The organism is Streptomyces sp. NPDC087787, from assembly GCF_044743035.1.
Classification (GTDB): domain Bacteria; phylum Actinomycetota; class Actinomycetes; order Streptomycetales; family Streptomycetaceae; genus Streptomyces.
Window position 1 is genome coordinate 166,745 of the sequence record NZ_JBIUVQ010000013.1, and the last position, 92,387, is coordinate 259,131.

Annotated in this window: 75 protein-coding genes and 4 pseudogenes (1 of these 79 cut by a window edge); 39 read left to right on the top strand and 40 right to left on the bottom strand. The window is 71.1% G+C overall.

What is annotated here, in order from left to right; translation table 11 throughout:
* From ACIOWN_RS21740 to pstC, 6 genes are all read right to left on the bottom strand, one after another.
* Positions 1–401, bottom strand: partial view of a sortase domain-bontaining protein gene (locus ACIOWN_RS21740; RefSeq protein ID WP_362352830.1) — the start only. The gene continues 508 nt to the left of window position 1, outside the view; the window shows 401 of its 909 coding nt (coding positions 1–401); it begins with the start codon at positions 399–401; the stop codon falls past the left edge of the window.
* 82 nt (positions 402–483) lie between these two features.
* A complete protein-coding gene (locus ACIOWN_RS21745) occupies positions 484–2,475 on the bottom strand; it encodes an Ig-like domain repeat protein (protein WP_362352833.1) in 1,992 nt (663 codons plus the stop codon).
* A gap of 201 nt (positions 2,476–2,676) precedes the next feature.
* Positions 2,677–5,349, bottom strand: a complete 2,673-nt coding sequence (locus ACIOWN_RS21750; protein ID WP_362352836.1) for a hypothetical protein — start codon at positions 5,347–5,349, stop codon at positions 2,677–2,679.
* 29 nt (positions 5,350–5,378) lie between these two features.
* Positions 5,379–7,178, bottom strand: a complete 1,800-nt coding sequence (pstS, locus tag ACIOWN_RS21755) for a phosphate ABC transporter substrate-binding protein PstS (RefSeq protein WP_362352839.1) — start codon at positions 7,176–7,178, stop codon at positions 5,379–5,381.
* Complete coding sequence (gene pstA, locus ACIOWN_RS21760) at positions 7,178–8,476, bottom strand: phosphate ABC transporter permease PstA (RefSeq protein ID WP_362352842.1); 1,299 nt, start codon at positions 8,474–8,476, stop codon at positions 7,178–7,180. Before pstA ends, pstS begins: the two co-directional genes overlap by 1 nt.
* A gap of 1 nt (position 8,477) precedes the next feature.
* Positions 8,478–9,677: a phosphate ABC transporter permease subunit PstC gene (gene pstC / locus ACIOWN_RS21765; protein ID WP_362352845.1), complete on the bottom strand. Its 1,200-nt coding sequence runs from the start codon at positions 9,675–9,677 to the stop codon at positions 8,478–8,480.
* Positions 9,678–9,921: 244 nt separating this feature from the next.
* Between pstC and ACIOWN_RS21770 the strand changes: the two genes are divergently transcribed.
* Entirely contained in the window at positions 9,922–12,018 is a 2,097-nt protein-coding gene (locus ACIOWN_RS21770; RefSeq protein ID WP_401983139.1) for a penicillin acylase family protein, read from the top strand.
* Positions 12,011–12,667 (top strand): GNAT family N-acetyltransferase, encoded by a 657-nt coding sequence (locus ACIOWN_RS21775; RefSeq protein ID WP_401983140.1) that lies wholly within the window; start codon positions 12,011–12,013, stop codon positions 12,665–12,667. The genes ACIOWN_RS21770 and ACIOWN_RS21775 overlap by 8 nt, the downstream gene beginning before the upstream one ends.
* Before the next feature lie 38 nt (positions 12,668–12,705).
* On the opposite strand, the gene ACIOWN_RS21780 is transcribed toward ACIOWN_RS21775, so the two are convergent.
* Together ACIOWN_RS21780 and ACIOWN_RS21785 are read right to left on the bottom strand one after the other, a co-directional pair.
* Positions 12,706–13,920, bottom strand: coding sequence for an acyl-CoA dehydrogenase family protein (locus ACIOWN_RS21780; protein WP_401983141.1), 1,215 nt, complete (start codon positions 13,918–13,920; stop codon positions 12,706–12,708).
* Between the two features lie 6 nt (positions 13,921–13,926).
* Entirely contained in the window at positions 13,927–14,949 is a 1,023-nt protein-coding gene (locus ACIOWN_RS21785; RefSeq protein ID WP_401983142.1) for a phosphotransferase family protein, read from the bottom strand.
* Between the two features lie 321 nt (positions 14,950–15,270).
* Here ACIOWN_RS21785 and ACIOWN_RS21790 point away from each other — a divergent pair, with 321 nt between their 5' ends.
* The 3 genes from ACIOWN_RS21790 (at position 15,271) to ACIOWN_RS21800 (ending at position 19,583) form a co-directional block, all read left to right on the top strand.
* Positions 15,271–15,588 (top strand): hypothetical protein, encoded by a 318-nt coding sequence (locus tag ACIOWN_RS21790; protein ID WP_401983143.1) that lies wholly within the window; start codon positions 15,271–15,273, stop codon positions 15,586–15,588.
* A 638-nt stretch (positions 15,589–16,226) separates the two neighbouring features.
* Positions 16,227–17,363 carry an MFS transporter gene (locus tag ACIOWN_RS21795; protein ID WP_362356758.1) on the top strand — a complete coding sequence of 379 codons (1,137 nt, stop codon included), beginning with the start codon at positions 16,227–16,229 and terminating at the stop codon, positions 17,361–17,363.
* A gap of 171 nt (positions 17,364–17,534) precedes the next feature.
* Positions 17,535–19,583, top strand: a complete 2,049-nt coding sequence (locus ACIOWN_RS21800) for an AAA family ATPase (protein WP_362356760.1) — start codon at positions 17,535–17,537, stop codon at positions 19,581–19,583.
* A 10-nt stretch (positions 19,584–19,593) separates the two neighbouring features.
* Here ACIOWN_RS21800 and ACIOWN_RS21805 read toward each other — a convergent pair whose 3' ends face one another.
* From ACIOWN_RS21805 to ACIOWN_RS21815, 3 genes are all read right to left on the bottom strand, one after another.
* Complete coding sequence (locus tag ACIOWN_RS21805; RefSeq protein ID WP_401983144.1) at positions 19,594–21,192, bottom strand: hypothetical protein; 1,599 nt, start codon at positions 21,190–21,192, stop codon at positions 19,594–19,596.
* Between the two features lie 190 nt (positions 21,193–21,382).
* The gene (locus tag ACIOWN_RS21810) at positions 21,383–23,119 is read right to left on the bottom strand and encodes an HEXXH motif domain-containing protein (RefSeq protein WP_362356654.1); all 1,737 of its coding nucleotides are present in this window, start codon (positions 23,117–23,119) and stop codon (positions 21,383–21,385) included.
* 9 nt (positions 23,120–23,128) lie between these two features.
* Entirely contained in the window at positions 23,129–23,299 is a 171-nt protein-coding gene (locus tag ACIOWN_RS21815) for a hypothetical protein (protein ID WP_159024821.1), read from the bottom strand.
* 187 nt (positions 23,300–23,486) lie between these two features.
* On the opposite strand from ACIOWN_RS21815, the gene ACIOWN_RS21820 reads away from it, so the two are divergent.
* From ACIOWN_RS21820 to ACIOWN_RS21830, 3 genes are all read left to right on the top strand, one after another.
* Positions 23,487–23,789 carry a trypco2 family protein gene (locus tag ACIOWN_RS21820; RefSeq protein WP_362356656.1) on the top strand — a complete coding sequence of 101 codons (303 nt, stop codon included), beginning with the start codon at positions 23,487–23,489 and terminating at the stop codon, positions 23,787–23,789.
* 41 nt (positions 23,790–23,830) lie between these two features.
* Positions 23,831–24,901, top strand: coding sequence for an effector-associated domain 2-containing protein (locus tag ACIOWN_RS21825; protein WP_362356658.1), 1,071 nt, complete (start codon positions 23,831–23,833; stop codon positions 24,899–24,901).
* Positions 24,902–25,229: 328 nt separating this feature from the next.
* Positions 25,230–27,047 (top strand): HEXXH motif domain-containing protein, encoded by a 1,818-nt coding sequence (locus ACIOWN_RS21830; protein WP_362356660.1) that lies wholly within the window; start codon positions 25,230–25,232, stop codon positions 27,045–27,047.
* 84 nt (positions 27,048–27,131) lie between these two features.
* On the opposite strand, the gene fxsT is transcribed toward ACIOWN_RS21830, so the two are convergent.
* Together fxsT and ACIOWN_RS21840 are read right to left on the bottom strand one after the other, a co-directional pair.
* Positions 27,132–30,968, bottom strand: coding sequence for an FxSxx-COOH system tetratricopeptide repeat protein (fxsT, locus tag ACIOWN_RS21835; RefSeq protein WP_401983145.1), 3,837 nt, complete (start codon positions 30,966–30,968; stop codon positions 27,132–27,134).
* 410 nt (positions 30,969–31,378) lie between these two features.
* Positions 31,379–32,851 carry an effector-associated domain 2-containing protein gene (locus ACIOWN_RS21840; protein ID WP_362356664.1) on the bottom strand — a complete coding sequence of 491 codons (1,473 nt, stop codon included), beginning with the start codon at positions 32,849–32,851 and terminating at the stop codon, positions 31,379–31,381.
* 328 nt (positions 32,852–33,179) lie between these two features.
* Between ACIOWN_RS21840 and ACIOWN_RS21845 the strand changes: the two genes are divergently transcribed.
* On the top strand, positions 33,180–33,971 hold the full coding sequence (locus ACIOWN_RS21845; protein ID WP_362356666.1) for an SAM-dependent methyltransferase: 792 nt from the start codon (positions 33,180–33,182) through the stop codon (positions 33,969–33,971).
* 293 nt (positions 33,972–34,264) lie between these two features.
* On the opposite strand, the gene ACIOWN_RS21850 is transcribed toward ACIOWN_RS21845, so the two are convergent.
* Positions 34,265–34,855: a malonic semialdehyde reductase gene (locus tag ACIOWN_RS21850; RefSeq protein WP_362356668.1), complete on the bottom strand. Its 591-nt coding sequence runs from the start codon at positions 34,853–34,855 to the stop codon at positions 34,265–34,267.
* 234 nt (positions 34,856–35,089) lie between these two features.
* On the opposite strand from ACIOWN_RS21850, the gene ACIOWN_RS21855 reads away from it, so the two are divergent.
* Both ACIOWN_RS21855 and ACIOWN_RS21860 read left to right on the top strand, forming a co-directional pair.
* Entirely contained in the window at positions 35,090–36,292 is a 1,203-nt protein-coding gene (locus tag ACIOWN_RS21855; protein WP_401983146.1) for a cellulose-binding domain-containing protein, read from the top strand.
* A 300-nt stretch (positions 36,293–36,592) separates the two neighbouring features.
* Positions 36,593–37,288: an alpha/beta fold hydrolase gene (locus ACIOWN_RS21860; RefSeq protein ID WP_401983163.1), complete on the top strand. Its 696-nt coding sequence runs from the start codon at positions 36,593–36,595 to the stop codon at positions 37,286–37,288.
* A 137-nt stretch (positions 37,289–37,425) separates the two neighbouring features.
* Here the strand turns inward: ACIOWN_RS21860 and ACIOWN_RS21865 are convergent, their stop codons facing one another.
* Together ACIOWN_RS21865 and ACIOWN_RS21870 are read right to left on the bottom strand one after the other, a co-directional pair.
* The gene (locus ACIOWN_RS21865; RefSeq protein ID WP_362356672.1) at positions 37,426–38,220 is read right to left on the bottom strand and encodes an alpha/beta hydrolase; all 795 of its coding nucleotides are present in this window, start codon (positions 38,218–38,220) and stop codon (positions 37,426–37,428) included.
* Between the two features lie 348 nt (positions 38,221–38,568).
* A complete protein-coding gene (locus ACIOWN_RS21870; protein WP_362356674.1) occupies positions 38,569–39,291 on the bottom strand; it encodes an SDR family NAD(P)-dependent oxidoreductase in 723 nt (240 codons plus the stop codon).
* Here ACIOWN_RS21870 and ACIOWN_RS21875 point away from each other — a divergent pair.
* The gene (locus ACIOWN_RS21875) at positions 39,276–40,697 is read left to right on the top strand and encodes a DEAD/DEAH box helicase (RefSeq protein WP_401983147.1); all 1,422 of its coding nucleotides are present in this window, start codon (positions 39,276–39,278) and stop codon (positions 40,695–40,697) included. The genes ACIOWN_RS21870 and ACIOWN_RS21875 overlap by 16 nt on opposite strands.
* Positions 40,698–40,725: 28 nt before the next feature.
* On the opposite strand, the gene ACIOWN_RS21880 is transcribed toward ACIOWN_RS21875, so the two are convergent.
* Positions 40,726–41,967: an Ig-like domain-containing protein gene (locus tag ACIOWN_RS21880; protein WP_362356676.1), complete on the bottom strand. Its 1,242-nt coding sequence runs from the start codon at positions 41,965–41,967 to the stop codon at positions 40,726–40,728.
* A 362-nt stretch (positions 41,968–42,329) separates the two neighbouring features.
* On the opposite strand from ACIOWN_RS21880, the gene ACIOWN_RS21885 reads away from it, so the two are divergent.
* Positions 42,330–42,527 carry a hypothetical protein gene (locus ACIOWN_RS21885; RefSeq protein WP_362356677.1) on the top strand — a complete coding sequence of 66 codons (198 nt, stop codon included), beginning with the start codon at positions 42,330–42,332 and terminating at the stop codon, positions 42,525–42,527.
* Here ACIOWN_RS21885 and ACIOWN_RS21890 read toward each other — a convergent pair.
* Positions 42,517–42,831 (bottom strand): hypothetical protein, encoded by a 315-nt coding sequence (locus tag ACIOWN_RS21890; RefSeq protein WP_362356678.1) that lies wholly within the window; start codon positions 42,829–42,831, stop codon positions 42,517–42,519. The genes ACIOWN_RS21885 and ACIOWN_RS21890 overlap by 11 nt on opposite strands.
* 374 nt (positions 42,832–43,205) lie before the next feature.
* On the opposite strand from ACIOWN_RS21890, the gene ACIOWN_RS21895 reads away from it, so the two are divergent.
* Positions 43,206–44,036 (top strand): IS5 family transposase, encoded by an 831-nt coding sequence (locus ACIOWN_RS21895; protein ID WP_401983148.1) that lies wholly within the window; start codon positions 43,206–43,208, stop codon positions 44,034–44,036.
* On the opposite strand, the gene ACIOWN_RS21900 is transcribed toward ACIOWN_RS21895, so the two are convergent.
* Positions 43,954–44,520, bottom strand: coding sequence for a hypothetical protein (locus ACIOWN_RS21900; protein ID WP_401783809.1), 567 nt, complete (start codon positions 44,518–44,520; stop codon positions 43,954–43,956). The two genes, ACIOWN_RS21895 and ACIOWN_RS21900, sit on opposite strands and share 83 nt — an antisense overlap.
* A gap of 344 nt (positions 44,521–44,864) precedes the next feature.
* Between ACIOWN_RS21900 and ACIOWN_RS21905 the strand changes: the two genes are divergently transcribed.
* Positions 44,865–45,155, top strand: a complete 291-nt coding sequence (locus ACIOWN_RS21905) for a hypothetical protein (protein ID WP_362356679.1) — start codon at positions 44,865–44,867, stop codon at positions 45,153–45,155.
* A 147-nt stretch (positions 45,156–45,302) separates the two neighbouring features.
* Here ACIOWN_RS21905 and ACIOWN_RS21910 read toward each other — a convergent pair.
* The 5 genes and pseudogenes from ACIOWN_RS21910 to ACIOWN_RS21930 all read right to left on the bottom strand — a co-directional run bounded on the left by ACIOWN_RS21910 (position 45,303) and on the right by ACIOWN_RS21930 (position 50,005).
* Positions 45,303–46,511, bottom strand: a pseudogene (locus ACIOWN_RS21910) (transposase).
* Positions 46,483–46,560: pseudogene (locus tag ACIOWN_RS21915) on the bottom strand (hypothetical protein); the annotation flags it as partial. The pseudogenes ACIOWN_RS21910 and ACIOWN_RS21915, both read right to left, overlap by 29 nt.
* A 168-nt stretch (positions 46,561–46,728) precedes the next feature.
* Entirely contained in the window at positions 46,729–47,313 is a 585-nt protein-coding gene (locus ACIOWN_RS21920; protein WP_401983149.1) for a DinB family protein, read from the bottom strand.
* A 947-nt stretch (positions 47,314–48,260) separates the two neighbouring features.
* Positions 48,261–49,028 (bottom strand): annotated as a pseudogene (locus tag ACIOWN_RS21925) (transposase family protein).
* A 611-nt stretch (positions 49,029–49,639) separates the two neighbouring features.
* Positions 49,640–50,005 (bottom strand): hypothetical protein, encoded by a 366-nt coding sequence (locus ACIOWN_RS21930; RefSeq protein ID WP_401983150.1) that lies wholly within the window; start codon positions 50,003–50,005, stop codon positions 49,640–49,642.
* Between the two features lie 401 nt (positions 50,006–50,406).
* Between ACIOWN_RS21930 and ACIOWN_RS21935 the strand changes: the two genes are divergently transcribed.
* Both ACIOWN_RS21935 and ACIOWN_RS21940 read left to right on the top strand, forming a co-directional pair.
* Positions 50,407–50,751: a MerR family transcriptional regulator gene (locus ACIOWN_RS21935; protein WP_362356683.1), complete on the top strand. Its 345-nt coding sequence runs from the start codon at positions 50,407–50,409 to the stop codon at positions 50,749–50,751.
* A 478-nt stretch (positions 50,752–51,229) separates the two neighbouring features.
* Positions 51,230–52,222 (top strand): diacylglycerol/lipid kinase family protein, encoded by a 993-nt coding sequence (locus ACIOWN_RS21940; RefSeq protein WP_401983151.1) that lies wholly within the window; start codon positions 51,230–51,232, stop codon positions 52,220–52,222.
* Between the two features lie 401 nt (positions 52,223–52,623).
* Here ACIOWN_RS21940 and ACIOWN_RS21945 read toward each other — a convergent pair.
* The 6 genes and pseudogenes from ACIOWN_RS21945 to xylB all read right to left on the bottom strand — a co-directional run.
* Positions 52,624–52,743 (bottom strand): annotated as a pseudogene (locus ACIOWN_RS21945) (hypothetical protein); the annotation flags it as partial.
* A gap of 132 nt (positions 52,744–52,875) precedes the next feature.
* Positions 52,876–54,399, bottom strand: coding sequence for an aldehyde dehydrogenase family protein (locus ACIOWN_RS21950; protein WP_362356687.1), 1,524 nt, complete (start codon positions 54,397–54,399; stop codon positions 52,876–52,878).
* A 125-nt stretch (positions 54,400–54,524) separates the two neighbouring features.
* Positions 54,525–55,838 (bottom strand): GAF domain-containing protein, encoded by a 1,314-nt coding sequence (locus ACIOWN_RS21955; protein WP_362356689.1) that lies wholly within the window; start codon positions 55,836–55,838, stop codon positions 54,525–54,527.
* Positions 55,839–55,886: 48 nt separating this feature from the next.
* On the bottom strand, positions 55,887–56,489 hold the full coding sequence (locus ACIOWN_RS21960) for an N-acetylmuramoyl-L-alanine amidase (RefSeq protein WP_401983152.1): 603 nt from the start codon (positions 56,487–56,489) through the stop codon (positions 55,887–55,889).
* Between the two features lie 571 nt (positions 56,490–57,060).
* Complete coding sequence (locus ACIOWN_RS21965; RefSeq protein WP_401983153.1) at positions 57,061–58,269, bottom strand: ROK family protein; 1,209 nt, start codon at positions 58,267–58,269, stop codon at positions 57,061–57,063.
* A gap of 106 nt (positions 58,270–58,375) precedes the next feature.
* A complete protein-coding gene (gene xylB / locus ACIOWN_RS21970) occupies positions 58,376–59,821 on the bottom strand; it encodes a xylulokinase (protein WP_362356695.1) in 1,446 nt (481 codons plus the stop codon).
* Between the two features lie 178 nt (positions 59,822–59,999).
* On the opposite strand from xylB, the gene xylA reads away from it, so the two are divergent.
* The 4 genes from xylA to ACIOWN_RS21990 all read left to right on the top strand — a co-directional run bounded on the left by xylA (position 60,000) and on the right by ACIOWN_RS21990 (position 63,852).
* On the top strand, positions 60,000–61,166 hold the full coding sequence (xylA, locus tag ACIOWN_RS21975; protein WP_362356697.1) for a xylose isomerase: 1,167 nt from the start codon (positions 60,000–60,002) through the stop codon (positions 61,164–61,166).
* Positions 61,167–61,358: 192 nt separating this feature from the next.
* Positions 61,359–61,934, top strand: coding sequence for an IS607 family transposase (locus ACIOWN_RS21980; RefSeq protein WP_401983154.1), 576 nt, complete (start codon positions 61,359–61,361; stop codon positions 61,932–61,934).
* Positions 61,927–63,453, top strand: coding sequence for an IS200/IS605 family accessory protein TnpB-related protein (locus ACIOWN_RS21985; RefSeq protein WP_401983155.1), 1,527 nt, complete (start codon positions 61,927–61,929; stop codon positions 63,451–63,453). The genes ACIOWN_RS21980 and ACIOWN_RS21985 overlap by 8 nt, the downstream gene beginning before the upstream one ends.
* Positions 63,454–63,669: 216 nt before the next feature.
* Positions 63,670–63,852 carry a hypothetical protein gene (locus tag ACIOWN_RS21990; protein WP_141363527.1) on the top strand — a complete coding sequence of 61 codons (183 nt, stop codon included), beginning with the start codon at positions 63,670–63,672 and terminating at the stop codon, positions 63,850–63,852.
* 162 nt (positions 63,853–64,014) lie between these two features.
* On the opposite strand, the gene ACIOWN_RS21995 is transcribed toward ACIOWN_RS21990, so the two are convergent.
* From ACIOWN_RS21995 to ACIOWN_RS22005, 3 genes are all read right to left on the bottom strand, one after another.
* A complete protein-coding gene (locus ACIOWN_RS21995; RefSeq protein WP_362356702.1) occupies positions 64,015–64,893 on the bottom strand; it encodes a hypothetical protein in 879 nt (292 codons plus the stop codon).
* Between the two features lie 134 nt (positions 64,894–65,027).
* On the bottom strand, positions 65,028–65,627 hold the full coding sequence (locus ACIOWN_RS22000) for a class I SAM-dependent methyltransferase (protein WP_362356704.1): 600 nt from the start codon (positions 65,625–65,627) through the stop codon (positions 65,028–65,030).
* A gap of 171 nt (positions 65,628–65,798) precedes the next feature.
* Positions 65,799–66,227 (bottom strand): PPOX class F420-dependent oxidoreductase, encoded by a 429-nt coding sequence (locus ACIOWN_RS22005; protein WP_398146813.1) that lies wholly within the window; start codon positions 66,225–66,227, stop codon positions 65,799–65,801.
* A 94-nt stretch (positions 66,228–66,321) separates the two neighbouring features.
* Between ACIOWN_RS22005 and ACIOWN_RS22010 the strand changes: the two genes are divergently transcribed.
* The 4 genes from ACIOWN_RS22010 to ACIOWN_RS22025 all read left to right on the top strand — a co-directional run bounded on the left by ACIOWN_RS22010 (position 66,322) and on the right by ACIOWN_RS22025 (position 70,361).
* Positions 66,322–66,738, top strand: a complete 417-nt coding sequence (locus ACIOWN_RS22010) for a roadblock/LC7 domain-containing protein (protein WP_362356708.1) — start codon at positions 66,322–66,324, stop codon at positions 66,736–66,738.
* 126 nt (positions 66,739–66,864) lie between these two features.
* Positions 66,865–67,914 (top strand): DUF6397 family protein, encoded by a 1,050-nt coding sequence (locus tag ACIOWN_RS22015; protein WP_362356710.1) that lies wholly within the window; start codon positions 66,865–66,867, stop codon positions 67,912–67,914.
* A gap of 184 nt (positions 67,915–68,098) precedes the next feature.
* Positions 68,099–68,569, top strand: coding sequence for a MarR family transcriptional regulator (locus tag ACIOWN_RS22020; protein WP_362356712.1), 471 nt, complete (start codon positions 68,099–68,101; stop codon positions 68,567–68,569).
* 184 nt (positions 68,570–68,753) lie between these two features.
* A complete protein-coding gene (locus tag ACIOWN_RS22025) occupies positions 68,754–70,361 on the top strand; it encodes an MFS transporter (RefSeq protein WP_362356714.1) in 1,608 nt (535 codons plus the stop codon).
* A gap of 122 nt (positions 70,362–70,483) precedes the next feature.
* Here the strand turns inward: ACIOWN_RS22025 and ACIOWN_RS22030 are convergent, their stop codons facing one another.
* Both ACIOWN_RS22030 and ACIOWN_RS22035 read right to left on the bottom strand, forming a co-directional pair.
* Positions 70,484–72,127 carry an MFS transporter gene (locus ACIOWN_RS22030; RefSeq protein WP_401983156.1) on the bottom strand — a complete coding sequence of 548 codons (1,644 nt, stop codon included), beginning with the start codon at positions 72,125–72,127 and terminating at the stop codon, positions 70,484–70,486.
* Between the two features lie 208 nt (positions 72,128–72,335).
* Positions 72,336–73,112: an IclR family transcriptional regulator gene (locus tag ACIOWN_RS22035; protein ID WP_401983164.1), complete on the bottom strand. Its 777-nt coding sequence runs from the start codon at positions 73,110–73,112 to the stop codon at positions 72,336–72,338.
* Between the two features lie 69 nt (positions 73,113–73,181).
* Between ACIOWN_RS22035 and ACIOWN_RS22040 the strand changes: the two genes are divergently transcribed.
* The 8 genes from ACIOWN_RS22040 to ACIOWN_RS22075 all read left to right on the top strand — a co-directional run bounded on the left by ACIOWN_RS22040 (position 73,182) and on the right by ACIOWN_RS22075 (position 80,338).
* Entirely contained in the window at positions 73,182–74,342 is a 1,161-nt protein-coding gene (locus tag ACIOWN_RS22040) for a cupin domain-containing protein (protein ID WP_362356720.1), read from the top strand.
* Positions 74,343–74,344: 2 nt separating this feature from the next.
* Positions 74,345–75,175 (top strand): fumarylacetoacetate hydrolase family protein, encoded by an 831-nt coding sequence (locus ACIOWN_RS22045; RefSeq protein ID WP_401983157.1) that lies wholly within the window; start codon positions 74,345–74,347, stop codon positions 75,173–75,175.
* Positions 75,172–75,807, top strand: a complete 636-nt coding sequence (locus ACIOWN_RS22050) for a maleylpyruvate isomerase N-terminal domain-containing protein (RefSeq protein WP_401983158.1) — start codon at positions 75,172–75,174, stop codon at positions 75,805–75,807. Before ACIOWN_RS22045 ends, ACIOWN_RS22050 begins: the two co-directional genes overlap by 4 nt.
* 13 nt (positions 75,808–75,820) lie before the next feature.
* A complete protein-coding gene (locus tag ACIOWN_RS22055; RefSeq protein ID WP_362356726.1) occupies positions 75,821–77,089 on the top strand; it encodes an FAD-dependent oxidoreductase in 1,269 nt (422 codons plus the stop codon).
* The gene (locus tag ACIOWN_RS22060) at positions 77,086–78,279 is read left to right on the top strand and encodes a thiolase family protein (protein WP_362356728.1); all 1,194 of its coding nucleotides are present in this window, start codon (positions 77,086–77,088) and stop codon (positions 78,277–78,279) included. Before ACIOWN_RS22055 ends, ACIOWN_RS22060 begins: the two co-directional genes overlap by 4 nt.
* Positions 78,276–78,968, top strand: coding sequence for a 3-oxoacid CoA-transferase subunit A (locus ACIOWN_RS22065; protein WP_362356730.1), 693 nt, complete (start codon positions 78,276–78,278; stop codon positions 78,966–78,968). Before ACIOWN_RS22060 ends, ACIOWN_RS22065 begins: the two co-directional genes overlap by 4 nt.
* Positions 78,968–79,636, top strand: coding sequence for a 3-oxoacid CoA-transferase subunit B (locus ACIOWN_RS22070; protein ID WP_362356732.1), 669 nt, complete (start codon positions 78,968–78,970; stop codon positions 79,634–79,636). The genes ACIOWN_RS22065 and ACIOWN_RS22070 overlap by 1 nt, the downstream gene beginning before the upstream one ends.
* Before the next feature lie 93 nt (positions 79,637–79,729).
* Positions 79,730–80,338, top strand: coding sequence for a TetR/AcrR family transcriptional regulator (locus ACIOWN_RS22075; RefSeq protein ID WP_362356734.1), 609 nt, complete (start codon positions 79,730–79,732; stop codon positions 80,336–80,338).
* A gap of 6 nt (positions 80,339–80,344) precedes the next feature.
* On the opposite strand, the gene ACIOWN_RS22080 is transcribed toward ACIOWN_RS22075, so the two are convergent.
* From ACIOWN_RS22080 to ACIOWN_RS22095, 4 genes are read right to left on the bottom strand one after another with little or no spacing between them, the layout of a single operon-like run.
* Positions 80,345–81,268, bottom strand: coding sequence for a LysR family transcriptional regulator (locus ACIOWN_RS22080; protein WP_362356736.1), 924 nt, complete (start codon positions 81,266–81,268; stop codon positions 80,345–80,347).
* Between the two features lie 10 nt (positions 81,269–81,278).
* The gene (locus tag ACIOWN_RS22085; protein ID WP_362356738.1) at positions 81,279–82,421 is read right to left on the bottom strand and encodes an FAD-dependent oxidoreductase; all 1,143 of its coding nucleotides are present in this window, start codon (positions 82,419–82,421) and stop codon (positions 81,279–81,281) included.
* The gene (locus ACIOWN_RS22090; RefSeq protein ID WP_362356740.1) at positions 82,418–82,606 is read right to left on the bottom strand and encodes a ferredoxin; all 189 of its coding nucleotides are present in this window, start codon (positions 82,604–82,606) and stop codon (positions 82,418–82,420) included. Before ACIOWN_RS22090 ends, ACIOWN_RS22085 begins: the two co-directional genes overlap by 4 nt.
* Positions 82,603–83,775, bottom strand: a complete 1,173-nt coding sequence (locus tag ACIOWN_RS22095) for a cytochrome P450 (RefSeq protein WP_362356742.1) — start codon at positions 83,773–83,775, stop codon at positions 82,603–82,605. Before ACIOWN_RS22095 ends, ACIOWN_RS22090 begins: the two co-directional genes overlap by 4 nt.
* 246 nt (positions 83,776–84,021) lie before the next feature.
* On the opposite strand from ACIOWN_RS22095, the gene ACIOWN_RS22100 reads away from it, so the two are divergent.
* Genes ACIOWN_RS22100 through ACIOWN_RS22125 form a run of 6 tightly spaced genes read left to right on the top strand, consistent with a single transcriptional unit; the run spans position 84,022 to position 90,839 of the window.
* Complete coding sequence (locus ACIOWN_RS22100; RefSeq protein ID WP_362356744.1) at positions 84,022–84,996, top strand: phosphotriesterase; 975 nt, start codon at positions 84,022–84,024, stop codon at positions 84,994–84,996.
* A gap of 49 nt (positions 84,997–85,045) precedes the next feature.
* Entirely contained in the window at positions 85,046–86,002 is a 957-nt protein-coding gene (locus ACIOWN_RS22105; protein ID WP_362356746.1) for a phosphotriesterase, read from the top strand.
* A gap of 13 nt (positions 86,003–86,015) precedes the next feature.
* Positions 86,016–87,128 (top strand): NAD(P)/FAD-dependent oxidoreductase, encoded by a 1,113-nt coding sequence (locus tag ACIOWN_RS22110; RefSeq protein ID WP_362356748.1) that lies wholly within the window; start codon positions 86,016–86,018, stop codon positions 87,126–87,128.
* A gap of 8 nt (positions 87,129–87,136) precedes the next feature.
* Positions 87,137–88,060 carry an alpha/beta hydrolase gene (locus ACIOWN_RS22115; RefSeq protein WP_401983159.1) on the top strand — a complete coding sequence of 308 codons (924 nt, stop codon included), beginning with the start codon at positions 87,137–87,139 and terminating at the stop codon, positions 88,058–88,060.
* A gap of 34 nt (positions 88,061–88,094) precedes the next feature.
* Positions 88,095–89,036, top strand: coding sequence for an MBL fold metallo-hydrolase (locus tag ACIOWN_RS22120; protein ID WP_362356752.1), 942 nt, complete (start codon positions 88,095–88,097; stop codon positions 89,034–89,036).
* Positions 89,037–89,054: 18 nt separating this feature from the next.
* Positions 89,055–90,839, top strand: a complete 1,785-nt coding sequence (locus tag ACIOWN_RS22125) for a CocE/NonD family hydrolase (RefSeq protein WP_401983160.1) — start codon at positions 89,055–89,057, stop codon at positions 90,837–90,839.
* 324 nt (positions 90,840–91,163) lie between these two features.
* Here the strand turns inward: ACIOWN_RS22125 and ACIOWN_RS22130 are convergent.
* Positions 91,164–92,387 (bottom strand): enolase C-terminal domain-like protein (locus tag ACIOWN_RS22130; protein ID WP_401983161.1); only part of this gene is annotated, 1,224 nt, incomplete at its 5' end.

A 92,387-nucleotide genomic window follows, 5' to 3' on the forward strand; every position in this document is an offset into this window, starting at 1 on the left:
CTGGTGCCGGCCTGCCCGGGCATCGGGGTGTCGCGACGGTGGCCGGGGCCGTCGGTCATGACGGCGGAGTCGGTCCCCTCGAGGACCACCTGGCGCAGACCCAGGGAGGGGACGTCGATCAGGGCGACCGGCGTGCCGGGCGCCAGCAGCCTGCCCTGCTGGTCGGTCTGGGAGACCGGGCCCGTGCCCAGCGCGAGCGCGTTGCGCAGTTCGTCGTACGCCGTGTGCTGGGCGGCCCGTTCCTGGACGCCGCTGAGGAACAGCAGCTGGGCGGTGATGCCGAGCAGCAGGGCGGCGAGGCTGAGCAGCGCGCCCCGGGCGATGTGGCGGACGGCCGGGACGCTCCGGACGCGGGTCCGGAGCAGGGCCGGTGCGGGCGTGGTCTGTACGGCGACCGTCACGGCGGCCCGCCTCCTTCATGGTTCGTGGGGTTTGCGTACCGCCGGGGAGGCCGCCGCTGCGGCGGCCTCCCCGGCAGCGGGGTCAGGCGGACTTGATGGTGAAGTTCGCGCTGTTCTTCGCGTTCACCGTCGAGGAGCCCGCGTAGTAGGCGCGCAGCGTGTGCTTGCCGCGGCTCAGCTTGGGCAGGGTGATGGTGACCTTGCCGGACTTCAGCGTGCCGGTGGCGATCACCTTGGAGCCCTCGTAGACGCGCACGGTGCCGGCCGGCGTGGTGCCGGTCGCGGTGACCTTCGCGGTGACCTTGGCGCGGGCGGTGTTCTTGACCGAGGCGGGCCGGGTGACGGCGACCGACGGCGCCGCCTTGGTGACCTTGAGCGAGACCGTCGCCGAGGACGTGTTGAGCTTGCTGTCGCCGGCGTAGGAGACGGTCAGCTTGTGGGTCGCGACCTTCAGGTGGTTCGACAGGCCGACGGAGACCTTGCCCAAGGAGTTGAGGGTGCCGGTACCGAGGGTGGTGGAGCCCTCCTTCACCGTGACCTTGCCGCTGGGGACGACGCCCTTCGGGCCGGTGACGGTGATCGCGACCTTCGGCGCCTTGCCGTACGCGGTCGCCGGGGCGCTCGCCTGCGTGGTGCTCGCCGACTTGACGTTGACGTCGCCGGTCCAGGCGGCCGGGGTGCCGGTGCCGTTGAGGTTGGCGGCGGCGACCGTGGCGGTGTACTTGCCGTTGGCCAGACCGCTGAACGTGTACGACGTGGTCGTGGCCGGGACGTCCTTGGCCGCCACGAGGGTGCCGTCCGCGCGGGTCAGCGTGACGCGGTAGTCGGTGACCGGCAGGCCGGGGGCGGCCGGGGCGGTCCAGGTCAGTGCGAGGTTCCCGGTGCCGGCGGTGGCCTTGAGGGCCGGCGCGGCGGGCGTGCTGAGGTCGACGCCCGACTGCTCCAGACCGCCGAACTTGGCGTGCTTGGCCGGGTTGACCGAGCCGTTGTACGACTCGTTCATGAAGCCGAAGTCGGCGATGACCTTCTGCGAGTTGTCGGTGGCCATCTGGGCGGTGTGGCCGCTGTCGGTGACAAAGACGTCGTAGAGGTCCTTGTCGAAGAAGATGCTGGTGGGATCGATCGCCCGGCTGGGTACGACGTTGTAGACGTCCCGGCCGAAGGTGGCGTTCTCGTAGTAGCCGCGGACCGGCTCCAGCTTGCCGTTGACGGTCGTCACCGGGCTGGTGACGCCCTTGTCGCCGGGCAGCTGCACCGAGGCGAGGTGGGCGCCCGCGGCGGCGGCGGCCCTGCTGTGGTCCGGGGCGACCTCGTTGATCTGGGCGATCCAGCTGCCCACGGAGAACGGGACGAGCGCGCCGTCGGCGGTGAGGGCGTCGTTGGCCTGGTTCTCCTGGACGGTCGGGATCCTGGGGTCGATCGTCGAGTCGTTGAGACCGATCGTGCCGAGGAAGAACGAGCGGGTGCCGGAGCCGTTCTGCGGGATGTACGGGTGAACGGCCTGACCGTTCACCTGCTTGAGGTTGCCCGCGTAGATGTCGCGCAGCTGCTCGACCGTGAGGGTGTCCAGGGCCGATCCGCGCACCGCGACGCCGACGGCGTCCCGGGCGAAGGGGATGTAGGTGAGCGCGCTGCCGGAGGTGCTCGGGCCGCCGGAGGAGCGGGCGAAGTCGACCTGGCCCTTGATGGCGGCACCGCTGGTGTCGGGGAACTTGTCGCCGGTGAGCGACATGCTCAGCGCGAGGCGGCCCTTGCCGGAGCCGTTGGGGCGCAGGAAGGAGGGGCCGCCCGTGCGGGTCTGGATCCTGGAGGTGGTGGAGCCGGTGCCGGGCTCGACCGCGTCGTACGAGGCGATGCCCGCGCCGCCCGCCGACTTGATGGCGGAGGCGGCGTAGCCGGGGGCGTCACCGGCGAGGGCGTTGAGCACGTCCTGCGTGGTGTCGGAGCCCACGCCGACGAGCTGGCGGAACGCCCCGGCGGGGGCGGGATCGGCGGACGCCGGGCTCGCCAGAGCGAGGCCACCGGCCACCACGGCGGCGGCGACGAGCGCGGCCGTAGAGCGCATTCTGCGCATCGAGAGTCTCCTGACGGTGTGCGTGGATGTGCTGTGCGGTGGGTGTGGGGGAGGTGCCGTGGGGGTCCCCTGCGTCGAGCCGGCCGAGAGCACGCCGGAAATCTGGCAGGGTGGTGCGGACCGTCCGCCCCGACTGCCTTTCGGGGCGGGCGGCCGTCTGTGGAGAGCCGGGCCCGGGAGGGCCCGACTCCGGTCGGAGGGTCAGCCCCGGCCCGGCGGCAGCAGCCTTCGCAGCCGTTCGGGCAGGGTGAACGCCGGTACGACGGTCACCGTGCGGCCACCGGGAAGTGGCACCCGCAGCGGGAGACGCAGCCGGCTGCCGCCCGCGATGGGCGCGCCCGCCGCGGCGGCGGCGCCGATCCCGGCGCCGACCGGGACGGCGTAGCGCAGCGCGTTGGCGGGGTCGTCCGGGGTGGTGCCGAAGACCGTGGTCTGGACGGCCTTGCCGCCGTCGTAGGAGGGCGCGCTGCTCGGCGACGGGCTCGCGGTCCCGCCGTCCGGTCCGGTCCCGCCGGAGCCGGTGCCGCCCCCGGCCGCACCGCCGCCCGACACGCCCCCGGAGCCGGAACCGCCGCCCGTGCCGAGGCCGCCCGCGTCGGAGCCGCCCGATCCTGAGCCGCCGTTGCCTCCGGTCGAGCCCCCTTTCGAGCCGCCGTCGGGGGACGAAGGCTTGGTGTAGTGCTCGAGGGTGTCGGCGGCCTGCAGCGCGCGGGTGCGCAGGTCCTTGGACAGCGGGGCGTAACCGGCGGGGAGCCGGCCCGGGTCGGCTCCGCTGATCTGTCCGTCGCCCACCGCGTACCGCAGCAGCGCCGCGTAGTCCTTGCGGGCGGCGGCGTCCAGCTCGCCGGGTCGTGCCGCGCCGTAGACGAGCTGGGCGAGCGGGTAGGCGCCCTCGGCGGTGGCCCGGGCCGGGCTGATCTCCGGCGCCCCCTTCCCGGCGGCGCTCGCGGCGGCGGCGGTCAGGGCTGCCGTGGTGGGCGCGGTGAAGCGGCCGGCGGCGTTGCGCAGCCGGGCGGTCTGCAGCCCGTAGCGCTCGGCGGAGGCCGCGTCGGTGACCGCGATCACGAACCGGGATCCGACGGTCTGCGGGCCGGTGCTCTTGTACGCGGGCGGGTTGGCCAGCGCGTCCCAGGTCGCCTTCCACAGCGTATCGGCGCGCCGGGTGTGCAGGGCTCCGGAGTGCATGTCGGACACGTAGGGGTGGAAGTCGGTCATGCACTGGTTGTCGGTGGCGCCGGTGCCCGGCGGGATCGTGCACCAGGGGTCGCTCTTGGGGTAGTCGTCGGCCAGGGCCGGTTCGTAGGCCACGCCCGTCGGGTTCAGGTGCGCGTCGGTGCTGTAGTACGGGTTGACGCGCATGCCCCAGTCGTCGGCCGTCCCCGCGAGGAAGCCGCGGGCGTCCTTGTCGGACAGGATCCACTGCCACAGCGCGCGGGCCGTGTCCGAGTGGCCGAGCGAGGTGAGCAGATCGGTGTCGGTGGCAGGGGTCTCGGAGACCGACAGATGCTCGAACTCCGGGTTGAGGGAGATGAACTCGGGGTCGCTCGCGAGACCCGCCGGGTTGTTCCTCGCCCAGTCGTAGCCCTTGGCGACCTGGTCGCCGAGCACCGCTCCCCAGGGGGAGTTGCGGTACGACTCGGTCAGCAGCTTGGCGACCAGGCGGGGCGTGAGGTCGATGGAGTCGACCTTCGTCCCGGCGAGCCTGCGGATGTCGTCCGGGGCCCCCGCCTTGGGCCTGCGTTCGATGGTGAAGCCGATCACGGCCCCGGAGAGCGCGACGGGAGCGTAGGCCGTGGTGCCGGACGGCGCGGTGGTGCCCTCGTCGGCGCCCAGTGCGCGCGTGGTGAAGGCCAGTCCGGCGGAGCCGGTGCCCGCGAGCCGGGTGCGGGCGTCGGGTTCACCGAGCTTGGTGTAGCCGTAGACCGTGCCGGTCGGGCACAGGGCCGTCTGCCAGCTCGTCATGGCGTCGGCGACGAGTTCGCTGCCCATGGTGGGCCGCTCGTCGGAGCCGAGGGCGCAGCCGCTGCCGACCGGGTTGAAGCTCAGCGGGACGGCGACGCGGTTCTTCCAGTTGGTGGAGGAGACGGGCGATCCCGCGTTGACGATGCTCTTGTCGGCGTACGGCTCGCCGTCGAGGTCGAGGTGGCCCTGCGGGACGATCACCAGCCAGCAGGGGCGCGGCCGGGCGGCGCCCTTCTTGCCGGCCTCGGCACCGCAGCCCAGGTGCGGTGCCTCGTTGGCGGTCTGCACCTCGAAGTACTCGCGGCCGGTGCCGTCGGCGCCGGTGCGGGCGAAGTCGATCTCGTTGGTGGTGTTGCGGTTGTAGAACGGGTTGTTCTGGGTGTTGGTGGTGACCATCGTGCCGTCGACCGACTTGAAGGGCACCTCGCCCTGGCCGAACGCGCCGCCCGCGCCGTACCGGTCGTCCTCGCCGTAGCTGGTGGGGGCGGCGCTGTAGGTGACGTTGCGTGTGTCGTCGCGTTCGTTGCCCGGCCAGCTGCCCCGGCCGGTGGTCGGGGACGCGCCGTACTGGCACTGGGTGCGCGGCGGGCCGGGGTTGCCCGGGACCGCGCCGTCGTCGTCGCCCCAGCACTGCATGATCTGCACGAAGTCGGTGTTGAACAGGGTGCCCGCGAACGTGGTCGGGGTGCCGCCGGTCCAGGAGACGGTGATCGCCTGGCTGGTCAGGTGGGTGGTCTGGTCGACCGTGAACTTCATGTCCTTGAACTCGCCACGGCCGGCGACCGTGACGGCGGAGCCGTTGCCGGCCGCGCCGCTCGCGGCGGTCGCGGGCTGCGCCGCCTGGGCCACGCCGAGGCCCGCGAGGGCTCCGGCGGCGGCCCCGGCCACCAGCCGCAGGAGCAGCCCGCGCACGCGCGCCGTCCTGCCTCTTGTGTCCCGGCTCATCGCGGGCCCCCGTTCGTGAACCGGTCGTGGCCGCCGCGGCCGCCGTTGCGGGCGGCGATCGCCCGGGAGACGACGGAGGGCAGCAGGACGAGCCCGAGCAGCAGCAGGGCGGTGATCAGCATCAGGGTCTGGGTGCCGGTCCAGCCGGGACGCCCGGCCACCGTGACCGGCTGGGCCAGGGCGATGGTGCCGTCGGCGACCGTGGCGCCCCCGCCACCGCCGCCGGCCGCGCCGCCGGGCGCGAGGGTCTGCCCGGTGTCGGGGTCGACGGAGGGCTGTCCGGTGCCGTCCGGCCCGGTGCCGCCCGTGCCACCGGTGCCGCCCGTGCCGCCGCCGGACGCGCCGCCGGTCGCCGAACCACCCCCGGTGGAGCCGCCGTTCGTGCCGCCGCCCGTCGAACCGCCGACGCTGGAGCCGCCGTTCGTGCCACCACCGGTGGATCCGCCCGACGCGCCGCCCGAACTTCCGGAGCCCCCGCCGGACTTGGCGCCGCCACTGCCCGTGGTGCAGGCCGTGGAGCCCTTCTTGTCGCACTCGGCCGGGTAGGGCGCCGTCTCCGCCAGCCTGTTGTGGCCGTCGGCGGTGAAGGTCGGGTTGTTGCAGCCCTTGATGTTGATGTTCTGGGCCTGCACACCGGGGATCCGGCGGATCTGGTCGAAGCCCGCCTGGACGAGGTTGATGGGCAGCGGCGAGTAGCCGAGCTGGGGCGCCTGCTGCTGGCCCTGGCACATGAAGTAGTAGGAGAACGCGCCGAGCGTCTTGCCCTTCTCCTTGGTGAACGTGCCCTGCACCTTCAGCGGCAGGATCATGTACGAGTAGCTGGAGAGCGGGTAGTTGCGCTTGTCCCGGTCGTTGTAGACGCCGTCGAGCTGCTGGGTGAGATAGTCCGGCGAGCTCTTGTTCGTGTTGATCCTCGCCTGGAGCAGCGAGACGGCGACGTTCTGCGGGGTCGGCTCGGTGTAGTAGCCGGCGTGGTTGAGGACCTTGGCGACCGGGTAGTGCGCGTTGAGCGCGTACGAGTAGTTGACGTAGCCGATCGCGCCCTCGCCGTAGCTCTGCGACACGTACGCGGCGACACCGAGGTCACCGGACTGGGCGATCATGCCGGGGACGGTCGGGAAGTAGGAGGTCTGCCCGCACGCGCCGGAGCGCCCGACCTTGCGGCAGTACTCCTGCCACAGGGCCTTGTGCTGGTTGGCCATCCAGAGCGTGAACTGGGCCGTCGAGCCGGAACCGTCGGAGCGGACCACCGGGACGACGGGGCGGTGGGGCAGCTGCAGACCTGGGTTGTCGGCCCTGATCGCCGGGTCGTCCCAGGACTTGATGGCGCCGGTGAAGATCTTGGTGATCACGTCGCCGGAGAGCCGGAGGTTGGTGACCCGCTGGCCGTTGACCGTCAGGTGGTACATGAAGACGGTGCCGCCGGCCACGATCGGCATGTAGGCGTACGACCCGGCGCCAGGCCGTTCGGCGGCGGAGCCGTCGGTGGGGTTGGTCTGGAACGGGATGTCCGAGACCGCGAAGTCCACCGTGCCGCTGAGGAACTGGCGGCGGCCGTCGGAGGATCCGGTGCCGGCGTAGCTGATCCGCATGCCGTACTGGTTGACGGCGCGGCGCCACTCGTCGACGGCGTTCTCGGCCCAGGTGGAGCCGGCTCCGGCGATCGGGGTGTAGCTCTCGGCGGCGGCGGTCGCCGCGAGCGGGCCGGCCAGCAGCCCGGCGATCATGGCGAGCAGCGCGCCTAGGATCGCCGGCGCGCGCAGCGGGCGCGGACGAAGGGGCAGGTGACTGCGCATCAGTCGGTTTCTCCGGGCTTGTGTCCCAGACCCTCGGTGGTGGGCCTGAATGCTGTGGCGGACGGGCCGGTGGTCTGCGGGGCGCTGTCGAACAACGGGAGCGCGGGAGCGTGGAGTTCGGCGAAACGGTCCACGTCACGGCGTGAGGCGCGGGCCGCGCGGCGGGCCTGCCGGCGGCTGAGTTGGCCGGGGCCGCGGCCGCCGATCACCCGGGCGACGGTGAAGAGCACGAGGACCAGGGCCATCAGGACCGCCGCCGCGCCGAAACCGCGGGCGATCTGCGCGGGCTCGGGTGACTTGACGAAGGTGAAGACGGCCAGCGGCAGCGAGACCATCGGTCCGTTCGTCGGGTTGGCGTTGACCGCCGCGATGTAGCCGGCGGTGAGCAGTACGGGCGAGGTCTCGCCGATGCCGCGGGCGGTGCCGAGGATCACCGCGGTGGCGAGCCCGGAGCGGGAGGTCGGCAGCACCACGTGCCACACGGTGCGCCAGCGCGGAGCGCCCAGCGCCTCGGCCGCCTCGGTCAGCGTGCCCGGCACCAGCCGGAGCACGACGTCCGCCGCGCGGATCACGATCGGCAGCATCATCACGCTGATCGCGAAGCCCGCCGCGAGGCCCGACTTCTGCATGCCGAGGCCGAGGATCCATACGGCGTACACCATCAGGCCGGCCACGATCGACGGCAGCGCCGTCATGGCCTCCACGATGGTCCGGACGAACCGCGAGAAGCGGCCGGGGATCTGGTTGAGGTAGACCGCGCAGGTCAGACCCAGCGGCACGGTGATCGCCAGGGCGATCGTGATCATGATGAGGGTGCCGAGCATCGCGTGGGCGATACCGCCGTGGTCCAGCGGGTCCAGCGGGCCCGTGGACTGCATGTCCTCGGTGAGGAAGTTGAGGTGCCCCAGCGCCTCGTGACCGCGCCAGGCGGTGAAGCCGACGACGAGGGCGAGCGCGAGGAACAGCAGCGTGGCCGCTGTCCACAGCACCACGGTCATCACCCGGTCGCGTACGGCCTGCCCGTCCTCCTCCAGTCCGGTCAGCACCGCGTAGCAGGCGAGGAAGGCGACGTAGGCGGTGACGGTGAACCCCAGCGCACCGGAGAGCGGGGCGAGTTGGCCGAACAGCAGCACGGCGGTGCAGAACCCGGAGAGTGCGGCGCCGCACAGGGCGAGCACGCCCGAGCGGGTCGGGCCGCCGATCCGGCGTGGCTGGTCGGGAAGTTCGGCGGACCCGGCAGGGCCGGGGAGTGCCGAGTCCTCGACGCTGTCGTGGGCGGTGTCCTGGACGACGGTCATCTCATGCCTCGCTCTGTGCGCCGGAACGGGAGCGGGCCGCGATGGTGGAGGCGGTGAAGTTGACCGCCAGGGTGAGCACGAACAGCGCCAGGCCCGCCGCCATCAGCGCCGACATACCGAAGGGGGAGGCATCGCCGTAGTGCAGCGCGATCAGCGCGGAGACCGAGTTCGAGCCGGTCTGCAGGACGTGCGGCTGGATGACGAAGACCGGCGAGATGATCATGTACACCGCGATCGTCTCGCCGAGCGCCCTGCCCAGCCCGAGCATCGTCCCGCCGATCATGCCGCCCTTGCCGTAGGGCAGGACGACCGCGCGGATCATCCCCCAGCGGGTGGCACCGAGCGCGTAGGCGCCCTCGCGTTCGCCGGCCGGGGCCTGTGCGAAGACCTCCCGCATCACCGAGCACTGGATCGGCGCGACCATCAGGGCGACGACGATGCCGGCGATGAAAGTGGACGCGGTGTAGACGCTGGCGGAGGCGAGCGGGTCGCCCGGCTGGGTGCCGTCCACCCTGAACAGCGGGATCCAGCCGAACCAGTCGGACAGCCAGCGCGAGAGGCCGATCACGTTCTGCTGGAGGAGGAACAGCCCCCACAGCCCGTACACCACCGACGGCACGGCGGCCATCAGGTCGACCATGGCGACCAGGGTGCGGCGCAGCCTGCGCGGCGCCACGTCCGAGATGAACAGGGCTGTCGCGACGGCCAGCGGAACGGAGACGGCCACCGCGACGGCGGCGATCAGCAGGGTTCCGGTGAGCACGGCCGCGATGCCGAAGTTGTGGGCGTCCGGCTGCCAGGCGGCCGTGGTGAAGAACGAGAACTTGGCCACGCGCAGCGCCTGTCCGGCCCGCAGCAGCAGGAACAGGCCGACCGCCGCCATGATGGCGAGGACGACGACTCCGGTGGCCGTCAGCTGGAGGCGGAAGACCCGGTCGCCGAACCCGCGCGCGGCCCGGGGCCGCCGGGGCGACGGTTCACCCGGCTCCGGTCGGCCGAAAGGCCCTTCGACGGGTTCCGGTCGTCCGGACTGCCCTCCGCCGGACCCCGATCTGCCGGATCCTGATCCGTCGGACGCTGATCTGCCGGACTCCGGTCTGTCGGACTCCGATCTGTCGGAAACCGATGTCTCGGACTCTGCTCCGTCCGGGCCCGGTCCGTCCGTATTCCTACCGCCGGGCCCATGGTGCGTGGCCGCCACCTGTGGTTCCCCCCACTGTGGAAACAATGTCGCCGCGCGATGACCGGTCGGCCCGCGCAAGGGAATTCAAAGGCCGGACGTTGTCGCCTCAACGCGCGTCGCGTGGCCGTCCGATGAACGGCGCATGCCATTTCTGTGCGAGCCCTGTGCGCGCGTTCGAGTGCCTCCCGCGGTGCGGATCTGTACGATTCCGCCAGGGGGTGGATTAGGTTAGGCTTGCCTAAATATGACGGAGGGGTGTGGGGTGGCGACCGAGGTCTACCGCGACGACTGGGGCATTCCCCACCTGCGTGCGGACGGCGCGGCGGAACTGGCCCGTGCCCAGGGCCGCGTCACCGCCCTGGACCGGTCCTGGCAACTGGAGGTGGAGCGGCACCGCGCACAGGGCACCTCGGCGTCCTTCCTCGGCCCGTCGGCCGTGCCCTGGGACCGGTTCGCGCGGCGCGCCCGCCTGGACGACACCGCCCGCCGCTGCTTCACGGCCCTGGAGCGGCGCGACGCGGAGACGGCGGACTGGGTCCGGGCGTACGTGGACGGCGTCAATGCCGGACTGCCGGCAGCCACGGCCCCGGAGTTCGCCCGCGCCGGCCTCACCCCCGGCCGCTGGGAGCCGTGGACGCCCCTCGGTGTGTGGCTCGCCACCCACATCCTCTTCGCCGGCTTCCCCGCCAAGCTGTGGCGCGAGCAGGTGGTGACCCGCCTCGGCGCGGACGCGGTGGGCCTGTTCGCCACCGACGGCCCCGGCACCTCGGGCAGCAACGGCTGGCTCGTCGCCGGCGAGCGGACCGTCACCGGGCAGCCGGTCATCGCGGGCGACCCGCACCGCTTCATCGAGGAGCCGGGCGTCTACCAGCAGATCCACCTGGCATGCCCCGAGTTCGACGTCGTCGGCCTCGCCGTGCCCGGCGTCCCCGGCATCGCCCACTTCGGGCACACAGGCACGGTCGCCTGGGCCATCACCAACGCCATGGCCGACTACCAGGACCTGTACCGGGAACGGCTGCGGCGCACCGGCGCCGGCGTCGAGGCCCTCGGTCCGGACGGCGTGTGGCGGCGGGCCGCCCGGCACACCGAGACGATCGAGGTGGCCGGAGAGGAACCGGTCGAGGTGGAGGTGCTGGAGACCGGGCGGGGCCCCGTCGTCATCGGCGGCCCCGAAGGGCTGGACGACGGTGCGGACGAGTCCGGCACGGTCCCGGTCGCGATCAGCCTGCGCTACCCGCCCCGTGTCACCGGCGACCTCGGCTTCGAGGCACTGCTGCCCCTGCTGCGCGCCCGCCGGGTGGCAGACGTCGACCGGGCCGTGGACCGGTGGGCCGAGCCGGTCAACGTCGTGCAGGCCGCCGACACCGGTGGCGGGTCGCTGCACCGCGTGGCCGGCCGGGTGCCGGTGCGGTCCGAGGCCAACCGGATCCGTGTGGTGCCCGCCTGGGAGCCCGGACACGACTGGCGGGGATGGCACGAGCCGCCGCGCGCCGGACTGACCGACGGCGTCGCCGTCATGGCCAATCAGCGCGGTCCGGCCGCGCCCCTGGGCGTCGAGTTCGCCCCGCCGCACCGCGCCGACCGCATCCGGTCCCTGCTCGACGAGCGCCGGCGGTGGTCCGCCGCCGAGGTCTCCGCGCTCCACACCGACGCCTGGCTCGCCTCCGCCGCGCCCCTGCTGGAACACCTCGCCGCCCTCGACGGCCTGAGCGACGGGGCCGCAGCCCTGCGGGACAGGCTTCTGCGGTGGGACCGCCGCATGGACGCCGACAGCGCCGACGCGGCCCTCTTCGCGACCGTGCGCTCGGCGATCGTACGCCGGCTGGCGGCCCATCCCGCCTTCGCCGCGCTGGCCGACCCGCCCGCGTACCCCGAGGTCTTCCTGCCCTGGCTGGCCCTGGTTCCGCGCATCGGCTACGCCCTCGAACACCTCCTGACCGCCGAGGACCCGTACGGGATCGACCGGCCGTCCACCGTCCGCGGGGCGATCGAGGAGGCGGCCGCCCGGCCACCCGCGGGCACCTGGGGGGACACCCACCGCCTCGCCCCCTGGCGGGCGCTGCCGTCCGGGACGCCGTACGACGAACCCGGCCTCTCCGGCGACCACGACTGCGTGCTGTGCACCTCCGCCGTCCCCGGCCTCACCGACCTGGCCGCGCGCGGTCCGGCCGCCCGCTACGTGTGGGATCTGGCGCGCCGCGAGGACAGCCGGTGGGTGGTCCCGTTCGGCGCGTCCGGGGTCCCCGGCTCGCCCCACCACCGCGACCAACTGCCCCTGTGGCGCGAGGGAAAGCTCGTCCCGGTCGTCACCGACTGGGAGCGGATGAAGAAGGAGAGCGAGGAGACCGATGTCTGACGCGCACAGCGTGAGCACCGCGCACACCGTCGACGCCCCGCACCGCCCGTACGCCTCCCGCGAGGCCGTCCACGAGGAGCACCTCGACGGCTTCGGCACCGTTCGCGTGCTGCCGCTGGACGCACGGGCCGACGCCGGGGTGGTCCACCGCTGGGTGAGCGAGCGACGGGCCGCGTTCTGGGGCATGACCGGTCTCACCGAGGAGCAGGTGGCCGGGATCTACGCCCATATGGCCGGCCTCGACACCCACCACGCCTTCCTCGTAGCGAAGGACGGCGAACCGGTCGCCCTCCTCCAGACCTACGAACCGTCCGCCGACCGCGTCGGCGAGTGCTACGCCGTCGATCCCGGCGACCTCGGCATCCATCTGCTCCTGGCACCCGCCGCGCCGGGCGCCGAGCGGTCCGGGTGGACCTCCCGGCTGATGACAGCCCTGCTGTCGTACGTCCTCCTGGGCCTGGGCCGCACCCGTGTGGTGGTCGACCCCGACGTGCGCAACGGCAAGGCCGTCGCCCGCTTCCTCCGCGAGGGCTTCACCGCAGGACCCCTCGTCACCCTGCCCGAAGTGGACCTGCCGGACGTGTACCTGCCGGAGAAGAAGGCCCAACTGGCCTTCTTCTCACGCGAGGCGGCGCTGCTCCCCGGGTGACCCGGGCGCCGCACCGCTGGTGCCCCGGCCTCCGCGCGTCACAGGTACTTCTTCAACTCGCGCCGGGCCAGCGACCGCTGGTGCACCTCGTCCGGACCGTCGGCGATCATCAGCGTGCGCGCGGCCGCGTACAGTTCGGCGAGGGGGAGGTCCTGGCTGAACCCGCCGGCGCCGTGCAACTGGATGGCCCGGTCGAGGATGCCGACCACCGCACGGGGTGTGGCGATCTTGATGGCCTGGATCTCGGTGTGCGCGCCCTTGTTGCCGGCGGTGTCCATCAGCCAGGCCGTCTTCAGCACCAGCAGCCGCAACTGCTCGACGGTGACCCGCGCGTCCGCGATCCAGTTGTGGACCACGCCCTGCTGGGCCAGCGCCTTGCCGAAGGCGGTGCGGGACACAGCCCGGCGGCACATCAGCTCGATCGCCCGCTCGGCCATGCCGATCAGCCGCATGCAGTGGTGGATACGGCCCGGTCCGAGCCGGGCCTGGGCGATGGCGAAGCCGCCCCCCTCCTCGCCGATCAGGTGGGAGACGGGCACGCGCGCGTGGTCGAAGACCACCTCGGCGTGGCCGCCGTGGGAGTGATCCTCGTACCCGAAGACCCGCATCGCGCGCCGGACGGTGACGCCGGGGGTGTCGCGCGGCACGAGCACCATGGACTGCTGACGGCGGATGTCCGGGCCGTCGGCGTCGGTCTTGCCCATCACGATGAAGATCCTGCAGTCCGGGTTCATCGCGCCGGAGATGTACCACTTGCGGCCGGTGATCACGTACTCGTCGCCCTCGCGCTCGATGAGCGTGGTGACGTTCGTGGCGTCCGAGGAGGCCACCTCCGGCTCGGTCATCGCGAACGCCGAACGGATCTCGCCCGCGAGCAGCGGTTCGAGCCACTGCTTCCGATGCCGCTCGTCGCCGAACTGGGCCAGCACTTCCATGTTGCCCGTGTCGGGCGCCGCGCAGTTCAGCGCGACGGGTGCCAGGTGCGGGGAGCGGCCGGTGATCTCGGCGAGCGGGGCGTACTGGAGGTTGGTCAGCCCGGCGCCGTACTCGGCGTCCGGCAGGAAGAGGTTCCACAGGCCCTGCCTGCGCGCCTCCGTCTTCAGTTCCTCGACCACGGCGGGTGTGTCCCACGGGGAGGCAAGCGCGGCCCGCTGCTCCTCGGCCACCGCCTCGGCCGGGTACACGTACTCGTCCATGAAGGCCAGGAGCCTGGCGCGCAGTTCCTCGGTGCGCGCGTCGAACGCGAAGTCCATGTCCGGTCAGCCTTCCTGCAGCGTGGTCAGTCCGTGGTCGATGAAGACGGGGACGAGGTCGCCGATGCGGTCGAAACCCCGGCCGACCGTCTGGCCGAGCGTGTACCGGTAGTGGATGCCCTCCAGGATCACGGCGAGCTTGAACCAGGCGAACGCCGTGTACCAGAAGACCGCCGAGACGTCCCGCCCCGAGCGCTCGGCGTACCGCTCGACGAGCTCCGGAGCGGACGGGTGTCCCGGAGCCTCGGCGGTGGTGGACACCGGCGAGCCGGGCATGCCCAGCGGAGTGCTGTACATCGCCAGCAGGCCCAGGTCGGTCAGCGGGTCGCCGAGCGTGGACATCTCCCAGTCGAGCACCGCGGTGATCCGGTCGTCCGGGCCGAGCAGCACGTTGTCGAGGCGGTAGTCGCCGTGCACGACGGCCGGGGCGGGGGAGGCGGGCAGCGCGCGCCCGAGTGCCGCGTGCAGCTCGTCGACGCCGGCCAGTTCACGGTCGCGGGAGGCCGCCAGCTGCTTTCCCCAGCGCCGCAGCTGCCGGTCCAGGAAGCCCTCGGGACGGCCGAAGCCGGCGAGGCCCACCTCGGCGGGATCCACCGCGTGCAGCTCGACGAGGGTGTCCACCAGGGACAGCACGGCGTCGCGGGTGCGCTCCTCGCCCAGCGGGGCGAGTTGCCGCGCGGTGCGGTACGGGGTGCCCTCGACGAACTCCATGACGTAGAACGGCGCCCCGAGCACGTCCTCGTCCTCGCACAGCAGCACCGGGCGCGGCACCGGCACGTCCGTCGGATGCAGGGCGCTGATCACCCGGTGCTCGCGCCCCATGTCGTGGGCGGTGGCCAGGACATGGCCCAGCGGGGGCCGCCGTACGACCCACCGCGAGGCGCCGTCCGTGACCGCGTAGGTGAGGTTCGACCGTCCGCCCTCGATCAGCCGGCCGGTCAACGGGCCCTGCGCCAGGCCGGGCCGCTCCCGGTCGAGCAGCCCGCGCAGCCGGTCGAGATCGAGTCCGGGCGGGTGGTCGGGGCTCATCGTGACTCCTGGGAGACGAGGCGACGTCGGGTGACCGGACCATCATGCCGACTGGTCGGTATGTCGTCCAGTGCCTGTCGGAGCGGCAATCCGAAAGGGTGCCGCATACGTAACCGGAGTACGGCTGCAACCCGGGGATACGTCCCTGTTCGGCTGGTTCTCGTGCAGCGGGGATCCTGGATGCGAGATCTGGTCCCCCAACGCGCGGGGCGACGCCCTCGACCGTGCCGCTCCACTGCGGCCGGGGTCATGATTTCTTGCCTCAAGACCGCGCAGGCTCGGGCCCACGGGCCCACGCGGCAGAAAGAAGAGTGCATCACCATGCGAGCAGAAGGGTCCATCAGGCGTCTCGTCGCGACGTCAGCCGCCATTCTGATGGCCGGCGGCGCTTCGATCGGCATAGCCGGCACGGCCGCAGCAGCAGCCCCTGCCGTGCACACTCATGCGACCACCAGCCGGTGCTTCGGCGACGACTGGCGGTGCTTCGGCAATGGTGGGTTCCGCTTCGATGACGGCGGGTTCCGCTTCGGCCACCGCTTCGACGATGGCGGGTTCCGCTTCGGCTACCGCTTCGATGATGGCGGGTTCCGCTTCGGCCCCCGCTTCGACGGCGGACCTGTCGTGATCATCGCGCGTTAGCAGCGGTTGCCGTTGGAACCAAAGGGGGCGTGCTCATCGCCGGCGCGCCCCCTGTCGTAGAAGATCCTGTCACGATCTGCGGCGCTGTCCTGGAAGGTGTAAGCCGAGTGTATGAGTCTGCGGTGGCCGATTCCTCACCACCAGCGCCGGCGCAGGTACGGACCGTGTCCGAGGTCACACAGCGGGCGCTTCTGCGGCCGCTGCCCCGCCGGATCGGCCCGCTGTGGGTCGCCTCGGTGTACCTGGCTGCCGAGGAACCCCGCTGGTCGAGCGGGTCGCCGCCTGGAAGCGGGGCAACCCCCGGAACTGGTCCACCACCTGAGCGAAGACCTGCTCGCCCACGTCGGCGGGCGCCTGGCCGACGACGCTGCCATGATCGCCATCCAGCGCACTCCGCCGGCCGATCGCGAGTCCGAGCCCCAGCCGCGGGAAGACTCGGCACGGACAGCGCAGGCCGGCGCAGGTCGCGTAGCCGGGTGATGTGGTCGAGAGCGGGGATCCTGGGAGTACCGCAGCAACAGCCACGGCGGCCAGTGACGGTGGGACTGCGCCGCGCGCGTCTTCGCCGCCCTGCACCAGGCCCCGGAGGCGGAACAGTGAGTACGGACCCAACGGTGCGGGCGGCTCCGGCCCGGCACATGTGGCCGCTGTACGCCGCGGGCTTCACCACTGCCTTCGGCGCGCACGGAATCGCCGCCAACCTCGGCGGCCACGCCCAGGGTGCGGTCACCTCGCTGCTGGTGCTCGGCGGCCTCCTCGCCCTGTACGACGGTGCCGAGGTACTGCTCAAGCCGCTGTTCGGCACACTCGCCGACAGGGTCGGCGCACGCCCGGTGCTGCTCGGCGGACTCATCGCCTTCGCCGCCGCGTCCGCCCTGTACGTCGTCGCGGACAGCCCCGGCCGGCTGTGGGCCGCGCGCCTCGGCCAGGGCGCCGCGGCCTCCGCCTTCTCCCCGTCGGCCTCCGCGCTGGTCGCCCGCCTCACCCCGGTGGCCAAGCGCGGCCGGGCCTTCGGCAGCTACGGGTTCTACAAGTCGATCGGCTACACCCTCGGCCCGCTGCTCGGCGGGGTGCTGGTGTGGGCCGGGGGCCTGCGCCTGCTGTTCACCGTCCTGGCCGTGCTCGGTGCGGCGGTCGCCGTGTGGGCCGCGCTCGCCGTTCCGGTGGTCCCGCCGCTGCCCAGGACCCGGCAAACGGTACTCGACCTGGCCCGGCGCCTGGCCGACCCGGCTTTCCTCGCCCCGACCTCAGCCCTGGCCGCGGCGACCGCCGCACTCTCGGTCGGGGTGGGCTTCCTGCCGGTCTCAGGCCGGGTGGCCGGTCTGGGTACGGTGGCCACCGGTGCCGCCGTGTCCGTACTGGCCGCCTGCGCGGCTGTGGTCCAGCCGAAAGCCGGGCGGGCGCTGGACCACGGACGGCTGGCGACCCGTACGGGCATCGCGGCAGGGCTGCTGCTCACCGCCGCGGGACTGGGCTGTGCCATGCTGCCGGGTCTTACCGGGCTGCTCCTGGGCGCCGCGCTGATCGGCGCCGGAACCGGTCTGATCACCCCGCTCGGCTTCGCCGCCCTAGCCGCAAGCACCCCCACGGAGCGTCTCGGCCAAACCATGGGTGCCGCCGAACTCGGCCGCGAACTCGGCGATGCGGGTGGCCCGTTGCTCGTCGCGGCGGTCGCCTCGCTCACCACCCTCACCCACGGCTTCGCCGTTCTCGGCGTCATTCTCGCGCTCGGCCCGACGCTCACCGTCCTGCGGCGCCGGCCCGCCGGACGGTGAGACCCGCACCACCCGGCCCGGGCGGCCGACCCGGACAAGTAAGTCAAGCCTTACTTTTGCGGAAGTCTGGCCGCACAGTGGAGAGCCGAGTGGAGAGGAAGGCTGCTGTTGCCGCATTTCAACGTGGGTGCCGCAGAACAAATCGAGGTGGAGCAGGCCCACGTGGCCGCCATGTACAGGCTGCTCGATGTGCAGTCGGCGGATGCACGGGCCGAGCTGGCGGCCGTGCTGAGCTCGTCGGTGGACAGCGCGGGCGAGGTGTACGCGCGCGACGTCGACGCAGAGCGTCTGGCGCACCGGCTTCGCCGGCTGGAGGGAGCCGAGCAGGGGTTGGCGTTCGGCCGGATCGACCTCGCGGACGGAACCGTCCTTCACATCGGACGGCTCGGCCTGCACGTGGACGACCGGGACCTGCCGCTGCTCGTCGACTGGCGAGCGGAAGCGGCGCGGTCCTTCTACGCAGCGACGGCCGCTCACCCGATGGGGTTGCGGCGGCGCCGTCATCTTCGGGTCGAGAACCGCGCGGTACGTGCGGTGAGCGACGAGATGCTGGACGGATCCGCACCGGCGGTCGGCGACATCGTCGGCGACGGTCCGTTGACTGAGGCGCTGGAGGCGCGGCGCACGGGGCGGATGCGTGCGGCGGTGGCGACGCTGCAGGGGGAGCAGGACGCGATCGTCCGGTCCCCGCATCGGGGGGTGACCGTGGTGCAGGGCGGTCCCGGTACAGGCAAGACCGTCGTCGCGCTGCACCGGGCGGCGTACGCGCTGTACGCGTTCCCGGGCGCCGCCGCGCGCGGTGTGCTGGTGCTCGGGCCGAACGCGCGGTTCCTCGACTACGTCTCCCAGGTGCTCCCCTCGCTCGGGGAGAACGACGTGGTCCTGGCGACCTGCGCGGAGCTGGCCGGGGTGGTGCCCGCAGCCGTGGAGTCGTTCGAAGTCGCGCGACTCAAGGGGAGTGCCCCGATGGCCGAGGCGCTTGCGGACCTGGTGCGCTCCCTGCAGGCACCGGACGGCGGGTTCGCGGTGCGCGTGGGAAAGGAATGGCTCCGCCTGAAGAGCACGGATGTCGCGGCGGCGCGGGAGGCTGCGGTGGCGAGCGGCCTGGCGCACAACCGTGCGCGGGAGGTCTTCAAGGAGCACCTGGTCGGCACGGCCACGGGCGCGCTGGAGCGCAGCGCCCTCGAGGCCCTCGAACACATCGACGCCGAGATCGCCGAGAGCACCGGGATGGACCTCGATGCCGCGGCCGAGGAGGATCTGAGGGATCTCGGCTTCGACGACGCGCCGGCCGCGGATCCGGCCGAACTGTTCGACGCGGAAGCCGTCCGCGCGGATCTCATGGACGACGCCCACGTCGACTGTGCCGTGGAATCCCTCTGGCCACGGCTGACACCCGAAGCGGTGGTACAAGCCCTGCTCGCGGAGGCTCGCACGACGGCCAGGCGCTTGCCCTCGCTCACCGATGACGAGCGTTCCCGGCTGGTACGTTCTCCTGGCGCCCCGTGGACCGAGGCCGATGTACCGCTGCTGGACGAGGCGGCAGAACTGGTAAACGGGCCGACGGAGCGGACGTTCGGCCATGTCGTGGTCGACGAGGCGCAGGAGCTGACCGCCATGGAGTGGCGGATGGTGCTGCGCCGGTGCCCGGCCAGGTCGATGACACTGGTGGGCGACTTCGCCCAGGCGGGCCCGGCGACGGCCGCGGGCGACTGGTCTCAGGCTCTGGGGCCGCATCTCGGCAGCCGGTTCGCCCTGCACACCTTGACCGTCAGTTACCGCACGACCCAGGAGATCCTGGAAACGACCCACGGTCTTCTCGCGCGGATCGCCCCCGGCCAGAAACCAAGCCGATCGATCCGCCACGGCGAGCCACCCCGCAGCCTCACCGCGTGTCCGCCCACGCTCGCTACCACGGTGGTCGAGGAAGTCCGGGCGCAGGCCGCAGCGCACCCGGGCGAACTGCTCGCCGTGATCTGCGCGGACGACCGGGTCAAGGAGATGGCATCCGCAGGTGTCGCCCAGTGGGCACGCCTCGTGCCGGCTTCCGAGGCCCGCGGCCTGGAGTTCGACGCGAGCGTCGTCATCGGCCCGGAGGAGATCGTCACGGCCCGCCCCAGCGGCGAGCGTGACCTGTATGTCGCCCTCACGCGTGCGACCAAGAGACTGTGCACCATCACCGTCCACGCGGCCTCACCGCACGCTTGCGAAGCCCTCTGACGGCTTCCCCTCAGTGGCTGCTGAAGCTCACCTCCTTCGAGTCCTCCGCGCGTTCGAAGGTGCCGGCGAAGCCCCAGTTCTGCCAGCCGCCGTCACCGTTGTTGGAGATGGTGCCCTCGTCGATGGAGAAGACATCGACACCGTGCACCACCGCAAGGTGCTCGAGGCCGGACACCCCTGAGAAGGACAGGTCGTTGAACGACTTCACCGCGATGATGTTCGTGCCGGGAAAGCTGCGGCTGTACTCGTCGATCAGCGAATGGATCAACTCGGCGCTGTCGCCCGGCACCTTGCCGGAGTAGTCGGTACCGGGGTACGGCCCGCCGTCCGTGTACTTCGGCGACCCGTCGTTGAAGTTGACCGCGCTCGATCCGGTGGAGATGGAATCGGCGTCCAGGTCGGCGGGTTCCGGCTGCTCGAAGCTCACCTTCGAGCCGTCGCGGGTGAAGTCGCCGTAGAAGGCCCAGTTGGTGTAGCCGCCGTCGCCGTCATTGCTGAACGTGCCCTTGTCGAAGACGTAGACATCGAACACGGCCCGGCCCGAGGCGATGTCGTCCCCCTTCTCGTCGCCGTGGTACTCGGGGGAGTTCAGCCGGTACCTGCCGTGGTGGACGAACGAATCCGGTTCCTCGACCCAGTGCGACGACTGCTCCGAGTGCATCGCGACCACGTTGTAGTCGGGATAGCAGCGGCGCATGTCGTTCACGAGCATCCGGACGGCCTGAGCCGACGCCTCGTTGTCCAGCGGGGAGTACGTGTTGTAGTAGCGGCTCCGGTCGGGAAGTTCCTCCCCCTCGATCTCGCAGCCCTCGTCACCGGGCTTCCAGCCCTCCTTCCGCTCGGGACGGGGCGGCTCCTGGAACGTGACGGTGCGGCGGTCCTCGCTGACGTCGAACACTCCGTGGAACCCGCGGTTCTTCCACCCGAGGTCGGCGTCGTCCGCCCAGGTGAACTTGCCGGTCCTGAACGCGTAGACGCGGTACGTCGTGCCGCTGATGCTGACGGTCTCGATCAGCGCCGCACCGTCCATCTGCTGCAGATTGCCCTCGTGCGGCTGCGCGATGACGATGTTGTAGTCGGGGAGGCAGTAGGCGAGGTCCGCGAGCGCCTCCTGGACCCGCTTCTCCTTGTTCTTCTCGTTGTTGACCTTGTCGATGACGAAGTTGACCAGCCAGGAGTAGCCCCAGGCGGCCGCCGTGCTGACGGGACCGTTGCCCGGAACGGAGACCGACGACTTCGATGCCCGTTCCTTCGGCTCGAAGCACAGATCGGGAAGCGCGTTCCCCTTGCCGCCGTCGGGCTTGTCGTGGGTTTCGCCACCGGGCTTACCGGTGGCGTCACCGGGGGCGGCTGCAGGCTGGACGGGCTCGCCGGTTCCGGACTGCCCGTCGCCGCCGCTGACATCGTTGTCGTCACCGCAGTCGCCGCCGGCCGTCCCCACGACCCGGCAGATCTGCCGGTGTGCGGAACTGGAGATGTCGCCCCCGATCACGGCGCCGACGATCGCGCCGACCACGAGGGTGACGAGCCCCAGCATGGCCAGGTACTCGACTGCCGTCTGCCCCGTGCTCGTGCGTACTCCTCGGCGTATCCGCTCGCTGCGGTTCACACGTCACCTCGTCGTGGCCTGCTCGATCGGGTCACCGGGGGCCGGGCCGAACACCCACCGGGGACCGAACCGTAGCGACGACCCCCGGGCCCACTGACAGGGCTCGGAGACCCATACCAGGACCCAAATCGGCAGTGGGGGCCCAGCGGCCCCAGCCCTGCGCCGGCGGACGGGAGATCGAGGACCGTCGCTACGCCACCGTCATCGACGCGCTGGACGCAAGCGCGCGGCCCAGCTCCAGTGGGTCGGCGCGGCCGCCGAGTTCGGTGTGCAGGGCCGCGGCCAGTTCCGGGTGGGCGAGCAGTCCCTCACCGGCCGGGTCCCCTTCGGCCCGGGCGGCGAGGCCCAGCCCCACCCAGGTCTCGGGGTCGCCCTCGCCACGGACGATGCGGGCGTGGCAGGCGCGCAGCGCCTCGGCCGTACGGCCCGTGACGAGGTCGATGTCCTCGGGCCGCGCACCGCTCACCGTGGCGCCGGGGTCGTCCCGCAGCCGGTCGAACCCCGCCGGGTCCGCCAGCAGCCACCGCAGCAGCACCGCCCGCGTGTCGAAGCCCCGCACCGGCCGCCCCGCGACGAGCGTCGGCTCGTGGCACTGCGCGACGGACCGGGCCTGGTGGGGCCAGGCCGCCGCGAGGGTCCGCACCGCACCCGGTTCGGGACGCAGGTGGTATGCCCGCCAGGTCGCTCGGTGGTCCGCGATCGCGAGGTCGGCCGCGGCGCGGGTCCGCGCGTCCACCGGTTCCGCGAGCCACGGCTCCAGCCGCCCCGCGAGCTCGGCCAGCAGGCGCCGCCCCAGGTCGGTGAGCCCGTCCGATCGGCCGATCGTGTGGAGCGCGTGCGCGGTCTGGGCTCGCCACAGCGCGTACTCGAACCGCCCGAGCGGATGGTCGCGCCGCCGCCAGAAGGCGGTGACCCCGAAGAACGCGTACACCCCTTGGAGCAGGCCGCCCAGCGGCCGGGGGTCGTCCCGCCAGGGGGCGTAGTACAGCCGGGCGCCCGGGTCCTCGTACAGGGTGAACAGGTGCATGAACGCGCTGAGCTTGTTGTGCTGGAACTCGTGCACCAGCGTCGAGGCGAACTGCTCGCCGTCGTCGGGAACCGACGCCACGGCCGTGCCGAAGGCGTCGCCGGAGGAGGCGCTGTGCGGCCGGAACCGCTCGGAGCGTGGGCGGGGGACCACGGACACCAGTCCGTCCGCCAGCGCCCGAGCCGCCTCCGGATCGGTGGCGTGCAGGATCTCCCAGGCCGAGCCGAACAGCTCCTGCCACTGGGCGGCGGAGTCGAGCGGCTCGGGAACGCCCGGTGTGCGCAGGGCGCGATAGGGGTCGATGTCGTCCAGGAGCAGCGTGCACCCGTCGGCGCGCAGCTCGGCCGGAGCGTGCCAGCCCGGTCCGCCCGGCCGACGGCCCGCGATCCGCACGTCCCCGTCGCGGGCGGACACCTCGGCCACGGTCCAGTCCGGGCCGCCGGGTACCCGCATGGCCCCGAGCGCGGGCAGGACGGCCCAGCCGTACCGGACCGGGACGTCGGTACGGAACTCCAGGCCGGCGCGGATCGCCGCGCTCGCGGCGAGTGCGTGCAGGTGCCCCGTCTCCGCCCACAGGGGCGCGTCGTGGGCGGTGGTGCCCCGCAGCCGACGCAGTGTGTGCGCCGACCACATACCGACGGCCGGATACGACAGCAGTCGCTCCACCTCCCGCGCAGCCACGGACCAGGCTCGCGACAACAGACGCCAGCCCTCGTCCAGCGGAGGCAGGGGACCGGTCGGTGCCGTCGCGGCCGCGTCCAGCAGAGCCCGTACGACGAGCAGCCGCCAGCTGCGCTCGCTCGCGCGCAGGACGTCCACCGTCTCGGGGCCTCCCCCGCCGCCCAGCAGTTGGTCGAACGACCGCGGTGACAGGACGTGGGGTGGGGCCGTCTGGTGCATGGAAGGTGCCTATTCGTCGCGCTGCGGGTTGTAGCCGCCGAGGCTGCCGGCCGGGTCGTCGATACGGCTGAGCAGGCGCCGCATGGAGCCCTCGGCGGACGGCAGCTCCAGGTCCGGCCAGATGTCCAACGGGACGCCGCTGAGGTCGATCAGCTCCGACTCGACTCCGGTCTTCTCCATGACGCCGTCCCCATGACAGTGAAAGTGAAGTGATGCGAAGAATGCCTGATGTATTCCACTGCTTCACAGTTTCAACACTTTTCAGGCCGCGGCACGACCCTAATGCATCCGTGGTGTCACACGGCTCCGGAAAGGTGGAATCCACCCGGATCGAGTGAAGGATGGGCCTTCCGGGTAAGGAGCGGACGTGATTGAACTCGCCGAACTGATAGAGGAGTTGCGCCGCGAGCTCACCGCGGCCCGTACCGCGGCGCAGGGGGAGGACCTGTACTTCGAGGTGGGTCCCGTGGAGCTGGAGGCGGCCGTCGTCGTGGAGCGGTCCGCCACGGCGGGCGGGAGGATCCGCTTCTGGGTGGTGGAGACCGGCGCGGACGGCCGACTGGCGGACAGCGTCACGCACCGGGTGAAGTTGACACTCGACCCGCGCACGCACAGCGGTGGCGGACGCGCGCCGTGGGTGGGCGGCGACGAGGCCGAGGGCGAGCGCTGAGCGCGGTGACCCGGACGCGTCGGGGACTGGATCCGGTACGCGTGGCGGAGGTGCTGGTACGACCGCCCGAGGGGCGCGGCGGCGGACGGCGAGGTTCCGGCTACCGCGTCGGCCCGTCGCACGTCCTCACCGCCGCGCACGTCGTCCGTGCCGCCGAGGCGGAGCGCCCCCGGGTCCACGTGCGTTTCGAAGCCGACCGCCCCGACGAGTGGACCGCGCCCGCGCACGTGGTGCTGGCCTCCGAGAAGGCCGACGTGGCGCTCCTGGAGCTCACCGGCCCCGTGCCGCCCGGCGTCCACGCGTCCGTGACCGAGCCGCCCGCCTACGGTGCCGTAACCGACACGGACGAACTGCTGCCGTGCAGCGCGCTGGGCTTCCCGCGGTTCAAGCTGCGCGAGGACCGGATGCGCCGGCTCGACGACGGCTCACCTTCCCAGTACCGCGACTCCTGCCACGCCACCGGGATGATCTCGGTGCTGTCCAACCGCCGCGAAGGAACCCTGGAACTCGCGGTCACCCCACCGCGGTCGGACCCCGAACCCGACCGCTCCCCCTGGGAGGGCATGTCCGGCGCGGCGGTGTGGCACGCCGGCACGCTCATCGGACTGGTCAGCGCCCACCACCGCTCGGACGGCCTGGGCCGCCTCGCCGCCGTGCGCGCGGACCGCTGGTACGAGCTGCTGCCGAGGGCCGACCTCGCCCTGCTGCACCGGTACGCCGGGCTGCCCGTGTCACCACCCGAGCCGGCCGCCCGCCCGGCCGGCCCCTCGGGCCCCGGCAGCCTGGCGCACCTGCCGGACGACCTGCCGCTGCGGGAACTCGACGGACTGGTCGGCGCGTTGACCGCACTGCCCACGGTGAGCGAGCGCACCACCCTGGCGCTGGTGCTGGGCAGTATCGATCCGGTGATCGCGGCCATGAGCCCCCGCTCACCGGCGCTGCGCCCGGACCTGTTCGGGATCCTGCGCACCTGTCTGCGCTACCGCGGCACGTTGGACCAACTCATGGAAGCGGTACGGCTGATGGAGGGTGACTCCGCCGGGGTGGCCCGCCTCGACAAGGAGGCGGTGGAGTTGTCCCGGCGCCACCGCCGGGGCGATGACGGAGGCTGACCCGATATGGCGGCACCGCGCGGATGTGGTGTTTCATCCAGGCTGCGGCGGGCGATTATCAGGGGGATGTGAGCAGCCCGCATCCGCACTTGCCACCGGGGGGAAGGGGTTTGGCCGTCATGGAGTCGTCTGGGGCCACCGTCGAGTCCAGTCTTGTCGATCTCGCGGGGGTGTCTCTTGAAGCACTGCGCTCCATTGACAGTCGATTTCTCGCCACGTCGCTTCAGGAACTGCAGCACGGGATCGATCACCCGTTGGCCAGCGTCTCCGACTTCGGAGGATCAGGAGGCGGCGGCAAGGGGCGTCTCCACTGACGACGGGGCCGCCCATGACCGCTGAACCGTCCCTTCCGCATCATCGTGTCCCGCCCGGCAGCCTCGCCGAACTTGCCCGCGGCGAGGGCGGACCGGCGACCCTGGACCTCCTGGCCGCGGCCGAACGCAGCCGCCGGCTGCTGCTGTTACGGATGCTCGACGACACCGCGGATCTGGGACCGGCGTGGGATCTGCTCAGTGCCGCTCAGCGCCGCGCCCCCGTCGTCGTCGACGACCTGCTCATGTATCCGCAGACCGGAATGTGGCTGGCCACCGTGCTGCGCCGGCTGCGCGCCGGCGCAGCGGAGCAGGACGAGCCGCCGGCGGTGGTGCTCGGCCACGTCCGCGCCCTGGCCGCCGCGGCCGCGCTGCGGGCGGAACTCGACTTCAGCATCGAGGTACCGGTCCGGCACGGCAGGGTTCCCCTGCCCACCCTGGGCTGCGCCGAACTGCCCGCGGCCGAGCCGTGGACGACGGCCACCGTGCGGGCCGAAGCCGGACATGCCGTGGTCCGGACGCCGGGGCACACGGTCGCCGTACCGCTGCCGCCGGGCTCGGCGGGGCCTGGGTGGCATCCGGTACGCCGGCTTGCGGTCGGCCCGGCCGGACTGCGGCTGGAAGTCGCCCTGGACGACGTCGACCCGTACCGGACGTATCCGCAGCCGACCGAGCCGCGCCCGCTGCCCGAGGAGGCCGCGGCGCGGTGGCGGCAGACGCTGGAGCGGTCCTGGAAGGTGCTGCTGCGCGACCAGCCCGAGACGGCCGCCGCGATGCGGCGGGGCGTGTTCTCCCTGAGTCCCACCCCGGCAAGGGAAAGGTTTCGGCCACGCAGCGTGTCGTCAGGGGACGCGTTCGGCGGCATCGAGGCCTCCGAGCCGGACGACGCCGTCCAACTGGCCGTCACGCTCGTGCACGAGTTCCAGCACACCAAGCTGGGCGGTCTGCTTCACCTGACACCGCTCGTGACCCCGGATGCCGGCAGCACGGAGCTGTGGTACGCGCCCTGGCGGGACGACCCCCGTCCGATCGAAGGACTCCTTCAGGGCATCTACGCCTTCATCGGCATCACCCGTTTCTGGCGTGCCCACCGCCTTGCCACCGACGCACGGACCGCTACGGCACACTTCGAGTTCGCGCTGTGGCGGACCCATGTGTCCACGGCGATGGAACAGATCCACCGCCATCCACGTCTCACCCCGCTCGGCACCACCCTGCTGGACACGCTCCGCGACCGCTGCGCGCAGTGGCTCGCCGAGCCCGTACCCGAGGACCACCTGGCGCCGGCCCGGCTCTGCGTCGCCGACCATGTCACGCGCTGGCGGGCCCACCATCTGCGGCCCGCCCCGGGGGCCGTGGACGAGGCCGTACGGGCCTGGCTGGCCGGCGACAGCGGACCGCCCGACGCCCTGGCGGCCGCGCCGGAGTTGGTGCCCGACCCCTCCGCGCGATGGCTGGACTGTCTGGCGATGCTCGTCCGCCACCGCCTCGGCGGCGCGGACGGCAACCGGCACTCCGAAGGGCCCGAAGAGGCCGCCGCACGAGTCACCGGAGCACGGGCAGGTGACGCCCTGTTGGCGGCCGGCGACGCCGCCGCCGCCCGTCAGGCGTACGTGGCAGACCTGGCCGTGGAGCCCGGACGGGCCGGCACCTGGGCGGGCCTCGGCCGGGCCCTCGCCGCCTCGGACACACACCCGGTCGCGGCCCGCCTGCTCTGTCACCACCCCGAACGGGCCCGCGCGACGCACGAAGCCCTGCTCCGCACCACCGGCACCCCACCCGACCCCGTCCATCTGGCCACGTGGCTCGGCTCACCCCCGTTCGCGGCGCACTGACCGGAGACCGCCTGGCCGACCGGTCGCGCCAGTGCCGCCCCTCCCGGCGGGAACGGCGGCACTTCGGCCCGCGGGCCCGTCACCTCACAGCGGCATCGGATCGATGTCGCAGTTGGCCCGCTCCCGGGACCGTACGTGGAGCGTCGCAGGGTGGGGACCGGCCTGACGGGGTTCGTCCAGGACGCGCTCCATACGGCTCACGACCTCCGTGTGCAGTGCCTCGCCCTCCGCCTCCCGGCCGAGGGCGATGAGGTCCAGGGCGAGGTTGGCCCGGCACACGAGCGTGGTGGGGTGGTCCTCGCCCAGCTTCGCCGTGCACAATGCCGCCGTCTTCTGGCCGAGTTCGCGGGCGTCTTCCGTCCGCCCCAGCGCGCTCAGATCGCTCGCCAGGTTGATGGCGCAGGCCAGCGTGATCGGATGGCTCTCTCCCAGGTGCTCGGTCAGCGACCGGAGCGCCTGCTCGTCCTGCTCCCTGGCCTCCTCGACCCGGCCCAGCAGCCGGTAGGTCACCGCCAGGTCGATGTCGGCCGCCAGAACGTGCGGATGGTCGCTCCTGAAGAGCCGGCGGAACCGCTCGCACGCCCGCTCTCCACGGTCACGGGCCGCCTCCAGCTCGCCGTTGTGCCGCAACGCCACCGCCAGGGTGAGCGCGGCCGTCAGGGACTCCGGGTGGGTGTCGCCGTAGCGACGGGTGAACTGCGTGTACGCCTCGCGCGCCAGCTCCAGCGCGGTGGCGTGGTCGCCCTCCTTGCGGCAGGACTCGCCGAGCTGCCGGAGACTCTGGAGGGTCGTGGGGTTGCGGGGCCCGAAGAGGGTCCGGTAGCTGTCGACGACCGCCTGCTGAAGGGACCGCGCGCCGACGTAGTCACCGGTCTCACGGACGTCGATGGCGATGCTCGCCTCGGTCATCAGCGACTGCTGGTGATCACGGCCGAACAGCCGGGTCATCAGCGCGTGTGTGCGCCGGTCCAGTTCCAGCGCGCGCTGGAACTCGCCGACGAGCCGGAGGCTCACCCCCAGGTTGTGGGCGGTGGTCAGCGTGACGGGGTCGTCCTCGCCGAAGGCGCGGCGGGCCCGGTCGTAGGCCGTCTGGTCCAGTTGGGTGCCGGTGGCGAAGTCTCCCTGGACGCGGCGTACCGCCGCCTCCAGGTTCATCGTCTCCAACGCGTCCTCCCGGGTGTCCTCGCGGTCCGGGGGCGCCGTGCGGGCGTAGACGTCCTTGAGCTGGGCGGCGATCCGGGACGCGTCGTCGTACCGGCCCGCCTTCAGGTGGAGGAAGCCGAGCCACCACCCCACCAGGAGGGTCTGCTGGTCCTCCTCGCCGAACAGCTGCTGCCAGGTCTCCCAGACGTGCTCGGTGAACTCGAGGGCGACCTTGTGGTCTCCCCAGAACCAGAGGTACCTGGCGATGCTCCGCACGAGCTGGCGGACCCACGGCTGGTCGGACTCGACCGCGCCGGAGGCGATGACATGGCCGTACAACTCGGCGTAGCGAGGCCAGTTGGCCGAACGGTTGGGGCCCTTGGGGTCGGCGGCGGCAAGCAGGGTGTGGGCGCCGTCGCGCATGCGCTTCTGTTCCCCGGGGGACATCCGGTTGATGAGGACGGCCTGCACGAGGCGGTGCATCTCGATCGAGTTGGTCCGGTGGTCGATGCGGGCGAGGGAGTAGCGGTTGATCTCCCGGATGGCGCGGGCCAGCCGCATCGGGTCGTTGAGGGCCCTGTCCAGCTCGGGGTCGATCGTGGACCCGCCGAGGCCCGAGAAGATGGATCGGGAGATGGGGTCCGGGGCGAAGTAGGAGCAGAGCTGGAGCAGGCGCAGGGCGGTGAGGCTGCGGGTCTCCAGGTGGTCGAGGGAGACGTTCCACGCGGCGGCGACCGGCAGTTGGTAGTCCGGCGGCGGAGACACCTCGAGGAGCTCGCTGCGCTTGTGCTCGAACAGCCGCAGGTACTCCGACACCGGCATCCCGGTCTCCGCCCGCCAGGCGGCGGCCTGTTCCAGGGCGAGCGGGAGGTCGCCGAGGGCGTCGGCGAGGAGGTCCGCGTCGGCGTCGTCGAGATCGTCGGGACCGGAGCGGCGCAGCAGCTCCTTGCTCTCCTCCCGGGTGAAGACGTCGACTTCGAGGGAGGGGCCGACCACGCTCCAGCGGCGGTTGCGTGAGGTGATGAGGATGGTGCCGCTGCCCCCGGTCGGGAAGTAGTCGCGGACCCGCTCGGGACTGTCGGCGTTGTCGAAGATCAGCAGCCAGCGGGAGTAGGGGCGCCCCTCGCGCAGCGCCTCGCGTACGGCGGGTCCGGCGATGTTGGCCTCGGAAGTGGTGACGATGCCGAGCCGCTGGGCGAGTTCGACGAGGGCCTGGCCGATCTGGCCGGGGCGCTCGGCGGGGATCCACCAGACGATGTCGTACTCGGACTGGTGCCGGTAGGCGTACTCGATGGCCAGCTGGGTCTTGCCGACGCCGCCCATGCCGTGGATGGCCTCCGGCAGCACGGTCGTCGTGGAACCCTCCCGCAGGCGTTCGCTCAACCGCTCCAGAAGATCCACGCGGCCGGTGAAGTACGGGTTGCGCGGGGGAATGTTGCCCCAGACGCGCGGCTGCGTCGAACGCCCGCTCTCCACCGCGGGTTCCTGCTGCGTGGTGGACATGGCCGTGGCTCCTTCTGCAGTTGTGTCTTGCGCGCGAGGGACGGTGCGCCCGGGGCGGGGGCCCGCGCCTTTGCGCAGGCTCACGGTGTTCTCGCGGTCGTACTCGCGCAGCGCGCGGGCGAGCCGCTCGGCTTGTGGCAGGAAGCGTCCGGACAGGGCGCGCAACGCGGCCAGTTCGACGCGCAGGAAGGCGACGTTGTGCGGGGTCACCCGCGGGACAACGCCCGCTTCGGGCGGGTCGCCGTCGCCCGGCCGGACCGGCTCGGTGCCCTCCGGTGCGATCAGCGCCCGCACGTCGTGCAGCACCCGGACGGTGTCACGGCGACGGGACAGCGCCAATAACTCCTGGCGATTGTCCGGACCGAACGAGAAGGCCACGTCGGCGGCGCGCTCGGCGTCCCCGCTCGCCGGCCGCACGAGTCCGCTCATCAGCAGCTCGGTGAGATGCGCGGGCCCGGCGCCCGGCACGGACGCGGTCAACGCCGCCATCACCGGCAGCGTCAGCGGCGCCGCCGCCAGCCGGGTGGCGAGCGCGAAGGCGGTGGGCGAGGCGGCGGCGCGGAAGTCCGAGACGCGCTCCCGGGCGGGGACGGCGCTGTCGGGATCGGGGACGCCGTGGAGCCAGGGCAACGCCCGCGCGGCGTCCGGCCGCCGCTTCCAGTCACGGGCCCGGACGCCGGACATCTCCGTTGCCCCGGACCCGCGTCCGGCCACCAGGTCTACCCAGCAGGACAGGGATCGCTCGGTCGCTTCCAGGACGGGCACCGGAACCACGCCGGCCCGGGCGCCGGCGTCTTCGACGGGTTCGAGGGGGGAGGTGCGCAGCTCCCACCGCAAGGAGTCGTTCGGCGCCCAGGGATGTGTGGCGCTCAGGCGCATGCGGTGCACGTCCAGGCCCGTGCGGAACCACAGCCGCTGCGGCAGCAGATGCAGGACGGCGAGCGGTTCGGACCGGCCGAGTTCCCGCAGCAGCGGCAGCACCGCGCCCGCCCGCCACCCCGCGGCGAGGCCGTCGGTCAGCACCAGCACCACCCGGTGCCGGGTGGTGCCGGGAGGCAGGTGGTCCAGCCGGATCCGGGCCGGCTCGGTGTCGTCCGAACTCAGCAGCCGCGCGGTGGTGATCCCACCCAGCCGCTCCTGACGGGCGAGCCCGTCGGCCAGCCGGCCGATCGTCTCCTCCCAGACGCGCATGCTCACGTGGTCGTCGACGACGAGCAGGACGGCGGGGCGGTCGGCCGGGTCCGGCGCCTCCAGCCGGCTCAGGGCGTGCAGCACGCCCTCGAACGACGCCTCGTCAGACGCGGGTGCCGCTACAGGTCGTGGGCCGTCGTCATGCTGCATAAGCGCCCTCGGAGCGTCCAGCGCTGCCCGAGCACGGAGGAAGGACGGCAGAGGAGTCCCGCAGTCCGCGGGCATGCGTGACAGCCACGTTGCCAAGCCTGGCAGTCGTCTGCGCGTGGTGCAAGACGGGTGTCCACCAGGGGGATGACGGGAGGGATCGCAAGCCGGTTTTCGGGAACGCGCCCCCGGTGGTGTGCGGTACGCGGGACGCCCGCAGGGGGCGTCCCGACCACCAGCGTGGCACCCCGTCAACCCCCTGCGCAAGACCGTCGCAATACGGTCCCGCGCCGGTGATCGCCGCCGGATCACCTCGGCCTGTGCCTCGGCCCGCGGGGGCACGGCCGCTACGCCGGCCCGGCCGGCCCCGGCTTGCGCTCGGGGTCGTCGAGCAGAATGGCCAGGTGGCGGCCCACATGCTGGTCCCAGACCTCGGGTCCGAGCGCCAGGGCCTCTTTGCGCCACTTTCCGATGCGTTCCGCAAGGCTGCCGAGCCCCCGGTCCTGCAGTATTTCGCCGATGGCGTCCTGGAACGACGGATCCGAGCAGTCGCTGCGGTGCCAGACCATCGCGGGCACGCCGGCCCGCAACCCGGCCAGGACCTCCCGCCGGCCGGTACCCGAGTCGTCGCCGGGCGGCTCGCTGAGCACCAGGCAGACCGCGTGCCGGTCCTCCTTCAACTCACGCTCCAGGTGGAAGAAGTAGGTCGAGTCCTGCCCCGGACGGCTCCAGTGCGGATGGCTGTCAGCGGGGCGCTCCCGAAGCTGCCGCCACTTGTTGTGCCAGGTCCGGTGCCACGCGGTCCGCTGCAAGCGCTCGAGGCTGCGCACCACCACCGGGTAGTCCAGCGCCAGGGGTGTGGGGGAGTCGGAGTGGGACTCCTTCGACCACCACTCGACGGGCTCGTTCAGCAGTTCCCACGGCAGGATGAACTCCAGGAGGACCGGCTGCCGCAGGTCGGCCCATCTCTCCTCGACCTCCTCCACCAGCTTCTCCACAGCGCCGGGGAGTTCCTCCCGGCGCAGGTGGACGGGCTCGCCGGGTACGGGGTGCCAGCCCTCCGGGTCGGACTGACGCCAGTGGGACAGGTAGAAGCGGTCCGCCTCGATCCGGTCCGGCTCGAACTGGATCATCAGATAGGCGGGGACGAGCGAGGGCGCGGCCTGCGGGAACTCCGAGTGCTGCCAGTCCGCCAGGGCGCCGTCCAGCCGCAGGGTGTGGGCCTGGCTGCGAGTGAAGCGGCGCAGCACCTCGGCGGCGTCGGCCCGGCTGTCCGCCACCAGCCGGTCGGCACAGAGCGCGAGGAAGGCCATGCTGGGCGGGAGTTCACCGTTCGGGGAGTTCTCTCCCGCCAGCCGCAGGAAGACCTGCCACCCCGTCCGGCACCAGGAGGGCAGTTCCTGCACGCGGGACCGGCTCGCGCGACGCGCCATGGTGGCGAGGTCCGGGGAGCTCAGCGACAGCAGGACGGGCCGTAACAGACGCAGATCGGCGTGGTTGAAGAAGTCGACGGCCTCCCACTCGTCCACCAGCGGCCACAGAGTGGCGATCGTCGTCGACTGCTGTTCCACGTACTCCAGCGACCGCACCAGGCAGGCGAGGCCGTCGCCGACCTCGGTGCACGCCATGACGATCTGCAGCAGCCAGGGCCGCAGCCGGTCCCCGCCGAACGGCTCCACGGGGGAGGCCAGCTCGGCAGCGAGCATCTCCCGCCAGATCTCACGGCTGCTCGCCTGGTTCACCGTGGCCGAACCCTGCAACACGTCCACGATGGAGACGACCAACTCGTTGCGGACCCGTTCCGGACTGCGCCCGTTCACCCCGTTACCTCCAGACAGCCGGCGCGGTTCCCTGATGGTGCCGACCAGAGTAAGGCCGGGGAGCGGGACATGGTGGCGGAAACACGGGTCACCGGCACACCCGGCCCGGAACCGAACCGCCGGAGCCCCTGCCATGAGAGGGCTCAAGCATCACGCCGGGTGAGGCCGGCCTGCAAGGACGGTGAGTCAACTGCTTTAAGTGCAAGGCGTGTTCGGGGCTACGGAAGGGCACTTCGTCGCTGTCCGGTTCGGCACATGACCCGGAACACGACCGCGTACGATGATCAAAAGGCGGCGGAGCCTCACCTCCCGGACGACGGAGTCTGCCATGACGACGGACCATTCGCGGCCTCATCGCATCGACACCGGCCGGGCTCACCCCGCGCGGGTCTACGACTGGCTGCTCGGCGGTAAGGACAACTACCCGGTCGACGAGGCGGTCGGCGAGACGCTGCCGCCCGAAGCACGGGACGCGGCGCGGCAGAACCGCGCGTTCATGCACCGGGCGGCGGCCCACCTCGCCGCCCAGGGCGTCGACCAGTTCCTGGACATCGGCACCGGCATCCCGACCGAGCCGAACCTCCACCAGATCGTGCAACGCGCGGTGCCCACCGCCCGGATCGTCTACGCCGACAACGACCCGATCGTGCTGCGGCACGCCGAGGCCCTGCTGGTGAGCTGCCCCGAGGGCGTCACGGACTACATACAGGCCGATGTGCGCGAGCCGGACCAGATAGTGCGGCACGCCCGGCAAGTGCTGGACTTCGACCGGCCGATGGCCCTGTCGCTGATCGCCCTGATGCACTTCATCCGCGACGACCAGAACGCCCACGGCATCGTCAGGGGCCTGGTCGAAGCCCTTCCGTCCGGCAGCCACCTGGTCCTCTCGCACGCCGCGATCGACCTCTTCCCCGAACTGGCGGAGCAGGTGATCGCCCAGTACGCCAAGGGCGGCATCCGCCTCAGCTTCCGTACCCGGGCGGAGGTGGCCCGCTTCTTCGACGGACTGGAACTGGCGCCGCCCGGCCTGGTCACCGCCACCGAGTGGTACGGCGCCGGCCAGGAACCTCCCCCGTCGGAGGAGAGCGGCATCTACGCGGCCGTGGCCCGCGTTCCCTGACGGGACATCGACGTACGGCTCGGAACCAGGATCACCGGCGCGCCGGCAGCATTCGACTACTTCTACTGCCCAGGGGCGGCTCACCTCAGCGGAACTGGCAGGTGGCCGCCACGGCCGGGGCGACTGGACGCACCGCGGGAGTCTGGCGTGGAGCGGCCGTGGTCGCCGGTGCCGGCCCGGACCACAGGTCCGGGCCGGCACCGGCTGAAGGTATCGGCACGTGCCGATGGCGAGGTCCCGTTCCCGGCGCGGACTTCCGCGCCGCGATGTCCGGATCCCGCCGCCGAGCCGGCTCAGACCGTGGTGACGACCTGGTCGAACTCCAGACGCGGGGAGCGCGGGTACCAGGCGTCCTCGCCCGGCTTGCCGATGTTGACGACCATCAGCGGGGTGTGGTCGTCGTCCAGGAACTCCTTGCGGACGCCCTCGAAGTCCAGGCCGGTCATCGGACCGGCGGCGAGGCCCGCGGCCCGGACGCCGATGATGAAGTACGCGGCCTGGAGGGCGGCGTTGAGGGAAGCCTGGCTCTCCCGCACCCCACGGTCGCCGAAGAAGGCGTCCTTGGCCTGGGGGAAGTGCGGGAAGAGGTGGGGCAGTTCCTCGTGGAACTCGTTGTCCGCGGAGAGGATCGCGACCAGGGGGGCGGTGGCGGTCTTCGCCTGGTTGCCCTCCGCCATGTGCTGGACGAGACGCTCACGGGCCTCGGTGGAGCGGACCAGGGTGATGCGCAGCGGCGACTGGTTCATGGACGTCGGGCCGTACTTGACCAGGTCGTAGATCGCCTGGACCTGCTCCTCGGACACCGGTTCGTCGGTGAAGGTGTTCGCGGTGCGTGCCTCACGGAAGAGCAGGTCCTGGGCGGCGGGGTCAAGAGCGAGCGACATGGGGGGACTTCCTCACAATGGGTGGTGGATCCCGGGGGATCGACTTGCGGCACCGACACTATGCCTTAAAAGTTCAAGCTTCAATCAAAACCGGGTCGGCGGTGATCAGCTTCACAGGGTGGCGGTGCGTGGCGGCCGGCTTGGCCGTCCCGCGCATTGACAGGGTGCGGCCCTGGTCGCTGTCATGAGTGGGAGCGCTCCCATATCTCGCACATCCTTCCCTCGGAGGCATACGTGCGCACCTTCCCCTTGCGATTACTGCGCCGGCCCTTGGCCGCGGCCCTCGCGGCTGCCGGGGCCGCCGCCGCTCTGCTGGTGTCCGGATTCATCGCGACACCCACCAGCGCCGCGGAGGCCGGCTGCCGGGTCGACTACACCGTGAACCAGTGGGCCGGCGGCTACACGGCCCAGGTCAAGGTCACCAATCTCGGCCCGGCGGTCAACGGCTGGCGCCTGACCTGGACCCAGGCCGACGGTCAGCGGGTGACATCGGCATGGAACGCGACCGTCACCCAGACCGGCGCCTCCGTCGTCGCCGTCAACGCGGACTGGAACGGCTCGCTGGCCACCGGCGGCTCCGCCGAGTTCGGTGTCCAGGGCACCTGGAACTCGGCCAACCCCGCCCCGACCGACTTCGCCCTCAACGGGGTGGTCTGCGGCAAGACCGGCACCACCCCGCCGCCGACCACACCGCCGCCGACCACCCCGCCACCCACGACGACGCCGCCCACGACTCCGCCGCCCTCCACCGGCTGCGGCACCGCAGTGGTCTGCTCGGGCTTCGAGGACCAGACCGGAACCACTCCCTCGGGTGCCTGGCAGTTCACCGCGCCGGACTGCCAGGGCACCGGAACCGCGACCGTCGACACCTCGGTCGCGCACAGCGGCGGCAGGTCCCTGCGGATCGACGGCAGGGCCGGTTACTGCAACCACGCCTTCGTCGCCTCCACCGCGAACCTGTCGTCGGTGGGACCGGTGATGTATGTGCGCATGTGGGTGCGGCACACCACCGCGCTCCCCGCGGCCCATGTCACCTTCGTCTCCCTGTCCGACAGCTCCCAGGGCGGCCGGGCCCTGCGCGTCGGCGGCCAGAACGGCGCCCTCCAGTGGAACCGGGAGACCGACGACGCCACCCTGCCCGCGCAGAGCCCGGCGGGCGTGGCACAGAGCAGGCCGCTGCCGACGGGGAGCTGGCAGTGCCTGCGCTTCGCGATCGACACGACGGCCCCCAAGCTCGACACCTGGCTCGGCGACGAGCAGATCCCGGGCCTGCACGCGGACGGCGTCCCCACTCAGGACGTCGACCAGCAGTGGCTTGCCCGCACCACCCCGCCCCGGCCCACCGCCCTGCGCCTGGGCTGGGAGAGCTACGGGACGGGCGACGACACACTCTGGTTCGACGACGTGGCCGTCGGCTCCGCCCCCATCGCCTGCTGACGGCCCGCACGAAACCACCAGCGCGGACGGCGCGCCGGACGGAACCCCTTCCGCCCCGGCACGCCGTCAGCACCTCGCACGGGGAGGCCCGGTCACCGCGGCATCGGACACACGGGAGGACGGCCACAGCTGCCGTCCGGTGAGCAGGCCGGTCGAGACCAGCTCGTAGGAGGCTCTGCGCGCAGGACTGAACCTGTGCGGCACGTGCACCCCCGCGACGTGCGGCACCATCCCCGACGCCGGTGGGAGCCTGTGATCGCAGGTCTGTTCTTCCCCGGAGTGGCCGACATGGAGGTGGCGATGCGAGTCGTGTTCGTACACGGGGCGTGCGTGCGGGACGGGGCGTGGTGGTGGCACCGCGCCGCCGAACTGCTCCAGCAGCGGGGAGTGCCGAGCGTGGCCCCGGCGCTGCCGAGCTGCGGCGAGGCGGGCGTGCCCGGCGGCGTCGGCGGCCCGGGGCTGCCCGAGGATGTTGCCGCGGTGCGGCAGGTGCTGCAGGCCGGCGACGAGCCGACCGTCGTGGTCGCCCACAGCTACGGCGGTGTCGTCACCGCGGAAGCCGCTGCGGGAATCGGGTCGGTGCGTCACCTGCTCCTGGTCTCCAGCTATCTGCCCGAGGCCGGGCAGAGCCTGTCGGAGTTCGGGGAAGGCAGCCCCGCCCCGTTCCTCCACGTCGACCCGGACACCGGCACGTTCGGGGTCCGCCCCGAGCTGCTCGTGGACACGTTCCTGCAGGACTGCGACGCCGAGGTACAGGCGCAGGCGGCGGACCACCTCGCCCGGCAGAGCGTGCGGGTGACCTGGCAGACGGTCGGGGCCGCCGCATGGCAGCAGCTGCCGTCGACGTACCTCGTCTGCGCTCGAGACCGGGGCACCCGGCCGCGGCTGCAGCGCGAGTTCGCCCGCCGGGCCGGCGGCGTCGTCGAGCTCGACGCCGGCCACCACCCCTTCCTGTCCCAGCCCGCGGCGGTCCGGGACCTGCTGTTGAGCCTGTGACGGCAGCCGCGGACGAGCCGGACCAGTGATACGAGCACCAGCAAGGCATCATCGCGGAGCGCGGGGAGAGCCGGGCGAGCAGCTCGTCCGTGACGGCGAAGCCGTCGGCGGCCGGCTGCTCGACGGCCGCGTCGATGTCAGGAGCCGCCCGCAGCCGCGGTGGCGCCCTGGAGGATCAGGTTGGCCACGGCGTCAGGGCGGGCGATGAGGGACACGTGGCAGGAGTCGATCTCCTGCGTGTGCGAGTGGGCCCGTTTGGCCTCGAAGCGCTCCTGCTGGGGGCTGACGGTCATGTCCTGCCGTCCCACCAGGGCCCAGGACGGAATCTCCTTCCAGGCCGCCACCTTGGCGGTCTCGGAGAACGCGGTCGTGGCCGCCGGGCGCTGGGTGACACCCAGCAGGTTCGCCTGGCCCTCCGGCAGACAGTTGGCGAAGACCGCGTGGACCTTGTCCCGCTTGAGGTACAGGTCGGTGCCGCTGGCGCCGGCCTTCCGGTACGGCACGGAGATCGTGGCGGTGCCCAGGGCGCTGGGGAAGCGGGCGGACAGCGACATACCGCTCTCACCGACGTCGGGCATCAGGGCGTTGATGTAGATCAGGGATTTCACCTGGGGGTTTCCCGCTGCGGCAGTACTGATGACGGCACCGCCGTAGGAGTGACCCGCCAGTACGATCGGACCTTTGATCGTCTTCAGGAAGGAGGCGATGTACGCGGAATCGCTGTACAGGCCGCGCAGCGGGTTGGCCGGGGCCATCACGGTGTAACCGCGGCGCTGCAGCCGCTCGATCACCCCGTTCCAGCTGGAGCTGTCCGCGAAGGCACCGTGGATCAGGACGACGGTCGGCTTGGCGGCGTTCGCACCGCCGTTCGCTGCCATCGGAACTGTGGTCAGCGCGGACAGGGCGGTGACCGCGCACCCTGCCGTCGCCACGTGCAGCGCTCTGCTTCGGAACAGTGAGCCGCGTATCGCGGGCACTCTCATGTTGACCTCGCTCTCGATAGGGGCCTACGGCACCCCAGCGTTCACGCGGTGGACCGAACGGGCCAGGCAATGGCATCCGAACGGGGGACTTCGGCGCGGCATCGGAGTGACGTCCCGTTGTTTCGGAGTCGTGGCTGGAACCGCAACCCGCGGCTGTGCGAGGTCGTGCCTGTGCGTCTACTGGTGGCCGGAGCCGCGGGCCGCGCTGAGGATGAGATCGGTGACGGCTCACGAGTGCCTTGCCGCGCAGCGTGTCGGGCGGGGCGATGACCTACCTGTTCCGCCGTATGCCGCGGATCAACATCTTCGCGTGTCTCTGCTTGTCGCGCATCCGACGTTGCCGCAGCGGTTCGGGGCGTACTCCGGCAGCAAGTTCGCGCTCGAAGCGATCAGCGATGCGGCCGGCATCGCGACCTTCCCGCCGATCGAGGTGATGCTCACCACCCGGCCACGGCTTCGGTGCAGGGCCGGCAGGACGGTCTGGGTGAGCGCGACGGCGCCGAAGACGTTCACCTCGAACACCGCCCGCCAGTCCTCCAGCGGCAGGGTCTCCACCGGCTTCGCCGCCAGCCCGCGTTGTTGACGACCGCGCGCAACGGCGCACCGGCGGCATCGACACGCTCGGCGAGCCTGGCGATGTCGGCCGCGCTCGTGACGCCCGAAAGGACCCGAAGCGCGCCGCGCAGTCTTGAAGAAATGTTCCCCGTCGCGGTCGTCGACGGCGCCCGGTGCCGCGACTCCCGTCGTCCGAAGGGCAGCGCCGCGCGCTGGACGAGGCCATGCGGCTGCTGCGCGCAGACGGCCGTCACTCCGTCCGCACAGGCAGGTCCGGCTGTCGTCCCTCGGCTGAGCGGCGCGACCACGGGAGACCCGGGCAGCGTGCGCCGTGCTAACGTTGCGCGTTTGCAGTGTCGCTGTGTCGGTGCTCCGTTCGGTGTCTCCGGCTGGTGGCCGCGTCCCTGCCGCGCCTTCCTCGGTACGGTCCCTTCGGAGGAAGGCTCTCTGTGAGCGAATCAGCATGTGCCGATGCCCGGCAGCAGGACGATGTGTCCGAGGCGGCGGGCGCCTCTTCGGCAGTGCCCGCGGTGGCGTCCTTCGCGCAGCTGGGGTTGCCGGCCGAGGTTCTGCGGACGCTCGATGAGCACGGTGTGACTGTGCCCTTCCCCATCCAGGCGGCGGCGCTGCCGAACGCGCTGACGGGACGGGACATCCTGGGCCGGGGCCGCACAGGATCCGGCAAGACGCTCGCCTTCGGCCTGGGGATGCTCGCCCGGACGGCCGGGCAGCGCGCGCAGCCGAAAGAGCCGCTGGCGCTCGTTCTGGTGCCCACCAGGGAGCTGGCGCAGCAGGTCGGCGAGGAGCTCACCCCGTACGCCGAGGCGCTGCGGCTGCGGCTCGCGACCGTGGTGGGCGGAGTGTCCATCGGACGGCAGGCCGCCGTGCTGCGGGATGGCGCCGAGATCGTCGTCGCCACGCCCGGTCGGCTGCACGACCTCGTCGAGCGCAAGGGCTGCCGACTGGGACGGGTGCGTATCGCGGTCCTGGACGAGGCCGATCAGATGTGTGACATGGGGTTCCTGCCGCAGGTCACCGAGATCCTGGACCAGGTGCGTCCCGACGGGCAGCGGATGCTGTTCTCCGCCACCCTCGACCGCGACGTCGACCAGCTGGTGCAGCGCTACCTGCGGGACCCCGCCGTCCACTCCGTGGACCCTTCGTCCAGCGCGGTCTCCGCGATCGAGCACCACGTCTTCATCGTGCACGGCCCGGACCGGTACGCCCTGACCACGGAGATCGCCGCCCGGGACGGCCGCGTCCTGCTGTTCCTGGACACCAAGCACGGCGTCGACCAGCTCACGCGGCACCTGCGGGCCAGCGGCGTGGCCGCCGCCGCCCTGCACAGCGGGAAGTCCCAGCCGCAGCGCACCCGGACCCTGGCCCAGTTCAAGACCGGGCAGGTCACCGCGCTGGTGGCGACGAACGTCGCCGCACGCGGCCTGCACGTCGACGACCTCGACCTCGTGGTCAACGTCGACCCGGCCACCGACCCCAAGGACTATCTGCACCGCGCGGGTCGCACGGCCCGGGCCGGCCGCTCCGGCATCGTCGTGACACTCGTCCTGTCGGGACAGCGCCGCGAGACGGCCCAGGTCATGGCGGACGCCGACGTCGCCCCCAAGGTCACCAAAGTGCGGTCCGGCGAGGCGGAGCTGAGCCGGATCACCGGCGCCAAGGCCCCCTCCGGAAAGCCTTTGGACGGCGGGCCGGCCGTACCGGGCCCCAAGAACCACAACGCCCCGTTCCGCGGCCTGGGCAGCACCAAGGACGCGAAGGGCGGTTCCGGCGGCAGGCCGTCCCGCAAGAGCAGCGAGGCGCGCAAGCTCGCGGAGGCCCGAAAGGCGGCCCGGGTGCGGCGCGGCGGCTGAGACCAGATGCGCGGGGAGCGGGGTGGCGTCAGCTGGTCGCGCTGCCCGCGACCCACTGGCTCCACGGCATGTTCCAGTCGCTGAGGCCGTTGTCCGGGGCCAGCACGCTCGTGTCATCGGAGTTCTTGACGATCACGACGTCACCGATCATCGAGTTGTCGAAGAACCACGCGGCGGGCTGCTCGCCGTCGTTGCCGCCCTTGACGTCCTTCAGGCCCACGCAGCCGTGACTGGTGTTGACCTTGCCGAAGATCGAGTCGGCACTCCAGTAGTTGCCGTGGATGAACGTGCCCGAGGCCGACAGGCGCATGGCGTGCGGTACGTCCGCGATGTCGTACGCGGGCTTGCCGTTTTTCTTCGTGAGGCCGACGGTCGCACCGTTCATGCGGATCTGCTTGAACTTCTCGGAGATGACCATCTGACCGTTGTACGTCGGGTGATCGGGGCTGCCGGACGAGATCGGGATGGTCCTGATCGTCTTGCCGTCCCGAACGACGGTCATCTGCTTCGTCCTGGCGTCCACGGTGCTGATCTGGCTCCGGCCGATCTTGAATGTGATCGTCTTCTGGACGCCGTGGAGGTTGAGCTTGACGGTGACGGTGGAGCCGGGCTTCCAGTAGTTCCTGGGGCGGAAGTCCAGACGGTCGTTGTTGAACCAGTGACCGACGACTTGCTGGCCGCTGCTGGAGCTGACCTGGATCTTCGACTGTACGGCGGCCTTGTGGCTGATCGCCTTGTCGAAGTTGACCGTCACCGGCATGCCCACGCCGACGGTCGAGCCGTCCTCGGGGGAGAGATGCCCGAAGAAGCCGGTGGCCGGGGAGACCGTGGTGATCGTGGCGTTTCCGGTGGTGGAGCGCCCCTTGGCGTCCTCGGCATCTGCGGCGACCTGATACTTGGTGGCCCGCTCCAGCCGGCCGTTCGGCGTCCAGGACGTGCCGTCCGCGGACAGGGTGCCCGGAATCTCGGCGCCGGTCGCGACGGCGGTCATGGTGACCTTGGTGAGCTTGCCATCCCTGACGGTGACCTTGACGGGGTCGCTGATCCCGACGCGGTGGGCCCCTCGTGCGGGCGTGATCTTCACTCGGGCTTCGGAAACATCCTGGGCGGCCGCCTGATCCTCCCGCGTCTGCGACTTCGGGTGATCCCCGGCGGCGTTGCCGCTGGTGGCAGCGTTACTGGTACCGCCGAGGGCCGTGAGTGCGAGTACGCCGCCGAGTACGCCGGCCGTGGCGACCTGTGCGGTGCGTCGTTTACGTGCGGTGATCAAACGCTTCTCCCATGTCACTGTTCTTCGAGTCCCTGGAGCTGGTTGTCCGAGGAGTGCAACTGGCTTTACAACTACATTTGCGCATTCATCCGTCCCGAAATGGGCAATCTGTGGCGAAGGCCACGCGTCGCCGAGCGCGTCGCCGAGGCCCTGCCCGACGGCCGGTCGCGGGCGCTCTTCTCGACGTTTGAGCACAACGGTTTCTGGTACGAGGGCTGGGGCGAGCGGCCACCCAGCGGGACGACGGCACTGGACACGACGCGGCGTCATCCCCCGGAGACTCCGGTGCTGGTGCCCGTGCATGCCCACCGACATCTGCCCGCCGACCGGGGAAGTCTCGGACATTCACCGCGGCCAAGCCGGTGCGCATCGCGCTGCACGAGGCGCTCGTCCAGCCCGGCGGCGGGCAGGCGCTCACGCTGTACTGCGGCAGCCCCGTGCCCCGGCGCGCGTCGTCCCGGCATCCGCACCCCGCGCACCCACAACCACGGCACACCGAAAAGGGGACCTTCGTGGCCGGACCGAGCGCGGACGTCGTCGCTGCCCAGATCAGGTCGTGACTGGTGGCCGTCGGTCCAGGAGGTGGTGCATGACGTGCTCCGGGATGGCCGGGTTGGCGGCCGCGGACATGGCGGTGGTGGCGTCCTGGAGCAGGCTGGTCAGCACGCGCGTGGTCAGGCGTGGATCGCGCGCTGCCGCTTCTCTGATGGCCCAGTCGGGGTGGTCGAGGAGGCGGATCACGGAGGCCGGCGTGAGGCGCGGATCGCGAAGGGCCCGCCGGCGCACACCGCGGTCGGGGTCACGGCTGAACCTCTCGACCAGGTCCGCCGTGGCGGCGGGGTCTTCGAGGGCGAGTCGGCGCATGCGGGGATCGGGTTCGTCGGCGTACCTCAGGGTGCTCTGGCGAGGGAAGTCGGGGTGTTCCGGGAAGCGTGCGGCTGAGTAGCCGTCCCACGTCCGGCACATCGGTTAGTGCGTTGTGGCAAACCGGATCTTGTTCGAGTGGCAGCGGGTGATCATCTGGACGGAGGTTCGGGTGCGGTCGCGGGCATGAGAGAACGGGCCCCTTGGTAGTGACGCGGTTACGACACCAGCACGACCAAGGAAGCCCGTTGCCTGATCAGTTGAGCAGTATCTCTGCGGATGCGTCCACTGCGGTCACCCCTGGGTGCGACTGCTACGTGCACAGGTTCGGTTCGATTGCTCCGGGACAGCGGGCGCGGTGCTATCCGAGTGACATGACGGATGCGGAGTGGGTCGAGGTCCGCTCCGCGATACCGGTGCCGGCCTGGCTCCTCACGCGTGGCGGGCGTCCGGAGGCGTACTGCCACCGCGAGATGCTCGACGCTGTGCGCTACCTGGTCGACAACGGCGTGAAGTGGATGGCCATACCGGTCGACTTCCCGTACTGGCGGGCGGTCTACGACTTCTTCCGCCGCTGGCGGACCTGCGACTACGTGCGTGAACTGCACGAACGCCTGCGCCACACGGCGAGGGAACGCTCAGGCCGCAGCGCCGAGCCCAGCGCGGGAATCATCGACAGTCAGTCGGTGGACGCCTCCGAGACCGTCGGCGAGGACAGTCGCGGATACGACGGCGCCAAGTCACGTGACGGGCGCAAGCGTCACATCCTGACCGACACCGAGGGTCTGCTCCTGGAGGTGGCCGTGACCACGGCCGATGTGCACGACTCCAAGGCCGCCCCCGCGCTGCTGGAGACGTTCATGGACCAGCCGGGCCGGCTGCTGAAGCTGGTGTGGGTCGACAGTGCCTACCAGGGCCCGGCGCTGGCGAAGGCATTCGCCCGCCACGGAGTGCGGATCGAGGTCGTGCGCCGCTCCGACGGACAACGCGGATTTGTCGTACTGGCCCGCAGGTGGGTGGTGGAGCGCACGCTGAGCTGGCTCTCCCGCTCACGCCGCCTCAACCGCGACCACGAACGCCGCCTCGACCACCACGCCCAGATGGTGTGGTGGGCCGCCGTGATCAGGCTGTCCCGGCGCCTGGCCGCAGACGCTCCGCGCTGGCCGGAGAAACGCCCCGGCCGACTGCCCCGGGCGCGGGCATGAACCGTCCGTCCTTCGCCCGCACCAGCCAGCCCCGCTTCTCCAGCACGTAGGCACGGTGACGGATCTTCTCCACCTCGTTCTTGATCTCCGCTTCCCGGCCCACCGCCCGCGTCAGCTCCACCCCGTTCACCGGCCCCGAAGCGGCCACCACAGCGGCGAACACCTCCCGGTACAGGCCGCTGAGCACCTCCTCGCCCACGCCCGACCGCCACACCGGCGGCCTCTCGCCATGCCCCGCGCCGGAGCCGCTCGATCCCACGGCGGCAGCCATCTCACCACCAGACGGCACGGAAACCGGCGTATTCACCGGGCTCTCCTCGGCCAGCACCGACACGAGCTCCTCACGCCCCACCCGGGCCCGCTCGACTCGCTCCCGTGCGGCATCCACCTCCGCCTGAGCCTGCTCCAGGACCTCCGTCCAGGACTCCAGATCCTGCCTCGCCCGCGCCTCACGCTGTTCCATCAACCCCAGCACCGACGGCATCGCACCCTCCTCGATCCACAACAAGCCGTCCGCTGCCTGCCCCTACCCCGCCGCAGTCATGCCCCGCACACGAAGAAGCCCCTGCTCATCGAACAGGGACTCCCTTTGCCACAACGCACTAAGGGCTCGCTGTGTGGCGGAGATGCAGCGCCAGCAACAGCGTCAGCGCCGGCAGCAGGCCGACAGGCATCCGCCGTCAGCGTGACAACGCCGCGGACCGGCACCTGTGTTGAGCCACAGCCTGACGTAGCCCCTGTGCTGAGCCGGCGAGCCGTGAACGCCCGCCCAGTGCAGGCGAGTTGCCGATTTCATGGACGTGCTCCCGACTGTTTATGATCTTGGTCATGACTGTGCAGAACCTTGACAAAACCCCTTCCCGCAAACAGAGACTTCAGGAGAGGCAGCGCCGTCAGCTGGCGGTGGTCGACACCGTGGACAAGGCGGAGGCCAAGGTCCGCAAGGCAGAGGTCGAACTGGCCGTGGCGGTTACTGAGGCAGTGCAGGTCTTCGGTGACGAACAGTCTGCGTCCGAGGGACTCGATATGCCGGTCGAAGCCATCCGGCGCTTCCTTGGCATGGGACGGGACGAAGTGGCCGGGGGCGACAACGTCGCCGAGGTCGATGACGCATCCTGAGCCCGGCGTTCGTGGCGAGCCACGGTGCGAGATCGGCGTCGACGCCCCGTACCGCAGCAGGCAGCGTCACCCAGAACGGGTCAGCCGCTGACCCGGAAGGTCCCTTCCGGGAACTGCTGGGCGTCCAGGATGTGGCGGGCGCTCTGGTCAACCTCGGGATCGCTCAGGCTGAACTGGAGTTTGACGCGGGCGTCGGTGAAAACGGTGCCCTTGTGCTTGCGTGCCGACGTCGTGACGCTTGGCCCGGTGCTTGTTCTTCGAGCCGGGAGGCCGTCCAGGGCCTGGTCGGGTGGGTTTTGGTGCGGTTGCCGGGCTCGCAGCCGCGGCGCGGAGGTTGCGAAACCCGCGGCGGGCGCGGGCCGGGGTGAGGCGACGGGGTTCGGTGCGGCGTTCCCAGGGCCGACGGGGATCCCCGTCGAGGGGCCGGGCGAGTCGGAGCTGGGTGTGGGCGGCGATGATGAGCCAGGTCCGCAGGTCAGTGGCGTCCGTGTGGCGGATCTTCGGGGCGGCCCATCCGAGTGTCTGCTTCATCAGCCTGAAGGTGTGCTCCAGGTCGAAGCGGCGCAGGAACGACTGCCATCAGCGGTCGATGTCCACCGGTGTGGCGTCGGCCGCCGAGGGCCACAGCCAGACGGGTTTGGGGTCGCGGTCGCCCGGCAGGCGCTCGACCTTCAGCCGCATCAACGTGCCGTGCAAGATGGGAAGTTCCTCGTCCGTGTGCTCCAGCCAGGGGCCGCGGTGGGTCAGGGCAGCGGCCAGGCCGAGGAAGGCGAGGAAGTGCGAGCCCTTTCGTTCGTATCGGACGGTCAGGCGGCGGTAGCCGAAGAGCCAAGCAATCGACCGCTCGATCTTCCAGCGGTGCCGACCAAGTCGTTCGCCGGACTCGACGCCTGGCCGTGCGATGCGCGCGACGAGCCCACGCTCGCGCAGCCAGCTGAGGTGTTCGGCGGAGAAGTGCGCCTTGTCCGCACGGAGTTTGACGGGCCGGCGCCGCCGTGGACCCTGGCGGGACCGGGCCGCGGGGATGCCGAGGATGAGCGGTTTGAGGGCGAGACTGTCGTGCATGTTCGCACCTGACACGGCGACGGCGAGCGGGACTCCCTCGGCATCGGACAGCACATGCAGCTTGCTGCCCTTCTTGCCGCGATCGACCGGGTTCGGCCCCGTCAGAGATCCCCCCTTTTGGCGTGAACGGAGGAGCCGCGTCGACGATCGCCGAGGACCAGTCCGCCTCGCCGCGGGCTCCGAGTTCGTCCAGCACCGCCCGGTGCAGCCGACGCCACAGGCCGACCCCGGTCCATACCGTGAAGCGGCGATGCGCGGTGGCGGAGGACGTGCCGAACGTCGGCGGCGGATGACGCCAGGCACAGCCGCTGGTCAGCACGTACACCACTGCGGTGAACACGGCCCGCTCGTCACGCGGAGCGGTCCCGCCACCTTGCGGTCGGCCGCGAACGTCGGCAGTAACGGGGCGACCAGCTCCCAGAGCTCATCAGGAACCAGACGCTTCGACAGACCAGCACTCACGGTCGGCATCGTGCCGCGCGAACATCAAGTCACGTGGCACAGCCTTCTATGCCTTGACCGACGCGGCCGATCTGGCGGCCTGCTCGATCTTCGCGCAGTAGGCGTCGCGGGCTTCCTCATCGATCTGCATCTCGTGTTCGGGCCGCATCCCGGTTCGGCCATCGACGTCTTCGCGCAGGATGTCGGCGTGCCCGGCATGCCGGTTGGTCTCGCCGAGGACGTGGACCAGGATGGCGAACAGGTTCGTGTTGGTATAAGGCTCCGGCCACCACGGCACGTGGCCGGGGGCGTCGAGGGGAAGCTCGTTGATCGTCGCGTCTGAGTGTTCCCACGTGCGCCTGTAGGACTCGATAATCTGATCGCGGGTCTCGTCCGCAGTCGCCCACAGATCGCTGCCGTCATGGTCCTGCCACCGAGGCAGCGGTTCCGGGGAAGGGCGGTCGAAGACCTCGCCGAAGTACCTGGCCTCGACGCTGGCCACGTGTTTGACCAGGCCGAGGAGGTTGGTCCCGGTCGCTGTCAATGGTCGGCGGGCATCGTATTCGGACAAGCCGTCGAGCTTCCAGAGCAGCGCCTTGCGGTCCCGCCGCAGTCTCCCGTGCAGGGTGTCCTTCGCGAATTCATCGATCATGCGGCATGAGCCTGCCATGGACTACTCACGGCCTCAAGATCCCGTACGTGGACCGCAACGACCGGAAGCGCCGAAGCCTGGCCATGGGCACTGCCCTGAGCTGCCGCAAAAAGCTCGCGAAAGTTGCCACGTGAGACAACCTCTAAGTAAAAGGACAGGTGACTTCGCCAGGTGTGAATTCTGGTCTAAATTCACACCTGGCGAAAGCCGCCGACCCCGTGCATTTCATTCATGCCAAAATGGGCGAGCCAAAATCAAGCTACACAGATCGGCGCGTGGTGACTCTCTCTTTGAAGCGTGTCAGCACTTGTAGACGCCTACGACGTTGTCAAAGAGGCTCATGTCGAACTTCTTGCTGCCCTGCGCACCGGCAGCGGTCGTGACACACGACGAGACGTGGCCTGCTGGTTCTTGGTGTCGAAGAACTCCACACGCCACTTCACGCTGTGGGGGCAGTGGTTGTTGTAGTAGATGGTGACGGACGTGTTCCCAGGCGTGTAGGACGTGTTGAAACGCGTCGTCGTCGGGTTGGTGTCGCAGCCCCACTATTGCTGCACGGGGCTCGCGGACGCAGAGGTGTCAGCCTGCGGCGCGGCGTAGGCGGTGCTTCCGAGCATGGGAAGAGTCAGCACTGCAACGGCCGCGGCCTTGGCGCCCACACGAACAGCATTTATTACGAAAGTACCCCTCGAGAAGAGACTAGTTGCACGCTGTAATTGCCGGGCTGAGGTGAACCCTCTCACGCAACGGAGACCGTCGGTAATCCGATTTGAGCCGAACTTGAGGTGTCAATTTTCAAGGACCGATTGCGTAAGAAGTTTATGCGATGTCGCCCGTCGGCCTCGTCTGCCCGCCGATGAACGCCGATCCCCCTGATTGTCCCGGTTGCCCCCGTAGGTGCGCTGCATACGTAGCGTATTGAGGTGCTCAGTGAGCCTTTTCCAACTTCACTCTGAGCTGGTCAGATAAAGGGTGAGGACGGCCTGGACGAGGCTGGCGATCCGGTTGGTCGAGCATCGTAGTTTACGGAGGAGCCGTCAGGATTCGAGGGTGGCGACGGCCTGCTCGACCAGAGCCCGGATCTTTGCGTGGGACCGGTTCACCGCCTTCTGGTCTGCGGAGAGGGCCTCCCACCGTCCCCAGCGCGGGATGCGGACCGTGCCGCCGGCACTCCGGTAACCCTTGTCTCCCCAGCACTTGATGCCGGCCTGGGCGAGGGCGTCGATGATGCCGTGTTCACGGGCCGCGCGGACGTCGTGCACGGCGCAGGGCAGGGCCGGTGAGGCCCGCAGCAGCCGGCCGAAGGGGTCTGCGATGACCCGCACGTTCATCCCGTGCTTCTTGTGTTTGATGCCCGAGTAGAACGGCCGGTCCGCGGCAATGCGGTCGATCGCCAGGAGCGTGCTGTCCAGGATCAGATACGCCCTGGCCGACGCGGTCCGCACCGCGTCGGCCAGGCTGGGGGCGAGAGCGGCCAGGAGCTCGACAGCCTCGGTGACATAGCGGTAGGTCGTCGTGGTTCCGACGCCGAACCCCGCCGCGAGCTGGGCATACGTGTGTCCCACCCGCAGATGGGCGAGCGTCAGCAGAGCCTGTCGGCCGGCGCTCAGGCGCCGCCAACGGGAACCGATCGCACGGCGATGCCGCCGCAACTACTGCGTGGGGAAGCGGAGGGCTGAGCTGGGCGCGTCGACGCCCGACGGGTAAACAAGCACGTGAAGCCTCTGGTGGAGACGGTTCTCTTGGTCGAAAACCCATCTACCAGGGGCTTCACCACGTTGTCAGCCAAACTTTCCGGCCTGAGAAGCGGGTTGGATGCAGCTGTCCAACGAGGGTACTTCGCACAGAACCCGCTGAACGGTCTTCGCTGGACAGTGCTGGAAGTCGCTGACGAAGTCGACCCCGACTGCGTACCCAACCCGGCTCAGGTCACCCGACTGCTCGGCACCGCCAGGGCCCTACCTGGTCGTGGCCCTCACCTGTATGCGTTCTTCGGCTGCATGTATTAGCCGCCATGCGTCCAGCTGAGGTCATCCACCTGCAGAAATCTCAATGCCGTCTGCCGGTGAGTGGATGGGGCCTTCTGAACCTGAAGGGCGGTGTCGTTACGGCCGGTAAGGGGTGGACGGACGACGGCGCTGTGTACGAGATGCATCCGACGCTTTGGAGTTGCACCCGATGGGGGCCTGTCCGCTGCGCCGAGAAGGGCGCCTGACGGGCATCTGTCCTGGTCAGGCGCCCTTTTTCTGTGCCCCTGGACCGCAACCCTGCCCGCCCACCCCGGTTGATCCTCATCCTTCCCGGCTTGTTCACCTTCACCGTCGGCTCACTGGGCCTGCGCGGCCTGACCACCCTGGCCGGATGCGGTGTCGGACGACATGACCACTACGAACCTGCCGAGACCGATGCCCTCAGGCTTCTGCGCGTAGGACCATCGCTTCCCGGCCCGCAGCAGGACCCTGCAGAGCTGCCGCCATTGGGAGGCAGCGCCCCGCAGTGCCTCGTCCGCGGCCTCGATGATCAGTACATGGTGGTCCGCAGACAGTTGCCGGTCAGCGGGCGGCGGGGTCACGGCCGGCCGGTCCCACTGAGGACTGCTGTACGGGAAGCGGGTACCGCCATCCGAGTGAGCACACTTCCTGGTGTTCCTGCGGTAGAAGCAGACGCACACTCCGTGGAGAAAAACTGTCATGGCTGCAGTAGACATTCCGCCGTCATAGGGTTAGCGTTGTCTTCGTACCCCAGAAGTCGAAGTGGGCACAGCAGGCACGAACTGCTGTGCAGGTAGACCAGAAGGACACGGCCCCAGCGGGGCCGTGAGCAGCACCCGCGGTATCCGCGTAATCGAAAGGTAAGGAGCAGAACGCCATCAGGATCGCCCGGGCGAGCAAGCAGTCCGCCCGGGTACCGCAAGGCCCCGGATTGGAAGGTGGTCCCCGGTCACGCATCCGCGATCCCCGCAACCCCGCCCTCCCAGGCGGCTGCGGAAAAAGAAGGCCGGCGCAGAGCGCCGGTAGATGGTGTTGAAAGCTCGGGGCCCGGGTGCCGTACTGGCACCCGGGCCCCCCGACGCGTCCCCGAAAGAAGAGGTCTATGCCGCCTGCCGGTTCCCGTCCCATCGAACCTCTCGACGATGACGACTACCCCGCCTACACCATGGGCCGGGCCGCCGAGATGCTCGGCACCACCCCTGCCTTCCTCCGCGCCCTCGGTGAACACCGCCTGATCACCCCGCTGCGCTCCGACGGCGGCCATCGCCGCTACTCCCGGTACCAGCTGCGCATCGCCGCCCGCGCCCGCGAACTCGTCGACCAGGGCACCGCCATAGAGGCCGCCTGCCGCATCGTCATTCTCGAAGACCAGCTCGAAGAGGCGCAGCGCATCAACGAGCAACTGCGCGCCGAGGGCGGCAAGCCTCAGCCGAAGACATCAACCTGATCGGAACGCCCGAACCCGAGGCAACCGACGCACTGCCGACGGACGAGGCCGCTGAGGGACCGCACCGCCGTTCCGCAGCTCAGGCCGGCTCAACGCGTCAACCGGACTCCACGGAAGAGAGAACCGCGAGCGGGCGTGATGCATCTAATGGGTGACGAGGGGCGAACCCGGCGAAGGAAGAAGGAGCAGGGCGAACCGACGGGCCGGGCATGCGCTCACGGCCGCGCCGGCCGGACGCGGTGGACCGAGACGGCGGCGGCGAGTCGGCTGCTTGCGGTCACGGCGTGCGTATGCCCGGGCTGAGCTGCAAGCTGGTGCCGTAGGCCGTGGCTGTGGGAGGAAATGCCGTGGAGAGGGTCCCTGGGGTGATCGCCGGACCGGGTCGGTGGTGGACGGTACGGCCCGCAGCGGGCGTGGTGACGGCGGCTCTGCCGGTGGCGCGTGCCTGGCCGGCGACCGAGGCCTGTCGGCTCTTGCCATGACCGGGAACGCGCCCCGACCGGTGGCTGCTGCGCGGCGGCCGTACTTGATCGTGAATCCGCGTTCGGGGGGAGGGAAGGCGAGCCGGTTCCGGATCGCGGAGAAGGCCCGTGCGTTGGGGGCTGAGGTTTTCCTGCTCGATCCTTCCCGGCCCCAGGACCTCGTGGCTGTCGCCCGACGCGCGGTGGATGAGGGTGCGGATCTGCTGGGAGTGGCCGGCGGAGACGGTACGCAGGCACTTGTCGCCGGGGTGGCCGCGGAGAGCGGTGTTCCTTTCGTGATCATTCCGGCCGGTACCCGAAACCACTTCGCGATGGACCTCGGCCTGGACCGTGCAGACCCCTCCGCCGCGCTGGAGGCCCTTACGGACGGCGTCGAGCTGCACGTGGATCTCGGGTTCGCCGGCGAGCGGGTGTTCGTCAACAACGTGTCGTTCGGTGCGTACGCCGCCCTGGTGCAGGACCCGGCCTATCGGGAGGACAAGATCGGCACCACAGTGCGGATCCTCCCGGAATTCCTGGCACGCCACGAGGGTCCGGAGCTGGTGGTGCGCACCGGGCTGATCACCGTGGAGGGGCCGGATGCCGTGCTGGTGAGCAACAACCCCTATCAGGTCGACGACCCGGCCGGGCTGGACAGGCGTGCGCAGCTGGACTCCGGGCTCCTGGGAGTCCTTGCCGCCAGGGCGGAGGCGCCCGCCGAGACGGCCGCCCGGCTGCGCAGCGGGCAGACGCACGGCCTGACCCGTCTCGCCACACCCGATGACGTTGTCGTCCACGCCGACGTCCCGGTCGTCCCCGTTGGGCTGGACGGCGAAGCCGTCACCCTGCCGACTCCCGTGCGGTGCCGGATCAGTCCCCGGACGCTGCGGGTACGGGTTCCCCACCATCGGCCGGGCGCCGCACCCGCCGGGCGGCCGCCGGGCTGGGCTGCCGTCCGGCGGGTGGCCTCAGCTGTCGGCCGAGCCGTTCATGGCCGTCACACGGGCTGACCGGAGCAGGCGATGCGCGGGGGAAGCAGGTCCCGCGGACAGGGCTCGGATGGTCTTGAAGTGTGAGCGGAGACGGGCGGAAGGCGGAATTGTGATGCCGCTGGCAGCCCATCCGTGGCCGCGACCAGGAACAGAAGGCACGCAACTTCGCCTACTGCGAGCCGCTGACCGTCCGCGACTCATCCCTCTCCGCCTGCGTCCCAGCAGCCCTGGCCGCCGTGCCATCGCCGCGATCGCTTACGAGGTGCAGCCGCTGGACGACGAGGCCCAACTCGTCATCCAGTCGGAACTCGTCGCCAATGAGCCCGTGCCCAATATCAGCGGCGATCCCCGGGCCGCCGCGGCACCGGAATCCCCGTTGCAGCCCGAGGAGCACTCCGCCCGCGGCATGCAGTTGCGTCCGACACATAGCGCACGACGGCGTTGGCTATGTCGGCATTGACATAGCAGGCGGCGGTCCCCGCCGGCCAGTAGCCGGAACACTCGGCGCCGTCGATGGTCCGCCACGGGAAAGCGGCCCCAAGGGCGTGTCGCAGCAGTGCTGGCCGACCACCATATCGGGAGTAAGGCGGCATTTCGGCTCGCTGCTCAGGTGTGCGCCGAGAAGGGCGCCTGACGGGTATCCGCCCTTGTCTGGCGCCCTTTTCGTGTGCCTAGAAGAAGCCGAGCTTCTTCGGGGAGTACGACACCAGGAGGTTCTTCGTCTGCTGGTAGTGGTCCAGCATCATCTTGTGGGTCTCACGGCCGATTCCGGACTGCTTGTAACCGCCGAAGGCGGAGTGCGCGGGGTAGGCGTGGTAGCAGTTGGTCCAGACGCGGCCCGCCTGGATGGCGCGGCCCGCGCGGTAGGCGGTGCCGGTGTCCCGGGTCCACACACCCGCGCCGAGGCCGTACAGCGTGTCGTTCGCGATCTTGATCGCGTCGTCGAAGTCGTCGAAGGACGTCACCGAGACCACCGGGCCGAAGATCTCCTCCTGGAAGATCCGCATCCGGTTGTCGCCCTCGAAGATGGTCGGCTGGACGTAGTAGCCGCCCTTCAACTCGCCCTCGTGCTCGATGCGTTCCCCGCCGATCAGGACGCGCGCACCCTCCTGCCGCCCGATGTCCAGGTAGGAGAGGATCTTCTCCAGCTGGTCGTTCGAGGCCTGAGCCCCGATCATGGTCTCCGTGTCGAGGGGGTGGCCCGTCGTGATGAGTTTGGTGCGGGCGACCGCCGCCTCGACGAACTCGGCGTAGTGACCGCGCTGGATCAGCGCCCGTGACGGGCAGGTGCACACCTCGCCCTGGTTGAGCGCGAACATCGTGAAGCCCTCGAGCGCCTTGTCACGGAAGTCGTCGTCCGCCGCCCAGACGTCGTCGAAGAAGATGTTCGGCGACTTGCCGCCGAGCTCCAGCGTGACCGGCTTGATGTTCTCGGCGGCGTACTGCATGATCAGCCGCCCCGTCGTCGTCTCGCCCGTGAACGCCACCTTCGCCACTCGCGGGCTGGAGGCGAGCGGCTTGCCCGCCTCCACGCCGAAGCCGTTGACTATGTTCAGCACCCCGGGCGGCAGCAGGTCGGAGACGAGGCTCAGCCAGTAGTGGATCGAGGCCGGGGTCTGCTCGGCCGGCTTGAGCACCACCGCGTTGCCCGCGGCGAGCGCGGGCGCCAGCTTCCAGGTCGCCATGAGGATCGGGAAGTTCCACGGGATGATCTGCGCGACCACCCCGAGCGGCTCGTGGAAGTGGTACGCCACCGTGTCGTTGTCGATCTCCCCGAGCGATCCCTCCTGCGCCCTGATCGCGCCCGCGAAGTAGCGGAAGTGGTCGATGGCCAGTGGGATGTCGGCCGCCAGCGTCTCGCGGACCGGCTTGCCGTTCTCCCAACTCTCGGCGACCGCCAGGGATTCGAGGTTGGCCTCCATGCGGTCGGCGATCTTCAGCAGGATGTCGGAGCGTTCGGTCACGGAGGCGCGCCCCCAGCCCGGGGCGGCCGCGTGCGCCGCGTCCAGCGCCCGCTCGACGTCCTCCGCCGTTCCGCGCGCGACCTCCGTGAAAGGCTGCCCGTTCACCGGCGAGGGGTTCTCGAAGTACTGACCGCGGGCCGGCGGCACGTACTCGCCGCCGATGAAGTGGTCGTAGCGCGCCTGGTAGGAGACGATCGCGCCGTCGGTGCCGGGCGCCGTGTAACGGGTCATTCTGGTATGCCTCCCTCAGCAGCGCTGCCCGCCGTTGGGCAGCTCTCGGCGCGAGGCTAGACACGCCGACGTTGCAAGGACGTTGCGGCACGGGCCACCGATGCGCGGTGGCGGACCCGAAGCGGTCAGCGGGGTGCCGGACCGTGCCAGCCGGGCGGCGCCGCCAACTCCGCCTCGAGCGCGGCGAGCCGGGCCCGGGCCGTCGTGGTCGGCACTGCGGCGACGAGGGCCCGCCACACGTCCAGGTCGTCCTCGCCCCACGGGGCGTGCGCCCAGTCGGCCAGCAGGTCGGGGTCGCGACGGGCGATCAGCGCGCTCCGCATTGCGTCGGCGAGACGCTGCCGCAGCCGCACCACCGCCGGAGCCTGTGAGCCGGGCAGCAGTGGACCGGAGTACGCGGCGGCGGCCGCCGCGACCGCCCCTGTCTCCAACCGGTGCTGGACGGCCGCCGCGTCCGAGCCGACCGGAACGGTCAGCCGGTACGGTCGCGAGGCGAGCACCCCCGCACCGAGCACCCTGCGCAGCCGGGCCAGTTCGGCCCGCAGCGTCACCGGCGTCACCGACTCGTCCTCGTACAGCGCGCACAGCAACCGGTCCCCGGTCAGGCCCTCCGGATGACGGGCCAGCAGCACCATGATCTCGCTGTGCCGGCGGCTCAGCCGGATACGGCGGCCGCCGACCACGAGCCGGGCCTCGTCCCGGCCGAGGGCGGTCAACTCGGCCGCGTCGGTGGCGGGCCGGCATGGGGCGAGCAGCGCCAGCTCGGACTCGGCGGCCCGCGCCACCGCCCGCACGAAACCGAGGCTGTGCGGGTGCGCGAGCCCGTGCCCACCGGTGATGTCCACCGCGCCGAGCACCTGTCCCGTGCGCGGATCGTGCACCGGGGCCGCCGCGCACGTCCAGGGCTGGACGCGCCGGATGAAGTGCTCGGCCGCGAACACCTGCACCGGGCGGTCCAGAGCGACCGCCGTGCCCGGCGCGTTCGTTCCGACCGCGGTCTCCGACCAGCGCGCGCCCGGCACGAAGTTCATCCGGTCCGCCTTGCGTCGCGTCCCCGGATGCCCCTCCACCCACAGAAGCCTGCCGTGCGCGTCGCACACTGCGAGCAGATGCTCGCCGTCTGCGGCGTACGTGCCCAGCAGCTCCCGGAACAGCGGCATCACCAGCGCAAGCGGATGCTCCGCCCGGTAGGTGCCGAGGTCACTGTCGCCGAGTTCCACGCTCGCGGTGCCGTCCGGCCCGACACCCGCCCGCGCGGAACGCCGCCATGAGTCGGCCACCACCGGACGCACCGGGCGCGGCACGGTGCCCACCGCGGTGAACGTCTCATGCGCCCGGCGCAAGGCGCGAACACGCTCGGAAGGGTCGGCTCCCGGTTCCAGGGCCACCCACGGATCGGTCAATGCGGCCTCCCCGGACGGCGATGCGGCTGGGGACATCGTCACTCCCGGTGCGCGCCCCGACAACCTTTTCGCCCGCGCTCGCTGTCAGGCGAAGTTCACAAGTCTGATGTAGCGCACCCAGTCCCAGTCGGGCCCGGGATCGGTATGGTCCGTGCCCGGTACCTCATAGTGCCCGATGATGTGCGCGCGGTCCTTGGGGATGCGGTATCTGTCGCAGATCGCCGCGGTGAGCCTGGCCGACTCCTCGTACAGGGCGTTGGTGAAGTAGGCGGGTTTGTCCACCCATCCCTCGTGCTCGATGCCGATGCTGCGGGTGTTGTAGTCCCAGTTCCCGGCGTGCCAGGCGACGTCCGACTCGCGGACGCACTGCGCGACGTGTCCGTCGGCGGACCGGACGACATAGTGCGCGGACACCTGCTTCTTCGGGTTCTGGAAGATCGCCAGGGTGCTGGCGTACGTCTCCTGGGTGACATGGATGACCACCCGGTCCACCGAGTAGCTCGTGGGCCGGCTGGACGCCGTGTAGTTGGAGCTGCTCGCCGGCTGCCACTCGGCCTCCGGGTAGTCGACTGCCTGGGGCCGCGCGTCGACACGCGTGACGGGGAGTAACGCGTAGGGGACGACGGCCAGGGCGGCACCCTTGAGCAGATGGCGTCGGCTGGGGAGGAGCGGTCGTGCTCGGTCCATGGGCGGTGGCCCTTCTGTTGTGTGTGGGGGGAGTGGCGTGCGAATGTGGTGGGGAGGGGCGGCAGGCCTCTTGGCCGTCCATGAGGAGCAGGTGGCCCGGTCGGTGGGTGGGGAGTTCGTGCGGTCCGCGGCGAGTTTCGCTCACCGACGGCCGCTCCTCGTGGAGCGTGGCCACGCACGCGGAGTCGGTGTCACACGGATCGGTCAACGGGAACTCGGCGGCCCGGGTGGCCGACCGGTGGCCGACCGAACGACCGAACGACCGAACGACCGAACGGCGGTCAGGCGCGAGTCACTTCACCGGGTCGAGCCGGGATATTCGGAACGCGTCAACCGCCCGACGGGTCGAGCCGGTGGGCCTGACGTGCCTGTCCGGGACAGCCGGTGTTTCTCCCGTCATGAGAACCCCTTCGACACCCGAGATCCGCCGGCGATCCGACTCGACGGCGGCACCTTGCGTGAATCACGGTACGGGGCGCGCGGGTTGGGCAGAAGAGCCTGGCGGGGCTCGGTGGACTCCTGCGGAATTGTGGAGAACTCCGCCACTCGATCGGGTGAAGTGGGCCTGAGATCAGGCGTGTTCGGCCACTGACGCCGGGTCGTCGAGGACGGACCGCACGACCGCGTGCGCGGCGCCCAGCAGCGGACCCTCGGGGCCCAGTCGGGACACCGACACCGGACAGGCGGCCCCCGCGGTCCGGCTGGCCAACTCGGCCTGCAGGGAAGGCAGGAGCCAGGGTGCGAGTGCGGACAGGGCACCGCCCAGCACCACGCTCCGGGGGTCGAGCAGGTTGACGGCCCCGGTCAGCGCGACGCCCAGTGCCTTGCCGGCATCCCGCAGGGCCCGACGTACTTCCTCGTCGCCCGCGGCGGCGCGGGTCGCCAGCAGTCCGACCCGGCCTTCGCCCGGCTCCAGGCCGGCCGCCCGCAGCACGGCTTCCTCTCCCGCGTACTGCTCCAGGCAGCCGCGCCCGCCGCACGGGCACGCGGGCCCGTCCGGCTCTACCGGCACATGCCCCAGCTCGCCCGCGAAACCGCGCGTTCCGCGCAGCAGCCGCCCGTCGACCACCACGGCGGCACCGATGCCGATCTCCGCCGATACGTGCAGGAAGTCACGCGGCGTGTCCTCGCCGAGCCAGAGTTCCGCGAGTCCGCCGAAGTTCGCCTCGTTGTCCACCGTCAGTGGCAGCCCGGGCGGCAGCAGGGCACCGAGGTCGGTGTCGTTCCAGTCGAGGTTGGGGGCACGCACGACCGTACGACCGTCCCGTGCGATCAGTCCCGGCACCGCGACCGAGAGCCCCGCGGCCCACAGGTCCTGCCGCTCCGCCTCGGCGACGACCTGGCGTATCAGCGCGGTGAGTTCCCGTGCCACCGGTTCGGGGGAGCGGCCCCGGTTCGTTCCACGGTGTACCGCCCGCGCCCGCACCTGGCCGCGCAGGTCGACCACGCAGGCCGCGAGGTGGTCGACCCCGACCTCCGCGCCGACCCCGGCGGGGCCGTGCCCGCTGACGGCCAGCGCCGAACCGGGGCGGCCCACCCGGCCGGGCCGCTCGGGTCCCAGCTCTTCCAGAAGTCCGGTCCGGACGAGTTCGTCGACGAGAGTCGACACCGCGGCACGGGTCAGTCCGATTCGTGAGGCGACCGCCGCCCGCGACAGCGGCCCCTCGGCGCGGACGGTGTGCATGACCCGGGCGAGGTTGCGACGGCGCATGCCCTGCTGGGTGTCGGGCAGTCTGCGTCCCGGACCGGCGGAGTGGGTCTCGTGCAGCGGTGCGGTCATGCCTCCGTCGTCCTCGGTGTCTTGGTCGGTGTCCGCCGGCGTTCTGCGCCGAACGGTGCGGTGGGGGCGGACGGCCGCGGGACGGCCGGGCGCCCGCCGGTGTCCGTCAGGAGGTCCGCGTCCCGTGCTCCAGCAGCGGTGCCGCATCGGAGAGTACCCCGGAGATCCTGTTCAAGGTCGCCTCGTCCCGCTCCACCGCCTCGAGCACCGGGCCGTCGGCCGTGCGCCAGCGGCGGGCGACCGCGGCCGGATCCTCACCGGTGAGCAGCCCCGCGGCCTGGGCGGCGGCGCCCAGCGCGACCAGCTCTCGGGCCTCGGGGATCTGCACCGGCCGCCCGGACAGGCGCCGCACGGTCTGCTGCCAGGCCGTGCCCCGGGCGCCGCCGCCGATCAGCAGCAGCGGGGTGGTGCGGTCGGCGTCCTGGTCCAGCACCAGGTCCAGCGCGCCGAGCAGGGCGTGTACGGCGCCGTCGTAGGCGGCCTGCAGCAACTGTCCGGGCGTGGTGTCGTGGCGCAGCCCGTGCAGCAGCCCGGAGGCGTTCGGCAGGTTCGGGGTCCGTTCACCGTCCAGGTAGGGGAGCAGTGTGACGGACGTACCGGGTTCCACGGCCTCGCGGTCCCGGCCGAGCAGAGCGGCGACCCGGTCGACGGCGAGCGTGCAGTTGAGGGTGCAGGCCAGCGGCAGCCAGTCACCGCGCGCGTCGGCGAAACCGGCCACCGTGCCCGTCGGGTCGGCCGACCGGTGGCGGGACACCGCGTACACCGTGCCGGAGGTGCCGAGACTCAGCACCGGTGTGCCCGGCCGCAGCCCGAGGCCCAGCGCGGCGGCGGCGTTGTCACCGGTGCCGGCCGCCACGAGCGTTCCCTTGGAGAACGGCAGGTCATGGCTGTCGCGCACGGTCCCCGCCACCTCGCCCGGACGCACCACCCGGGGCAGCAGCGCCGGATCGAGCCGCACATGGGCCAGGGTCTCCTCGTCGTACGCCTCGGTCGTGGACGCCCACCAGCCCGTACCCGAGGCGTCACCCCGGTCCGTCGTGCCCTCGCCCGTCAGGCGCTGCGTGAGGTAGTCGTGCGGCAGGCGCACCGCCGCCGTCGACCGCGCCGCCTCCGGCTCGTGCTCGGCGAGCCAGGCCCACTTCGTGACCGTGAAGGAGGCCCCCGGCACGCTGCCCGTGCGCTCCGCCCAGGCCTTGGGGCCGCCCAGTTCCTCGACGAGACGGTGGGCCTGCGGCGCCGAGCGCACGTCGTTCCACAGCAGGGCGGGCCGCACCGGGACGCCCTGCGCGTCCAGGGTCACGAGTCCGTGCTGCTGGCCGGCGATCGACACGGCGGCCGCCTCGTGGGCCGCCTCCCCGCACTGCTGGAGCGCCGCGCACAGGGCGTTCCACCATTGGCGCGGGTCGCTCTCGCGGCCGTCGCCGGACGAAACGGTGTGCGGCGCCTGCCCGCTCGCCACGACCTGCCCGGTGGCCGCGTCGACGACGAGCACCTTGGTGGACTGCGTGGACGAGTCCACACCGACGACGAGCGGACCCTCGGCTGCTGACATCGGCTCTCCCTCTTTCCGCGGCTCGCGGGATCTGACCTGCAGTTCTTTTGGTGTACGCGGCCCGGCGACGCGGGTGCCGTCCCGGTCGGGGCCCTTGTTCCCTTCCCAGGGACGCGTCGGCATACTAATTTGTAAATCGCCATGACGAAATAGTCGCAAGCGAGCAAGGAGCCGCGGCATGAGCTACCAGCCCACCCCCGAGGACAGGTTCACCTTCGGCCTGTGGACCGTCGGCTGGCAGGGACGGGACCCGTTCGGCGACGCCACGCGCCGTGCCCTCGACCCGGTCGAGACGGTGCAGCGCCTGGCCGGACTCGGCGCACACGGCGTGACCTTCCACGACGACGACCTGATCCCCTTCGGCGCCTCCGAGACCGAGCGCGAGTCGCACATCAAGCGCTTCCGGCAGGCGCTCGACGCGACCGGCATGACCGTGCCGATGGCCACCACGAACCTCTTCACCCACCCCGTCTTCAAGGACGGCGCGTTCACGGCCAACGACCGCGACGTGCGCCGCTACGCGCTGCGCAAGACGATCCGCAACATCGATCTGGCCGTCGAACTCGGTGCGAAGACGTACGTGGCCTGGGGCGGCCGCGAGGGCGCCGAGTCCGGCGCGGCCAAGGACGTGCGGGCAGCGCTGGACCGCATGAAGGAGGCCTTCGACCTCCTCGGCGAGTACGTCACCTCCCAGGGCTACGACATCCGCTTCGCCATCGAGCCCAAGCCGAACGAGCCGCGCGGCGACATCCTGCTCCCCACCGTCGGCCACGCGCTCGCGTTCATCGAGCGCCTGGAGCGCCCGGAGCTGTACGGCGTCAACCCCGAGGTCGGCCACGAGCAGATGGCCGGGCTCAACTTCCCGCACGGCATCGCTCAGGCGCTGTGGGCGGACAAGCTCTTCCACATCGACCTCAACGGCCAGTCCGGCATCAAGTACGACCAGGACCTGCGCTTCGGCGCCGGTGACCTGCGCGCCGCCTTCTGGCTGGTCGACCTGCTGGAGAGCGCCGGCTACGAGGGCCCGCGCCACTTCGACTTCAAGCCGCCGCGGACCGAGGACCTGGACGGCGTGTGGGCCTCTGCCGCCGGCTGCATGCGCAACTACCTCATCCTCAAGGAGCGTTCGGCCGCCTTCCGGGCCGACCCGGAGGTCCAGGAGGCACTGCGCGCTTCCCGGCTCGACGAGCTGGCGCAGCCCACGGCGGCGGACGGCCTCGAGGCGCTGCTGGCTGACCGCTCGGCCTTCGAGGACTTCGACGTCGAGGCGGCCGCCGCTCGGGGGATGGCCTTCGAGCGGCTCGACCAGCTCGCGATGGACCACCTGCTGGGGGCACGCGGCTGACACGGAGACGTCCGGCATCTGGGCACACACACGCGTGTGTGTGCCCAGGGTGGTCCTGGGACGCAGCGAGCCAGGTCTCGCGCGTTGCCGAGGAGAGCAGGCCCGGTGCGACCAGTAGGGGTTTTCAACTGCTGGCCATCGAAGTCGGGTAAGTGAGCGTAACCATGTATGAGCGAGTGTCGTTGTCAGTGCATGAATCTCACGGAATGGGCGAGGATGCAGGGCGTGCATCCGCAGACCGCGTATCGCTGGTTCCGTGAGGGGACGCTGCCGGTACCGGCTCAGCGGGTCGGCCCGCGCACGATCCTGGTGAACGTGGAGGTGAACGCCGCACCGGAAGCGGTCGGCGGACTGGGTCTGTATGCCCGCGTCTCCTCCCACGACCAGAAAGCAGATCTTGAGCGGCAGGTCGTCCGGCTGACCCGGTGGGCGGCCCACGCAGGCGGCCGTGTAGTGCGGGTTGAGTCCGAAACCGCGTCCGGCATGAACGGGGCCCGTTCGAAGGCGAAACGGCTGCTTGCCGATCCGGCCGTGTCCACGGTGGTGGTCGAGCACAAGGACCGGCTTGGCCGGATGAACGTCGAACTCGTCGAGGCGGCCTTGTCCGCAACCGGGCGCCGCCTGGTCGTGCTCGATGACGGCGAGGTGGAAGACGACCTGGTGCGCGACATGGTGGAGGTGCTGACCTCCTTCTGCGCCCGCCTGTACGGGCGCCGGTCGGCGAAGAACCGTGCCCGCAAGGCGCTGGAGGCGGCCCGGCATGGCTGACCAGCGTAAGCCGCTGCGGACCATCGATCCGCCGTTCGTCGCCCTCGGGCCGTCCGGCGTAGCCATCCGTACCCGCCTCAAGCACCTGACCGCCGAGGACGAGAAGGTCTTGCGCGCAGTGGGCGCGCATCTCGGCTCGCTGGCATCGAAGGACCTCAAGCGACGGTGCGCTGATGGCCTGGACCACTCCACGGACACGTGGGCAAGGCGCAAGCGATCCTTGACGCAGGAGTCGTCGTCGCGGTGGGCCGGAAGCATCACGAAGGCCACGCATGACCAGTGGGCGCTCTCCCGCCGTGCCCAGTTCGCGCACATCCAGTCCCTTGAGGCCGGTGTGCGGACGATCGCTCACCGGCTGTCCCTGCCGGTGGGTGAGAAGGGCGGCAAGTGGACGCCGGGCGGCTACCGCACCCGTCAGGAGTGGTTCGCCAAGACGCGGCGGCTGCACCTGCTCGAGGAGCGGCTGATCCGTGAGCGGGCCGACCGCGAAGCCGGACGCGTCCGGGTGGCACGGGGCGGTAGAGACCTGCTCAACACCCGGCACAACGTGGAGGCCGCCGGGCTGACCGAGGCCTCCTGGCGTGAGCGGTGGGAGGCGGAGCGCTGGTTCCTGGCCGCTGACGGCGAGTCCGGCAAGAGATGCGGGAACGAGACGATCCGCGTCACGCCGGACGGCGAAGTCTCCCTCAAGCTGCCCGCCCCGCTCGCCCACCTGGCCAACGCGAAACACGGCCGGTACGTCCTCGCCGGCGCCGTGGCCTTCCACCACCGAGGCGATGAGTGGGCCGACCGCGTCTGGGCGAACCGGGCCGTGGCCTACCGCATCCATGACGACGTCGAGCGCGGACGCTGGTACCTGACCGCGTCATGGACGATCCCGCCGGCTCTGACCGTGTCCCTCGCCCAGGCCCGCAGCGGCGGCCTGATCGGCGTGGACACCAACACCGATCACCTCGCCGCGTGGCGGCTCGACGCCCACGGCAACCCGTGCGGCGAGCCCCGCCGCTTCCTCTACGACCTGTCCGGCAACGCCCAGCACCGGGACGCCCAGGTCCGGCACGCCCTCACCCGTCTCCTGCACTGGGCCGCACAGCGCGGCCTGAGCATCGCGATCGAAGATCTCGACTTCCAGGCGGAGAAGACCCGCGAGAAGCATGGCCGCCGCAAGCGGTTCCGCAAGCTGATCTCCGGCATGCCCGTCTCCAGGCTGCGGGCCCGGCTCGTGTCCATGGCCGCTGAGCTGGGGATCACGATCGTCGCCGTCGACCCGGCCTACACCTCCATGTGGGGCGCCCAGCACTGGCAGAAGTCCCTCACCAGCAAGACCAGGAAGACCACCCGACACGACGCAGCGAGCGTCGCGATCGGGCGACGCGCCCTCGGGCACCGCATCCGGCGACGGACGGCACCGCCCCCGCAGCACCAGAGAGATGCTGCGGGGCATCGGACCGCCCAGGCCGGACGCGGCACCCGAGGGCGTGAGGAAACCCGCCCCCGCATCCCCGGACCACGGACGTGACCCGTGCTGCCGGATGCGGAGCGAACGCGGGCGACCAGTGCATCCAAAACCGTTCGGGATGCGCCAGTCGCACAGGTTTGAGCCCAAAGCTCAAACCTGCTCACTGACTAGGAACGGTGCGCCTCAGGGGCGTCTCAGGGTCGAGGTCCGGAACCGCCGGGAGCGCGGACCCGTTCTCACAGCAGAGAGCGGCAGTGGCCGCGAAGGAGGCGACAGATGTCGAAGAACGCGAAGATCGCCGCAGGAGGAGTGGCGGTCGGGCTCATTCTGCTGATCTGGCTGCCCTGGTGGGCCGCCGTCCTGATAGTGCTCGGAGTCCCGGCCGCCGCATACCTCGCCCTGGACCCCTCGCAGCGACGCCGGCTGCGCCGCGTCACCCGCAAGGAGCTCGGCCGCTGAAGCGCTCCTGTCCCCCGCGCTCCTGCCAGGGGCGTAGCGAGCCGGCCACATCGCCGCTCGCGGTCCTGCCGACGGTCCGGTCCGCGGACGTTCGGCCGTCGAGCTGAACCCACGCCACCAGCGCGTCGGACTCCGGCGGTCGCCCCCTCTGAGCACAGGGGCTCAGAGGGGGCGACTGGCCAGCTTGTCGAGGGCTTTCAGCAGGCCCGGGAGCTCCGGCCCACGGCCGATCGGCAGGACTTCGCCGGGCTCGTCGTCGAGGAGCACGAAGGCGATGTCGTCGGTGCGGGCCACCATCGACCAGCCCGGACCGTCGGCCCGCAGGGTACGCGCGTCGCCGGGCGCGAAGGACGACCGGACCCGGCCCAGCGGCGGCGGCGTGTCCACGTACGCCCGTGCCTCCGCCAGTGCGCGCCGGATGCCGCTGTGGCTCGGAGAAGGCCTGCCACCCGTTCCGTCCGCCGGTTCGCCGTTTCCCTGGGCCGACGCGCTCGACGGATCGCCGTCTTCCCCGGCGCCGGCGCTGTCTGCGGGAGCGAGGAACTCCGCGTCGTCGAGCTGCTCGCGCCACACCGACCACCGCAGTGCGATCTCGTCGGCGCCCAGACGGCGCTGGGCCGGTCCCCAGACGCTGCTGTCGGGCGGGGACAGCGCGGTCCCGCCGGAGGACTCCGGTTCCGGGTCGTGCGGCGCGGGCACGCCGGGAGCCGCCACGGCGAGGGACAGGGGCCAGCCCGGCAGGGCGGCGACGACGCTGCGCTCGTCGGGCGACAGGTCGTACTCCATTCCGCAGTCCCAGGACGCGATGGCCACGGCGACCAGCGACACGTCGTCGACGGCGACTGTCCACCGCGCCCCGTCGCCGTCCTGCCCGAGCACCAGGCCGTACCCGTCGGCGAGCGGTGCGAGGCCGAGGGCCGCACAGGCCTCCGGGTAGTCGTCCCCCAGGACGCTCGGAAACTGCGCGGGCGTCAGCAGTACCGCCGTGAGCACATACAGAGCGTCGTCCGCGGTGGCGACCTCCTCTTCCGACCCGGCCATCCCAGCCTCCCCATCGGTTCGCCCAACGGCGCGCACCCTAGTGCGAGGGGAACGCCGTTGTCACGACTCCCGTGCACACTCGGACCTGCGGTCCCTCACCCGGAGACCGTGGGGCCGACGAGGCCGGACGGCGGTCAGTCCTCGCGTACGGCCAGGGCCAGGAAGCGGGTGTCCTCGTCGACGTAGGACGTCAAGCGCCATCCCGAACCGGATAGCAGCGGGCGGAGGTTGGGTTCCGCACGCAGATCGTCCGGCGTGATCCGCCGGCCCTGACGCGCGGCGAGCGCCGCACGGCCGATCGGATGGAAGAGCGCCAGCGTGCCGCCGGGGCGTACGACGCGCCGCAACTCGCGGAGGTTCTCCGCTGGGCGAGGCAGGTGAGCGATGAGGCCCGCGGCGAACACGGCGTCGAACGACCCCGACACGAGTGGCAGCGCGCCCGCATCGGCAAGCAGCAGCAGTCCTTCCCGGTCTCGCCCGGCTCTTACGGCGGCCTCCAGCATGGCCCAGGTCAGATCGGCGCCGACGACGACGCCCGAAGCGCCCACGGCCGCGCGCAGCGGCGACAGGGCGCGCCCGGTGCCGCAGCCCGCGTCGAGGACGCGGTCGCCCTCGCGCAGCCCGAGTTCGGCGACCGCGGCCGCATAGGCGGGACCATCGTCCGGGAACCGTTTGTCCCAGTCGGCGGCGCGGGCGGTGAAGAACTCCTGGACGTGTGTGTGGTCGTCGCTCATGTTCCGCATGATCCCCCACCGGGGCGGACGGATGCCGGGTAGGCGGATCCTCGTCCGGCTGGTCGCGTGCGCCGGGCGGACCGCGGGAACGCACCACCCGGCGCCCCGACTCCGGGTGCCGAAGACGACCGGCGTACAGATCGACGGGAGGGAGCTCGCCGGTGGTGGGGGTCAGGCCGCGAGATCCTTCACCGCCACCACCTTGTCGACCCTGACCCGGACGAGGACTTCGCCCGGCACGCCGTTGCGGGCTCCGAACTCCTCGCCGCGATCCTCGCCCATGTATCGGCTGCCGATGCGGGTGGCCCACTGCCGGAGTTCGTCGAGGTCCTCCGAGAGCCGGGCGCGGCCCTGCAGCACCACGAACGTGAACGGCGGCCGTTCGTCGTCCACGCACAGGGCGACCCGGTCGTCACGGGCCAGATTTCGCCCCTTCACGGTCTCTTTCCCGGTGTTGAACACCACGTCGTCGCCGTCGAGCAGGAACCAGATCGGCGCGACATGAGGGCTCCCATCGGCCCGTACGGTCGACAGCTTGCCGGTGCGGGTGCCGTAAGAGACGAAAGCCCGCCATTCCTCGTCGGTCATCTTTTGTGCCATGGTGCCCATCCTCCTTGCCGGGACACTGGCGGTGGGGAAGGCTGGCGGCAGATCCTCCGGTCCGGGGGAAGAGATCACACGGGGAGACCGCATCATGGCGCAGAACCAGACACTGAGCTGGCTGCTCGACGATCTGACCCAACGCGTCGAGCACGTACACCACGCCTTAGTGCTGTCCACCGACGGACTGGTGACGGGGACGAGCACGGGGCTGCGACGCGAGGACGGGGAACATCTCGCGGCCGTCTCGTCCGGCCTGCACAGCCTGGCCAAGGGCTCGGGACGCCACTTCGGCGCGGGCGGGGTGCGCCAGACGATGGTCGAGTTCGACGACGCGGTGCTGTTCGTCACCGCCGCCGGCGCGGGTAGTTGCCTGTGCGTCCTCAGCGGAGCGGAGGTCGACATCGGTCAGATCGCCTACGAGATGACCCTGCTCGTCAACCGAGTCGGCGAGCACCTCGACGTCGTGGACGCCCGCCGGCCTGAACGGTCATCGTCGACAGACCTCTGAACTGCCCTTTCACTGTTCCCTCGCGGAGTTGTCCACAGGCTCGTGCCGTCGATCCCCTCACCGGCTACCGTTTTTCGCAGGTGATCGCAAACGGCGCGATCCCGACACTCCACGGGGGAGATCAGTATGTCCGGCAACACCGTCACGCGTGAGGTCGCGTCAACCGCTCGGATGGCCGCCACCACGGGCCGAGCGCCCTTCTCGCAGAGTCGGGCGGCTCGCGAACTGAGCCTCAAACGCAGTGAGTTCGACCTGGCCGTGCACCTCGGCCACATCCGCACCCGTGCCGCTGAGGAAGGAATCGGCCGGCAGGTCGACCGCTCTGAGGTCGAACGGCTGCGAGGGGAGGAGGGCTTTCCGGAGGCGCTGCGGAAGAGGGTGGCGACCGTGGGGACCAGGGAGGGCTCGGCGATCATGGAGGTGACCGCTGCCCGGTTCACCCGTCTGGCCAGGCTGGGCCGCCTGATTCCGGTGGCCTTCCACCTCAACCGCTACCGGGCCGTGGTCTGGCGGTACCTGGCGGACGAAGTGTGCGAGTTCGCCGCCGACGCGAAGAACGCCCCGCTGCTGAGCCGGCCCCTGCCGGAGGGGCTGCGGGGCCAGTTGGACACCGGCCTGGACCTGCGCCCTCGCAACTGGCGGGGACGGCACCTGGGTTTCCTGCTGGGTCAGGCCGGTGACCCGTGGGAGCGGGCGGGCGCCCTGGCCTCGCTGCTCGACCCGGTCCAGATCTCCGAGATCGTCACGGACCCCTACGAGCGCTCCCGTCTGAGCCGCTTCCGGCCACCACCACCCACCCATGGCACACCCGGCTCGCCGGCCGCCCACCTCACCGAGCGGATCACGACGGCGCAGGACCCCGACGAGATCGGCCTGCTCCGAGCGGACCTGGAGCGGACGGTGCGGGAGGCGGGTAGGCAGCGGGCCGCTCCCCGCCCGGTCTCACGAAACCCGGACCCGCATCCGCACCACGACGACCCACACCGGCATCCGGACACGCACCGACATCGGGACGCACGCCAGAACGCGCACGCACACCAGAACGCGGACGCGCACCCGAGCTCGGCACGGCACCGGTGTCCGCCCGCGCCCGAGTACTGCGAACGACACCGTCCAGGCGAGATCTCCCGGCCGGCGCGCGGCCTGCTGGGCAGGCTCTTCCGCAGAGCCACCTGAGCCGCACCCGCGGGCCCTGACCGCCCGACGGGCCACTGCGGCGGAGGGTCCGCCTGTCCGCCTGCACCACGCGGAACAGGCATTCCTCAGGTGAACACCGTCGGTCGCCTGCCGGCCGTCGGGCCTGGTCGGCGAGGGGGTGCCTATGTTGACATAGGTATGTTGTCGTACCTATGGTTGCTGCGTGCTCGATTCCAGCGCCTCTGGCCGGCAGAACGACCACGTGGCCTCGGTCCTCGTGGCGGTTCTGCCCGCGCTGAACAGGGCGCTCGAGCGGCAGGTGATCCGGGACTTTCCGCATCCGACGCTGCCGGAGGGGCAGCTCGCTCTGCTGCGGCTCGTCGAGGAGCGTGCGGGCATCACGGTCCGTGACACGGCGGACGCCCTGCTGATGAAGCCGAACAACGTCAGCGCCCTCGTCGCCCAGCTCACCGAGTCGGGACTGTTGGAGCGCAGGCGGGATGCCGGCGACAAGCGGGTCGCTCATCTGCACCCCACGGCGCTGGCCACGGAGCGACTCGCGGAAGCGCGGGAGCTGAAGGAAGTCCACGTGGCGCGTCTGCTGGAGACCCTCACCGAAGGGGAGCAGGACGCCCTCGGCTCGGCCTGTGGCGCGCTGCTGGTGTTGACCCGGCGCTTCTACTCCGCCGACTGACCTTCCGGCACTGGTATTCAGCGGCGAGTGCCCGGCCGCGTGCGCAGCCCGCACCACGAGCGCGCCCGTTGCCCCGCCGCGCTTCCCCCGTGGTGGCCGCACGCTGCCGTGTCTCCGCCTGTGCCGAAGGCCTTGATCCATCTCGTCGACCTGTCGACGTTCTCACCACAGACAAGGCACCTGCATGCCCTCCACACCCGTGGACCACTCCACTCCGCACGCTCCGTCACCGCACGCTCCGTCGTCACTGGGCGCCGAGCGGGGCCCGCGCTCCAATCCATGGCTGACGCTGATCGCCGTCGCGATCGGTCTCTTCATGGTCAACCTCGACGGGTCCGTGGTCTCGATCGCGAACCCGGAGATCGGACGCAGCCTGCACGCGTCCACCGCCGACCTGCAGTGGGTCACCAACTCCTACCTCATCGCCATGGCCGCCGCCCTGATCCTGGGCGGCAAGCTGGGTGACCGGTTCGGGCGGCGCACGTACTACATGGCCGGCGTCGCGGGTTTCGTCGTGGCCTCCGTCATGATCGGGCTGATCGGCTCCGTCGGGGGCGTGATCGCCTTCCGCGCGCTGCAGGGGCTCTGCGCCGCGCTGCTGATCCCCAACACACTCGGCCTGCTGCGCGCCGTCTTCCCGCCGCAGAAGTTCGGTACGGCGGTGGGTCTGTGGGCCATGGTGGCCTCCTGCTCGACCGCGCTCGGACCGATCGTCGGCGGCCTGCTGGTCGAGCACGTCAACTGGGAGTCCGTGTTCTACATCAACGCGCCCATTGGCATCGCGACCCTGGTCTTCAGCGCACTCGTGCTGCCGCAGAGCAAGGACTCCACCGGCCGCCACCGCTTCGACATCCCCGGTGTGATCCTGCTGGCGTTCGGCCTGGTCGCCGTGGTCTTCGGCGTGATCAAGGGCGAGACCTGGGGCTGGGCCTCGGGCGGAACCCTGGGCGCCCTTGCCGCCGGACTGGTCCTGCTGGTGCTCTTCGGCTGGTACGAGACGCGTGTCCGGCACCCGCTGCTGCCCATGCGGCTGTTCCGCAGCCCGGCACTGACCATCGGCACGCTTGTCACCGCGATCAACTTCTTCGTGCTGCTCGGCGTCATCTTCTTCCTGATGCTGTACCTGCAGAACGTCCGGGGCCTGACCCCGGTCGAGGTGGGCGTGCGCACCCTGCCGCTGAGTCTGGCCTCCGTGGTCGCGGCACCGCTGGGTGCGGCGCTGACCGGGCGGTTCGGCGCACGTCTGTCCATGCCGGCGGGCATGCTCCTGGAGGCGATGGCGTCCCTGTGGATGCTGACGTGGGGAGCGCACTCCTCGTACGCGGCCATGTGGCCGCCGTTCGTCCTGATCGGTCTGGGTGTGGGCATGGTGATGTCGGCGTCCTCGGACGCGATCGTCGGCAACGCGCCCGTCAGGGACGGCGGTGTGGCGAGCGGCCTGCAGTCCACCGCGTTGCAGATAGGCGGCGCCCTCGGCACGTCCGTTCTGGTCTCGCTGATCAGCGCCCGGGTCGGAGCCACGCTCGCCGCGGAGCTGACGGGCGCCGGGGTGCCGGCCTCCGCGGCACACGGCTTTGAGGAGGCCAAGGACGCCGTGGCGATGGGCATCGCGCCGGTCACGGACGGCATGCCCGCGTCGCTCAGGGCCGCCGTCGTCGAGGGCAGCGGCAACGCCTTCATGAACGGTGTGCATGCCGCCGTTCTCGTCACCGTCGTCCTGTGCGTCGCGGGTGCCCTGCTCGCCGCCGTTGGCCTGCGCCGCGGCGCCAACTCGCCGGCCACCGAAGGCTGATGGCGGGTTGCGCGGAGAGGTGGGACGAGGCTGGGCGCACGGCCCGTCCGCCGCGGCCGGTGTGCGGCAGACGGGGTGGTGCGCGCCGATCGCCCTGGTGACGTCCTGAGGAGGCGAGGAAGTCAGGGATGGAGGAGGGCCGGGGTCGATGCTCCGCCGTCGCTTCCCGGAGCCGGCGGTGCGGGCGCCTCGTCCTCGGCGGAACGGCGGGCCTGGAGCCCGATCATGCCGAAGGCGGTCAGGACCGCGGCGACGGCGGCCGCCACACCGCACACCAGGAACGCGGTGCCGAAACCACTGCCCAGGGCGTCCAGGGCCAGACCGTGCGCCGCGGATCCCGGGGCTCCGGGCGGCAGACTGTTCACGGCGATGGGTCCGCCTGCCTCGGCGATCTCGCGTGCCGCTGTCACCTGACCGCCCGGCAGGTCCGCGCCGGACAGGTTCGCCGCAAACGCCGACCCCGCGTTGGAGAGGGCGACCGCGGTGACGACGACGGGGCCGAGGGCGAAGCCGAGGTCGCGCAGCATGTTGGTGGTGGCGCTGGCCATGCCCGCCAGGTGCGGGGGCACGCTGTTCAGCGCCACGGCCGTCACCGAGCTGACGGTCAGGGCGAAACCGATGCCGATCAACAGGGCGGGGGCGACGAACGCGCCGAGTCCCGGGTCGGTGACGTCCAGCCGCGTGAACAGGAGGCAGCCGACCGTCATCAGGGCGAACCCGGAGGTCAGCAGCCAGGACGCGGCGACCCGGTGCAGGAGGCGCGAGACGACCGGGATGAGTACGAAGGCCGGCCCCTGGAGGAGCAGGAAGAGGATCCCGACGCGGATCGGGTCCTGGTGCTGCACGGGACCCAGCCACATGCTCATGGCGAAGCAGGCGCCGAGGAAGGCGATCATGCCGATGACCGCGGCGACGGACGACACGGTGAAGGCCCGGTTGCGGAACAGCTTCAAGTCGAAGATCGGGGATTCGGCACCCAGCTCCACCACGACGAATCCGGCGAGGAAACATATGCCGAAGGCGAAGGCGAGGATGACGGGAAGGGTGGTCCAGCCCGACTCGGGTCCCTCGACGGCGCCATACAGCACCAGGATGAGACCGATGGCGAAGGTGATCTGGCCGGGTACGTCGAACTTGCGACCCTCGGGCGCCTTCGACTCCGTGGCCAGCACCAGGGTGAGCACCATGCTGACCAGGGCGAGTCCGACGAGCACCCCGAAGGAACCGCGCCACGAGCCGACCTTGGCGAACATGCCGCCGAGCAGGGGTGAGACTGCGGCGCCGGCGGACAGGAAACCGCTCCAGAGTGCCACCGCGTGCGCCCGTTCCCGCAGGGTGCGGGTGACGGCGGTGATCGCGGTGAGTGAGCCGGGGAACATGGCGCCGGCGCCCAGCCCGTTGAGGGCGGCGCCGAGCCACAGCACCTGCACGGTGGGCGCGAGCGCGGCCACGGTGCTGCCCGCGGCGACCAGGGCCGTGCCGGCCACGACGAGCCTTCGCCGCCCGAAGAGGTCACCGAGGACACCGAAGGTGAACTCGAAGCAGACCACGGCGATCATGAACGCGGCGGTGATCCACGTCAGCTGGGATCCGTGTGTGTGCAGGTCCTCCTGGAAGAGTCCGAGCAGCGAGGCCGGCAGCGCGTTCGCGACCTGGGCCACGAAGACCGCACCGCAGGCGGCAGCCAGTGTTCCCGCGTAGCCCGGTCTCCGGGCGGCCCCCGCGGTTGGGCCCTGGGACGTGGTCGTCCCGTTGTTGAGCGTCATTGCTGTTCTCCCTGGCTGGGGAAGGCGGGCGTCCCGGAAGCGGGAGCCCCGAGAGCGTGAAAGCGCTCGGCTCGGCGCACGCGGTGGGGGAGAGGGCACGTCGCGAGTCCGGCGTGGTGTCGTGGAGGATGACACTTCGCTTTACGTCACGTCAATGAAATGCGCACGACTTAAAATCAGCAGTCTTGATGTAAGGGGAGGCGACGGCTCAGAACCGCTCGGCCAGGTCCGTCTCCAGGGCGCGCGTGGCGGCGTCCAGAGTGGCCACCAGGGACTGCAGGCTGCGCGGGTCGTAGCGCACGGTGGGCATCGACACCGACAGGCCGGCCAGCGCGGTGCCGTCCCGATCACGCACCGGTACGCCGACGGCGATCAGACCCCGCTCGGACCGTTCCTTGTTGACGGCGAACCCGTTGCGCCGCAGCCGTTTCAGCTCCGTGCGCAGGCGGGCGAGGTTGGGTCGGTCGGCCGGACGGTCGCGATAGCGCTCGGGGTCGTACACCTCGTCCAGCTCCTCGTCGGAGAGTTCGGCGAGCAGGAGCAGTCCCGTCGTGGTGCGGTGCGCCGGGAACACCATGCCCTCCCGGGAGCCGACCCGCAGGGCCTGCCGGCACTCGACGCTGGCGATGAACCGGGCCGTGTCCCCGGTGCGCACCGTCAGGTTCGCGGTCTCGTCGAGCAGATCGACGACCCGGTGCAGGTGGGGCAGGGCCGCCGCGCGCAGCCGCGAGACCAGGGACTGGGAGTGCGCGGCGAGTTCCAGCACCGGTCCCGCGCGGTAGAGGCGGTCCTCGTCCTGCACGGCGAAGTCCCGGAAGACCAGCATCGCCAGGATCCGGTGCGCGGTGGACCGGGCGACGCCGAGGCGCTCGGCGATCTGCGAGACGGTCGCGCCGCCCTCCATCTGCAGGATGGCCGCCGCCCGCAGCGCGTGGTCCACGCTGGCGATCGGGTAGGGAGGTGGTGTCTTCAGCGGCTTGTCCATGGCGCGTCCTCTGATTCTGCTCTCCAGAATCTCCATGTTCTCTCATCAGACGCGGCGCACGCTGATGCCGTGACTGAGACCTCCATAGCCCAAGACACCGCCACGGGTTCCCCGGTCCGGCTCCAGGCTGTCGCCGCGGAGGGGCAGCCCGAGGTCACCCCGGCACTCGAAGAGCTCTACCGGGGCTTCGAACAGGAACTGCTCGTCCCGCTGTGGACCGAGATCGGCGACCTGATGCCGGCCCACCCGCGCTCGCGTGCCGTGCCGCACCTGTGGCGCTGGGAGAGGCTGCGCGAGCTGGCGGACCGGGCCGGCGGCCTGGTGCCGGTCGGCCGCGGCGGTGAGCGCCGGGCCATCGCGCTGGCCAACCCCTCCCTCGGCGGCAGGCCCTTCGCCACGCCGACGCTGTGGGCGGCCATCCAGTACCTCATGCCCGGCGAGGACGCCCCCGAGCACCGCCACACCCAGCACGCCTTCCGCTTCGTCGTCGAGGGTTCGGGCGTGTGGACGGTCGTCGGCGGCGACCCGGTGCCGATGAACCGCGGTGACTTCCTCCCGCAGGCGGGCTGGAACTGGCACGCCCACCACAACGCGACCTCCGAGCCGATGGCCTGGATCGACGGTCTGGACATCCCCTTCCAGTACGTCACCGAGGCGCAGTTCTTCGAGTTCGGCCGCGAGGAGATCAGCGACGCCGAGCGGATCACCCCGGAGCGGTCGCGCTCCGAGCGCCTGTGGGGTCACCCGGGCCTGCGCCCGCTGTCGGCCGTACCCGCCACGCCGGGCAGCCCGCTGCTGTCGTACAAGTGGGAGTACACAGACGCGGCCCTGCGGGACCAGCTGCTGCTGGAGAAGGAGGGCTTCGGCGGCACCGTCGAGCCCGGCCACGCCGCGGTGCGCTACGCCAACCCGCACGACGGCTGCGACGTGCTGCCGACCATCCGCGCCGAGTTCCACCGCATCGTCCGCGGCGCCGAGACCGCGCCGGTGCGCGAGACCGGTTCGTCGGTCTACCAGGTCTTCGACGGCTCCGGTGTGGTGAGCGTCGGCGACACGTCCTGGACGGTCACCCGCGGCGACCTGTTCGTCGTCCCGTCCTGGGAACCGTTCTCCGCCCGGTCCGAGGCCGGCGCCACCGACTCCGACGAGGGCGCTCTCGACCTGTTCCGCTTCTCCGACGCGCCCGTCTTCGAGGCGCTCAAGCTCGACCGCACCCAGAAGGACGCCTGACCATGAAGCTCGCCACCATCCGCACCGCCGACGGGACCCGTGCGGTCCGCCTCGACGGGGAGACCCTCGTCGACCTCGGGTACGCCGACCTGGGCGAGCTGTTCGCCGAGGACGGCTGGCAGACCAGGGCCGCCGCCGCCGCCTCCGGCACCGTCTACCCGGCCGAGTCGGCGGACTTCGCGCCGGTCGTTCCGAACCCCTCCAAGGTCGTCTGCGTCGGCCACAACTACACCAACCACATCAAGGAGATGGGCCGGGATCTGCCGAGTCACCCGACCCTCTTCCCGAAGTTCGCCGACACCCTGCTGGGCGCGCACGACGACATCGTCAAGCCGGCCGAGACCGACGCACTCGACTGGGAGGTCGAGCTGGCCGTCGTGATCGGTAAGCAGGTGCGCCGCGCCGACGAGCAGCAGGCCGCCGACGCCATCGCCGGCTTCACCGTCATGAACGACATCTCGGTGCGCGACTGGCAGTTCCGCACCATCGAGTGGACCCAGGGCAAGATCTGGGAGGCCTCCACCCCGGTCGGCCCCTACGTCGTCACCCCCGACGAGGTCGGCGGCGTCCGCCCCGCGCTCGAGGTGAAGACGGTCGTCGACGGTCAGGTCATGCAGCAGGACGACACCGGCACGCTGCTGTTCGACCCGGTCTTCCTGGTGCAGTACATCTCCACCGTCATCACCCTGCGCCCGGGCGACATCATCGCCACCGGCACCCCGGCGGGCGTGGGCAACGCCCGTGACCCCAAGGTGTTCCTGCTTCCCGGCCAGACCGTCGTCACCGAGATCGCCGGCCTGGGCGCCTGCACCAACAAGGTGGTCGGGGAATGACCGAGGTCACGCGGACCCTCGCCCAGGCGCGCGCGTGGGCCCGCACGGGCACCGAGCTGATACTCGACGCCGTCGCGGGCCTCGACGAGGCCGGCTTCTCGGCCCCGAGCGTGCTGCCGGAGTGGACCCGGGGCCACCTCGTGGCGCACGTCGCCGCCAACGCCGACGCCCTGTGCAACCTGGTGCACTGGGCGGCCACCGGCGACCAGACGCCGATGTACGCCTCCGCCGAGGAGCGCGCCGCCGGTATCGCCAAGGGCCCCACCCTGTCGGCCGACGAGCTCCGCTCCTGGCTGACCGGCTCCGCGTACCGGCTCGCGGAGGGACTGGACGGGCTCACCGACGAGCAGTGGCAGCGCCAGGTCGTCACCGCCCAGGGCCGTACCGTCCCCGCCACCGAGCTCCCGTGGATGCGGGCCCGCGAGGTGTGCGTCCACGCCGTCGACCTCGGCACCGGCGTCGTCACCTTCGCCGACCTCCCGAAGGGCTTCCTGACCGACCTGGTCGCCGAGATCAGCGCCAAACGCGGGCTGACCGGGCTCCCCGACGGCCCGCTGTCCGAGGTCGCCGCCTGGCTGGCCGGCCGTCCCCACTCACTCGCCGACGCCCCCGAGCTCGGCCCGTGGCTGTAGAGGAGTGCATCCCATGTCCCACCCTGATGTGATCGTCGTCGGCGGCGGCATCGGCGGCCTCGGCGTCGCGTTCTCGCTGACCCGCCAGGGCCAGAGCGTCCGCCTGCTGGAGAGCGCCCCCGCCTTCGGCGAGGTCGGCGCCGGCATCCAGCTCGCCCCCAACTGCACCCGCATCCTCGACGACTACGGTCTCCTGGAGGAGGCCAAGAGTCTCGGTGTCGTCCCGGACGCGATGGTCATGCGCGACGCCGTCGACGGCGACGAGCTGACCCGGCTCGACCTGCGCGACCTGGAGAAGCGCTACGGCTACCCGTACCTGGTCATCCACCGCAGCGACCTGCACGGCCTGCTGCTGCGTGCCTGCGAACGCGCCGGTGTCGAGCTGGTCAACGACGCACACGTGACCGCGTACGAGAACACCGCCGGCGGCGCCCGTGTGACCGTCGCCTCCGGGGAGACCCACGAGGCCGGCCTGGTGATCGCGGCCGACGGCCTGCACTCCCCGGCCCGCAAGCTGTTCGTCGACGACCAGCCCGTCTCCTCGGCGTACGTCGCCTACCGCGGCACCGTCCCCGCCGAGCAGCCGCGGGTGAAGTCCGTCGACCTCAGCGAGGTCGTGGTGTACGTCGGCCCCCGTTGCCACTTCGTCCACTACGGCCTGCGCGGCGGCGAGATGCTGAACCAGGTCGCGGTCTTCGAGTCGCCCAAGGCGCTGGCCGGCCGGGAGGACTGGGGCACGCCCGACGAGCTCGACGCCGCCTTCGCCAAGACCTCCGACTTCGTCCGGGAGGGTCTGCCGTTCATGTGGCGGGACAAGTGGTGGCGGATGTTCGACCGCGATCCGATCACGAACTGGGTCCACGGCCGGATCGCGCTGCTCGGTGACTCCGCGCACCCGCCGCTGCAATACATCGCACAGGGCGCGATCATGGCCATCGAGGACGGCTGGGTGCTGGGCGAGCACGTCGCCCGCAACCGTGCCGAGGACGGCACGGTCGACTGGAGTGCCGCGCTCGCCGCCTACGAGGCCGTCCGCCCGGAGCACTGTCGCCGGGTACTGACCACCTCCCGCAAATGGGGCGAGCTGTGGCACCTCGACGGTGTCGCCCGCGAGCAGCGCAATGTGCTGCTGCGCGCCCGCGACACCTACGACTACGCGTTCACCGACTGGCTGTACGGGCCGACCGCGCTGACGCCGGACGAGGAGCCGGAGATGTTCACGCCGGTTCCGCTGTCCTCGGCGGCCGTCGGGGAATCGGTGCTCGCGGGTGACGCGGCATGAGCGACGCCTACCTGTACGCGGCGGCCCGCACCCCGTTCGGCCGGTTCAACGGGGCCCTCGCAGGGACGCGCCCGGACGACCTCGCCGCCACCGTGCTGACCGGCCTGCTCGCCAAGACGCCCGGCCTGGACCCCGCCGTGATCGGAGACGTGGTGTGGGGCAACGCCAACGGCGCCGGTGAGGACAACCGCAACGTCGGCCGGATGGCGGTGCTGCTGGCGGGACTGCCGGTGAGCGTCCCCGCCACCACCGTCAACCGGCTGTGCGGCTCCAGCCTGGACGCGGCGATCATCGCTTCGCGCACCTTGGAGTCCGGCGACGCGGACGTCGTCGTCGCCGGCGGCGTGGAGTCCATGACCCGCGCGCCGTGGGTGCTGCCCAAGCCGGACCGGGCCTACCCCGCCCGCGATGTCACGGCCGTCTCCACCACCCTGGGCTGGCGGCTGGTCAACCGGGCGATGCCGAAGGAGTGGACGGTGTCGCTGGGGGAGAGCAACGAACTGCTCCAGGAGAAGTTCTCCATCTCCCGTGAGCGGCAGGACGAGTTCGCGGTGCGCTCGCACCGGCTCGCGGCCGCCGCCTGGGACGACGGCTTCTACGACGACCTGGTCTTGCCGACGGAGGACCTCGCCCGTGACGAGGGCATCCGCCCCGGCACCGACCCCGCGCAACTGGCGGCACTGAAACCGTCGTTCCGCCCGGACGGGACGATCACGGCCGGCAACGCCTCCCCGCTGAGCGACGGGGCGTCGGCCGTGCTGCTGGGGACCGGGGCGGCGGCCGGCCGGATCGGGCTGGCCCCTGTCGCCCGCGTCGCCGGGCGCGGCGTGCACGCGGTCGAGCCGCAGATGTTCGGCTTCGCCCCGGTCGAGGCGGCCGGGAAGGCGCTGCGCCGGGCCGGGATCGGCTGGGGCGACGTCGGCGCGGTCGAGCTCAACGAGGCGTTCGCGGTGCAGTCGCTCGCCTGCGTCGACGCCTGGGGCGTCGACCCGGAGATCGTGAACACCCGGGGCGGCGCCATCGCGCTCGGACACCCGCTGGGCGCCTCCGGAGGCCGGCTTCTCGGGACCCTGGCCAAGGTGCTGTGCGAGCGGCGACAGCGCTGGGGCGTCGCGGCCATCTGCATCGGCGTGGGCCAGGCCCTCGCCGTGGTCCTGGAGAACGTGACCGACGAGGTGAGCCAGGGATGACCACGACCATCGCCGCCACGGCCGACGGGGCCGTGGCGGGCATCGAGGACGGATCGACCGTCCTGGTGGGCGGATTCGGTCTGGCGGGCATGCCGTTCGACCTCATCGACGCCCTCATCCGGCAGGGCGCCGGCGACCTGACCGTGGTGTCCAACAACGCCGGCAACGGGGACGTGGGCCTGGCCGCGCTGCTGAAGGCCGGGCGGGTGCGCAAGGTGATCTGCTCCTTCCCCCGGCAGAGCGACTCATACGTCTTCGACGACCTGTACCGGGCCGGCCGGGTCGAGCTTGAGGTCGTACCGCAGGGCACCCTCGCCGAGCGGATGCGGGCCGCCGGGGCGGGCATCGGCGCCTTCTACAGCCCGGTCGGCGTCGGCACCCCGCTGGCGCAGGGCAAGGAGACCCGGGAGATCGACGGACGCGTCCACGTCCTGGAGCATCCGATCAAGGGCGACGCGGCTTTGATCGCCGCGCACCGGGCCGACAGCATGGGCAATCTCGTCTACCGCAAGACCGCCCGGAACTTCGGCCCCGTCATGGCCACCGCGGCCGGCACGGTCATCGCCCAGGTAACCGAGATCGTGCCCGTCGGGGAGATCGATCCGGAGACCGTGGTCACCCCGGGCATCTACGTCGACCGCCTGGTGCGGGCCGAGGCCCGCCGGCTGACCGTGCAAGGAGCCCGCTGATGACGACCGCAGCCACCACCGTGGAGCACACCGACCGGAACCCGCTCACCACCGACGAACTCGCCGCCCGCATCGCCCGCGACATTCCGGCCGGCTCGTACGTCAACCTCGGCATCGGACAGCCGACCCGGATCGCCGAGCACCTGTCGCCGGACGCGGGGATCGTGCTGCACACCGAGAACGGCATGCTCGGGATGGGCCCGGCCGCGACCGGCGACGAGATCGACCCCGATCTCACCAATGCCGGGAAGGTGCCGGTCACCGAGCTGCCGGGGGCGGCGTACTTCCACCACGCCGACTCCTTCGCGATGATGCGCGGCGGTCACCTGGACGTGTGCGTCCTCGGGGCGTTCCAGGTGTCCCAGCACGGTGACCTGGCCAACTGGCACACCGGTGACCCCGACGCCATCCCCGCCGTGGGCGGTGCGATGGACCTCGCCGTCGGAGCACGGCGGGTCCTGGTGATGATGAAGCTGTTCACCCGGGACGGCGCCCCCAAGCTGGTCCCCGCGTGCACGTACCCGCTCACCGGAGCCGGCTGTGTCCACCGCGTCTACACCGACCACGGCGTCTTCGCCGTCGGCCCGGACGGGGTCCGCGTCCTGGAGACGTACGGCATCGCGGTGGCGGAACTGAGGGCGCGGCTCTCCGTGCGGTTGCACGCCTGAATCCCTTACGTCAGATAAAGATCACGCGTGGCATGTAAAGCACATGTCCGGCGTGTGCGTTCACCATGCGGAGACGGCGTTAGGATCTCGGGCATGGCGAACCTTCGTGAGGCACAGAAGCAGATGACGCGCCGTCTGCTGCTGGAGTCGGGACTCGAGCTGTTCAAGACGAAGGGGTACGCAGCCACCACGGTCGACGACATCGCGACCGCCGCGGGCACCACGCGCGTGACCTTCTACGCGTACTTCCCCTCGCGCAGTGACCTGATGAGGGCACTGATCGACGAGCAGCTCAACGAGGTGCTGCAACGCGTCCGCTCTCCCGAACACGGCTCCACGGCGCGGGACCTGGTGGCCACCGTCGCCGAGGGGACGCCGGAGGCGATCATGGCGTGGCTGCGGCGGACCGCGGAGAGCTGGCCGGCCATCCGGCCGATCATCCGCATCGGCCGCGATGCCGCGGTGATCGATCCGGATCTACCCGACCTGGTCGAGCGGTGGCTGGAGGAGGCCATCAGCGACATCGAGGACGGGCTGACTGCGGCCGGGCGCCTCGAACCCCACCAACGCCACTTCCGGGGCGTTCTCGCCATGTCCCAGCTCGACTACGTCGCCCAGCACTGGGACGGCGCCGACTGGAAGATCACGCGCGACCAGATGCTCGACGAGCTCGGTTCCAGCTGGGTGCGGCTGCTGAGCTGACCGGGGTCAGAGCCCCGCCGCGACGTCGAGGAGCAGCGCCCGGAGCCACTCGACGAAGTGCTGATCGGCCAGCCGGGGGTTCCAGACCATGTCGATCCCGAGTCCGGGAAGCGGGAAGGGGAACTCCTCGATCCGCAGGTCGGCGAGCGTGCGCATGGCGGCGGCGACCTGGTGACGCAGGAGAGCGACGCCGCCCGCGCGGGCGACCAGGAAGGGCACCAGCAGGAAGTCGGAGCTCAGCTGGCCCACCCGGTAGGGGATGCCCTTGTCCTCCAGCACGGAGTAGGGAAAGACCCGCCGGTCGGTGTCGACGACGACGTGCGGCTGTGTCGTCAGGAGCGCGAGCGCGTCGGCGTCCGGTGGGGTGTCCGGGGAGGCCACCACCACACAGCGGTCGTTGTACAGGCGCTCGCGCGGATACGGCGAGAAGTGCCCCTCGGAGATCAGCACGACGTCGACGCCCTGATCGGTGAAGGTCGCCTCGGTCGGCACCGTGATCGTCCGCAGTCGCAGCGTGGCGTGCGGAGCGCGCTCGGTGACGAGCCGGGTCAGCCGGGGCCCCACGACGAACGCCGTGCTGTTCGTCATGGCGACCGTGATGACCCGCCGGTCCGTCGCGGGGTCGAAGAGGGGGAAGTTCACGATCCGTGCCGTCTGCTGCAGAGCACTGCGCAGCGGCCCCACCAGCTCCAGTGCGCGCGGTGTCAGCGTGACCCCGCTCCCCTGCCGGACGACGAGGTCGTCCCCCAGCATGCGCCGCATTCTCGTCAGGGCGTGACTCATCGCCGGCTGCGACAGGCCGACCCGCTCCGCGGCCCTGGTCACCGAACGCTCCTCGAGGAGCGCGAGGAGGGGCACCAGCAGGTTCAGGTTGACCGAGGCCAGCCGGTCCAGGCCCGAACCCGTGGTGCCCCGTTCCTCTGTGCTCATGCGGCGAACCCTACGTGGCCGCCCGGGTCATCCGGCGCAGCCGGGGGATGGGGATCCGGTAGTCGAGCGCCACGGCGTCACCGGTGCCGTCCCGGTGCGACCAGCGCATCAGCGCCGGACCGCCGCCGGGCTCTCCGTCGACGTACTCCGGCTCACCTTCCACCGGCAGGTTGCCCACCGCCTTCAGGCTCAGTCCGAACTGCTCCGTCCAGAAGTACGGCTGGAACCGCAACGGCGGAGCCTCGTTGCCGCGGACGAGTGCCCGCGCCGCGACCTTCGCCTGCTCGACCGCGCTGCTCCACAGAGGGATGCGGCGCAGGCCCTGCGGGGTGGGGAAGGCCGCGAGATCGCCGACGGCCGCCACGTCGGGGCGGACGAGACCGCGCTCGTCGACCCGGATGGCGCCCTGGGCGGTGAGTCCCGAGCCGGCGAGCCACTCCGTGTTGGGAACGTCGCCGGCGGCGGTCAGGATCACCTCGGCCTCGAGAACCCCGCCCTCGTCGAGGACGACCCGGGTGCTTCCGTCGCTCCCCTCGATCCGGGCGGCCGCGGTCTCCACGACGGTGAGCCCCTGGCCCAGCGCGGCCTTGACGAACACGCCGGCGAGATACGGGCCGAGCTGGAGAATCAGCGGCGCGCCCTGGGAGACGAGCGTGACCTTGCAGCCGGCGGCCAGACAGCCGGACGCTATCTCCATGCCGAGCGGGCCGCCGCCCACCACGACGACCGACGGCCCGGCCGCCAGCCGGCCGCGCAGGGACAGTGCGTCGTCGAGCCCGCGCAGGGTGACTTCCCCGGGCAGATCGGAGAGGCGTCGCGCCCGGGAACCGGTGGCCAGAACTACGCGGTCGTACGGCAGCGCCGTGCCGTCGTCGAGCGAGACGAGCCGGCGGTCGAGGTCGAGGCCGGTCGCCCGCACGCCGAGCAGTTCGCTCGCCCCGTGGCCGGCCGGCGGCAGCTCGTGCGACGACATGTCGTCACCGTCGAGCAGGAGCGCCTTCGACAGGGCCGGGCGGCTGTATGCCGCGTGCCGTTCGTCGCCGACGATGGTCAGCTCGCCGTCGAAGCCGGCCTCGCGGAGGGTGTCGGCCGCGGTGAGCCCGGCGATCCCGTTGCCGACGACGACGACGCGCTTCAGGGTGCCGGCGCTCATACGACCCTCAGCGCCGCGACCGGACACACACGGACGGCGGCGTTCGCCAGGGCGGCGTCGGTCTCACCGACCTCCTCGCGGTCCAGGACCAGTTCGCCCTCGTCGTCGAGGTGCATGAGCTGCGGCGCGGCCTCCTCGCACAGGCCGTGGCCCTCACAGCGGGGGCGGTCAAGAACGATCTTCATGCGGGGATCACCTCCAGGACGGGGAGCTCCTCGATGCTCCGGGTGGTGTTGCTGGGGACGCGGACCTCGGGCCCGGCGACGAGGCGCTCGACACGCCGGGAGAGCGCCTCGATCACGGCGTGGGCCTCCAGGCGGGCGAGCCCCTGGCCGGCGCAGCCGTGCGGGCCGTAGCCGAACGAGAGGTGGTCGACCGGATTGCGCTCGACGAGGAAGGCGTCCGGGTTCTCGTAGTGCCTGGGGTCGCGGTTGCCGGCGCCGAACAGGATCGCGACCTGTGCGCCCGCCGGGACGACCGCCCCTTCGATCGTGACGTCCTTCGTGACGCGCCGGCCCCAGGCGTGGACGGGAGCCCAGAAGCGCAGCACCTCGTTGAACGCCGCGGGGACCAGCGACGGGTTCTCACGGACCAGGGCGAGCTGGTCGGGATGCCGGGCGAAGAGGGCGACGATGTTTCCGATCGACGCGATGGTGGTGTCGACGCCGGCCCCGAGGTACTGGTGGATGATGTGGCCGGCCGTGTCCGCCGGGATGGCGCCGCGGGCCTCGGCCTCGAAGATGCCGCGGCCCACGGACCCTTCGGCGAGGTCGTCGGCCTTGACCTGGGAGCACCAGGCGTAGAGCTCGCCGGCGACGGGGAAGTTCTCGGCCGTGCGCTGGTTCATGGGGCCGAGGACCTGCATGGCGGCCTGTCCCCAGCGGAGCATGTTGTCGCGCACGTGTCCGGTGAAGCCGATCAGGTCCGCGACGACCTCCAGCGGGAAGGCCCGGGCGAGTGCGTCGACGGCCTCGAAGGAGCCCTTCTCGACCAGCGCGGCGACGAGAGCGTCCGCCTTCGTCTCGATCCCGGCCTTGAGACCGCGCAGCGCACGCGGGGAGAGGTTCTCGGTGAGCGTGGCGCGCAACTGGGTGTGCACGGGCGGGTCGGACGCGAGCGAGGTGCCGGTGAGCGCCTCGTTGGCCATCGGATTGAAGGCGATCGAGGTCGAGGAGAACGACTCCCAGTCGGCGAGGGCGCCGCGGACGACGTCGTATCGCGTCAGCGCGTAGACGTCGTTCTCCGGGAGGTGGACCACGGGGCCCCGTTCCCGGAGTTCGGCGTAGACGGGGTAGGGATCGAGGACGACTTCGTCGGCGAAGAGGTCGACGTCGGAGGTGGGCGGGGTGCTCATGCCCCACAGTGAAGTATCTGACCCCATATCGAACAAGTGAATGCTTTACATGGCGTCATATGCACGGGATGCATATGTCATGCACTTGACAGTGCAGCGCGCAAGGGGGCCGGTCACGTTCGCGCAACCCTTGGAGAATTGTTTTTTCGTGGCGTTCATTTCATTGACGTCATGTAAAGCGAATGGCTACCGTGACCGCAGCCACAGGGTGCGCGGGCACCCCACACCGGACATGTGAGGCAAGGCATGAGCGTCGAGAGCAACACCGTGAACACCGTCCTGGGCCCGGTGCCGGCCACCGAGCTGGGTGTCGTCTCGGTCCATGAGGCGCTGCTGTCGGTGGTGCCCGGCGCCGAGCACGCCTTCGACATCACCATCGACCGCGCCGAGATCTTCGAGACCCTGGCCGCGAAGCTGAAGGACTTCCGCGCCCACGGTGGCGGGACGATCGTCGACAGCACCGGCATGTTCCACGGCCGGGACGTCCGGCTGTACGAGACCCTCTCCCGCGCGACCGGCGTGCACATCGTCGCGTCGACGGGGCAGGGCCCGGAGGAGTTGCTCGGCGGTTACTTCCTCACGCCGCAGACCAACCCGCCGACGCCGTGGCCGGCCGAGAAGTTCGCCGACCTCTTCACCAAGGAGGTCACCGAGGGCATGGTGGTCCCGCGGGTGGAGCGCCGCGGCGCGGCGGGCCTGGTGGCCACCACCGCGACCCACGCGGGCATGACCGCGACCGACGAGAGCCTGTTCCGGGGGGCGGCCCGTACCGCTCTGAGCACCGGCGTCGCGGTCTCCATCCGCTACGGGAGCGACGCCCTGCACGACCTGGACGTCGTCCTGGACGAGAAGCTGCCGGCCGACCGTGTCGTCGTCGGCGGACTCGACCGCAAGGACGCCGTCGCCGCCGGGGCACCCCTGGAGGTCGCCCGGCGAGGCGCCTACGTCGCGCTCGACCACGTAGGCGTGGAGGACGGGGAACACGTCACCGACGCCGAGCGTGCCGCTGTGGTCGCCGACCTGGTGAAGGCCGGCGTCGCCGACCGGATCCTGCTGTCGAGCAGCGCGACCGGTGTGGCGAAGGGCCACCCCGGCAACGACCTGCCGTACAGCCATGTCCTGACCACCTTCGTCCCGCTCCTGAAGACACAGGGTCTCAGCGACGAGGACGCGCGGCGGATTCTCGTGGAGAACCCGCGCGACCTGCTGTCGGTGCGCTGAGCGCGCCGGCACGAACGACCATCAAGTCTCTTACTCAAAGGTGAGTTTTGTGTCGAGAGTGAACACGGTCCTGGGGCCGGTCCCGGCCGAGGAGCTGGGACTCGTCGCGGTCCACGAGCACATCGGGTACGGCATGCCCGGGTCCGAACTGGACACCAAGTGGTGGAAGACCCCGGAGCAGCGGTACGAGGAGACCGTCCCGAAGCTGCGCGCGTTCCACGAGTACGGCGGCGGCACCTTCGTCGACGCGACCGGCATCTGCAACGGCCGCGACGTCGACTACTACAAGTCGCTGTCCGCGAAGACCGGCGTCCACATCGTCGCCTGCACCGGCTTCGTCGGCGGCGACACCGCCCTGCCGCACTTCGCGAACGCCGACGTGGACTACCTGATGCGGCAGTTCGTCCACGAGATCACCGTCGGCATCGGCAGCAGCGGCGGCCTCGCCGGTGTCATCAAGGTCGGTGTCAGCCGCGGCGGCCGCATGACGGACCTGGACAAGCGGATCTACCGCGCCGCGGCCCGCGCCTCGCTCACCACGGGCGTGCCGATCCTGACCCACCTCGCGATCGACGCCGAGAACGCGATCGCCGTCTTCGACGAGGAGGGACTGCCGCTGGACCGCGTCCTGTTCGGGCACGTCGACGACGGCGTGAACGCCGACAAGACGCGCGACGTCTGGATCGCGGAGCAGGGCGGCCGCATCGGCTTCGACACCTTCGGCTACGAGACCGAGCTGCCCGACCCGCCGTTCTGGGCCCGCCCGCGCAAGGAGCGGCTGGACCACTTCCTGCGGTTCATCGACGGGGGCCGACGGCTGAAGCAGGTCCTCGCCTCCGCCGACGCCAACTGCAGCCCGCTGGGCTGGCCGGGCGTCAAGGGCCACACCGTCAACTACATCTTCGAGGACCTCATCCCGGACCTCCGCGCCGCCGGTCTCGACGAGGCCGCCATCAAGACGATCTTCGTCGACAACCCCGCCGACTTCCTCACCCTGCAGAAGTAGAGAGAGAACCACCATGCAGTCCTCAGACCTGAAGAACCTGAAGATCGCCGTCGTCGGAGCGGGGTACGGCGGCGCGGCGGCGGCCAAGGCCCTGAGCCTGCTCGGCGCCGAGGTCGACGTCTACGAGCAGGCCAACCAGATCCGGGAGGTGGGCGCCGGCATCGGTCTGCGTCCCGTCACCATGAACCGGTTCCGCCAGTGGGGGATCTTCGACGCGATCGCGAAGGTGACCTCGCCGAGCGAGTACTTCGAGATCCTCACGGCCACCGGTGACCCGATCATGAAAGAGACGTGGCCGGCCGACGGCGAGCAGACCCATACCCACCTGATCCACCGCGGCGACTTCATCGACGCGCTTCTGGGCGTCCTCCCCGAGGGGATGGTGCACCTCGGCCACAAGCTCGAGAGCATCGAGGACAAGGGGGACAGCTCGGTCCTCACCTTCGCGGGCGGCAAGACCGTCGAGGCCGACCTGGTCGTCGGCGCCGACGGCATCAAGTCGGTGGTGCGCAAGGAGCTGTTCGGCGAGAAGGGCCCGGTGTTCTCGGGCGAGCACGCCTACCGCGCGGTCATCCCCGTCGGCGCCGCCCACGGGATGGTCGTCGACGACAACCTCCGGATGTACATCGGCAAGGGCACGAAGATCTACCTGCTGCCGCTGCGCCACCGGGGCCAGGTGTCGTTCGACATCACCGCCCTGTGCCCGGACGGCACCTGGAACCCGCAGGTCACCAAGGACGACATGCTGAAGACGGTGGAGGGCTTCGACGAGCGCCTCGTGAGCATCACGCGCGACCTCGACATGGACACCGTGAACGTCCGCGCCGTCTACGACATCGACCCGGTCGACACATGGCACTCGGACTCCGTCGTCCTCGTCGGCGATGCGGCCCACTCGATGCTGCACCACCAGGGCCAGGGCGCCAACTCGGCCATCGAGGACGGCGGCGCGCTCGCCGACGCCCTGCGGCAGGCGGACTCAGTGAAGGAGGCGCTGGCCCTGTACCAGGCCACCCGCAAGCCGGTGACCGACGAACTGCAGCGCATCTCGCGCCAAGGGTGGACCGAGGACGAGATCAACGACGTCTTCCCCGGCCAGAAGCCCGCCGCTGCCGGGCAGGAGTGAGTGACACCATGACGCTGCATCCCGAGATCGCCAAGTTCATCGCGAGCCTGCCCACCCCGCCCGAGGGCCCGCTCGACCCGGTCGCCATGCGCGCCGCGGACGAGGGGCACGTCGCCCCCCTGGAGGAGCGCCTGCCGCTCCACGCGGTCGACAGCGTGACGGCGAAGACGGCCGCCGGCGAGGTACCGGTACGGATCTACACCCCTGTCGAGGCCGACAGCTACGGCGTGCTGGTCTACTTCCACGGCGGCGCGTTCTTCCTCGGCAGCCTGGAGACCCACGACCACGTCGCGCGCTCACTGGCCAAGGAGACCGGGCTCAAGGTCGTCTCCGTCGGCTACCGCCTGGCACCCGAGGCGGCCTTCCCGGCCGGTCTCGACGACTGCTACGCGGTCGTGCGCTGGGTCGCCGAGGAGGGTACGGGCCTGGCCTGGGACGGTACGACCCTCGCCGTCGCCGGTGACAGCTCCGGCGGCACCTTCGCCGCCGCGGTCGCCGCCAGGGCGCACGACGACGGCTTCGACCGGATCACCCACCAGATCCTCTACTACCCCTCGCTCGACCTGGACTTCGACGTCGACCGCTACCCGTCGCTGCGGGAGAACGCGGTGGGCTACGGCCTGGAGACGGCCGGACTGAAGCCCTTCAACGCCTTCTACCTCGACAGCGGCGCCGACCCCGCGGACCCGCTGGTGTCGCCGATCAGGCGGACCGACCTCACCGGCCTGCCGCCCGCGCTGGTCGTCACCGCCGAGCACGACCCCATGCGCGACGAGGGCGAACTGTACGGCGAGCGGCTGCGCGAAGCCGGTGTGGAAGCGACGGTGAGCCGGTACGCGGGAGCGGGCCACGGGTTCGTCCAGCACTTCTCCTGGATCCCCGAGTACCACGCGGTCTTCACCCAGACACGCGACTTCCTCGGCCGCGGCTGACCGGCCGGCCCGTGCACGAGCGGAGTAGGAAAGCATGACGCACCCAGTCACCGTCCACCCCCTGGTCTCGCCCTGGGGCCGGTTCGGTCTCTACAGCTTCTTCATCGACGCGCCCGAGCCGGCGATCGTCGACACCGGCATCGCCTCGTCGCCCGCCCAAGGGATGGCTCCCGCGCTCGAGGCGATCGGACGCCGCATCGAGGACGTGCGCTGGATCCTGCTGACCCATGGTCACATCGACCACGTCGGCGGAGCGCACGCCCTGTGGGAGCTCACCGGGCGGCGCGCCCAGGTGGTCATCCACGAGGCCGACGCACCGATGCTCCGCTCGCGCCGGGCCCACGTCGAGGAGTACCTCGCGGGACGGGGCCGGTACCTGGACGACCCCGAGGGCGAGGCGAAGGTGACGGCCGCCACGGAGGCCGTCATCTCCGGCGAGATGGAGCCCTCCGTGCTGGTCAAGGGCGGCGAGACCCTCTCCCTCGGCGGTGATGTCTCCGTGTCGGTGCACTCCGTACCGGGCCACACACCCGGATCGGTCGCCTACGTCGTCGACGGACAGCGCTCGGTGTTCACCGGAGACGCCGTCCAGGTCCACGGGGCGGCGAACGGCTTCCCGGGCTACACGGACCCGGTCGCCTACCGCGCCGGCCTGGAGTACCTGCGGGACGAGATCCGCCCGCTCCACCTCTACCTGGGGCACCCCTACCGCCGCGTCGACGGCACACCGTACGGCGTCGAACTCGACGAGGCGCAGGCCCAGGAGGCAATCACCCAGAGCCTGGACATCGAGGCCCGTGTCGCCGCGGCCGCCTGCGGATGCCTGGAGGCGGGCCTGCGGGAGACGGATTCGCCGTACTCCCCGTTCGCCCGTGCCGCCGACGAGCTCGGCTACACCGGGGACCCCGTGCTCGAGCCGTCGCCGTTCTTCACCTCCATGGCCGGCTACCGCACACACCTCGAACAGAACGCGTGACACAGGAGCTTCACACCCATGACTGACCTTCACACGATCCGCGCGGGCGAGCAGTCGATCGCCGTCCGCAAGGATCTCCAGGTGCCGATGCGTGACGGCGTCACCCTGGTCGCCGACGCGTACAGCGGTGTGGACGGCACACCGCGGCCCGCGCTGGTGGCCCTGAGCCCGTACGGCAAGGAGCTCCAGGCCCTGGCCCTGACTACCCCGCCGCAGCGCCGGCCGAGCCCCATGTGGGACGGCTGCATCGAGGCCGGCGACATCGCGCGCGTCGTCCAGGAGGGCTACGTCCACGTCATCGGCGACCTGCGCGGCTCCGGCGCCTCCGAGGGCGAGCACATCGGCAACTACAACGCCGGTGGCGTCCCGCTCGGCCAGGACGCGTACGACTTCATCGAGTGGGTCGCCGCGCAGCCGTGGTGCGACGGCAACGTCGGCATGATCGGCATCTCCTACTTCGGCTCGATGCAGGTGCTGGCGGCGGCCGAGCGTCCGCCGAGCCTCAAGGCGATCTTCGTCAGCGGCGGCCACTACGACTTCTACGAGACCACCTACCACGGCGGCGTCATGTGGTTCATGCCGCGCGCCGCCCGTGAGGGGCGCGGCGGCGACTCCGGCTGGGCCTTCACCGACGGCGTCAAGTCCCGCATGCTCGAGACCTGCTCGCCCGAAGAGATCAAGAAGCGGGTCGCCGAGCGCCTGCGGGACCCGGACGTGGCCGCCTGGCCCAACCTGGTCCACGTGCTGAACTACCCGAAGAACCACGAGGCCTGGTTCGACATCGTGATGAACGAGGTCGACGGCGAGTGGTACGAGGAACGCAACCCCGTCACCCTCGCGCCCAACATCGACATCCCGGTCTGGCTCCAGATCGACCAGGGCCGCGGCTGGACGATGGACGGCACCATCGAGGTCTTCAACCGCCTCAAGGGCCCCAAGAAGCTGGACATCGGCCCGTACCCGCCCATGCAGTCGCGCCCCTTCATCGAAGAGCACGACAAGATGTTCCGCTGGTACGACTACTGGATCAAGGGCATCGACAACGGGATCATGGACGAGCCCGCCGTCACCGTGCACGTCGAGGGCTCACGCCAGTACGTCACCGGGGCGCAGTGGCCACCCAAGGACGTGGAGCACAAGCCGCTCTACCTCCGCCCGCGCCACAAGCTCTCCTTCGAGCCCGAGCCCATGGGCGCCGAGCACGCCGTCCCCGACGGCTTTTACCAGGCGCCGCTCACGGTCACCGACAAGGTGGAGACGCTCAGCTGGAGCACCGAGCCGTTCACCGAGCCCACCGAGATGATCGGCCAGGGCGCGGCGCACCTCTTCGCGGAGATCGACCAGCCCGACACCAACTTCATCCTGCGCATGTGGGACGAGGCCCCGGGCGGCAAGCGGCAGCTCATCACGACCGCCTACCTGAAGGCCTCGCACCGCGAGCTCGACGAGGGACGCACCACCGAGGGCGACCCCTACCACCCGCACACCCGCGCGGTGCCGGTCGAGCCGGGGAAGATCGAGGAGTACGTGCTGCGCGTCTACCCGTTCGCGGCGACGTTCCTGCCCGGCCACAAGCTGGTCGTGGAGCTCTCCAACGACGAGCCGCTGGCCGACGCGCACAACGCGCTGCTGCCACCGGACGCCTTCCACCTGCCGGTGGGCCGCCCCGTCACCCACAAGATCTACCGCGACGCCGCACACCCCTCCCGGCTGGTGCTGCCGTTCACGACGGGCACGGCGCCGGACACGACGCGACAGAGCTCTGCGCGCAACGAAGACGGAGACCGGCGCGGCGGCTCCTGACGAGGCCGACGCCGACCGGGGGACCGCCGTACCCCGGCGGCCGGCCTCGCCTTTCCGCCCGGCCGGCGTCCGGGCCTTCGCGCTCCCAGGCGCGTCGTCCCGGCCGCCGGCCAAGCAGCGGTCCGCCATGCCGGATCCTGCCGATCGGCCGATCCGGTCCGCGGTGGACCGGCTTTCGGCAAGGACAGAGTCTCTCCCCGGAGGAGACGCAAGGCGCCGCCGATGCCTCTCTGTTGTCACCAGCCGGCGTGGCCAGGTGACGCCGCATCACCCGCCCGAGCGACCCACGCGACGACCGACGAAACGTCGAAAGTGGAGAGTACGTCACCGCACCAGGCAGGGGCGTTTGCTGTCGAAGGCCCAGCCCTTCATCAGGTAGCGCATCCCGGCGGCGTCGTCACGGCCCGACAGCCGCTTCTCCAGGTAGAGCTCGTGGGCGGCGAGGAGCCTGTCCATGTCGAGCTCGACACCGAGTCCCGGTGAGTCGTCCACAGCGATCTCCCCGCCGGTGATCCGCGGGGGCCGGACCGTGAGGCGTTCCAGGCCCTCCTGCCAGATCCAGTGGGTGTCCAGCGCGTTGTAGTCACCGGGGACGGCGGCTCCGCAGTGCGCCATCATGGCGAGTGAGATGTCGAAGTGGTTGTTGGAGTGGCAGCCCCAGGTCATGCCCGCGTCGTGGCACAGTTGGGCCACCCGAACGGACCCCTGCATGGTCCAGAAGTGCGGGTCCGCGAGAGGGATGTCGACCGACCGCAGCGCCAGTGCGTGGGTGAGCTGGCGCCAGTCGGTCGCGATCATGTTGGTCGCGGTGGGCAGTCCGGTGGCCCGGCGGAACTCCGCGAGGATCTCCCGGCCCGAGTAGCCGTTCTCGGCTCCGCAGGGATCCTCGGCGTAGGCGAGCGTGCCGGTCAGTGGCCCGCACAGCTCGACTGCTTCGCGCAGGGACCAGGCCCCGTTGGGGTCGAGGGTGATCCGCGCCTCGGGGAAGCGTTCCTTCAGTGCCCGTACCGCCTTGACCTCCTCAACGCCCGGCAGGACGCCGCCCTTGAGCTTGAAGTCGCAAAAGCCGTAGCGCGCGTACGTCGCCTCGGCCTGCCGGACGATCGCCTCCGGAGTCAGGGCCTCCTGGCGGCGGATGCGGTACCACTCCACGGGGGAGCCCTCTTCACGGACGTAGTCCAGATCGGTCCGGTCGGGGTCACCGACGTAGAAGAGGTAGCCCAGGACCCGTACGGAGTCGCGCTGCCGGCCGTCGCCGAGCAGCGCGGCGACGGGGACCTCCAGATGCCTGCCCAGCAGGTCCAGCAACGCCGATTCGACGGCCGTGACAACATGCACGGCGGTGCGCAGGTCGAAGGTCTGCTCGCCCCGTCCGCGCTCGTCACGTCCGCCGAATCTCTCCCCCACGGACCGCAGGACGCGTTTGTAGTCGCCCAGCCGTGCGCCGACGACGAGGGACTCGGCTTCGCGTAGCGTCCGGGTGATGTCCTCACCGCCCGGTACCTCGCCCAGTCCCGTCCGGCCGTCCGAGTCCTCGAGGACGAGGAC

Bases quoted from the DNA above. Each gene is read 5' to 3' on its own strand.
- ACIOWN_RS21745 (WP_362352833.1), bottom strand. From the start codon at position 2,475: ATGCGCAGAATGCGCTCTACGGCCGCGCTCGTCGCCGCCGCCGTGGTG.
- pstS (WP_362352839.1), bottom strand. From the start codon at position 7,178: ATGCGCAGTCACCTGCCCCTTCGTCCGCGCCCGCTGCGCGCGCCGGCG.
- pstA (WP_362352842.1), bottom strand. From the start codon at position 8,476: ATGACCGTCGTCCAGGACACCGCCCACGACAGCGTCGAGGACTCGGCA.
- ACIOWN_RS21775 (WP_401983140.1), top strand. From the start codon at position 12,011: ATGTCTGACGCGCACAGCGTGAGCACCGCGCACACCGTCGACGCCCCG.
- ACIOWN_RS21780 (WP_401983141.1), bottom strand. From the start codon at position 13,920: ATGGACTTCGCGTTCGACGCGCGCACCGAGGAACTGCGCGCCAGGCTC.
- ACIOWN_RS21785 (WP_401983142.1), bottom strand. From the start codon at position 14,949: ATGAGCCCCGACCACCCGCCCGGACTCGATCTCGACCGGCTGCGCGGG.
- ACIOWN_RS21790 (WP_401983143.1), top strand. From the start codon at position 15,271: ATGCGAGCAGAAGGGTCCATCAGGCGTCTCGTCGCGACGTCAGCCGCC.
- ACIOWN_RS21795 (WP_362356758.1), top strand. From the start codon at position 16,227: ATGTGGCCGCTGTACGCCGCGGGCTTCACCACTGCCTTCGGCGCGCAC.
- ACIOWN_RS21800 (WP_362356760.1), top strand. From the start codon at position 17,535: ATGTACAGGCTGCTCGATGTGCAGTCGGCGGATGCACGGGCCGAGCTG.
- ACIOWN_RS21810 (WP_362356654.1), bottom strand. From the start codon at position 23,119: ATGCACCAGACGGCCCCACCCCACGTCCTGTCACCGCGGTCGTTCGAC.
- ACIOWN_RS21815 (WP_159024821.1), bottom strand. From the start codon at position 23,299: ATGGAGAAGACCGGAGTCGAGTCGGAGCTGATCGACCTCAGCGGCGTC.
- ACIOWN_RS21830 (WP_362356660.1), top strand. From the start codon at position 25,230: ATGACCGCTGAACCGTCCCTTCCGCATCATCGTGTCCCGCCCGGCAGC.
- ACIOWN_RS21845 (WP_362356666.1), top strand. From the start codon at position 33,180: ATGACGACGGACCATTCGCGGCCTCATCGCATCGACACCGGCCGGGCT.
- ACIOWN_RS21850 (WP_362356668.1), bottom strand. From the start codon at position 34,855: ATGTCGCTCGCTCTTGACCCCGCCGCCCAGGACCTGCTCTTCCGTGAG.
- ACIOWN_RS21860 (WP_401983163.1), top strand. From the start codon at position 36,593: ATGCGAGTCGTGTTCGTACACGGGGCGTGCGTGCGGGACGGGGCGTGG.
- ACIOWN_RS21870 (WP_362356674.1), bottom strand. From the start codon at position 39,291: ATGCTGATTCGCTCACAGAGAGCCTTCCTCCGAAGGGACCGTACCGAG.
- ACIOWN_RS21890 (WP_362356678.1), bottom strand. From the start codon at position 42,831: ATGCGCCGACTCGCCCTCGAAGACCCCGCCGCCACGGCGGACCTGGTC.
- ACIOWN_RS21895 (WP_401983148.1), top strand. From the start codon at position 43,206: ATGACGGATGCGGAGTGGGTCGAGGTCCGCTCCGCGATACCGGTGCCG.
- ACIOWN_RS21900 (WP_401783809.1), bottom strand. From the start codon at position 44,520: ATGCCGTCGGTGCTGGGGTTGATGGAACAGCGTGAGGCGCGGGCGAGG.
- ACIOWN_RS21905 (WP_362356679.1), top strand. From the start codon at position 44,865: ATGACTGTGCAGAACCTTGACAAAACCCCTTCCCGCAAACAGAGACTT.
- ACIOWN_RS21920 (WP_401983149.1), bottom strand. From the start codon at position 47,313: ATGATCGATGAATTCGCGAAGGACACCCTGCACGGGAGACTGCGGCGG.
- ACIOWN_RS21930 (WP_401983150.1), bottom strand. From the start codon at position 50,005: ATGACAGTTTTTCTCCACGGAGTGTGCGTCTGCTTCTACCGCAGGAAC.
- ACIOWN_RS21935 (WP_362356683.1), top strand. From the start codon at position 50,407: ATGCCGCCTGCCGGTTCCCGTCCCATCGAACCTCTCGACGATGACGAC.
- ACIOWN_RS21940 (WP_401983151.1), top strand. From the start codon at position 51,230: ATGACCGGGAACGCGCCCCGACCGGTGGCTGCTGCGCGGCGGCCGTAC.
- ACIOWN_RS21950 (WP_362356687.1), bottom strand. From the start codon at position 54,399: ATGACCCGTTACACGGCGCCCGGCACCGACGGCGCGATCGTCTCCTAC.
- ACIOWN_RS21955 (WP_362356689.1), bottom strand. From the start codon at position 55,838: ATGTCCCCAGCCGCATCGCCGTCCGGGGAGGCCGCATTGACCGATCCG.
- ACIOWN_RS21960 (WP_401983152.1), bottom strand. From the start codon at position 56,489: ATGGACCGAGCACGACCGCTCCTCCCCAGCCGACGCCATCTGCTCAAG.
- ACIOWN_RS21965 (WP_401983153.1), bottom strand. From the start codon at position 58,269: ATGACCGCACCGCTGCACGAGACCCACTCCGCCGGTCCGGGACGCAGA.
- xylB (WP_362356695.1), bottom strand. From the start codon at position 59,821: ATGTCAGCAGCCGAGGGTCCGCTCGTCGTCGGTGTGGACTCGTCCACG.
- xylA (WP_362356697.1), top strand. From the start codon at position 60,000: ATGAGCTACCAGCCCACCCCCGAGGACAGGTTCACCTTCGGCCTGTGG.
- ACIOWN_RS21980 (WP_401983154.1), top strand. From the start codon at position 61,359: ATGAATCTCACGGAATGGGCGAGGATGCAGGGCGTGCATCCGCAGACC.
- ACIOWN_RS21985 (WP_401983155.1), top strand. From the start codon at position 61,927: ATGGCTGACCAGCGTAAGCCGCTGCGGACCATCGATCCGCCGTTCGTC.
- ACIOWN_RS21990 (WP_141363527.1), top strand. From the start codon at position 63,670: ATGTCGAAGAACGCGAAGATCGCCGCAGGAGGAGTGGCGGTCGGGCTC.
- ACIOWN_RS21995 (WP_362356702.1), bottom strand. From the start codon at position 64,893: ATGGCCGGGTCGGAAGAGGAGGTCGCCACCGCGGACGACGCTCTGTAT.
- ACIOWN_RS22000 (WP_362356704.1), bottom strand. From the start codon at position 65,627: ATGAGCGACGACCACACACACGTCCAGGAGTTCTTCACCGCCCGCGCC.
- ACIOWN_RS22005 (WP_398146813.1), bottom strand. From the start codon at position 66,227: ATGGCACAAAAGATGACCGACGAGGAATGGCGGGCTTTCGTCTCTTAC.
- ACIOWN_RS22010 (WP_362356708.1), top strand. From the start codon at position 66,322: ATGGCGCAGAACCAGACACTGAGCTGGCTGCTCGACGATCTGACCCAA.
- ACIOWN_RS22015 (WP_362356710.1), top strand. From the start codon at position 66,865: ATGTCCGGCAACACCGTCACGCGTGAGGTCGCGTCAACCGCTCGGATG.
- ACIOWN_RS22025 (WP_362356714.1), top strand. From the start codon at position 68,754: ATGCCCTCCACACCCGTGGACCACTCCACTCCGCACGCTCCGTCACCG.
- ACIOWN_RS22030 (WP_401983156.1), bottom strand. From the start codon at position 72,127: ATGACGCTCAACAACGGGACGACCACGTCCCAGGGCCCAACCGCGGGG.
- ACIOWN_RS22035 (WP_401983164.1), bottom strand. From the start codon at position 73,112: ATGGACAAGCCGCTGAAGACACCACCTCCCTACCCGATCGCCAGCGTG.
- ACIOWN_RS22045 (WP_401983157.1), top strand. From the start codon at position 74,345: ATGAAGCTCGCCACCATCCGCACCGCCGACGGGACCCGTGCGGTCCGC.
- ACIOWN_RS22050 (WP_401983158.1), top strand. From the start codon at position 75,172: ATGACCGAGGTCACGCGGACCCTCGCCCAGGCGCGCGCGTGGGCCCGC.
- ACIOWN_RS22055 (WP_362356726.1), top strand. From the start codon at position 75,821: ATGTCCCACCCTGATGTGATCGTCGTCGGCGGCGGCATCGGCGGCCTC.
- ACIOWN_RS22060 (WP_362356728.1), top strand. From the start codon at position 77,086: ATGAGCGACGCCTACCTGTACGCGGCGGCCCGCACCCCGTTCGGCCGG.
- ACIOWN_RS22065 (WP_362356730.1), top strand. From the start codon at position 78,276: ATGACCACGACCATCGCCGCCACGGCCGACGGGGCCGTGGCGGGCATC.
- ACIOWN_RS22070 (WP_362356732.1), top strand. From the start codon at position 78,968: ATGACGACCGCAGCCACCACCGTGGAGCACACCGACCGGAACCCGCTC.
- ACIOWN_RS22075 (WP_362356734.1), top strand. From the start codon at position 79,730: ATGGCGAACCTTCGTGAGGCACAGAAGCAGATGACGCGCCGTCTGCTG.
- ACIOWN_RS22080 (WP_362356736.1), bottom strand. From the start codon at position 81,268: ATGAGCACAGAGGAACGGGGCACCACGGGTTCGGGCCTGGACCGGCTG.
- ACIOWN_RS22085 (WP_362356738.1), bottom strand. From the start codon at position 82,421: ATGAGCGCCGGCACCCTGAAGCGCGTCGTCGTCGTCGGCAACGGGATC.
- ACIOWN_RS22090 (WP_362356740.1), bottom strand. From the start codon at position 82,606: ATGAAGATCGTTCTTGACCGCCCCCGCTGTGAGGGCCACGGCCTGTGC.
- ACIOWN_RS22095 (WP_362356742.1), bottom strand. From the start codon at position 83,775: ATGAGCACCCCGCCCACCTCCGACGTCGACCTCTTCGCCGACGAAGTC.
- ACIOWN_RS22100 (WP_362356744.1), top strand. From the start codon at position 84,022: ATGAGCGTCGAGAGCAACACCGTGAACACCGTCCTGGGCCCGGTGCCG.
- ACIOWN_RS22110 (WP_362356748.1), top strand. From the start codon at position 86,016: ATGCAGTCCTCAGACCTGAAGAACCTGAAGATCGCCGTCGTCGGAGCG.
- ACIOWN_RS22115 (WP_401983159.1), top strand. From the start codon at position 87,137: ATGACGCTGCATCCCGAGATCGCCAAGTTCATCGCGAGCCTGCCCACC.
- ACIOWN_RS22120 (WP_362356752.1), top strand. From the start codon at position 88,095: ATGACGCACCCAGTCACCGTCCACCCCCTGGTCTCGCCCTGGGGCCGG.
- ACIOWN_RS22125 (WP_401983160.1), top strand. From the start codon at position 89,055: ATGACTGACCTTCACACGATCCGCGCGGGCGAGCAGTCGATCGCCGTC.